Annotated in this window: 125 protein-coding genes, 1 tRNA gene and 1 pseudogene (2 of these 127 only partly in view); 103 read left to right on the top strand and 24 right to left on the bottom strand. The window is 36.9% G+C overall.

Going from position 1 to position 115343, the window contains the following annotated elements; translation table 11 throughout:
• The 13 genes from alaS to NKR74_RS18475 form a co-directional block, all read left to right on the top strand.
• A protein-coding gene (gene alaS / locus NKR74_RS18535; protein ID WP_253630477.1) for an alanine--tRNA ligase crosses the window boundary here: on the top strand, positions 1-2163 show its 3' portion. The gene continues 480 nt to the left of window position 1, outside the view; 2163 of the gene's 2643 nt are visible here — the last part of the coding sequence; its start codon lies off the left edge, out of view; it ends in the stop codon at positions 2161-2163.
• 74 nt (positions 2164-2237) lie between these two features.
• Positions 2238-2504, top strand: coding sequence for an IreB family regulatory phosphoprotein (locus NKR74_RS18530; RefSeq protein ID WP_035434175.1), 267 nt, complete (start codon positions 2238-2240; stop codon positions 2502-2504).
• 3 nt (positions 2505-2507) lie between these two features.
• Positions 2508-2921, top strand: coding sequence for a Holliday junction resolvase RuvX (gene ruvX / locus NKR74_RS18525; protein WP_098307965.1), 414 nt, complete (start codon positions 2508-2510; stop codon positions 2919-2921).
• A 12-nt stretch (positions 2922-2933) separates the two neighbouring features.
• Positions 2934-3221, top strand: a complete 288-nt coding sequence (locus tag NKR74_RS18520) for a DUF1292 domain-containing protein (protein WP_098307963.1) — start codon at positions 2934-2936, stop codon at positions 3219-3221.
• Between the two features lie 120 nt (positions 3222-3341).
• The gene (locus NKR74_RS18515) at positions 3342-3794 is read left to right on the top strand and encodes a hypothetical protein (RefSeq protein WP_253630476.1); all 453 of its coding nucleotides are present in this window, start codon (positions 3342-3344) and stop codon (positions 3792-3794) included.
• Between the two features lie 221 nt (positions 3795-4015).
• Positions 4016-5080: an endolytic transglycosylase MltG gene (gene mltG / locus NKR74_RS18510; RefSeq protein WP_098308054.1), complete on the top strand. Its 1065-nt coding sequence runs from the start codon at positions 4016-4018 to the stop codon at positions 5078-5080.
• A gap of 195 nt (positions 5081-5275) precedes the next feature.
• A complete protein-coding gene (locus NKR74_RS18505) occupies positions 5276-5923 on the top strand; it encodes an O-methyltransferase (RefSeq protein WP_253630475.1) in 648 nt (215 codons plus the stop codon).
• 6 nt (positions 5924-5929) lie between these two features.
• Positions 5930-6859 carry a peptidase U32 family protein gene (locus tag NKR74_RS18500; protein ID WP_253630474.1) on the top strand — a complete coding sequence of 310 codons (930 nt, stop codon included), beginning with the start codon at positions 5930-5932 and terminating at the stop codon, positions 6857-6859.
• A gap of 16 nt (positions 6860-6875) precedes the next feature.
• Positions 6876-8156 carry a peptidase U32 family protein gene (locus NKR74_RS18495; RefSeq protein ID WP_230574811.1) on the top strand — a complete coding sequence of 427 codons (1281 nt, stop codon included), beginning with the start codon at positions 6876-6878 and terminating at the stop codon, positions 8154-8156.
• Between the two features lie 17 nt (positions 8157-8173).
• A complete protein-coding gene (gene udk / locus NKR74_RS18490) occupies positions 8174-8812 on the top strand; it encodes a uridine kinase (protein ID WP_253630473.1) in 639 nt (212 codons plus the stop codon).
• A gap of 283 nt (positions 8813-9095) precedes the next feature.
• The gene (gene greA / locus NKR74_RS18485) at positions 9096-9572 is read left to right on the top strand and encodes a transcription elongation factor GreA (protein WP_253630472.1); all 477 of its coding nucleotides are present in this window, start codon (positions 9096-9098) and stop codon (positions 9570-9572) included.
• Between the two features lie 171 nt (positions 9573-9743).
• Positions 9744-11498, top strand: a complete 1755-nt coding sequence (locus tag NKR74_RS18480; RefSeq protein ID WP_253630471.1) for a peptidoglycan D,D-transpeptidase FtsI family protein — start codon at positions 9744-9746, stop codon at positions 11496-11498.
• 100 nt (positions 11499-11598) lie between these two features.
• Positions 11599-12243 (top strand): YrrS family protein, encoded by a 645-nt coding sequence (locus tag NKR74_RS18475; RefSeq protein WP_098307947.1) that lies wholly within the window; start codon positions 11599-11601, stop codon positions 12241-12243.
• Positions 12244-12275: 32 nt separating this feature from the next.
• Here the strand turns inward: NKR74_RS18475 and NKR74_RS18470 are convergent, their stop codons facing one another.
• A complete protein-coding gene (locus NKR74_RS18470) occupies positions 12276-12491 on the bottom strand; it encodes a YrzA family protein (protein ID WP_098307945.1) in 216 nt (71 codons plus the stop codon).
• Positions 12492-12627: 136 nt separating this feature from the next.
• Here NKR74_RS18470 and NKR74_RS18465 point away from each other — a divergent pair, with 136 nt between their 5' ends.
• From NKR74_RS18465 to NKR74_RS18440, 6 genes are all read left to right on the top strand, one after another.
• Positions 12628-13266, top strand: a complete 639-nt coding sequence (locus NKR74_RS18465) for a class I SAM-dependent DNA methyltransferase (protein ID WP_253630470.1) — start codon at positions 12628-12630, stop codon at positions 13264-13266.
• A 14-nt stretch (positions 13267-13280) separates the two neighbouring features.
• Positions 13281-13976 carry a 5'-methylthioadenosine/S-adenosylhomocysteine nucleosidase gene (mtnN, locus tag NKR74_RS18460; RefSeq protein ID WP_253630469.1) on the top strand — a complete coding sequence of 232 codons (696 nt, stop codon included), beginning with the start codon at positions 13281-13283 and terminating at the stop codon, positions 13974-13976.
• A gap of 85 nt (positions 13977-14061) precedes the next feature.
• Entirely contained in the window at positions 14062-14985 is a 924-nt protein-coding gene (locus NKR74_RS18455) for an O-acetylserine dependent cystathionine beta-synthase (protein WP_098307939.1), read from the top strand.
• Between the two features lie 3 nt (positions 14986-14988).
• Positions 14989-16122 (top strand): bifunctional cystathionine gamma-lyase/homocysteine desulfhydrase, encoded by a 1134-nt coding sequence (locus NKR74_RS18450; RefSeq protein ID WP_253630468.1) that lies wholly within the window; start codon positions 14989-14991, stop codon positions 16120-16122.
• Positions 16123-16386: 264 nt separating this feature from the next.
• The gene (gene adhE, locus NKR74_RS18445; RefSeq protein ID WP_253630467.1) at positions 16387-18990 is read left to right on the top strand and encodes a bifunctional acetaldehyde-CoA/alcohol dehydrogenase; all 2604 of its coding nucleotides are present in this window, start codon (positions 16387-16389) and stop codon (positions 18988-18990) included.
• Between the two features lie 126 nt (positions 18991-19116).
• The gene (locus NKR74_RS18440; RefSeq protein WP_253630466.1) at positions 19117-19353 is read left to right on the top strand and encodes a YrhC family protein; all 237 of its coding nucleotides are present in this window, start codon (positions 19117-19119) and stop codon (positions 19351-19353) included.
• A 185-nt stretch (positions 19354-19538) separates the two neighbouring features.
• Here NKR74_RS18440 and NKR74_RS18435 read toward each other — a convergent pair whose 3' ends face one another.
• On the bottom strand, positions 19539-20294 hold the full coding sequence (locus NKR74_RS18435) for an HAD family hydrolase (protein ID WP_253630465.1): 756 nt from the start codon (positions 20292-20294) through the stop codon (positions 19539-19541).
• 106 nt (positions 20295-20400) lie between these two features.
• Here NKR74_RS18435 and NKR74_RS18430 point away from each other — a divergent pair, with 106 nt between their 5' ends.
• Both NKR74_RS18430 and NKR74_RS18425 read left to right on the top strand, forming a co-directional pair.
• Positions 20401-21408, top strand: coding sequence for a LacI family DNA-binding transcriptional regulator (locus NKR74_RS18430; protein WP_253631181.1), 1008 nt, complete (start codon positions 20401-20403; stop codon positions 21406-21408).
• Positions 21377-21892 carry a GNAT family N-acetyltransferase gene (locus tag NKR74_RS18425; RefSeq protein ID WP_253630464.1) on the top strand — a complete coding sequence of 172 codons (516 nt, stop codon included), beginning with the start codon at positions 21377-21379 and terminating at the stop codon, positions 21890-21892. The genes NKR74_RS18430 and NKR74_RS18425 overlap by 32 nt, the downstream gene beginning before the upstream one ends.
• Before the next feature lie 59 nt (positions 21893-21951).
• On the opposite strand, the gene NKR74_RS18420 is transcribed toward NKR74_RS18425, so the two are convergent.
• Positions 21952-22497, bottom strand: a complete 546-nt coding sequence (locus NKR74_RS18420) for a helix-turn-helix domain-containing protein (protein WP_253630463.1) — start codon at positions 22495-22497, stop codon at positions 21952-21954.
• Positions 22498-22654: 157 nt separating this feature from the next.
• On the opposite strand from NKR74_RS18420, the gene NKR74_RS18415 reads away from it, so the two are divergent.
• Positions 22655-23059, top strand: a complete 405-nt coding sequence (locus tag NKR74_RS18415; RefSeq protein WP_253630462.1) for a DoxX family protein — start codon at positions 22655-22657, stop codon at positions 23057-23059.
• Positions 23060-23296: 237 nt separating this feature from the next.
• On the opposite strand, the gene NKR74_RS18410 is transcribed toward NKR74_RS18415, so the two are convergent.
• On the bottom strand, positions 23297-23605 hold the full coding sequence (locus NKR74_RS18410; RefSeq protein ID WP_253630461.1) for a 4a-hydroxytetrahydrobiopterin dehydratase: 309 nt from the start codon (positions 23603-23605) through the stop codon (positions 23297-23299).
• Positions 23589-25343, bottom strand: a complete 1755-nt coding sequence (locus NKR74_RS18405; RefSeq protein WP_253630460.1) for an aromatic amino acid hydroxylase — start codon at positions 25341-25343, stop codon at positions 23589-23591. Before NKR74_RS18405 ends, NKR74_RS18410 begins: the two co-directional genes overlap by 17 nt.
• Before the next feature lie 551 nt (positions 25344-25894).
• Between NKR74_RS18405 and NKR74_RS18400 the strand changes: the two genes are divergently transcribed.
• Together NKR74_RS18400 and NKR74_RS18395 are read left to right on the top strand one after the other, a co-directional pair.
• Entirely contained in the window at positions 25895-26206 is a 312-nt protein-coding gene (locus tag NKR74_RS18400; protein ID WP_253630459.1) for a hypothetical protein, read from the top strand.
• Positions 26207-26229: 23 nt separating this feature from the next.
• A pseudogene (locus NKR74_RS18395) lies at positions 26230-26827 on the top strand (translocation protein TolB); the annotation flags it as partial.
• A 31-nt stretch (positions 26828-26858) separates the two neighbouring features.
• On the opposite strand, the gene NKR74_RS18390 reads toward NKR74_RS18395, so the two are convergent.
• Together NKR74_RS18390 and NKR74_RS18385 are read right to left on the bottom strand one after the other, a co-directional pair.
• Positions 26859-27260: a hypothetical protein gene (locus NKR74_RS18390; RefSeq protein ID WP_253630457.1), complete on the bottom strand. Its 402-nt coding sequence runs from the start codon at positions 27258-27260 to the stop codon at positions 26859-26861.
• Between the two features lie 19 nt (positions 27261-27279).
• Positions 27280-27774, bottom strand: coding sequence for a GNAT family N-acetyltransferase (locus NKR74_RS18385; protein ID WP_253630456.1), 495 nt, complete (start codon positions 27772-27774; stop codon positions 27280-27282).
• A 223-nt stretch (positions 27775-27997) separates the two neighbouring features.
• Between NKR74_RS18385 and NKR74_RS18380 the strand changes: the two genes are divergently transcribed.
• Together NKR74_RS18380 and NKR74_RS18375 are read left to right on the top strand one after the other, a co-directional pair.
• On the top strand, positions 27998-28573 hold the full coding sequence (locus NKR74_RS18380; protein WP_253630455.1) for a histidine phosphatase family protein: 576 nt from the start codon (positions 27998-28000) through the stop codon (positions 28571-28573).
• 357 nt (positions 28574-28930) lie between these two features.
• The gene (locus NKR74_RS18375) at positions 28931-29428 is read left to right on the top strand and encodes a DoxX family protein (RefSeq protein WP_253630454.1); all 498 of its coding nucleotides are present in this window, start codon (positions 28931-28933) and stop codon (positions 29426-29428) included.
• A gap of 236 nt (positions 29429-29664) precedes the next feature.
• Here NKR74_RS18375 and NKR74_RS18370 read toward each other — a convergent pair whose 3' ends face one another.
• From NKR74_RS18370 to NKR74_RS18360, 3 genes are all read right to left on the bottom strand, one after another.
• Positions 29665-29913, bottom strand: a complete 249-nt coding sequence (locus NKR74_RS18370) for a hypothetical protein (RefSeq protein WP_253630453.1) — start codon at positions 29911-29913, stop codon at positions 29665-29667.
• Between the two features lie 66 nt (positions 29914-29979).
• Positions 29980-30858, bottom strand: a complete 879-nt coding sequence (locus tag NKR74_RS18365; RefSeq protein WP_253630452.1) for an alpha/beta fold hydrolase — start codon at positions 30856-30858, stop codon at positions 29980-29982.
• Positions 30859-30873: 15 nt separating this feature from the next.
• Complete coding sequence (locus NKR74_RS18360) at positions 30874-31713, bottom strand: GNAT family N-acetyltransferase (RefSeq protein ID WP_253630451.1); 840 nt, start codon at positions 31711-31713, stop codon at positions 30874-30876.
• Positions 31714-31990: 277 nt separating this feature from the next.
• Between NKR74_RS18360 and NKR74_RS18355 the strand changes: the two genes are divergently transcribed.
• Both NKR74_RS18355 and NKR74_RS18350 read left to right on the top strand, forming a co-directional pair.
• Positions 31991-33376: an alkaline phosphatase gene (locus tag NKR74_RS18355; RefSeq protein WP_253630450.1), complete on the top strand. Its 1386-nt coding sequence runs from the start codon at positions 31991-31993 to the stop codon at positions 33374-33376.
• A gap of 63 nt (positions 33377-33439) precedes the next feature.
• Positions 33440-33919: a hypothetical protein gene (locus tag NKR74_RS18350; RefSeq protein WP_253630449.1), complete on the top strand. Its 480-nt coding sequence runs from the start codon at positions 33440-33442 to the stop codon at positions 33917-33919.
• Between the two features lie 80 nt (positions 33920-33999).
• Here the strand turns inward: NKR74_RS18350 and NKR74_RS18345 are convergent, their stop codons facing one another.
• On the bottom strand, positions 34000-34650 hold the full coding sequence (locus NKR74_RS18345; protein WP_253630448.1) for a GTP pyrophosphokinase: 651 nt from the start codon (positions 34648-34650) through the stop codon (positions 34000-34002).
• A 481-nt stretch (positions 34651-35131) separates the two neighbouring features.
• On the opposite strand from NKR74_RS18345, the gene rpmG (NKR74_RS18340) reads away from it, so the two are divergent.
• The 4 genes from rpmG (NKR74_RS18340) (at position 35132) to NKR74_RS18325 (ending at position 38306) form a co-directional block, all read left to right on the top strand.
• Entirely contained in the window at positions 35132-35281 is a 150-nt protein-coding gene (gene rpmG / locus NKR74_RS18340; RefSeq protein ID WP_001265619.1) for a 50S ribosomal protein L33, read from the top strand.
• A 275-nt stretch (positions 35282-35556) separates the two neighbouring features.
• Positions 35557-36192, top strand: coding sequence for a hypothetical protein (locus NKR74_RS18335; RefSeq protein ID WP_253630447.1), 636 nt, complete (start codon positions 35557-35559; stop codon positions 36190-36192).
• Between the two features lie 404 nt (positions 36193-36596).
• Positions 36597-37310: an RNA polymerase sporulation sigma factor SigK gene (gene sigK / locus NKR74_RS18330; protein ID WP_098307902.1), complete on the top strand. Its 714-nt coding sequence runs from the start codon at positions 36597-36599 to the stop codon at positions 37308-37310.
• 216 nt (positions 37311-37526) lie between these two features.
• Entirely contained in the window at positions 37527-38306 is a 780-nt protein-coding gene (locus tag NKR74_RS18325; RefSeq protein WP_253630446.1) for a phosphatidylserine decarboxylase, read from the top strand.
• 206 nt (positions 38307-38512) lie between these two features.
• On the opposite strand, the gene sda is transcribed toward NKR74_RS18325, so the two are convergent.
• Positions 38513-38668, bottom strand: a complete 156-nt coding sequence (gene sda / locus NKR74_RS18320; protein ID WP_141524996.1) for a sporulation histidine kinase inhibitor Sda — start codon at positions 38666-38668, stop codon at positions 38513-38515.
• A gap of 398 nt (positions 38669-39066) precedes the next feature.
• Between sda and NKR74_RS18315 the strand changes: the two genes are divergently transcribed.
• The 8 genes from NKR74_RS18315 (at position 39067) to NKR74_RS18280 (ending at position 44204) form a co-directional block, all read left to right on the top strand.
• Positions 39067-39579 carry a YqeG family HAD IIIA-type phosphatase gene (locus NKR74_RS18315; RefSeq protein WP_098307898.1) on the top strand — a complete coding sequence of 171 codons (513 nt, stop codon included), beginning with the start codon at positions 39067-39069 and terminating at the stop codon, positions 39577-39579.
• 3 nt (positions 39580-39582) lie between these two features.
• Positions 39583-40689, top strand: coding sequence for a ribosome biogenesis GTPase YqeH (yqeH, locus tag NKR74_RS18310; RefSeq protein WP_253630445.1), 1107 nt, complete (start codon positions 39583-39585; stop codon positions 40687-40689).
• Positions 40690-40703: 14 nt separating this feature from the next.
• Positions 40704-41537 carry a shikimate dehydrogenase gene (gene aroE, locus NKR74_RS18305; RefSeq protein WP_253630444.1) on the top strand — a complete coding sequence of 278 codons (834 nt, stop codon included), beginning with the start codon at positions 40704-40706 and terminating at the stop codon, positions 41535-41537.
• 4 nt (positions 41538-41541) lie between these two features.
• Entirely contained in the window at positions 41542-41841 is a 300-nt protein-coding gene (gene yhbY, locus NKR74_RS18300; protein WP_098307893.1) for a ribosome assembly RNA-binding protein YhbY, read from the top strand.
• Positions 41842-41976: 135 nt separating this feature from the next.
• On the top strand, positions 41977-42546 hold the full coding sequence (locus NKR74_RS18295; RefSeq protein WP_253630443.1) for a nicotinate-nucleotide adenylyltransferase: 570 nt from the start codon (positions 41977-41979) through the stop codon (positions 42544-42546).
• Positions 42536-43105: a bis(5'-nucleosyl)-tetraphosphatase (symmetrical) YqeK gene (yqeK, locus tag NKR74_RS18290; RefSeq protein ID WP_253630442.1), complete on the top strand. Its 570-nt coding sequence runs from the start codon at positions 42536-42538 to the stop codon at positions 43103-43105. The genes NKR74_RS18295 and yqeK overlap by 11 nt, the downstream gene beginning before the upstream one ends.
• Positions 43102-43458: a ribosome silencing factor gene (rsfS, locus tag NKR74_RS18285; RefSeq protein ID WP_253630441.1), complete on the top strand. Its 357-nt coding sequence runs from the start codon at positions 43102-43104 to the stop codon at positions 43456-43458. The genes yqeK and rsfS overlap by 4 nt, the downstream gene beginning before the upstream one ends.
• Entirely contained in the window at positions 43455-44204 is a 750-nt protein-coding gene (locus NKR74_RS18280; protein WP_098307886.1) for a class I SAM-dependent DNA methyltransferase, read from the top strand. Before rsfS ends, NKR74_RS18280 begins: the two co-directional genes overlap by 4 nt.
• A gap of 106 nt (positions 44205-44310) precedes the next feature.
• Here the strand turns inward: NKR74_RS18280 and comER are convergent, their stop codons facing one another.
• Complete coding sequence (comER, locus tag NKR74_RS18275; RefSeq protein WP_253630440.1) at positions 44311-45135, bottom strand: late competence protein ComER; 825 nt, start codon at positions 45133-45135, stop codon at positions 44311-44313.
• A gap of 79 nt (positions 45136-45214) precedes the next feature.
• On the opposite strand from comER, the gene NKR74_RS18270 reads away from it, so the two are divergent.
• The 3 genes from NKR74_RS18270 to NKR74_RS18260 all read left to right on the top strand — a co-directional run bounded on the left by NKR74_RS18270 (position 45215) and on the right by NKR74_RS18260 (position 48812).
• Positions 45215-45814 carry a helix-hairpin-helix domain-containing protein gene (locus tag NKR74_RS18270; RefSeq protein WP_301287721.1) on the top strand — a complete coding sequence of 200 codons (600 nt, stop codon included), beginning with the start codon at positions 45215-45217 and terminating at the stop codon, positions 45812-45814.
• Positions 45815-45877: 63 nt separating this feature from the next.
• Entirely contained in the window at positions 45878-46435 is a 558-nt protein-coding gene (locus NKR74_RS18265; protein WP_253630438.1) for a ComE operon protein 2, read from the top strand.
• A gap of 16 nt (positions 46436-46451) precedes the next feature.
• Positions 46452-48812 (top strand): DNA internalization-related competence protein ComEC/Rec2, encoded by a 2361-nt coding sequence (locus tag NKR74_RS18260; RefSeq protein WP_253630437.1) that lies wholly within the window; start codon positions 46452-46454, stop codon positions 48810-48812.
• Here NKR74_RS18260 and NKR74_RS18255 read toward each other — a convergent pair.
• On the bottom strand, positions 48799-48933 hold the full coding sequence (locus NKR74_RS18255; RefSeq protein WP_098307876.1) for a YqzM family protein: 135 nt from the start codon (positions 48931-48933) through the stop codon (positions 48799-48801). The genes NKR74_RS18260 and NKR74_RS18255 overlap by 14 nt on opposite strands.
• 422 nt (positions 48934-49355) lie before the next feature.
• On the opposite strand from NKR74_RS18255, the gene holA reads away from it, so the two are divergent.
• Entirely contained in the window at positions 49356-50369 is a 1014-nt protein-coding gene (gene holA / locus NKR74_RS18250; RefSeq protein ID WP_098307874.1) for a DNA polymerase III subunit delta, read from the top strand.
• A gap of 84 nt (positions 50370-50453) precedes the next feature.
• Here the strand turns inward: holA and rpsT are convergent, their stop codons facing one another.
• The gene (gene rpsT, locus NKR74_RS18245; protein WP_098307872.1) at positions 50454-50711 is read right to left on the bottom strand and encodes a 30S ribosomal protein S20; all 258 of its coding nucleotides are present in this window, start codon (positions 50709-50711) and stop codon (positions 50454-50456) included.
• Between the two features lie 182 nt (positions 50712-50893).
• Here rpsT and gpr point away from each other — a divergent pair, with 182 nt between their 5' ends.
• The 34 genes from gpr (at position 50894) to NKR74_RS18075 (ending at position 83372) form a co-directional block, all read left to right on the top strand.
• On the top strand, positions 50894-51997 hold the full coding sequence (gene gpr, locus NKR74_RS18240; protein WP_253630436.1) for a GPR endopeptidase: 1104 nt from the start codon (positions 50894-50896) through the stop codon (positions 51995-51997).
• A 21-nt stretch (positions 51998-52018) separates the two neighbouring features.
• Positions 52019-52360 carry a YqxA family protein gene (locus tag NKR74_RS18235; protein ID WP_253630435.1) on the top strand — a complete coding sequence of 114 codons (342 nt, stop codon included), beginning with the start codon at positions 52019-52021 and terminating at the stop codon, positions 52358-52360.
• Between the two features lie 358 nt (positions 52361-52718).
• Entirely contained in the window at positions 52719-54542 is a 1824-nt protein-coding gene (gene lepA / locus NKR74_RS18230) for an elongation factor 4 (protein ID WP_098307864.1), read from the top strand.
• Between the two features lie 181 nt (positions 54543-54723).
• A complete protein-coding gene (locus tag NKR74_RS18225; protein WP_098307862.1) occupies positions 54724-55098 on the top strand; it encodes a winged helix-turn-helix transcriptional regulator in 375 nt (124 codons plus the stop codon).
• A gap of 51 nt (positions 55099-55149) precedes the next feature.
• On the top strand, positions 55150-56289 hold the full coding sequence (gene hemW, locus NKR74_RS18220; RefSeq protein ID WP_253630434.1) for a radical SAM family heme chaperone HemW: 1140 nt from the start codon (positions 55150-55152) through the stop codon (positions 56287-56289).
• 316 nt (positions 56290-56605) lie between these two features.
• Positions 56606-57637: a heat-inducible transcriptional repressor HrcA gene (hrcA, locus tag NKR74_RS18215; protein WP_253630433.1), complete on the top strand. Its 1032-nt coding sequence runs from the start codon at positions 56606-56608 to the stop codon at positions 57635-57637.
• Positions 57638-57759: 122 nt separating this feature from the next.
• Complete coding sequence (gene grpE / locus NKR74_RS18210) at positions 57760-58329, top strand: nucleotide exchange factor GrpE (RefSeq protein WP_253630432.1); 570 nt, start codon at positions 57760-57762, stop codon at positions 58327-58329.
• A gap of 26 nt (positions 58330-58355) precedes the next feature.
• The gene (dnaK, locus tag NKR74_RS18205) at positions 58356-60191 is read left to right on the top strand and encodes a chaperone protein DnaK (RefSeq protein WP_253630431.1); all 1836 of its coding nucleotides are present in this window, start codon (positions 58356-58358) and stop codon (positions 60189-60191) included.
• Between the two features lie 215 nt (positions 60192-60406).
• Positions 60407-61519, top strand: coding sequence for a molecular chaperone DnaJ (dnaJ, locus tag NKR74_RS18200; protein WP_253630430.1), 1113 nt, complete (start codon positions 60407-60409; stop codon positions 61517-61519).
• Between the two features lie 28 nt (positions 61520-61547).
• Positions 61548-62486, top strand: coding sequence for a 50S ribosomal protein L11 methyltransferase (prmA, locus tag NKR74_RS18195; protein ID WP_253630429.1), 939 nt, complete (start codon positions 61548-61550; stop codon positions 62484-62486).
• 176 nt (positions 62487-62662) lie between these two features.
• Complete coding sequence (locus NKR74_RS18190; RefSeq protein ID WP_253630428.1) at positions 62663-63412, top strand: 16S rRNA (uracil(1498)-N(3))-methyltransferase; 750 nt, start codon at positions 62663-62665, stop codon at positions 63410-63412.
• A 6-nt stretch (positions 63413-63418) separates the two neighbouring features.
• Entirely contained in the window at positions 63419-64771 is a 1353-nt protein-coding gene (mtaB, locus tag NKR74_RS18185) for a tRNA (N(6)-L-threonylcarbamoyladenosine(37)-C(2))-methylthiotransferase MtaB (RefSeq protein WP_098307846.1), read from the top strand.
• A 170-nt stretch (positions 64772-64941) separates the two neighbouring features.
• Positions 64942-65607 (top strand): deoxyribose-phosphate aldolase, encoded by a 666-nt coding sequence (deoC, locus tag NKR74_RS18180; RefSeq protein ID WP_253630427.1) that lies wholly within the window; start codon positions 64942-64944, stop codon positions 65605-65607.
• 435 nt (positions 65608-66042) lie between these two features.
• Positions 66043-66216, top strand: coding sequence for a 30S ribosomal protein S21 (rpsU, locus tag NKR74_RS18175; protein WP_020062243.1), 174 nt, complete (start codon positions 66043-66045; stop codon positions 66214-66216).
• 15 nt (positions 66217-66231) lie between these two features.
• Complete coding sequence (locus NKR74_RS18170) at positions 66232-66675, top strand: GatB/YqeY domain-containing protein (RefSeq protein ID WP_253630426.1); 444 nt, start codon at positions 66232-66234, stop codon at positions 66673-66675.
• 106 nt (positions 66676-66781) lie between these two features.
• On the top strand, positions 66782-67075 hold the full coding sequence (yqfC, locus tag NKR74_RS18165; RefSeq protein ID WP_098307840.1) for a sporulation protein YqfC: 294 nt from the start codon (positions 66782-66784) through the stop codon (positions 67073-67075).
• A gap of 190 nt (positions 67076-67265) precedes the next feature.
• On the top strand, positions 67266-68465 hold the full coding sequence (gene yqfD / locus NKR74_RS18160; RefSeq protein WP_253630425.1) for a sporulation protein YqfD: 1200 nt from the start codon (positions 67266-67268) through the stop codon (positions 68463-68465).
• Between the two features lie 7 nt (positions 68466-68472).
• The gene (locus tag NKR74_RS18155) at positions 68473-69432 is read left to right on the top strand and encodes a PhoH family protein (RefSeq protein ID WP_253630424.1); all 960 of its coding nucleotides are present in this window, start codon (positions 68473-68475) and stop codon (positions 69430-69432) included.
• Between the two features lie 179 nt (positions 69433-69611).
• A complete protein-coding gene (locus NKR74_RS18150) occupies positions 69612-71753 on the top strand; it encodes an HD family phosphohydrolase (protein WP_253630423.1) in 2142 nt (713 codons plus the stop codon).
• Positions 71754-72224: an rRNA maturation RNase YbeY gene (ybeY, locus tag NKR74_RS18145; RefSeq protein ID WP_098307832.1), complete on the top strand. Its 471-nt coding sequence runs from the start codon at positions 71754-71756 to the stop codon at positions 72222-72224.
• Positions 72221-72574 carry a diacylglycerol kinase family protein gene (locus tag NKR74_RS18140; RefSeq protein ID WP_253630422.1) on the top strand — a complete coding sequence of 118 codons (354 nt, stop codon included), beginning with the start codon at positions 72221-72223 and terminating at the stop codon, positions 72572-72574. The genes ybeY and NKR74_RS18140 overlap by 4 nt, the downstream gene beginning before the upstream one ends.
• A 55-nt stretch (positions 72575-72629) precedes the next feature.
• The gene (locus NKR74_RS18135; protein ID WP_098307828.1) at positions 72630-73028 is read left to right on the top strand and encodes a cytidine deaminase; all 399 of its coding nucleotides are present in this window, start codon (positions 72630-72632) and stop codon (positions 73026-73028) included.
• A complete protein-coding gene (era, locus tag NKR74_RS18130; RefSeq protein ID WP_098307826.1) occupies positions 73021-73929 on the top strand; it encodes a GTPase Era in 909 nt (302 codons plus the stop codon). Before NKR74_RS18135 ends, era begins: the two co-directional genes overlap by 8 nt.
• Before the next feature lie 200 nt (positions 73930-74129).
• On the top strand, positions 74130-74273 hold the full coding sequence (locus NKR74_RS18125) for a YqzL family protein (protein WP_098307824.1): 144 nt from the start codon (positions 74130-74132) through the stop codon (positions 74271-74273).
• A 33-nt stretch (positions 74274-74306) separates the two neighbouring features.
• The gene (gene recO / locus NKR74_RS18120; RefSeq protein WP_098307822.1) at positions 74307-75053 is read left to right on the top strand and encodes a DNA repair protein RecO; all 747 of its coding nucleotides are present in this window, start codon (positions 74307-74309) and stop codon (positions 75051-75053) included.
• A gap of 104 nt (positions 75054-75157) precedes the next feature.
• Positions 75158-75790 (top strand): transcriptional regulator CcpN, encoded by a 633-nt coding sequence (ccpN, locus tag NKR74_RS18115; RefSeq protein WP_098308050.1) that lies wholly within the window; start codon positions 75158-75160, stop codon positions 75788-75790.
• A gap of 29 nt (positions 75791-75819) precedes the next feature.
• A complete protein-coding gene (locus tag NKR74_RS18110) occupies positions 75820-76632 on the top strand; it encodes a pyruvate, water dikinase regulatory protein (RefSeq protein ID WP_098307820.1) in 813 nt (270 codons plus the stop codon).
• A gap of 255 nt (positions 76633-76887) precedes the next feature.
• Entirely contained in the window at positions 76888-77031 is a 144-nt protein-coding gene (locus NKR74_RS18105) for a hypothetical protein (RefSeq protein ID WP_253630421.1), read from the top strand.
• 27 nt (positions 77032-77058) lie between these two features.
• Positions 77059-77346: a DUF188 domain-containing protein gene (locus tag NKR74_RS18100; RefSeq protein WP_253630420.1), complete on the top strand. Its 288-nt coding sequence runs from the start codon at positions 77059-77061 to the stop codon at positions 77344-77346.
• A 38-nt stretch (positions 77347-77384) separates the two neighbouring features.
• Positions 77385-79181, top strand: a complete 1797-nt coding sequence (dnaG, locus tag NKR74_RS18095) for a DNA primase (protein ID WP_098307818.1) — start codon at positions 77385-77387, stop codon at positions 79179-79181.
• 59 nt (positions 79182-79240) lie between these two features.
• On the top strand, positions 79241-80362 hold the full coding sequence (gene rpoD / locus NKR74_RS18090; protein WP_098307816.1) for an RNA polymerase sigma factor RpoD: 1122 nt from the start codon (positions 79241-79243) through the stop codon (positions 80360-80362).
• Positions 80363-80747: 385 nt separating this feature from the next.
• Positions 80748-81107, top strand: coding sequence for a cytochrome c550 (cccA, locus tag NKR74_RS18085; protein ID WP_098307814.1), 360 nt, complete (start codon positions 80748-80750; stop codon positions 81105-81107).
• 439 nt (positions 81108-81546) lie between these two features.
• A complete protein-coding gene (locus NKR74_RS18080) occupies positions 81547-82254 on the top strand; it encodes a tRNA (adenine(22)-N(1))-methyltransferase (protein ID WP_098307812.1) in 708 nt (235 codons plus the stop codon).
• Positions 82251-83372, top strand: a complete 1122-nt coding sequence (locus tag NKR74_RS18075) for a Nif3-like dinuclear metal center hexameric protein (RefSeq protein WP_253630419.1) — start codon at positions 82251-82253, stop codon at positions 83370-83372. Before NKR74_RS18080 ends, NKR74_RS18075 begins: the two co-directional genes overlap by 4 nt.
• A 144-nt stretch (positions 83373-83516) precedes the next feature.
• Here the strand turns inward: NKR74_RS18075 and NKR74_RS18070 are convergent, their stop codons facing one another.
• Positions 83517-84458, bottom strand: a complete 942-nt coding sequence (locus NKR74_RS18070; RefSeq protein ID WP_098307808.1) for a 4-hydroxy-3-methylbut-2-enyl diphosphate reductase — start codon at positions 84456-84458, stop codon at positions 83517-83519.
• A 90-nt stretch (positions 84459-84548) separates the two neighbouring features.
• A complete protein-coding gene (vrrA, locus tag NKR74_RS18065; RefSeq protein WP_375337677.1) occupies positions 84549-85247 on the bottom strand; it encodes a VrrA/YqfQ family protein in 699 nt (232 codons plus the stop codon).
• A 178-nt stretch (positions 85248-85425) separates the two neighbouring features.
• Between vrrA and NKR74_RS18060 the strand changes: the two genes are divergently transcribed.
• Positions 85426-86736, top strand: coding sequence for a DEAD/DEAH box helicase (locus NKR74_RS18060; protein WP_098307806.1), 1311 nt, complete (start codon positions 85426-85428; stop codon positions 86734-86736).
• Between the two features lie 96 nt (positions 86737-86832).
• Positions 86833-87729, top strand: coding sequence for a deoxyribonuclease IV (locus NKR74_RS18055; protein ID WP_098307804.1), 897 nt, complete (start codon positions 86833-86835; stop codon positions 87727-87729).
• Positions 87730-87749: 20 nt separating this feature from the next.
• On the opposite strand, the gene NKR74_RS18050 is transcribed toward NKR74_RS18055, so the two are convergent.
• Entirely contained in the window at positions 87750-88004 is a 255-nt protein-coding gene (locus NKR74_RS18050; RefSeq protein WP_098307802.1) for a DUF2624 domain-containing protein, read from the bottom strand.
• 149 nt (positions 88005-88153) lie between these two features.
• Between NKR74_RS18050 and NKR74_RS18045 the strand changes: the two genes are divergently transcribed.
• The 4 genes from NKR74_RS18045 to NKR74_RS18030 all read left to right on the top strand — a co-directional run bounded on the left by NKR74_RS18045 (position 88154) and on the right by NKR74_RS18030 (position 91221).
• Positions 88154-89032, top strand: a complete 879-nt coding sequence (locus tag NKR74_RS18045; RefSeq protein WP_230574885.1) for a YitT family protein — start codon at positions 88154-88156, stop codon at positions 89030-89032.
• A 158-nt stretch (positions 89033-89190) separates the two neighbouring features.
• Positions 89191-89964, top strand: coding sequence for a metal ABC transporter ATP-binding protein (locus NKR74_RS18040; protein WP_253630418.1), 774 nt, complete (start codon positions 89191-89193; stop codon positions 89962-89964).
• Positions 89961-90794 carry a metal ABC transporter permease gene (locus tag NKR74_RS18035; RefSeq protein WP_098307796.1) on the top strand — a complete coding sequence of 278 codons (834 nt, stop codon included), beginning with the start codon at positions 89961-89963 and terminating at the stop codon, positions 90792-90794. Before NKR74_RS18040 ends, NKR74_RS18035 begins: the two co-directional genes overlap by 4 nt.
• 13 nt (positions 90795-90807) lie before the next feature.
• Positions 90808-91221 carry a Fur family transcriptional regulator gene (locus tag NKR74_RS18030; RefSeq protein WP_098308046.1) on the top strand — a complete coding sequence of 138 codons (414 nt, stop codon included), beginning with the start codon at positions 90808-90810 and terminating at the stop codon, positions 91219-91221.
• Between the two features lie 52 nt (positions 91222-91273).
• Here the strand turns inward: NKR74_RS18030 and ispG are convergent, their stop codons facing one another.
• The 3 genes from ispG to NKR74_RS18015 form a co-directional block, all read right to left on the bottom strand.
• Positions 91274-92365, bottom strand: a complete 1092-nt coding sequence (ispG, locus tag NKR74_RS18025) for a flavodoxin-dependent (E)-4-hydroxy-3-methylbut-2-enyl-diphosphate synthase (RefSeq protein ID WP_098307794.1) — start codon at positions 92363-92365, stop codon at positions 91274-91276.
• Positions 92366-92520: 155 nt separating this feature from the next.
• A complete protein-coding gene (locus NKR74_RS18020; protein WP_098307792.1) occupies positions 92521-92862 on the bottom strand; it encodes a hypothetical protein in 342 nt (113 codons plus the stop codon).
• 65 nt (positions 92863-92927) lie between these two features.
• A complete protein-coding gene (locus tag NKR74_RS18015; RefSeq protein ID WP_098307790.1) occupies positions 92928-93695 on the bottom strand; it encodes a DUF1189 domain-containing protein in 768 nt (255 codons plus the stop codon).
• A gap of 222 nt (positions 93696-93917) precedes the next feature.
• On the opposite strand from NKR74_RS18015, the gene NKR74_RS18010 reads away from it, so the two are divergent.
• The 15 genes from NKR74_RS18010 (at position 93918) to NKR74_RS17940 (ending at position 109664) form a co-directional block, all read left to right on the top strand.
• A tRNA-Ile gene (locus NKR74_RS18010) sits at positions 93918-93991 on the top strand.
• Between the two features lie 224 nt (positions 93992-94215).
• Positions 94216-94827: a superoxide dismutase [Mn] gene (gene sodA / locus NKR74_RS18005; protein WP_253630417.1), complete on the top strand. Its 612-nt coding sequence runs from the start codon at positions 94216-94218 to the stop codon at positions 94825-94827.
• A gap of 186 nt (positions 94828-95013) precedes the next feature.
• Positions 95014-96291, top strand: a complete 1278-nt coding sequence (locus NKR74_RS18000) for an MFS transporter (protein WP_098307786.1) — start codon at positions 95014-95016, stop codon at positions 96289-96291.
• A 108-nt stretch (positions 96292-96399) separates the two neighbouring features.
• On the top strand, positions 96400-98520 hold the full coding sequence (locus NKR74_RS17995; RefSeq protein WP_253630416.1) for a peptidoglycan D,D-transpeptidase FtsI family protein: 2121 nt from the start codon (positions 96400-96402) through the stop codon (positions 98518-98520).
• 644 nt (positions 98521-99164) lie between these two features.
• Positions 99165-100055 carry a PstS family phosphate ABC transporter substrate-binding protein gene (locus NKR74_RS17990; RefSeq protein WP_253631179.1) on the top strand — a complete coding sequence of 297 codons (891 nt, stop codon included), beginning with the start codon at positions 99165-99167 and terminating at the stop codon, positions 100053-100055.
• Positions 100056-100082: 27 nt separating this feature from the next.
• Positions 100083-101033 (top strand): phosphate ABC transporter permease subunit PstC, encoded by a 951-nt coding sequence (gene pstC, locus NKR74_RS17985; RefSeq protein ID WP_098307782.1) that lies wholly within the window; start codon positions 100083-100085, stop codon positions 101031-101033.
• 1 nt (position 101034) lies between these two features.
• Positions 101035-101901: a phosphate ABC transporter permease PstA gene (pstA, locus tag NKR74_RS17980; protein WP_253630415.1), complete on the top strand. Its 867-nt coding sequence runs from the start codon at positions 101035-101037 to the stop codon at positions 101899-101901.
• Between the two features lie 30 nt (positions 101902-101931).
• Positions 101932-102747, top strand: coding sequence for a phosphate ABC transporter ATP-binding protein (pstB, locus tag NKR74_RS17975; protein WP_098307778.1), 816 nt, complete (start codon positions 101932-101934; stop codon positions 102745-102747).
• A gap of 104 nt (positions 102748-102851) precedes the next feature.
• Positions 102852-103508, top strand: a complete 657-nt coding sequence (phoU, locus tag NKR74_RS17970; protein ID WP_098307776.1) for a phosphate signaling complex protein PhoU — start codon at positions 102852-102854, stop codon at positions 103506-103508.
• A 310-nt stretch (positions 103509-103818) separates the two neighbouring features.
• Entirely contained in the window at positions 103819-105009 is a 1191-nt protein-coding gene (locus NKR74_RS17965) for a glycosyltransferase family 4 protein (protein ID WP_176524546.1), read from the top strand.
• Positions 105010-105015: 6 nt separating this feature from the next.
• Complete coding sequence (locus NKR74_RS17960; RefSeq protein WP_253631178.1) at positions 105016-107373, top strand: sugar phosphate nucleotidyltransferase; 2358 nt, start codon at positions 105016-105018, stop codon at positions 107371-107373.
• A gap of 70 nt (positions 107374-107443) precedes the next feature.
• On the top strand, positions 107444-107593 hold the full coding sequence (gene rpmG / locus NKR74_RS17955) for a 50S ribosomal protein L33 (protein WP_012095458.1): 150 nt from the start codon (positions 107444-107446) through the stop codon (positions 107591-107593).
• 50 nt (positions 107594-107643) lie between these two features.
• Positions 107644-108222, top strand: a complete 579-nt coding sequence (locus tag NKR74_RS17950) for a 5-formyltetrahydrofolate cyclo-ligase (protein ID WP_098307772.1) — start codon at positions 107644-107646, stop codon at positions 108220-108222.
• Between the two features lie 102 nt (positions 108223-108324).
• On the top strand, positions 108325-108519 hold the full coding sequence (locus tag NKR74_RS17945) for a YqgQ family protein (protein ID WP_141524992.1): 195 nt from the start codon (positions 108325-108327) through the stop codon (positions 108517-108519).
• Between the two features lie 167 nt (positions 108520-108686).
• Positions 108687-109664 (top strand): ROK family glucokinase, encoded by a 978-nt coding sequence (locus NKR74_RS17940; RefSeq protein WP_098307768.1) that lies wholly within the window; start codon positions 108687-108689, stop codon positions 109662-109664.
• Positions 109665-109799: 135 nt separating this feature from the next.
• Here NKR74_RS17940 and NKR74_RS17935 read toward each other — a convergent pair whose 3' ends face one another.
• Complete coding sequence (locus NKR74_RS17935; RefSeq protein WP_098307766.1) at positions 109800-109973, bottom strand: DUF2759 domain-containing protein; 174 nt, start codon at positions 109971-109973, stop codon at positions 109800-109802.
• A 162-nt stretch (positions 109974-110135) separates the two neighbouring features.
• Here NKR74_RS17935 and NKR74_RS17930 point away from each other — a divergent pair, with 162 nt between their 5' ends.
• Both NKR74_RS17930 and NKR74_RS17925 read left to right on the top strand, forming a co-directional pair.
• Complete coding sequence (locus tag NKR74_RS17930) at positions 110136-110765, top strand: MBL fold metallo-hydrolase (protein WP_098307764.1); 630 nt, start codon at positions 110136-110138, stop codon at positions 110763-110765.
• Positions 110766-110776: 11 nt separating this feature from the next.
• The gene (locus NKR74_RS17925; RefSeq protein WP_253630414.1) at positions 110777-111892 is read left to right on the top strand and encodes a class I SAM-dependent methyltransferase; all 1116 of its coding nucleotides are present in this window, start codon (positions 110777-110779) and stop codon (positions 111890-111892) included.
• A 158-nt stretch (positions 111893-112050) separates the two neighbouring features.
• On the opposite strand, the gene NKR74_RS17920 is transcribed toward NKR74_RS17925, so the two are convergent.
• Positions 112051-112341 (bottom strand): ArsR/SmtB family transcription factor, encoded by a 291-nt coding sequence (locus tag NKR74_RS17920; protein ID WP_000894376.1) that lies wholly within the window; start codon positions 112339-112341, stop codon positions 112051-112053.
• 354 nt (positions 112342-112695) lie between these two features.
• Here NKR74_RS17920 and NKR74_RS17915 point away from each other — a divergent pair, with 354 nt between their 5' ends.
• Both NKR74_RS17915 and NKR74_RS17910 read left to right on the top strand, forming a co-directional pair.
• On the top strand, positions 112696-113541 hold the full coding sequence (locus tag NKR74_RS17915) for an MBL fold metallo-hydrolase (protein WP_253630413.1): 846 nt from the start codon (positions 112696-112698) through the stop codon (positions 113539-113541).
• Positions 113542-113638: 97 nt separating this feature from the next.
• Complete coding sequence (locus NKR74_RS17910; RefSeq protein ID WP_253631177.1) at positions 113639-114019, top strand: GNAT family N-acetyltransferase; 381 nt, start codon at positions 113639-113641, stop codon at positions 114017-114019.
• 242 nt (positions 114020-114261) lie between these two features.
• Here the strand turns inward: NKR74_RS17910 and metC are convergent, their stop codons facing one another.
• On the bottom strand, positions 114262-115343 hold the 3' portion of the coding sequence (metC, locus tag NKR74_RS17905) for a cystathionine beta-lyase (protein WP_253630412.1). Its footprint extends 82 nt past the window's final position; only the last 1082 of its 1164 coding nucleotides appear in the window; its start codon lies beyond the right edge, outside the window; it ends in the stop codon at positions 114262-114264.

Genomic DNA, 115343 nt, shown 5'->3' with positions numbered 1-115343 from the left:
ATCGGTGAAGGCCCAAGTGGACCGAACACAGAAATTTTCTACGACCGTGGAGAAGCTTACGGTAACGATTTTAGCGATCCAGAATTATATCCAGGCGGAGAAAACGAGCGTTATTTAGAAGTATGGAACCTTGTATTCTCACAATTTAATCATAACCCTGACGGTACATATACACCGCTTCCAAAGAAAAACATTGATACAGGGATGGGTCTTGAGCGTATGGCATCTGTTGTTCAAAACGTGCCAACGAATTTTGACACAGACTTATTTATGCCAATTATTGGTGCAACAGAAGCTATTTCTGGTGAAAAATACCGTGCTGGTAATGATGAACAAGATACAGCATTTAAAGTAATTGCTGACCATATTCGTACAGTAACATTTGCAGTTGGGGACGGAGCTCTTCCTTCTAACGAAGGCCGCGGTTATGTATTACGTCGTCTGCTGCGCCGCGCTGTACGTTATGCGAAGAAATTAAATATTAATCGTCCATTTATGTACGAATTAGTACCAGTAGTTGGAGAAGTGATGAAAGACTTCTACCCAGAAGTTCTGGAAAAGAAAGATTTCATTGCACGCGTTGTGAAAAATGAAGAGGAGCGTTTCCATGAAACACTGCATGACGGCGAAGCAATTTTAGCTGAAGTGATTGGAAAAGCAAAAGAAGCAAAATCAACTGTTATTTCTGGCGAAGACGCATTCCGTCTATATGACACATACGGATTCCCAATTGAGTTAACAGAAGAATATGCAGAAGAAGCTGGTATGACAGTTGATCATGAGGGCTTTGAAGCAGAGATGGAAAAACAGCGTGAGCGTGCACGCGCAGCTCGTCAAGATGTTGATTCTATGCAAATACAAGGCGGCGTTCTTGGTGAAATTAAAGTAGCGAGCGAATTTGTTGGTTACAATACAGTTGGAACAGAAAGTAACGTTGTTGCACTTGTGAAGAATGGTGAGTTCACAGATAGTCTACAAGCTGGTGAAGAAGGACAATTGATGTTAGATGCAACACCATTCTACGCTGAGAGCGGTGGTCAAATTGCTGACCGTGGTTACCTTCTTGCTGATGGCGTAAAAGTACTTGTAAAAGATGTACAAAAAGCACCGAATGGTCAAAACTTACACAAAGTAGTTGTAGAAGAAGGAACATTAACGAAAGAGGCAGCAGTAAAAGCGGTAATTGATACGAAAAACCGCGCAGCAATCGTGAAAAACCATACAGCAACTCACCTTCTGCATCAAGCATTAAAAGATATCCTTGGCGGACACGTAAACCAAGCAGGATCTCTTGTAACATCAGAGCGTTTACGTTTTGACTTCTCTCATTTCGGTCAAGTACAAGCGGATGAACTTGAAAAAATTGAGCGTATTGTAAACGAGAAAATTTGGGAAAGTATCACAGTAGACATTTCTCAAAAAGCAATTGAAGAAGCAAAAGCGATGGGTGCAATGGCACTATTCGGTGAAAAATACGGAGATGTTGTACGCGTTGTACAAGTAGGCAATTATAGCTTAGAGCTTTGCGGCGGTTGCCACGTAGACAATACAGCATCTATCGGTATTTTCAAAATCGTTGCTGAATCTGGTATTGGAGCAGGAACACGCCGTATTGAAGCAGTAACAGGAAAAGCTGCATATGAATTAATGAACGAACAAGTTGGTTTATTAAAAGAAGCAGCAAACAAAATGAAAACAAATCCAAAAGACATTTTAACAAGAGTTGACGGCTTATTTGCTGAAGTAAAACAACTGCAAAAAGAAAATGAATCTCTTGCAGCAAAACTAAGCAACATTGAAGCTGGTAATTTAACAGATGCAGTGCGTACAGTGGATGGTGTAAGTGTGCTTGCGACAAAAGTAAATGTTGCAGATATGAATAACTTACGTACAATGATGGATGATTTAAAGAACAAATTACAATCTGCAATTATCGTCCTTGCAGCTGTAAGTGATGATAAGGTCAACATTCTTGCTGGTGTAACGAAAGATTTAATTGAACAAGGATACCATGCTGGTAAGCTTGTAAAAGAAGTAGCATCTCGCTGCGGCGGCGGTGGCGGCGGTCGTCCTGATATGGCGCAAGCTGGTGGTAAAAATCCAGAACAAGTAGAGGATGCACTTGCATTTGTAGAAGAGTACGTTAAATCTGTTTCAAAATAAAGAGATAGTAGTGTACAATAGTAGGGAGAAGGAATATCTTTCTCCCTATACCTAGTAAAGTGAGGTGCTTAAAAATGGACGGGTTCGATAAGACGATGAAGTTTAACTTCCAAGAAGAAAAACAAAATGTCCATGTCAATGACGTACTATTAACTGTGTATGATGCACTTCAAGAAAAAGGATACAATCCGATTAATCAAATCGTCGGTTATTTATTAAGTGGCGATCCAGCATACATACCTCGTCATAAAGATGCTCGCAATATTATTCGCAAGCTAGAACGCGATGAACTTATTGAGGAGCTTGTAAAGTCCTATTTGAAACATCATCGTGAGGAGTAATTTATGCGTATATTAGGTTTAGATGTTGGGACAAAAACAGTTGGCGTTGCAATAAGCGATGAAATGGGTTGGACAGCACAAGGCTTGGAAACGATTAAAATTAACGAAGAAAGAGGCGAATTTGGTTTTAATCGTATTTCTGAGTTAGTAAAACAGTACAATGTGGACAAGATAGTAGTAGGATTGCCAAAGAACATGAATGGTACAATCGGTCCGCGCGGTGAAGCTTGTCAGCAGTTTGCAGAAAAATTGGGTGAGCTCGTGCAATTGGAAGTTGTACTGTGGGACGAACGCTTGTCAACAATGGCAGCGGAGCGCCTGCTCATTTCGGCAGATGTAAGCCGAAAAAAACGAAAGCAAGTCATTGATAAGATGGCAGCTGTCGTAATTTTGCAAGGATATTTAGATAGTAAATAAGAGGTGACCATAATGGAAGAAAATCAAATTACAATTGTTGACGAAAAAGGTAACGAACATCTATGTGAAATTATTTTCACTTTTGATGCTGAAAAATTTGGTAAAAAATCTTACGTAGTATTCTCACCAATCGGTGAAGTTGACGAAGATGGCGATCCAATTTATGATGCAATGGCTTTCGAGCAAAACGAAGAAGAATCTGGTGGAACATTACTTCCAATCGAATCAGAAGAAGAGTGGGAAATGGTACAAGAAATGTTTAACACTCTTGCTGAGGAAGAAGAAGGCGAAGAAGAGTAATATGGTAAGTGTAAACAAACTGATTTCATATGGAAATCAGTTTGTTTACTATATAAGATACTAGTGGGTATTTGTTATATCGTTTTATCCAAATGTTTAGCGAAAAAGGGAGCTATTCATATGAAATGGAATAAAATAGAGGGAACGGAAGATATAGAAGCATTTCTTAAAACATTTGGTTACTTTCACGATAGTTGTTTAAAAGAATTATATATGTGGACGGAAAGTTATGTAGGTGAAGAGCTATCTATGGCAGTACCAACTGAACTTGATACAAATGTAAGAATACTTTTTCAGAGACAGTTTGATAATCCATCAGCAATTGAATTAGTATTTGAAGGTGTAACGCAATTTCATATCATTCCAAGTTCGGCGAATTATGATTCGATTATTTATGATGCTACTCTTCTCTTACAGGATGATACGTTTTACTGGGCAAATACGTACGGCTGGAGACTAGGGGATGATAATTCCAAAGATGTAAGTTGGATCGCAGCTAAAAGTGTGAAATGGCGTGATGTAAGTTCTTGGATGGGGGAACAAATGAGATATGGTGTGCTTGAAGACTGTTAATTATTTTCTTGTCAGTAAACTGAAAACATATTTGTACGATGAATGAAAGATTTTTTGTCGAAAGCAGATAGTTATTTGTAGTATAATGATACAGATTGTAGAAAAAAGAAAGAACATGTCTAAAGAACAGACATGTTTTTTAGTATTTTGTAGGTTGTTGTATAGAGTAGGCGAGTACATTATACAATTTGAAATAAGGAGGACATAGGGTAGTGAATCAAATGAAAACAAAAAAACGAAGACGAGTAATTGCAGCTATTTTCATTGCGTTGCTTGTTGTTTGTGGTTCTGCATATGCATATATTGCCTCAGCTTTAAAGCCGCTTAATGCAGAGAGTAAAAAGGAAATTGAAGTGGAAATTCCAAAAGGTTCTTCTACAAGTAAGATAGGAGAGATTTTGGAGGAGAATGGAATTATTAAAAACGGAACGATATTTGGATTATATGTAAAAATGAAGTCAGAACGCGGCTTACAGGCGGGAAATTATTTATTGAGTCCGTCTATGAGTGTAGCGGAAGTAACAGATAGCATTACAGCTGGAAAGGTGCATAGCAAAGCATATTATAAGCTAACAATTCCTGAAGGAATACAAGTTGTAGAAATTGCTGATTTAATAGCGAAGGAATTTAAGTTAAATAAAGAAGATGTTATTCGTCAGTTGAATGATAAAGCGTTTGTGCAAAAACTCCAGCAGAAGTATCCAACATTGCTTACTGATAAAATTTTTGATAGCAATATTAAGTATCCATTAGAAGGTTATTTATATCCAGCTACATACCCGTACTATAAAGAGCAAGTAACGTTAGAAGAAATCGTAACGCCAATGCTTGATAAAACAAATAAATTGATTGAGCAAAACGCGCAAAAAATGAAAGAAAGACAATTGGATGTTCATCAATTATTGACAATGTCTTCTTTAATCGAAGAGGAAGCAACGGGTTATACAGATCGGAAAAATATTGCTAGTGTGTTTTATAATCGTTTAGCAAAAGGAATGCCGCTGCAAACAGATCCAACAGTGCTATATGCATTAGGTAAGCATAAGGGACGTGTACTATATGAGGATTTAAAAGTAAATTCTCCGTATAACACATATGTTGTGAAAGGATTACCAGTTGGACCAATTTCGAATTCTGGTGTAAAATCAGTAGAAGCGGCACTTGAACCTGCACAAACAGATTATTATTATTTCTTAGCAGCACCAGACGGTCAAGTGTATTACGCTAAGACGTTAGAAGAACATAACGCGTTAAAACAAAAATATATTACACAAAAGCAATCGTAAATTTTTTGAGGGAAGCGAGAAAAATTCGCATATCCCTCTTTTTTATGATAAAATATATCGGGTTAAAAACTGGTAGAAGAATCGTTTTTAATATAGAAACGGGACGTACAAGCTAAGGATAGAGCAAGCTTGTATTTTTCTTTCCAAAGAGACAATATTCTTTTTTACTTCTCCATGCGATAAGGAGGACTATCTATGGAGCAACAAGATGCAGTTTATGAATATTTGCAGTCTTTTATCGATCCGAAAGATGAGCTGATTCTTGAAATGGAACAGTATGCGATGGAGTACCATGTACCAATTATGGATCGTCTTGGCATGGAGTTTATGTTGCAATTTTTGCGTCTAATTGAGCCAAAGAGCATATTAGAACTTGGTACAGCAATTGGGTATTCTAGCATTCGCATGATGCAAGCCATTCCGAATTCACGCATTGTCACAGTAGAGCGAAATGCGGATCGATATGAAAAAGCACTTGAATATATAAATCGTTCCCCAGTAAAAGAACGCATTTCTGTTATTTTTGGAGATGCTTTAGAAACGGGAGAGCAAGTAAAAGAACATGGCACATTTGATGTCATTTTTATTGATGCAGCAAAAGGGCAATATCGTCGCTTTTTTGATATATACGAGCCGTTATTAAATCCTGGCGGCGTTATTATTTCAGATAATGTACTATATCACGGTCTTGTGACGACAAAAGAGCACATTGAAAATAGACGTACACGCGGTTTAATTAGAAGGATTAAAACGTATAATGAGTGGCTCATGAATCATGAAGAATATGATACAACCATTTTCCCAATTGGTGACGGGGTAGCAGTGAGTAAAAAGAAGGGGTGACGTATAATGAAAAAACCTGAGTTGTTAGTAACGCCAAGAACAGTGGCGGATATTGCACCACTTGCAAAAGCAGGTGCAGATGCAGTAATGATTGGTGAACAAAAGTTTGGTTTACGTTTAGCTGGTGAATTCTCTCGTGAAGACGTAAAAGAAGCAGTAGCTATTGCACATGAAAATAATATGAAAGTGTATGTTGCAATGAATGCGATGTTCCACAATGAGAAAATAGAAGCTTTAAAAGATTACGTTGCATTTTTACAAGAAGTAAATGTAGATGCAGTTGTCTTTGGAGATCCAGCTGTATTAATGACAGTGCGTGAAGTGGCACCAAATATGCAAATGCATTGGAATACAGAAACAACAGCAACAAACTGGTTTACATGTAACTATTGGGGACGTAAGGGTGCAAAACGCGCTGTTCTTGCCCGCGAATTAAGCTTAGAAGAAATTGTGGAATTAAAAGAGAATGCAGAGGTGGAAGTGGAAGTACAAATCCACGGAATGACATGCATGTTCCAATCAAAGCGTTCTTTAGTAGGAAACTACTTTGAGTATCAAGGCCGCGATATGGAAATTGAAAAGAAGAAATATGAAGAAAACATGTTTTTACATGACAAAGAACGTAATAATAAATATCCAGTCTATGAAGATGAGAACGGCACTCACATTATGAGTCCGAATGATATTTGTTTTATCGATGAATTAGAAGAGTTAATCGATGCTGAAATCGATAGCTTAAAAATTGATGGTGTATTAAAAAGTTCAGAATACATTGTTGAAGTAACGAAGAGATATCGTAAGGCCATCGATTTATGCGTAGAAGATCGCGATGCGTATTATGATGTAAAAGACGATTTATATAAAGAAATTGAAGAAATTCAACCGGTAAATCGCCCGTTAGATACAGGATTCTTCTTCAAAGAAACGGTTTATTAAAAAGGAGGTTCAGCATATGACTGTCAAAGAAATTTCACGTGTAATTGATGGAAAACGTGTTATTGTAAAGAAACCTGAGTTGTTAATACCAGCAGGTAACTTAGAAAAACTAAAAGTAGCTATCCATTACGGTGCAGATGCTGTATATTTAGGTGGACAAGAATTTGGTCTCCGCTCAAATGCAGGTAATTTTACGCTAGAAGAAATGGCAGAAGGCGTTGAATTTGCAAAGAAATATGGTGCTAAAATATACGTAACAACAAATATCTTTGCACATAATGAAAATATGGATGGCTTAGAAGAATATTTAAGAGGGATTGAAAAAGCTGGTGTAACGGGTATTATCGTTGCAGATCCTCTTATTATTGAGACGTGTAAACGTGTAGCGCCTTCTGTTGAAGTGCATTTAAGTACACAACAATCATTATCCAACTGGAAAGCAGCGCAGTATTGGAAAGAAGAAGGATTGCATCGTCTTGTATTAGCTCGTGAAGTAGGCTATGAAGAGATGAAAGAAATCAAAGAGCACGTTGATATTGAAATTGAAGCATTCGTCCACGGTGCAATGTGTATTGCGTACTCTGGAAGATGTACATTAAGTAATCATATGACGGCACGTGACTCTAACCGCGGTGGTTGCTGTCAGTCTTGCCGCTGGGATTATGACTTAATTCAAACAGTATCGCAACATAAAGAAGCAGGAGAACTTCCTTTATTCCAAGAAGGGGATGCTCCTTTTGCGATGAGTCCAAAAGACTTAAATCTTATTTTATCTATCCCGAAAATGATTGAAATTGGGATTGACAGCTTGAAAGTTGAAGGGCGCATGAAATCAATTCACTACGTTGCAACTGTTGCAACTGTGTATCGTAAAGTGATCGATGCGTATTGTGCAGATCCAGACAACTTCGAGTTTAAACAAGAATGGTTAGAAGAACTTGATAAATGTGCAAATCGTGATACAGCTCCTGCATTCTTTGAAGGCGTTCCTGGATATCAAGAGCAAATGTATGGAAATCATAGTAAGAAAACAACGTATGATTTTGCTGGTTTAGTGTTAGATTATAATGAAGAAACAGGCATTGTGACAATAGAGCAGCGCAACTACTTCAAACCAGGTCATGAAGTTGAGTTCTTTGGACCAGAAATTGAAAACTTTACACAAACGGTGGAAAAAATTTGGGATGAGGATGGAAACGAATTAGATGCAGCGAGACATCCGTTGCAAATCGTGAAATTCAAAGTGGATCGACCAGTGTATGTGAACAACATGATGCGAAAAAGCATACTTCAATAAGAAAGAGTGGTAGTTGAATGGGGACGAACAAGCCTGTTGTAATTGGAATCGCTGGTGGTTCAGGATCAGGTAAAACAAGTGTAACAAAAGCAATCTTTGATCAATTTCAAGGTCATTCTATTTTAATCTTAGAGCAAGATTATTATTATAAAGATCAAAGTCATCTGCCAATGGAGGAGCGCTTAAAAACAAATTATGATCATCCGTTAGCATTTGATAATGACTTGTTAATTGAGCACTTGCATCAGTTGCTTGCGTATAAGCAGATTGAGAAGCCTGTATACGATTACACATTGCATACACGCTCGGAAGAAATTATTCCAGTAGAACCGAAAGATGTAGTTATTCTAGAGGGAATTCTTATTTTAGAAGATCCACGTCTTTGCGATTTAATGGACATTAAAGTGTTTGTTGATACAGATGCTGACCTTCGCATTTTACGCCGTATGCAGCGAGATATTAAAGAACGCGGCCGTACGATGGACTCTGTTATTGAACAATATGTAAATGTTGTGCGTCCAATGCACAATCAATTTATTGAGCCTTCTAAGAAATTTGCGGATATTATTATTCCAGAAGGCGGACAAAATCATGTTGCGATTGACATTATGGTTACAAAAATCGCAACAATTCTTGAAGAAAAAGTGAATTTGTAATAGCATAGTAAAAGATGTACGATAGGAAGGGATTTTTCCCCTTTCTATCGAATACAATGAAACATGCCAACCTCACCCACATCTAGGTGAGGGCATATTTATATTAACTTTCCATACATACCTTCTTTATATAAGGCAGAATTGGGAAAAAAACGGGGTTGTGTGTGACAACTCCGCTAGTGCTAAGCGTACTAGAAACCTCCGCTATTTCATAAGGCGGAGGAGTTTTCATATGGAACTCCTCTTTTTTTCGGGGGATTGGTATATAAAAGGAGTGGAAAACATGGCAACAGAAAAAACATACCCTATGACACTTGAGGGAAAACAAAAATTAGAACATGAACTTGAACAATTAAAAACAGTAAGACGTAAAGAAGTTGTAGAGCGTATTAAAATTGCGCGCAGCTTTGGTGATCTTTCTGAGAACTCTGAGTATGATGCAGCAAAAGACGAGCAAGCATTCGTAGAAGGTCGTATTACACAGCTTGAAAACATGATTCGCAATGCAGTTATTATTGAAGATAACGGTGAAGATTCTACAGTAGTAACGCTTGGTAAAACAGTTATTTTCCAGGAGTTACCAGGTGGTGAAGAAGAAGCATATACAATCGTTGGTAGCGCGGAAGCTGATCCATTTGAAGGCAAAATTTCTAACGATTCTCCAATCGCGAAGAGCTTAATGGGTAAGCAAATTGGCGAAGAAGTAACCGTACAAACGCCAGGCGGAGATATGCGCGTAAAAATCGTTTCTGTAAAGTAAAACATGAAAAGCTAACTCATCGTATGGTGAGTTAGCTTTTTTCATTTCAAGACTCAGAGAAAATGAAGAAAATCCTCATAGGTGAAAGTTTCACTTCGTATGAATTTCTTCTGTCTGTTTGTATAAAAAGAATTACACCTCGTCAACAATGAAAGACGAGGTGTTTTTTTTATGAAAATGCAGCAGCGAATTATCATAATTTTAGTAACTTTTATGTGCATGATGTTTATTTTACTTGGCCGCTTAATACAAATTCAGCTTGTGGAAACGGAGTCGTTTACAGATAAACATATTAATTTAATTGAAAAAAGCGTTGCTCAGCGTACACAGGCAGTTATTGTAGACGATGGGCGCGGTCGTTTTACGGATCGAAATGGTGAAGAGTTGGTGGATGATGATCAGACAGTTTTAATTTTATTTCCATTTCTAAGACGTACGAACTGGCCGGTGCAAAAGATTGCTCATATCATCGGAGTACGAGAGAAAGAAATAGAGCAGCAAATACAAATAGCAAACAAGCCCGTTGTATTTCAACAAGATGAAAAGCCATTGAAATTAACGAAAGAACAAATGCAGCAAATTAACGATCTAAAGATTCCAGGTATTATAGCAGCACATGCAAGATTGAAGCAGAATGGCATCATAGCAGAGCATCTCATTGGAATTACTGGAGAAAATGAGGAGCAGTTTGTAAAGAGGTACGGGGAAAAAGAAAAGAAGAAAACACCGATCGGTATTTCAGGGTTACAACGCTCGTTTGATGAGTTTTTATTATCAGATGGAGAAGCAAAAATACTGTATCATGTTGATGGGCAAGGAGAACCGATTTTTGGAAAAAATGTTAAGTATACATATCCTGCTAATCCTTTTTATCCACTCATTATAGAAACAACATTGGATAAAAGTTTACAAGTGAGAGCGGAAGAACTTATTAATCAGTACAAGCTTGTGAAAGGTGGTCTTATATTACTTGATATTCAAACGAATGAAATTTTAGCGATGGTGAGTAAGCCGTCTTTACATACAAACAACAAGGAAGCGTATAAGCGAGGTGCAAGTAATCAAATGCTTATCCCGCATTTTCCAGGGTCTGTTTTTAAAACAGTTATAGCAGCTGCTGCAATTGAGGAAGGAATACTTACAGCAAAGCGAAGATTTGACTGTGATATGGATCTTTACGGAGAAGGGAAAGCAGATAGGTTGATGGGGACGCTATCGTTTACAGAAAGCTTTGCTCGCAGCTGTAATCGTACGTTTGCAGTGCTTGGGCGTGAACTCTTACAAAAAGATAAAATGATGATTGAGAAGTATGTAGAGGCGTTAGGGGCAGCGAACAGCGTTGGATGGAAAGGCTCTGTTTTTCATACATCTTTATTTCAGCAGCTCGTAGAAGAAAAAGAGGGAACGATTTGGCGTGATGAAAGAGATAAAACAGTTCGAAAAGCAATTGCACAAACTGCAATCGGTCAAAAAGATGTTCGGTTATCACCGCTAGCTGTTGCCAATATGATGGCAACAATTGCAAGAGGAGGTGAAAAGAAAGAAGTCAAAGCTGTTCGGGGCATTACATATAAAAACGGAACGAAATTATTTCATTTTGAAGATCATCTACTACGAGGGAAAACACTCAAAAGAAATACGATAAAGAAGGTGCAGCAATTGTTAAGAGGTGTTGTAACGGCATCAAATGGTACAGGCTCCGCTTATCAATCATTACCATTTACAATAGCAGGGAAATCAGGAACTGCACAAACAGGGAAAGAAAATCATGAAAATCGTTGGTTCGCTGGTTATTTTCCGTATGAAAACCCTCGCTATGCTTTAGTCGTCGTTGATTTAGAAACGAATAGGCAAGACAATGTTGTACCACGCATTTTTGCTGATTATGTAGAAGCGATTGCTAAATGGGAACATAAGAGAAAGTGATAAGGAATATTTTCATTTTGTGAAAAAATAGTCCTAATCCTTCAACCTTTGTGCATTTGATGTTACAATAACAAGTATGAAAAATGTCATGGAGGTTTGAATAATGGCAGGAACTAGATTTCAACAAAAGCAACAAAGGCGTCGTCAAAATGGTGTTTTGAACATTGCAATTGGTATCGTGCTATTAGCGGTCGTGATTGTAGCATATCAACTAATCTTTACTTCTGATAATACAGAGCAAGTTGCTTCTAGTGATAAAAAGGTAGCACAGCAAACTGAAAAAGAAAAAGAAGCTGCGAAAAAGAAAGAAAAAGAAGAAGTAGCTAAGAAGAAAGAAGACGCGAAAGCAGCAGAACAAAAGAAAAAAGAAGAGGAAGAGAAAAAGAAAGCGGAAGAAGAAGCAAAAGCAAAAGAGAATGAAAAAGTATCCGCAGAGAAAACAATTGCAACAGCGACAGAAGCATATACAAAACCAGCTTGGAAGCCAGTTGGTACAGAGCAAGGCCAATCACCAGCAATGACATTCCAAAAAGGAAGTACTGACTGGAATGAGATGATAAAGGCCATTGCTTATGCAATTGATATCCCAGCAGATCAGTTGGTGATTCACCGTATTGGAAATAGCGGAAAACAGAAAGCATACGGAAATGTACAAGATAAACAAACAGGTAAAAAATATTATGTAAATATTGATTGGGTAGAAAATGAGGGTTGGAAACCAACGCTTGTTCAAGTCCTAAATTAAAAAAGAGAGAGGTGATAAAGCCTCTCTCTTTTTTAGCGCAATTTTTTCAATTTAAAATGGACAACAGCGCTATAATATGGTCGTTTACTTTCAGGATCCATAATCATTTGATGTGAAACGTGATGTACTTCCATCATAAGTGCCTTATTATTATCAATTTGTTCATTGATTTTCTTCTCTAGCGATGCTAAATTAGCTGCTTCAAAAAATTCAATTTTATCTTCCATCATTTCAAATGTAAACGACATGAATCACACCTCTTTTCGCATGTTCATAGTTTAGTGTATCAAAGTAGACTAAGAAATACCATGTGCATTTTTGTTGACTTTTTAGTGTATAAGGCATATTATACTGATAAATCCGATAAGAAAAAGGGGAATTTTTATGGGTACAGAATTTAATGAACTATTTGATGAATGGGCTCATACGTATGATTCTTTCGTACAGGGCGAAGATGTACAATATAAAGAAGTTTTCGCTCATTATGAGGAAATTTTAGAGGATGTAGTAAATAAATCTTTTGGAAATGTTTTAGAATTTGGTGTTGGTACTGGAAACTTAACAAATAGATTATTAGTTGCTGGTCACACTGTTTATGGTATAGAGCCGTCACAAGAAATGCGTACGATCGCGAAACAAAAACTTCCGCAAGATGTATCAGTTACAGAAGGTGATTTTCTGAACTTTGTTGTCCCTTCGCATATTGATACAATTGTTAGTACCTATGCTTTTCACCACTTAACAGATAAAGAAAAAAATGTGGCAATTGCGAAGTATAGTCAATTACTAAATAAAGGTGGTAAAATAGTGTTTGCTGACACGATATTTGGAGATCAAGAGGCATATGATAAAACTGTTGAAGCTGCGCAGGAGCAAGGTTTTCATCAGTTAGCAAATGATTTACAAACGGAATACTATACTCGTATTCCTGTCATGCAATCTATTTTTGAAAACAATGGCTTTCAAGTCACGTTCACCCGCATGAATCACTACGTTTGGGTAATGGAGGCAACGAAGCAATAGAAAGAGGGATTAGATTGAGAATTGCTGTAATCGGAGCGATGGAAGAAGAAGTACGTATTTTACGTGACAAGTTAGAACAAGCAGAAACAGAAACAGTTGCAGGTTGTGAATTTACGAAGGGTACATTAGCAGGACATGAAGTTATCTTGTTGAAGTCTGGTATTGGTAAAGTAAATGCAGCAATGTCAACAACGATTTTATTAGAGCGTTATAAGCCAGAAAAAATTATTAATACAGGTTCAGCTGGTGGATTCCACCATTCTTTAAATGTAGGAGATGTTGTGATTTCAACAGAGGTTCGTCATCATGACGTAGATGTAACTGCATTTGATTATGAATACGGTCAAGTACCAGGAATGCCAGCAGGATTTCCAGCGGATGAAGAACTTGTTGCATTAGCTGAAAAATGTATGCAAGCAGCAGATGGCATTCAAGTTGTAAAAGGTATGATTGCAACGGGAGACTCTTTCATGAGCGATCCAAATCGCGTTGCGTTTGTTCGTGAGAAATTTACTGATCTATATGCAGTAGAAATGGAAGCGGCAGCAGTTGCACAAGTATGTTATCAATATAAAGTGCCATTTGTAATTATTCGAGCACTTTCTGATATCGCTGGTAAGGAATCAGATATTTCGTTCGACCAATTTTTAAATCAAGCAGCTCTTCATTCTACAAACTTTATCGTAAAAGTATTAGAAGAGTTAAAGTAATGTAGCAAAAAGGCAACTGTTTCATATATAGGAAATACATACAGTTGCCTTTTTCTTTTGAGGTGTTAGGTAAGGAGGAAATACGATGAAAGTGTATCGCAGTGTTCATGACCTAATCGGACATACACCGCTTGTTGAAATTACGCGCTTTTTACTTCCAGAAGGTGTTCGGCTTTTTGCGAAGCTTGAGTTTTATAACCCAGGAGGAAGTGTGAAAGATCGGTTAGGGCGAGAATTAATTGAGGATGCTCTTGCTAAAGGGCTTGTTACGCCAGGTGGAACAATTATTGAACCAACAGCTGGCAATACAGGAATTGGACTGGCACTTGCAGCACTTGAGCATAACTTACATGTTATCGTTTGCGTTCCAGAGAAATTTAGTATTGAAAAACAAGAACTTATGAAAGCTCTTGGTGCAACGATTGTTCATACACCAACCTCAAAAGGTATGACAGGTGCTATTGCAAAAGCAGAAGAGCTTCTTGAAGAAATTCCAAATTCATATTCTCCATGCCAATTTGCTAATGAAGCAAATCCACGTGCATATTATAAAACATTAGGTCCTGAACTGTGGGAAGCACTAGACGGAAACATTAACATATTTGTCGCTGGTGCTGGTACCGGTGGAACATTTATGGGAACGGCGTTATATTTAAAAGAGCAAAATCAGCAGATTAAAACAGTTATTGTTGAACCAGAAGGCTCAATTTTAAATGGAGGCGAAGCCGGCTCCCATGAAACAGAAGGAATTGGGCTTGAATTTATACCGCCATTTCTGAATCCAGTATATTTTGATGCCATTCATACGATTTCAGATCGTGATGCATTCTCACGTGTGAAACAATTGGCACAAAAAGAAGGACTTCTTGTTGGCAGTTCTTCGGGTGCAGCGCTTCATGCAAGCTTATTAGAAGCAGAGACAGCAAAACCAGGCACAAATATTGTAACAATTTTTCCAGATAGCAGTGAACGCTATTTGAGTAAGCATATATACAAAGGGTGGGAATAAAAAATGAGAAAAAAAACAAAATTAATTCATGGTATTCATATCGGAGAACCTTCAACTGGAGCTGTGACAGTACCGATTTATCAAACGAGTACGTACAAACAAGAAGGTGTAGGAAATCATAAAGGGTACGAATATTCACGTACGGGAAATCCAACTCGTGCAGCTCTTGAAGAAACAATTGCTGTTCTTGAAAATGGTCATGCAGGATTTGCATTTGGATCAGGTATGGCAGCAATTACAGCGGTGATGATGCTCTTCTCTAAAGGGGATCATGTTGTTTTAACAGATGATGTATACGGCGGAACATACCGTGTGATGTCAAAAGTATTAAATCGCTTTGGAATTGAACATACATTTGTTGATACAACAAACTTAGAAGTAGTAAAAGAAGCAATTCTTCCAAATACAAAAGCAATTTATGTGGAAACACCGACGAATCCACTTTTAAAAATTACAGATATCAAACAAATTGCAGCACTTGCTAAAGAACAAGACTTATTAACAATTGTTGATAATACATTTATGACACCGTATTGGCAAACACCAATCTCTCTTGGTGCAGATATTGTACTTCATAGTGCAACAAAATATTTAGGTGGTCATAGTGATGTTGTTGCTGGAGTAGTAGCTGTAAATAGTGCAGAGTTAGCAGAGGGGCTTCATTTCGTACAAAATTCAACAGGCGGTATTTTAGGACCACAAGATAGCTTTTTATTACTACGTGGTTTAAAAACGTTAGGAGTACGTATGGAGGAGCATGAAGCAAATGCTCGTGCAATTGCTGAGTTCTTACAAAATCATCCGAAAGTAAACAAAGTGTACTATCCAGGACTTAGCAGTCACCATAATCATGACTTAGCAGCAGAGCAAGCAAATGGCTATGGCGCAATTATTTCATTTGATGTAGATAGTAAAGAAACATTAAACGCTGTCCTTGGGAAAGTACAATACTTTACACTTGCTGAAAGTCTAGGTGCAGTAGAAAGCTTAATTTCAATTCCTTCTCAAATGACACATGCTTCTATTCCAGCAGAGCGCCGTGCAGAACTAGGAATTACAGATACATTAATTCGTATTTCAGTCGGAATTGAAGACGGAGAAGATTTAATTGAAGATTTAGCACGAGCATTAGCATAATGGAACAAGCACTACTTCACTCAGTAGTGCTTGTTTTTTATATTTTGAATTTGTGAAACTTTTCACAAATTAGACACACACAAATGAAAAGATCTCGTGTATAGTAAAAAGCATGAAACGAGAAGCTTCACATATATTTATGTGAAATGTTTCACAAACAATGAGATTCATGTAGAAAAGGTAGTTCTATTTTTTTAGCTAATAGGGACAATTTAAGACCCTAATGGACATATTATGCCCAAAAGCAGAATAGGAGGAAATTACATGGCAGTCAAAGAGAAAGTTGTAAATGAAATGCAAGAAGTAACAGAGATGATTGAGGCGTTAGTAAAGAACGGTCAAAAAGCTTTACAAGCATTGGAAGGATTTACACAGGAACAAATTGACAACATTGTACATGAAATGGCACTTGCGGGTGTGGATCAACATATGCCATTAGCAAAAATGGCTGTTGAAGAAACGGGTCGCGGTGTGTATGAAGACAAATGTATCAAAAATATTTTCGCAACTGAATACATTTGGCATAGTATAAAAAACGATAAAACAGTGGGGATTATTCGTGAGGATCCACATGAGGAAGTTATAGAAATTGCAGAGCCGGTTGGGGTGGTTGCTGGGGTAACGCCAGTAACAAACCCAACTTCAACAACGATGTTTAAAGCAATCATTGCGATGAAAACGAGAAACCCAATTATTTTTGCATTCCATCCTTCAGCGCAGCAATGTTCTATCGCAGCTGCTAAAACAGTGCGTGATGCTGCAGTAAAAGCAGGAGCACCAGAGAATTGCATTCAATGGATTGAAAGACCTTCTGTTGAAGCGACAAAGCAACTTATGAATCATGAAGGAGTAGCACTTGTTCTAGCAACAGGAGGCGCAGGAATGGTGAAATCAGCGTATTCAACTGGTAAACCAGCTTTAGGGGTAGGACCAGGTAACGTTCCTTGTTATATAGAAAAATCAGCACATGTGAAGCGAGCTGTAAATGATGTAATCTTATCGAAAACATTTGATAACGGTATGATTTGTGCTTCTGAACAAGCAATTATTGTAGATAAAGAAATCTATAATGATGTGAAACAAGAAATGATAGCGAACAATTGTTACTTTGTAACAGCAGAAGAACGAAAAAAATTAGAGAAACTTGTTATTAATGAAAATACATGTGCAGTAAATAGCGATATCGTAGGGAAATCCGCTCATTATATTGCAGCTTTAGTTGGAATTACAGTACCTGAAGACACAAAGATGCTTGTAGCTGAAATTAAAGGAGTCGGTGCAGATTATCCGTTATCGCGTGAAAAATTAAGTCCGGTATTAGCTTGTATAAAAGCAAATTCATTAGAAGAAGGATTACAGCATTGTGAAAATATGTTAGAGCTTGGCGGGTTAGGGCATTCTGCAGTCATTCACTCTACAAATACAGAAGTACAAAAACAGTTTGGTTTACGTATGAAAGCATGTCGTCTTATTGTAAATGCTCCGTCAGCACACGGTGGAATTGGTGATGTATATAATGCTTTCATTCCATCACTTACACTTGGATGCGGATCATACGGAAAGAACTCTGTTTCTCAAAACGTAACGGCAACACATTTACTGAATATAAAAAGACTTGCAAACAGAAAAAAGAATATGCAGTGGTTCAAACTGCCACCAAAAATTTATTTTGAAAAACATGCAACGCAATATTTAGCGAAAATGCCGAATATTTCACGAGCGTTTATTGTGACAGATCCTGGAATGGTGAAGCTTGGATATGTTGATACAGTAACGTATTATTTACGTCAACATATGAATGATGTAAAGGTGGAAGTATTCTTTGAAGTAGAACCAGATCCGTCAGATGAAACTGTATTTAAAGGTGCAGAAATGATGAGAAGTTTCAAGCCGGACGTGATTATTGCTCTTGGCGGCGGATCAGCGATGGATGCAGCAAAAGGAATGTGGCTATTTTATGAGCATCCAGAAACAGAATTCTTTGGTATCAAACAAAAGTTTTTAGATATTAGAAAACGTATATGTAAATATCCAAAACTAGGAACTAAAGCACAGTTTGTTGCAATTCCTACAACATCTGGAACAGGATCAGAAGTAACGCCATTTGCAGTTATTACAGATAAAAAGAACAATATTAAATATCCGCTTGCTGATTATGAGTTAACACCAGATGTTGCGATCGTTGACCCGCAGTTCGTTATGACAGTACCACCGCATGTGACTGCTGACACAGGAATGGACGTATTAACACATGCGATTGAAGCGTACGTATCTATTATGGCAAACGATTATACAGATGGATTAGCTTTAAAAGCAATTGATCTTGTCTTTAAATATTTACCACGTGCATATAAGGATGGAAATGACGAAGAGGCCCGTGAAAAAATGCATAATGCTTCAGCAATTGCTGGGATGGCATTTGCCAATGCGTTTCTTGGTATTAACCATAGCTTAGCACATAAAATTGGACCGGAGTTTCATATTCCGCACGGACGTGCTAATGCAATCTTAATGCCGCATGTTATTCGCTATAATGCAATTAAACCGAGAAAACATGCGCTATTCCCTAAATATGAGCACTTTGTTGCAGATGAGCGTTATGCACATATCGCAAGAATGCTTGGTCTGCCAGCACGTACAGTAGAAGAAGGCGTGGAATCATTAGTACAAGCCATTATCGCTCTTGGAAAAGAATTAAATATTAATATGAGCGTTGCTGGCCAAGGTGTTGAAAAAGAAGCATTTGAAGCGGTTGTTAATGTACTTTCTGAACGAGCATTTGAAGATCAATGTACAACAGCAAATCCGAAATTACCGCTTATTTCAGAATTAAAAGAAGTATATATGCAAGCATATAAAGGTGTGTAATGAAAGAAAGAGCCGCGTGTATTGCGGCTCTTTTCCTTTTGGAAAACTTCTCCCTCATTGGTTGTATTTACTTGCCTACGAAACGATGAAAATATGATAAAGTGAAAAAAGAGGAGTGATAAAAGAATGAAAGAATTGCAGCAAAAAATCGCAGATTATATTCGCTTCGGCCAAGTCATGCTAGCACTAAGTGCATTTTTAATGCTCGGTTTATTACTCCCAAATGGACAAAAAGAAACGGTGCAAATGTTTGCCATGATGGGGGTTATCGTTGCCTTTTTAGGCGGTTCGTTTTATTTTTTCCGCCGTGCAAAAGTGCTGCGTGACAAGCTAGAGGAGAACGAAAATGAGCAGGTGTTATAGATAGAAAAGCTACTTAAAGAGTATATATCTTTAAGTAGCTTTTTTTGATGAAAATATTGCGAAATGGGTGCTGAGTGTAACAAAGCTGGGAGCATATGAGCACTGTTTTTTACATTCTTTATCCTACATCGCCCGATTCGATTTCTATATATCAATTATGGTATGAACACAGTAGACAGTTTTGTCTACTGTGTTTTTTTAGTTAAAACTTGAATATCGGTGTAAGCTGTAATAATAAAATCAGCGTATGGTGTTAATTCTTCTATTGCGTGTTCGTGATTTGCAATCCCTACAGCAATACTGCCTGCATCTTTGGCCATTTTTACATCAACAACAGTATCTCCAATCATAATAAGTTCATTTGTTTGAATACCAAGTTGTTTACATGTTTTTATAATCATCTCCGGGTTCGGCTTTCCGCATGTTACATCTTCTGGAGTAAGAAGAAAATGCAGAGGTGGTACGGGAAGAAATTCTATACACTTTTTTGCTCGTAATTTAGTATCTGATGTTAAAATCCCTGTATAAATTCCTTCACTTTGCAAGGAAGTTATACAGTCAGCCGCTCCTTGAATCGGATGAAAAGCATTTTCAATGCATAACTCTTCATCGCTGTCTTTAAAAATAGCAGAGGCAAGTTCTTTACAGCGATGCCATGGATATTTTGTTATTTGATATAACAGGCTTGCCGTAACAATTATTTCATCCTCTTCAGGTGCAACTGCTAGTAACCCTTTAAAATCAACTTGATCAGGATGTACGAAGCCAACTGCTTTTTCCCAAAGCGATTCGTATCCTTCGCCAACAATTTGTAAAAATTTATATTTTCGTAGTCTATCAATTTCATACCAAAAAGGGATAGCTTGAAATAACGTACCATCCTTATCAAAGGCAACTGCTTTTGCATTAATAGTTTCTCCTAAAATTTGAATTTTTCCCATATTTAAGGTCACCTCATTTATAATAGATATATAACTTACTATATACTGTACATTCTGAAATGCGTTACAGGTCAAGGGGGGATTTACGATTTTTACAATTGAAGATATCGCTAAATTAGCTGGAGTTTCTAAAGCGACCGTTTCCCGTGTACTCAATCATCATCCGTATGTTCGTACAGAATTAAGAGAAAGAGTGCAAGCGATTATTGATGAAAAGAATTATGTTCCCGTGGCAGTAGCAAAAGATTTACGGCGTCTGCAAACAAATTTAATCGGTGTAGTAGTACCAAATTTACATCATCCATTCTTTAGCCAACTTATTCAAGAAATAAGTGATATTTTAAAAGAAGATGGTTATGATGTTGTGATATTACAATCAAATTATGATATGAAAAGGGAAAGAGAGTTTATACAGTACGTAAGAACGAAGAAGTTAGATGGGCTTATTTTTACTACACTTTCTTTACCAATAGAGGAGATAGAGTGCGCAATAACTTCAGGCACAATTGTTATATGCAATGAGCATGTAGAAACAGAATTGATATCAACGGTTCAATTTGATGAAGAACAGGCAGGGTATTTAGGAACAAGGCATCTTTTAGAAAAAGGATATACACGCATTGGATTTTGTTACGATACATTAAAAAGTAAGGCGCAGCGGAAAAGATACCAAGGATATAAAAAAGCTTTATGTGAGTACAAACTATCGTTGCAACAGGAATGGGTATTTCCGAATTGTTATGGATTAAAGGATGGGAAACGCATTGTACATACTATGCAATCCATGAAAAATGCTCCTGATGCAGTTTTTACAGGTAGTGACGAAATAGCTGCAGGGGTGATTATGGAAGCGCAGCGAATGGGAATTTGTGTTCCAAAAGATTTTGGTGTGATTGGATTCGATAATCAGGAAATTTCGATGATGATGAATCCTAATATAACGACCATCCATACCTCGATTGCAAGTATGGCGAAGAATGCTATCATTTTATTGCATAAACAATCAACAGGAGAACGTGTGCAACGAATACAATTACCTATTTCAGTTATAGAAAGAGAATCGACAAGAAAGGGGGAAGACCGTGTTTCACACGAACCGTTTACAAATTCGTAAATATACAATGGATGATTTAGATTTTTATGCTTCTTTATGGGGAAACGAACAAGTGATTCGCTACATTGGGAAAGGAACTCCCAAAACGTATGAACAATGCAAAAAAAGTCTTGAAAGCTGGGTTCTTCCAGGATATGAGCGTGGACTCGGTTTATTCATGATGTTACATAGAGAGACAGGAGAACCAATCGGTCATGCAGGACTTGTTCGTCAGCGTGTCGATGGAAAAGAAGAAATTGAAATTGGATATTGGCTTCTTCCCAAGTATTGGGGAAACGGATATGCGAAAGAAGCTGCAGCTGCTTTTCGTGATTACGGCTTTCAAGTACTTAAGCTTGAAAAACTCATTTCTCTTATTAATCCCGATCACCCAGCTTCTATTTTTGTAGCAAGAAAAGCAGGTATGGCTTATGAGAAGACGGTGTTATTTCATAATATGGATGTTCTCGTTTATTCAATGAGAAGAGCAGGGATAGGAAACTAATAACCTGCTCTTTTTTATTTCATAAAAAAAGCACTGCAAACAAATTTGTTCACAATGCTTCAATATACATGTTTTCGATTTTCAGTATAGCTTGAAATAAGAAGAAGTGCAGCTTCATCCCCAATATTACGAACGATATGCGGTACACAAGCACTCCAAGAAAACGAATCTCCTTCTTCTACAATTGCAATATCTTCTCCGTGTTGTACTTCTAATTTTCCGCGCAAGACAAGATGGCATTCTTCTCCTTCATGAGCATTTGGCGTGTTTTCTTTCGGAAAGCCAATAGGAATTTCTACTAATGATAAACGCAGTCCGCCTTGCTCAGCTACATGTTCAATTCTTTGCTGGTCTTTTCCGTAAATACTATATTTTCGTTCTTCTTTTTTAACAACTTTCATTCGATCTTTTTGCTCTAACAATAAATAAGGAAGAGGAACATTTAGAAAATGAGCAATTGTTTCTAGAGTAGAAATAGATGGAGATGTTTTATTGTTCTCCACTTGGCTCATAAATCCTTTAGAAAGCCCTGTTCCTTCACAAATTTGCGCAATTGTAATGCCTCTGCGCTGCCGAATTTCACGTATTGTCGAACCGATATTCATAATGCCCGCTCTCCTTTTTCTAAACAGATATTTGTATCATAGCAAATCTTTTTTATTTTTTCTCAATAAAAATCAATTGACGAACAAAAAAAATTATTGTATGTTTTGTATTGTGAATAAAAGTTTTATATAACAAAACAATAAAGGGGAAATAACAATGAATCAATATATTGGTAATTTAATTATTCGAATTGTATTAGGAGTTACGTTTTTTGCTCATGGTTTAGCAAAGTTCCAAGCAGGAATCGATAACATCGCAGGTTGGTTTACAAGTATTGGTTTACCAGGTGGTCTTGCATATGGCGTTGCGACAGTAGAATTAGTTGGTGGTATTTGTTTAATTATCGGTTTAGGTGTAAGATATGTCGGACTATTATTTGCACTTATTTTAGTTGGAGCAATTGTAAAAGTAAAATGGTCAGCTGGTTTATTAGGAGATGGAAAAAATCCTGGATACGAAATGGAGCTTGCATTATTAGCAATGGGTCTTTACTTATTTGTTGTGAAAGCAGAAGGATTTGTAGATCGTTTCTTAAAAGCGACAGTATTGAAAAAAGACTAATTGGAACTAGAATAATAGTATGAGTTTTTGATTTTACCTTAATATAGAAATTTGTACAGTGAACTGTGGTCATCATATTCCATTTATTATGAAATAGAGAAAAGGAAGCCTGAATTAGGCTTCCTTTTCTGCATCTCCCGCTATTCGTGGGCAGTAAGACCTCCCACCTCAAGATTGAGAGAAAAGCGAAGAAGAGAGGTGGGGGATAAAGAACCCCCCACTGATGGAAGTTTCACTTTATCGTACAATTGCTTTTTCATTTTGCAAAAACATCTCATCAAACTGTTTTGCCATTTCAAAATCAAGTTTTGTCAAACCTTTTGCATTCCATGATGACAACGTAATAATAACTGCTTTATACTGGATAAGGATGAATGGATGGTGATTGCGTTCTTCTGATAGTTTGGCCGCTTCAGAAACAAATTCGACACCTTTTAAGTAGTCGGAGAACATGTATTTTCGTTCAATCCATTTTTCGTCTTTTACTGTCCATTTATCCAACTTCATTAACTCTTCTTGAACTTCTTCATTAGTTAGTCTTTGCATTGTTTGTCACATCCTTTATTGGGAGTAAGGCAAGCCCGTCATTGATTAGACGCTGAACTTCTTCATTATTTTTAAAGGAAGAAAGTTGTTGTAACAATGCTGCACGTTCTGGAATCTCCACTTTATGTTCTAGTAATAACTCTAAAATCTCAAGGCGCAGTAGCCATTCCTTTTCATAAAACTTATCTAATACGTGATGAATTGCTACAAGTTGTTCTATATTCTGTTCGTGTAATGAACCTTCGTTGCGAATATCACGAACAGTTTCGTACATTTTTTCAAGCTCCGTTCGTGTGCGCGGTGCAGGTATTACTTCGTCTTCTTCTGCTACTGGGAAGAATGCTGCTGGATCTGCTGCACCGGGGAAAACAGAAGAAATTGCTGAACCAACTGCCATATCAAATGTACCCCACGCTGCATCAAATAATAAGCGATCTTTTAAAGTGACTGTACAATTTGTAAATGAAATGACAGCGACTTTTTCCTTATTTCTAATAATATCAGTTACTGTTCCTATCACATGTACACCACTTGTAAAGGTAAGCTCAGCTTTGTTACCGACAGAGATTCCTAATGTGTTTAATTCTTCATCTGTGCAAGATTCTAATGCGATATCATTTTGTAATAATCCAATTGGCGTACCAAACCCATCTTGGTGCACAGCTGTAGAATGATTTGGCAATTGTGTATGATTGATAGCTAATGCAGTTGGGCTACCCGTTTTTATATAAATAGCCTCGCCGCTTTCATTTTTTACTACTTCAACTAGTGTTCCTGTAATTTGTAATCCGCTGTTTAAGGCAACTGTCGCTGTATTTTCAGAACGCAGTGCTTTATCTAACCCTTTTGTACCGCCTGATTTGAATGCCATTGTTTCTGAGAATCTTTCAAGTGCTTCAATCAGTTCTTCAAAAGAGCTGCATACAAAAAGCTGTGGCTGCATTTTTGTTACATCGTAGCTTGTTTGAATACATGATTCAATAGAGAACGGTACTTTTTTGACAGCGTCAGTTAAACAATGCTTGCTTTCACCGACAGAGGAAAGAAGTCCAGCACCGTAAATTTTCGGATTCTGTATATCACCAATCAATCCGTATTCTACTGTCCACCAGAAAAGACGGGAAATTTGTTCTGCTTCTGATAGGCCAGAAACATGTTTTTGTTTTTCTTCCACTTCTTTCTCTGCCGCAATAATTTCTTCTGGAGTAGATGTGCGGCTCTCTTTTACAATCGTTAATTGGCGAACCGCTTCAAATAATTCGTGCTCTTCCTTTGTAGAGAAAGCTTTTGCTCCAATCTGTCCGAACAATTTTACATATTTTGCGTATGTAGGATCGAGTAGAATTGGTGCGTGTCCAGCTGCTTCGTGAACAATGTCAGGAGCTGGTGTATATTCAATGTTTTCTACTTTACGAATATCTGTCGCAATTGGCAGGAGACCATGTCCTTGGAAATCAAAGAATGCTACGCCAGGAATTAAGCCGTCAATTGTAACAGCTCCCCAGCCGCTTGGTGCTAAACAATCGTTCATTTCTTCTACTTTTGGAATGGCATCTATATTAATACCGGAAGACTGCAATCCGTTTACATACGCTGGATGTGCAACGTCTTTTAAAAAGTTATGATTTTGTCTCATAATGTAGCGCCATACAGCGTGATCAATTGGTGTATAGTGGTCGTAATGCTGCTTTGATATATAAGGTTTTAAGTGCGATGGAATTTCTGCTGTTTTTGTCATATAGATATATCCCCCTTTATGTAAAAAATGCTATGTTCCGTTTTTTATGCACGTCACTCCTTCAAAAATAATGTAAACGCTTCTAAAATTTTATCATAAAATTCCGAATTATTTAATATTTGTTTTTGCTACAAATAAAAAAATCCCTATCGGAAAATACGATAAGGATGATAAAAATCGCGGTACCCCCCTACTTGTAAATAAAAAACTGTTTACCATTCTCTTAAGATAACGGAAAGAAATCAAATGTAATCTGTTTGCATGATCGACAAAAAAGAAATCGTTTCTATCGTATAACTTCCTAGATTGTTTATTTAAAACAATGAAACAACAAGAATATATGAACTTACCGGTGTAAACGAATCAAGCAGTGATGAAAAAACTCTATCAAAACTGGAAAGCATTTTAGAAGCGTACTTTGAATTGCAGAAAGTGAAAAGCTAAGAAAGCAGGTATAGAGGGTGCCCTCTTTTTATTTTTGCAAATTTTGTATACTCTTCGCTTAAGTAACGAAATGCTATAAGAAAATGAAAGGCAGGGGGATAAAGTTCATGGAAATGGAGCAAGGAGTATTACCATTATTAATACATGGGGCAACAATCTTTTTAATGGTGTCTTTTGTTATTGCTGCACTGTTATGGTGGAAAACAAAATGTGGTGTATATGGCTGGTTTTTTAGTCATCTTATATTTCTAAGTTTTGGGATTGCAGCTTGGGTACATATTTTACAAGAACCGTCTGTTGGAGAGGGATTTGAATCGGAAAATAATTCGCTTTATATTGGGGTTGCCGGCCTATCGTGGGGAGTTAGCATGCTATTGTTTATAAAAGGAATGCAGGGAATTGCAAAGCTTGTAAAGTGAGGTATTCCTATGATAGAAAATGAGTTTCATTTTTAGCAACACCAACTGCCTCTTGGTCGATGGATAGTAAAACGTTATGTATAACTGGAGCGGATGGAAACAAGTTTGAAGCAGTTGATCACATGTTGATTCAATCAAAATGGTTTCAATGGGCACCGTCAAAAAATATTCTTGCATACATAGAAGGAGAAGTACACTTTACCGTCGAAAATAAACATTTAAAATTAAAAGAACTTCCTGCTTTTCAACAAGCTACTTTCACTCCAAAAGGTTATGTTGATTGGGATTTCACTTGGAACAGTGCTACTTTGATTGTAATTTCTAGAGCAAAGGAAACCGAATGGTCCAATGATCCGAAGCAACGTCCGCAGCCTTCACTATATCAAATCAATGTTGCGAATGCACAGCAGCGTCAAATTACAATCCCACCAAAAGGGTACGGAGATTATTATCCGTACTATATAAAACGCACAAATCAACTTCTAATGGATATGCTCTGTTAATATGTGGATTGCAAATTCAGACAGTTCACAAGCGAGAAAATGGATTCAAAATATAGACGAAGCAGTAAATTATTATGAGAAACGAGATTGGGAAAATGTTGTATCAGTAAAAGAATAAAATATGTGCTCTCTACTGGCAGAGACGCATATTAAAAGAGTGTATAATTTGTGAGAGATTTTTCGGCATCTCTGCAACGTTTTATCCATTGCGTTTCATATTGTGAATGAGGTAAAATTCGATGCTGTAAATGGCCAATATGAAAAATCTTTTCTGTTAAGCACCAATCTACACATAATTTATATAAGTCATAATGTAAAGGATCGTCATCCCAATACACAGGAATCTCTTTTATATTTGCTTGCCAATATAAATATGCACGGGTATGACCATCTGTAAAAATAATTTTATCGTCTAATTGTTTAATGGGTAATGGCGTATGTAAAGCAAATACAGGTGGTGAAGAAGTCTGTTGCAATCTCATTATTTTGTCATTGCTTAGAAATAATTGACTTGGCTGCACTTTAAATATATCGATAAAAAAAGGGTTCATTTTGGATCACCTAAGTCTTTTATAAGATTTTTGCCATATAATATTCATTTCTTGGTTGTCCATCAACAACCAAACCATGCACTGCTTCACCTTCAATAGCAAAACCTATCTTTTCATATAACGCAATAGCTCTTTCATTATGAGACATGACTGTTAATTCTAGACGCAGTAATTGTTGTGTGCGAGCCCATTGTTCGATTTCCTGAAGTAATCGTTTGCCGATTCCTTGACCTGCATATTGCTGGAGGACGCCAATGACTAAATATGCAGCATGTTGCTTTCGCCTTACTGCTCCGCCGCGAGCGATTATATATCCAACAAGTTGCTCATCTTTCTCAGCTACTAGAAGTGTTGAATTACGCGGAGAGAGAAGAGATTGAATCATAGATTTTTGTTTCTCTATCGTAAAGTTTCGCTCATTAGGCTCAAATAACATAAAATTTGTTTCTTGATCAATTGTTTGACATAGCTTTAAAAACGGAGCTGCATCTGCTTCTGTAATTTCACGAATCATCATAATCACCTATCTCTATTTTTGTATAACATATGATATTCGTTATGTAGATGCTGAACTCCTGTAAGGAAAGGTTTATATTACTTTGTTTCCCCCTTAAATTTAGATATATGTGGATCCTCTCTTTTTTTATAAAGAGAGGATTTTTTTGTAAGGAAGAGAAAGAGAAGCTTCTATGAGTGAAGGGATTTCATTTTAATACAGAATAGAAGGGGATTTTGGTATGAAACTTATTTTTGTCAGGCATGGAGAAGGAGACCATACAAAAGATCTGCCGAATAGTTTGCGAATAAATCATCCAATTCTCACAGATAGGGGAGAAGAGCAGGCTGTATCGCTGCGAGGGAAATTCCCTCTACGTGAGAGTGATATATTAATTACAAGTCCGACAGTACGAACATTACAGACAGCTGCATTATGGAGCGGGCAAGTTGCTTGTATGAAAATTGCTCATCCATATATTTCACCTCGTATTTTTCCATATCGAGAAGGAGCGAGAACGTTGCCTTGTGATCAAATGTTAAGCCAAAATAACATTCAGCAGCTATTTCCGGAATTTTTATTAGCAGAAGAACGTAATGAAGAGTTATGGAGCAATGGGATCAATACGATTTCAGAGTTTGAGTTTTGCACGGCTGCCCATAGTTTCATAGAATGGTGTAAAACGTTACAAGTTTCACGCGTAATAATCGTTTCTCATGATGGAACGATTACAGCATATAGACAATACGTAATGAAACAAGTATTAACGAGGGAAGACTTTTTAGAGGAAACAGGGATGTATGAAATTCAATTATAGTAGAAAAAAGATTAAAATAAAGTGAAACTCCCATCAGTGAGGGGGAGGTGTTTATAAAAGCCTGGTTGTGTACTAACGATAAGTAGGAGTCTACTCATCTAAAAAGATAAAAATATTGCTTTTTTATAACATTTGACATTGAGAACATAATTTTTTTGTAAATAGTAATGAAAATCATTATCGTCTGTGTTATTATAGGTTCAAGTTTTTATTTGCAAATAAAAGTGGTTATAAAACGTACGTTTGAAATATTTTGTAAAAATTGATAAAAAGCATTCATAATGAATGAAACGAAACCGGTTACGAATGTTGTTGTATTCATGTAATTAATTTAATTACAAAAATCAGGAGGAATATATGGTTATTCAGTTTTTAAGAGAGAACAAAGCAGTTTCCTATGTACTAGCAGTAGTGCGTATTTATATTGGTTATACGTGGCTTATGGCAGGGATGAAAAAGCTAACAGGTGGATTTGACGCAACAGGTTTTTTAAAAGGAGCAATTGAACAAGCATCAGGAGCTCATCCTGCAGTGCAATCATGGTGGGCATCCTTTTTAAATGAAGTAGCAATTCCCAATGTAGAGCTATTTAATTTTTTAGTTACATGGGGAGAAGTTTTAGTTGGAATAGGGTTAATTGTTGGATGTTTAACGAAAACGGCTGTATTTTTTGGTCTTGTAATGAACTTTTCCTATATGTTTAGTGGGTCAACGGGTGTGAATCCACAATTAGTAATCTTGTCTATGTTTATTTTAGTTTCAGGTTATAATGCTGGCAAATTTGGTGTAGATGGACTTATTTTATCAAAAATTTTTAATAAAAAATCACGCAATTATAAAAATCAAGCCGCATAGCGTATAAAAAGGGGTATCTCATCATGAGATATCCCTTTTAACGAATTTGGGGTGATTTTGCTATAAATAAACTAAGCATGAGCATCGTAATTGCAGATAGAAAGAAAATCGGGATTCCTAAAAAGGCTGCACCGAAACAAGATTCATCGTTTGGAAGGCTCATAAAATAGCCGGAAAAAATGAGGTTTGGAATTACGCCAATTACACCGATAATAAACATGTTCCAAAGCGGTTTATTATCGGTGTAATTGGCGATATTTCTTTAATAATCGAATCCATAAGATAAAGTAACCAATCCCTGACAAAAGTAAGAAGAGTATCATAATCGGACCAAGTAGAAGAGTAAAACTACTTTTTACTTCAATGAAGCCAAATATCCAAACAAGTCCAATTAATAGAGCGCCTGATCCAAGCATATAACATAAGTTGTAAATGCTTAAATACAATCCATTTTTATATGGATTATCTTTATCAGATCTGAGCAATACATCTCCTCCTTTTTCCCTGATTGTATCATGATCTTCCTTTGATTAGGGATTTTTTGTAAAAAATTACAACTTAGTAGGATACTTCTTGAAAAACTCATCAACATACTGCAAAAACTCTTTTGGCTGCTGACGAAATGGTGCATGTTCGCCTTCCTCAATAATATGAAATGTACTGTTTATTAAGAATTGGTGATACGTTTCGCCGCTTTTCCAGGAAACACTTTTATCATTTCTTCCCCAAATAATTAATGTTGGTACTTTGATTTCATCGGCATTGATGCGTAAACGACGCGACCTCATTTTACTTAATTCTGTATAATGCTCCGTATCTTCACGTTTATACTTTACTTCATTCGCGCGGTATTCTTTCGGAGTAGAGACAGTACTCAAATCAGTTGGTAAATTTGGTTTTGGAGATCCTTTCCCGTGCTGCAAAGATTCAACTCCTGTTGCATCAGTTAAAATAAGGTGGGTTACTGCATTCGGATACAGGTATGTTAAATTTAAAGAAATTTCTCCGCCCATAGAGTGCCCTAATACGGCGAATGTATCATAGCCTAATTTTTTCATTAATTTATAATATAAGTTTGCTTGGTTTGGAAAGGAGTAGCGAAAATTCATCGGTTTTGAAGAATGGCCGAAACCTAAAATATCGACAGCGATAATGGTATGATTTTTTGCTAAATCAGGATAAACATCATTAAATCCATTTGATGAGCCACCAAAGCCATGAAGCATAAGTAAAGGTGGTTTATTTTTACCGATTTGTTTGAAGTAAATGGTTTGTCCATCAATTTCAATCATTTTTTCTTTTGTCTCTAGTTTTGTTTCAATTGTTTCTTTTACTTGTGTTGCTTTTTTTGTTTGTTTTTCAATTGTGCTGCAGCTCGTTAAAGTTGTGAGAACAACGCAGCTGAGCATGTAAAACTTCCATCGTTTCAAAGTGGTTTCCCCTTTCTAGCATAGCGCTGCATCCATCATAGCAAATATGAAATCTCGTTTACCAGGAAGATTCTCTCCGTTTTTTATCATGAGAGGAGAAAGCAGCGTTTCTTTAAACTCAAATGATAGCAGTTTGTCCCTAAAGCTTTTTTGTGAATGAGGAACATCGATACGAACAGTTCCATTCCATTGATTACATATGGATAGCAGTAAATGCAAGGCATATTCTTCATTGTGAGCAATAAGGGGAGTAACGCATAAGGTATTTCCTTTTCGTATACATAATGCAAAAGCTTCTAGTTTATTATTTTTTTCTATTTTTAATGCAAGGTGTGTTCTATTTAAAAGTATTGAATACAGTTGAGGACGTTTAGCACCGCTTGCTATGAAATCGAGTTGAATGAGCGTGTTAAGATCCTGACTCGTGATTTGACTAGTAGAAAAGGAGTTGTTTTTTGTTTCTGTGCTATTTCGTTCTAATCGATGAATAGAAGTAATTGTGTTAAATCCATATGTATGATATAACGGCGTACCAGCATCCGTTGCAATGAGAACAAAAGGTTGTAATGGCGGAGCATTTTTTATGCAAATGTCCAGCAAAGAGCGTGCTAATCCTCTTCGTTGAAAATTTGGATGAACAATAAGCGTACCAATAGAAGTACATCCTGTTTTATATGGAAAAACAGCGATACAAGAGATAAGTTTACCTTCGTTATGATGGCCAAACAAAGTACCGATAGAAAAGAAGGTTTCAAATTGTTCCTTCATAAACGAAATGTCATGTAACCAACCTACTGCATCACAAAGAGATAGAAGTTGTGGGATATCAGACTGATTTAGTGCTTGTATCTGCATATATTACACTCCCTCGTTTTTTTTAGTAGATACATTTTATCATGAAACAATCAAAAGATTCTGTCTTGTTGTACGTTAAGGAAAGAGAGAGGGTGTACAAACATACTGCATTTGGAAGAATCATATATATCAATAAGTAAAACGACAAAGAAATACAGCTTGCAACAATATTCATCTTAAATTAACAAAATATTTACATATTTCTAATTTTCTCTTAACAGTTGTCTATTAAATTGGGTAGTGGGGATTGAATTAAGAATTTAGGGGGACTTATAAGGTGAAAAAATTTATGAAGAAAGCATGGCCGTTTGCAGTTGTTTCATCGTTAGCACTTACTTCAATTGTAACATGGAATGTTACGCGTTCAGATGTAATTAAAGCAGATGAAAAAGACGACAATGCAAAGATTAAAAATGTAATTGTCTTAATCGGGGATGGAATGGGTCCTTCTTATATGACAGCGCATCGTTATATGAAGGATAATCCAAAAACATTTGAAATGGAGCAAACAGAATTCGATAAGCATCTGGTAGGCACACAAGTTACATATCCAGAAGATGAGCATCAAAATATTACAGACTCTGCTTCTGCTGCAACTGCAATGTCAGCAGGAATCAAAACATACAATGCAGCTATAGCGGTAGATAATGACGAAACAAACGTAAAGACTGTATTAGAGCAAGCGAAAGAGCGTGGGAAATCAACAGGGTTAGTTGCAACTTCTGAAATTACACATGCAACACCAGCAGCTTTCGGCGCACATGATATTAATCGAAAAAATATGGATGCAATTGCAAATGATTACTTCGATGAAAAAATTAATGGTAAGCATAAAGTAGACGTTCTTCTTGGAGGCGGCGTGAATAACTTTGTAAGAAAAGACCGTAATCTTACAGAAGAATTTAAAAAAGATGGTTATAGCTATGTAACGGATCGTCAGCAATTATTAAATGATAAGAATGACCAAATTCTTGGATTGTTTGCGCCAGGCGGTTTCGATAAAATGATTGACCGCAATGACAAAACACCTTCTTTAGAAGATATGACAAATGCTGCAATTGATCGTTTAAATAAAAATAAAAATGGTTTCTTCTTAATGGTAGAAGGCAGCCAAATTGACTGGGCTGGTCATGATAATGACGTTGTTGCAGCGATGAGTGAAATGGAAGACTTTGAAAGAGCATTTAAAGCAGCAATTGAGTTTGCGAAAAAAGATAAGCATACACTAGTTGTAGCAACTGCTGATCATTCCACTGGTGGTCTTTCTCTTGGAGCAAACGGCGTGTACAATTTTGATGTAAAGCCAATTAAAGCAGCAAAACGTACACCTGATTTTATGGCATCTGAAATCGCTAAAGGTGCAAATGTTGAAGAAACACTGAAAAAGTATATTGATTTACAATTAACACCTGAAGAAGTTAAATCTGTGAATGATGCTGCGACGTCAAAAGATGTAACAAAGATTGATAATGCAATTGAAGCAATTTTTAATACACGCTCTTACACAGGTTGGACAACAGGTGGTCATACTGGTGAAGATGTTGGTGTATACGCATTTGGACCAGGAAAATACTTATTTGCTGGCGTTCAAGAAAATACAAACTTAGCAAAACGTGTATTTGATATTATTGGCGGCGGCGACCCAAATAAAGGTAGACGCTAATATGAAGAAAAAGCGGGGCTTCGTTGCCTTGCTTTTTTCTTTTTGATTTTGGAGGGGACATATATGAAACGAATTCTAAAGAGATTAGGGATTTTAGGCATAATAAGTTTTCAATTATGTGGATGTAGCTCACAAGAAAAAGTACAAAAAGACATAATAAAAAAAGAAGAAACGATTCATAAAGAAGAGAAAAATAAAAAGATGACAAAGCCTATACCGGAGGAAGAACAACAAGCAATTAAAAAGTTAATAGATTCCTATATTCAAACAATAAATGAGAAAAACTTTGAGGGACATATGGCACTTTTTTCAACGAAGTCATTAGGGTTAGAGGATACAAAAGCCCAAAAAGAAGCAGAATTTAAAAATAAGAATAAAAAAATCGAATTATTGGATTTTAGTGTAAGGAATTTTGAAGGAGAGTATGCTGTAGTAGAAACAAAAGAGAAAGAAGAATCTACTGAAAAGAAAGTTCGTTACACCGTAGGAAAAGAAAACGGTGTATGGAAGATAGAAGAGGTACGTGTGATTGAAGAAGGATAAAGTGAAACTTCCATCAGTAGGGGTCTTACTGCCCGTTAATGCGGGATAAAAAAGAAGTTCTCTAAAATCGAGAACTCCTTTTACACAGGTAATAAAATGCGCTCTGAACACGATTCAATATCATCAATATCTTGACGGATAGATGCCATCTTATTGTCAAGTTCTTCAGCTTTCATAGCGGCATCATGTAATTCCTGCTTTAAATATTCAGGGATATTTCCTTCATATTTATAATACATTTTATGTTCTAAACTTGCCCAGAAATCCATTGCTAACGTACGTAATTGAATCTCTGCAAAAACATCTTGTGTTCCTGAATTTAATGCTAATGGATACTTAATAATCATATGGAGACTTTTATAGCCATTTGGTTTTGGCATTGCAATATAATCTTTAACTTCTATGATTTCCATATCTGTTCGTTTTTCTATCAAATTTTTTAAATAGTAAATATCTTCCACGAAACAACATGTAATTCGAATACCAATAATATCGAATAAATGATGTTGGGCGTTTTCGACAGTTGGTCCTAAGTTTTTTCGTTCTAGCTTTTTAATAATACTTTTTGGTTGTTTTAATCGTGTTTTTATATGTTCAAACGGGTTGTAGTCTTCTAGAAACTGAGCTTCCCGGTTCATAATTTCAAATTTTGTTTTGAGTTCTTCAAGAGCAAATGTATAAGGTAATACAAATGCTTTCCAATAATCAACTGTTGTTTGGTTATATTCCATTATATACACACCTTTTTCTTATTTGGAAGGTAAGGTTGCTTAAACTAAATACCAAATCATATACGCGCATGCTGCGAATGATGAGATCATAAAGCGATAGCGTGTTTTCATTAGGCTGTCCTCCTTCACACATAGTGTTTGTTATAACTATGTACATTTTCTATACTAATTGATTGATGTGAATTCCGTATGAACAAATTGTTTCAGTTATTTGTCTTTTTTATATCGTTGAATTCGAGGTATTTTTTGCGTTCTTTGTATAAGTTTCTGTATGATTGCAGTTTTAATGATTATAATGGGAAAAAGTGATGAAACTATAATTCGATTATATCGATATTATATATCGAAGAATGAATCAGTTCTTCAAATAAGGAGAACCGTTTTTTTATAGAATTGACAAAGTGAATTACAAAGTTTATGATATAAACCGTAATGATTACGTTTTGTTTCAAAGAATGAATTTTCTAGGAGGTGTAAACTTATGCGTGTAAATATTACATTAGCTTGTACAGAATGCGGTGATCGCAATTATATTACAAAGAAAAATAAACGAAACAATCCAGAGCGTATTGAACTAAAAAAATATTGTCCGCGATTAAAGCGAGTAACATTACATCGTGAAACGAAGTAAACGGCTAGAAATTCTAGTCGTTTTTTGTTATTTGTAAAGGGAATAGGGAGGGGAATACAGTGATATCGTGTGTGATGATATAAATGAATCTATAGTTATATAAAGACAAAAAATAGATAATTTGTACTCTCGATAACAACGTGCTGTGTCAATCTAATATGAAGCTGAGATACATACGGAGGTTTGCTAGAAAAAACATGGACAAGGATACAAGCAAAAGGAGTTTTATTTCATATATTTATAGTATATTTCAATAGAAAGGAGTTTATTTATTCTTGCCCCCAAAAGATCAAAAATTTTTCCATCCGTATGAGTCTCCGGTTCCGATTGCAGGAGCTCAAAGACCACAAAAATTACACGTATTTACAACAGGACCTATATTGAGAAATCCCAATACTGAGATTGTGGTTGTTACGCTTTTGAATGAGGATTTCTACGAATCCAAAACGGTCACTGTGTCCGTGTTAGATTGGCAAAATACGTGGAATCCTACAGAGTTTGCTAAGGCTGGATTTCTAGCCGGACAAGCTATCAATCCGTCTTTATCAACACAAGGGGTTCAACCGCAGCAAACTAATATCGTTCCTCCTAACAATGTCCAATCGATTTTTACACCTCTTACATTTACGATTCCGCCACGCGGTCTTTTTACGATTCACGCATCTCCACCACAATCTGCACATCTGCCAAGTCCTTGCTACGAAGTGATTGTTACTTTTTCGTCTAATTTTACTCACCCACCTGCTCATATCAGACGTGTCATCGTCAATACATTTGGGACTAATGCTGCGGGTGTGCCGCAAGAGGGAAATACCGTCTTGCATAATCAGTTGATACCTAGTCCTATAACTTCACCTGTTCCTTTCTCTCCAATAGCTCCTCCACCTCCACCTCCACCTCCTGTCCTATAAGGATTAGAAACAAAATCTAGGGTTAGGAGATTCGGCACGAATAGCAGCATAAATTTCAATCATTTTTATCCCGCTATTCGTGGGCAGTAAGACCCCCACCTCAAGATTCAGAGAAGAGTGAAGAAGATAGGTGGGGGATAACTGCTGGCATGCGCCCGATTGGGCAGGCTTTCCATCAGTGGGGGATGAAGAAAACCCCCACTGATGGAAGTTTCACTTTATGCCAACATCAATCCCCTTCAATAAGTAATTTGGATGGGACTCTAAATGTATGATAAAAAAGGTTTTGATTTGATAACGGACTTTGAAAAAGACAAGAATTGATATTTGCGTTGTACAGACACAAACAACCACTCGCCCACATACATATAGGAAAGACCACTATTTTTGCGGAGGTGAAGAGGTTGAGTCTGTTCGCCGCAATTGGATATATGATTCGCGAAGTTTTTATTTTCGTATCGTATGTCAAAAATAACGCATTTCCACAGCCGTTGTCGCCTGATGAGGAGAGAAGGTACTTAGAGCTTATGGAGCAAGGAGATGCGCACGCCAGAAATCTCCTCATCGAACATAATTTACGTCTTGTGGCACATATTGTGAAGAAATTTGAAAATACAGGAGAAGATGCAGAAGATTTAATTTCCATCGGTACGATTGGTTTAATTAAAGCGATTGAAAGCTATTCGCAAGGAAAGGGAACAAAATTGGCAACGTATGCTGCTCGATGTATTGAAAATGAAATTTTAATGCACTTACGCGTATTAAAGAAAACAAAAAAAGATGTTTCTCTTCATGATCCAATCGGGCAAGATAAGGAAGGGAATGAAATTTCTTTAATAGATATTTTAAAGTCAGAATCAGAAGATGTGATTGACACCATTCAACTGAGTATGGAGCTTGAGAAAATTAAAGAGTATATCGATATATTAGATGAACGGGAAAAAGAAGTAATTGTAAACCGATTTGGTCTTGGCATGGAGAAAGAGAAAACGCAGCGGGAGATTGCGAAAGCACTTGGTATATCGCGGAGCTATGTATCGCGTATTGAGAAGAGGGCATTAATGAAGATGTTTCATGAATTTGTTCGTGCAGAAAAAGAGAAGAAGGGGAAATCTTAAAGATGGAAAGTGCCTGATTTTATTCGAAAGCAGGCACTTTTCTTTTTGGATAAAATGAAACTCCTTTGATAAATCTATGTTCACGGTTGAAAATGATGGGTTCTATCTGTAATATTAAAAGGTGCTAATAATTTATGATATAGAAACAAAAATAGGAAAAACTACATGTAATAGTCTTATTAGAAAATTATATATCATAGTAGGGGGTTTCGCAGTTTGCGACGTACGTTATATCGATTATTGATTGAACTTACAAACGGTCGTTTTACGTCCTATGTATTGCGTAAATTTGCGCAGTCGCGTTTAAGCTCGATTATTATTCCGTCTTATGCGAAAGTATTTCAAATTAGGCAAGATGAGATGGAGAAGGATTTAAAAGAGTACGGAACGCTGCATGAATTATTTACGCGTAAATTAAAACAGGGAAAACGAGCAATTGATACAGAAGTATCCAGCGTTGTGAGTCCGGTTGATGGTGTTTTTGCAGATCACGGTCCTATTGATCAGGCAAAAATATTTGAAATTAAAGGGAAACAATATTCTATTGTAGATATGCTTGGTACGGAAGAACGAGCAGCGCGCTACGCGGGTGGTACATATATGGTTATTTATTTAAGTCCAAGCCATTATCACCGTATTCATAGCCCGCTTTCAGGTGCAGTGACAGAACGTTTTGTACTTGGAAGGAAATCCTATCCTGTTAATGCAGCAGGTATGAAATATGGAAAAGATACGTTATCCAAAAACTATCGCTCTGTAACTGAAATGGAGAGTGAGGGGGCGCGGTTAGCTCTTGTTAAAGTAGGCGCAATGTTTGTTAATAGTATTGAACTGTTGCATGAGAGAGAAGTCATTCAAAAAGGTGAAGAGATGGCTTACTTTACATTTGGCTCTACAGTCGTTCTATTATTTGAAAAAGATATGATTGAAGTAGTTCAATCATTAACTAGTGGACAAGAGGTTCGTGTTGGTGAAAAAGTCGCAACTCGATTATAAAAGAAGCAGCTTTTATATAGCTCGTTTCACTTTATAATAAAAGAGCCGTCTTATAGATGGCTCTTTTTACAAGTGAAGCAGTATCTGTTTTGCACTGACTGAGCAGTAAAGCTCTAACCTTAATATATAGAGCTTATTAAGGCGATCCGGTCAACTAATCATAAGCGGGTAATAGTTCACCTATGGAAGCTTCACTGTATATGTATTTAAGACGATTTCAAAAGCTTGTCCTCTAGTGAGCGTCTAATGATTTCTTGTTTAATAAGTAAAATGAAGTCGGGATTTAATTTTAATTCTTTTGCTTTATAATAAGACTCAGTGAGTAATTCAGTAGATAACTTTTCCATATGTTTCGCCGTCAAGGCGGTTCACCTCCTGCGAAAAAGGTAAGTTTGTCTCATTTAATGTACCAAAATTTGTCTTATATCACAATCTGTTGGTTATCCACATGCTATCGTGGATAAGATGTGTAATAATTGTTGGTAATTTTAGAATTAACTGAAACTTCAATGTGGAAATTGTGTACAAGTTTATCCACAGGTACGCAATCGAAAAATGCTGTCGAAAAATTTTATCCAACTTTAACGGACAGTAGCCGTTAGAAGATTTATCCTGCTACTAACGGGCAGTAGCAGTGGAAGTTACGAGAAGAATAACTTCCTGTAAGAGCCCGATAAGTTCAACTAACCCTTTTTGAGAGAAAATCGCTCTCAAAAAGAGAAGTTGAACTTTACAAAACCCCTCAAAGAGGTGAAAGAGATTGAGTTTATTTTTACCGAATGAATACGTGAAAAACGTGTATCATATTCAACCTGAAGAATTGGAAAATCGAGGTATAAAAGGGATTATTACTGATTTAGATAATACCTTGATTGAATGGGATCGTCCGAATGCGACGCCGCAATTAGAAGAGTGGTTTGCAAAAATGAAAGAACACGGCATTCAAGTGACAGTTGTTTCGAATAATAACGAACAACGTGTAAAAGATTTTGCTGATCCACTTGGTATTCCGTTTATTCATAGTGCACGTAAGCCGCTTGTTCGTGCTTTTAAACGAGCGCTAACGAAAATGAATCTGCGTGCTGAAGAAGTAGTTGTAATTGGAGATCAATTATTAACGGATGTGCTTGGAGGTAATCGTGTTGGACTGCACACGATTTTAGTTGTTCCAGTTGCACAAACAGATGGGTTTATGACTCGTTTTAACCGGAAAATTGAGCGTAGAATTATGCGTAATATGAAGAAAAAAGGTTTAATTAATTGGGAGGAATAAAGCTTGACTGAGACGTTTAAATGTATTGGATGCGGTGTTGCAATCCAAACAGAAAATAAAAATGAAGTTGGTTATGCACCAGCTTCTTCGTTAGAGAAAGAACATATCATTTGTCAGCGTTGTTTTCGTTTAAAGCATTACAATGAAATTCAAGATGTGTCATTAACAGATGATGATTTTTTACGCATTTTAAATGGAATTGGACAATCTGATGCGTTAGTTGTTAAAATTGTTGATATTTTTGATTTTAGCGGAAGCTGGCTACCTGGTTTACACCGTTTTGTTGGAAATAATAAAGTACTTCTTGTCGGCAATAAAGCGGACTTAATTCCAAAATCAGTGAAACCAGAAAAGCTAACACATTGGATGCGCTATAGTGCAAAACAACTTGGGTTAAAGCCAGAAGATGTTTTCTTAATTAGTGCAGCGAAAGGTCAAGGTATTGATGAGCTTGCAAGCGCAATTGAACAATATCGTGATGGAAAAGATGTTTATGTTGTTGGATGTACAAACGTTGGGAAATCAACGTTTATTAACCGTATCATTAAAGAGTTTAGTGAGGAAACGGAAAATGTTATTACGACATCACATTTCCCTGGTACAACGCTGGATTTAATCGATATTCCATTAGATGAAACTTCATCTTTATATGATACACCAGGTATTATTAATCATCATCAAATGGCGCATTACGTTGGAAAGCAAAGCTTAAAAATAATTACTCCAACAAAAGAAATTAAGCCGATGGTATTTCAACTTAATGAAGAACAAACGTTATTCTTTGGTGGATTAGCACGATTTGATTATATAAGCGGTGGTCGTCGTTCATTTACTTGTCATTTATCCAATCGACTTACAATTCATCGCACGAAGCTTGAAAAAGCAGATGCATTGTATGAAAAACATGCTGGAGAACTATTAAATCCACCAACACCAGAAGAACTTGAGAACATGCCAGAGCTTGTAAAATATGAGTTTACAATTCATGAACCGAAAACCGATGTTGTATTTTCAGGTTTAGGATGGGTAACAGTGAATGAAGCTGGCGCAAAAATTGCAGCGCATGTACCAAAAGGAGTTAGTGTTTCATTACGTAAATCTTTAATCTAAAGTGGTGAGGACTTGTGAAACAATTATATGGTGTAATTGGAAATCCAATTGGACATTCCTTATCGCCGCTTATGCATAATGATGCGTTTACATATTTAGAGATGGATGCACATTATCATGCTTTTCTCGTTCAGGAGAGTGAATTAGGCGAAGCGGTGAAAGGATTGAAGGCACTTGGAGTTATTGGATTTAATGTGACAACGCCGCACAAGGTTTCGATTATGCAGCATTTAGACGAAATTGACCCGTTAGCAGAACAAATCGGTGCGGTAAATACAGTGCTTCATAAAGAAGGAAAATTAATTGGTTATAATACAGATGGAATAGGGTATGTTCGTTCATTGCAATCTATTAGTAAAGAGCCATTAACGAACAAACGTATTTTACTGCTTGGAGCTGGTGGGGCGTGTCGTGCGATTTATTATTCACTTGCGGCTGCTGGTGTGAAAGAAATTGACATTGCGAATCGTACAGTAGAGAAAGCAGAGCAGCTTATTACAGATTGTAGAAGTGAAGTTATGTCTTTGGCGCTTTCCTTAGAAGAAGCAACAGACAAACAAGCACTGTATGATATCATTATCCATACAACGACAGTAGGTATGCACCCGCACGTAGAAGATACACCACTACGCATTCGTGATTTAAAAAAAGGAAGCATTGTGTCTGATATTATTTATAATCCATTTGAAACGAAATTGCTGCAAGATGCGAAGGCGCATGGAGCAATTGTGCAAAATGGCATTGATATGTTTGTATTTCAAGGGGCGCTTGCATTTGAAATTTGGACGGGACGCTTACCTGATATAGAACGAATGAAACAAATAGTAATGAAAAAGCTTGGAGGCTAAATACATGTTAACAGGAAAACAAAAAAGATTTTTACGTGCTGAGGCACATCACTTAACACCAATTTTTCAAGTTGGTAAAGGTGGAGTAAATGAAAATATGATAAAGCAAATTGCAGAAGCGCTAGAAGTGCGCGAGCTAATGAAAATTAGTGTACTGCAAAACTGTGAATTTGATCGTCATGAAGTAGCAGAAGAGCTTTCGGAAGGTGCAAAAGCAGAGCTTGTACAAGTAATCGGAAACACAATCGTCTTATATAAAGAATCAAAAGAAAATAAACGTATTGTGTTACCAAAAACAAAGTAACGATCTCAGGGAATTTTATTCCAATCACAGTTCGTTGAACCAATCGGGTTCTTATAGGTATCTTGCTTCTTTAACGCATTAGAAGTTTTGGGCGAGATCTATTGCCTGTAAGAACAAGGTAAAGGGGCGTTTTCTTTGAAGAGAATCGGGATTATTGGCGGGACATTTGACCCGCCTCATAATGGACATTTGTTAATTGCAAATGAAGTGTATGATGCATTGCAACTTGATGAGGTCTGGTTTCTACCGAATCAAATCCCCCCTCATAAACGAGATAGGGAAGTTACAAGTGTACGTAATCGTTTAGAAATGATCCATTTAGCAATCGAACAAGAAATGCACTTCTCTGTTTGTTTAGCAGAGCTTGAACGAGAAGGCCCATCTTATACGTATGACACTATGTTACAATTGACAAAGGAGCATCCAGACGTACAATTCCATTTTATTATTGGCGGGGATATGGTTGAATACTTACCAAAGTGGTATAACATCGATGAATTATTGAAGCTCGTTACGTTTGTCGGCGTTGCTCGTCCTGGTTATACACTTTCTACTCCTTATAAAATTGCAAAGGTGGAAATTCCAGAATTCGCTGTTTCTTCATCACTTTTACGTGAACGTTTTACAAAGAAGAAGACATGCAAATATTTACTTCCAAAAGAGGTACAGGAATACATTGAGAGGAATGGGTTATATGGATCGTAAGCGAGCACTTGAAATTGTGAAACAACAAATGCATGAAAAGCGTTATATCCATACAATTGGTGTTATGGAAACGGCCATTGAACTCGCAAAGCAATATGGTGTTGACGAGAAAAAGGCCGAGATGGCAGCGATTTTTCATGATTATGCAAAGTGTAGACCGATTTCAGAAATGGAAGAAATTATTAAACGAGAAAATTTACCAAAAGACTTGTTGCATTATAATAAAGAATTATGGCATGCACCAGTTGGGGCATATTTAGTAGAAAAAGAAGTCGGTATTACAGATGCTGACATATTACAAGCTATTACGTATCATACGAGTGGGCATGAACAAATGACAATGCTTGATAAAGTGATTTACGTGGCGGATTATATTGAACCCGGCCGTAAGTTTCCAGGCGTTAAAGAAGCACGGAAGCTGGCGCGAGAAGATATTAATCAAGCGTTATTGTATGCTTTAAAGCATACAATACAATTTTTAATGGAAAAGAACCAAACGATTTATCCATTAACATTTCAAACGTATAATGCAGTCATTAAGGAGGACTTTACGAAATGAAAGATAGAGAATTGTTAGTATTGGCAGCACGAGCAGCTGACGATAAAAGAGCAGAAGATATTGTTGTTTTAAATATGCAAGGGATTTCCCCGCTTGCGGATTATTTTGTGATTTGCCATGGTAACTCTGATAAACAAGTACAAGCAATCGCTCGTGAAATTAAAGAACAAGCACATGAAGTACACATTGATGTAAAGCGCATGGAAGGTTTTGAAGAAGCGCGTTGGGTGTTAGTTGACCTTGGGGATGTTGTTGTACACGTATTCCATAAAGATGAGCGTGATTACTATAACTTAGAACGTCTTTGGGGCGATGTACCGCGCGAAGATATCGCAGAAGAGTTAGGTCAATGAGATACGAACAATTTGCATTATTGTATGATGAGCTAATGAATGATGTCCCGTATGAAAAATGGATGGAATTTACGGAACAAAGCTTAGAACAAATTGGTAAAACAGATGCGAAAATTCTTGATGTAGCTTGCGGAACGGGGAATGTCACATTGCCCCTTGTGAAAAAAGGATATGATGTAACGGGAGTAGACCTATCAGAAGAAATGTTAACAATCGCTCAGCAAAAGCTATGTGAAGAAGGTCACTTTATTCCTTTTTATCAACAGGATATGCGCGAGTTGGATGTTCCAGGTGAGTTTGACTGCGTGACGATTTTTTGTGATTCGTTAAATTATGTATTGCAAGGGGAAGGCGTTCAAGAAACGTTTCGACGTGTCTATCATCATTTGCATCAAGATGGTTTATTTTTATTTGATGTTCACTCTCTTTATAAAATTCATCACGTATTTCAAAATGAAACGTATACAGTTAATGAAGAAGAAATTTCTCTCATTTGGAACTGCTTTCCTGGTGAAGAAACAAACAGCGTTGAGCATGATTTAACATTTTTTGTACGAGATGAAGAGGAGGATGTGTATCATCGATTTGATGAGTTGCATATGCAGCGTACATATCCTGTTGAAGAATTGACAAAATGGCTTGAAGAAGCTGGTTTTACTGTTCTTCGCGTAACGGGAGACTTCGAAAGAACTGAAGTAACAGAACAAACAGAGCGTATTTTCTTTGTCGCTAAAAAGAATTCATAGTAAAAAAGCAACCGTATGAATGGTTGCTTTTTTACTTATAAAGGTAGACCGCAAAAAAATAAAGCATTTATGAAGGAATATAGTAGTTTTTGTCGTAAGAGATATATTAATGCTTATTAAATTGCTGTTCCACGTGCTCAACATCCTCCTCATACTTCTCATGTGTTCGTTTTAACACCTTGTTAAACATATCTCCAATATGTTCTTCTAAAACGCGAATCCCTTCTCCTGTTATACCGCCTTTTACGCACACTTTCTCCTGCAAAGCCGGCAAGGTGAAAATTTGTTTTTCTAACAGTTTTCCCATCCCAATAATCATTTCGCTCGTTAAAATAGTAGCTTCTTCACGTGTAATATTTGTTTCATCTACAGAGGCGTCGATAAAGCGTTGTAATAAATAGCTGAAAAATGCCGGACCGCAGCTTACGATATCAGATGCCACTCTTGTGATATTCTCTTCAATGATAATAGGCTTAGAGATTTTTTGAAACAATTCCAATAACAGTGTTTGCCATTCTTGTGAGCATTTTTTTCCGAATGTGCATAAGGAGACACCAGCTAATGCGCGATTTGTAATACTCGGGATAATACGAGCAACATGGCAGGATACGATCGTTTCTAATTGTACGGTAGATATAGGGCTTGTAATGGAAACTAGACATTTGTCATTTGTAAGAATAGAGGCATGCTTTGTCAAAATAGGATATATATCGAATGGTTTTACACAAATAAAAATCAGCTCAGAGCGTTCAATTACTTCTTGAATTGTTTTTGCTATATGAATAGAAGGATACTTCTCTTTTATATGATATGCTTTTGCGAAAGTACGATTAATGATAGTAAGACACGAAGGTTTGACAGCCCGGGCTTCGATACATGCATCAATGAGTATATTCCCCATATTCCCTGTTCCTATTATTCCTATGTTCAATGTTTCATCCCCTCCTTCGTAACATCTTTCTCCTAAACAATATGAAGTTTATTTTGAATTTATGAATTAGAGGTGCAAAATGATGATGAATTTGCAAAGAAAGTGGCTCGTTTTGTTTGCAGCAATTGGTATTGTCGGTATTTTATTTGTATGGCAAACAAAAGGTTGGCAAGAACAACCGGCAGTGAAAGTGGAAGCGAATTCTAAGATAGAAGAGAGGAAGGAGAAAACAAAGGTAACAGACTCTAAACTGCAATCGAAACCGATTATAGTTGATGTTAAAGGAGCTGTGCATCGTGAAGGGGTGTATGAATTACAAATTGGAGATCGGGTGAAAGATAGTGTTGAAAAGGCAGGCGGATTTTTGCCAGAAGCAGATGTAACAAAGGTAAATTTAGCGCAGCTTGTGCAAGATCAAATGATGATTTATGTACCAAAAAAAGGAGAACAAACTGCTACTGTGAATGAATTTTCCTTGCAGGAAGGGAAAATACAAATTAATACAGCGACAAAGGAGCAACTTGAAAAAATATCTGGCATTGGTCCTAGAAAAGCAGAAAGTATTATGAAATATCGCGAGCAGCACGGTCCGTTTCAAAAAGTAGAAGATTTATTGGAGGTTGATGGGATTGGTGAAAAATCGCTGGAAAAAATAAAAGATGAAATAATTGTTCCTTAAATGATTGACGACTTTTTTCTTATTTCGCTAAACTGTAAGAAGATTAAAAAGTAGGTGAAGATAATGGAACGAGTTTCTTGGGATCAATATTTTATGACACAAAGTCATTTGTTATCACTGCGCAGCACGTGTACAAGGCTTGCGGTTGGAGCGACAATTGTGCGGGATAAACGCATTATTGCTGGTGGTTATAACGGATCGATTGCTGGCGGTGTGCATTGTATAGATGAAGGGTGCTATGTGATCGATAATCATTGTGTGCGCACAATTCATGCGGAAATGAATGCAATACTGCAATGTGCGAAATTTGGTGCGAAAACAGATGGAGCGGAAATTTATGTTACGCATTTTCCGTGTTTACAATGCTGTAAAGCAATTATTCAAAGTGGTATTACAGCGGTGTATTATGCGCGAGATTATAAAAACCATCCGTATGCACTTGAGTTATTTGAGCAAGCCAACGTAAGAGTAAAACATGTTCCTCTTGCATTTGACGTAACAATATTGGAAGAACAACAGAAAATGCAGGAGCTAAAACAGCTTTTGTCTTCGTTAGAAACGGACGAAATGACGTTGGAACAGTTGCAACAAGTATTACTGCAGGCAAAAAATATGGTATAAACCGTGAGGTGAGTACGTGTTCCGTGGGCAATGGAGCTACGTTGCAATCTCAGTTATCTTTGGGATTGCAACAGCTTATTCCTCTTTTTCTATCGTTCCTTTTCTTATATTCGGTTGCTATTGTTTAATTTGTTTTTCTCGTACTTCTCTTCCAATACTCTCCTTGATTGTCCTCGTATTTGGTCTTACATATGTATACGCAATCTACGTAGACACACAAAATCATTCTATGCTCTCTTTTCGTGAAACAAACGTAACAGGTACAATTCAAAGTACACCACTTATAAACGGAAATCGTCTTTCTTTTCAGTTAGGAATGGAAAGTAATGAAACAGTGCAGTTGGTTTACAAAATTCCATCTCGTAAATTAAAAGAAGAATTAAAGCAATTACATCCTGGTATGGTGTGTGCGTTTACCGGCACTTTGAAAGAGCCACCACCCCCTCGGAATTTTTATGCGTTTGATTATAAGGATTATTTATATAAACAGCATATTCATGCTCTTTTTGAGGTTGAATCAATCTCGAATTGTGTGCAAAAAGATATTTCCTTTATTCATTGGTTATATTCAGTGAGGCAATCAGCTATTTCTTATATAGGGGAAACGTTTTCTGGGCAGTCAGGAGCCTTTATGAATGCTTTATTGTTTGGTGATCGTCAATATATGACGTTTGAGGTAGAGGAACAGTATCAACAGTTTGGACTTGTTCATTTATTGGCGATATCAGGATCGCATATTGTTCTGTTAACTGCAATGTGTTATTTTGTATCACTTCGAATTGGTATGACACGTGAAAGTACGACGATGCTCCTACTCGTTTGTATTCCGCTGTATATGTTTTGTGCAGGGACCTCACCATCTGTTGTACGAGCATCTATAGCTGCTGTTATTGTGCTAGGAGCACTCACGCAAGCAATCCGAGTCTCGGGGATAGATGCTTTAAGTATGACATTGATGATTATGCTTTTTTATAATCCGTATGTACTATTTGACATTGGATTTCAGTTTTCGTTCGTAGGAAGTTTTTCCCTTTTATTATCTTCGTCACGGCTTCTAGCTAGTGAAAATGGTATAGTAAAAAATTCTATGTATCTTTCGGTTATTTCCCAGTTAACAAGTACGCCTATTTTGCTTTATCACTTTGGGCATTTTTCTCCTTACAGTATTCTTCTTAATATGATCTATGTCCCGTTTTTATCTTTATTTGTTTTACCTATGTGCATTGTGCTTCTTATATGTATAGTATTTCTCCCAATTGTGTCGCAGTGGTTAGCTCACATATTGTCTCTATGTATACACGTTTCGAATGTGATGCTCCAAATGTGCGAAGCTTTACCGTTTGTACGTCTTACCTTTGGACAAACACCGCCATTTATCGTTATGTTATATTGCATGAGTATTGTAAGTGTCCTTTTATCATGGGAGGGACTTATTTGGAGAAAATATCGCATGTTGTTTCTATCGAGCTTTTTTCTGCTTAGTATATGTCATTATGCATTTCCATGTGTGAATGCAAACGGAAGTATTACTTATATTGACGTTGGGCAAGGGGATGCGATTTTGATTCGTCTCCCATACAATCAAGGAACGTATTTAATTGATACGGGTGGGACACTTCCAGTAAAGAAAGAAGAATGGCAACAGAAAAAACATGAATTTTCTGTTGGACATGATATTCTCATTCCATTTTTACAAAAAGAGGGTGTGCAAATGATTGATAAATTAATTGTGACACATGGAGATATGGATCACATGGGAGCAGCCAAAGAAGTAATGCAATCCATTGCTGTGAAAGAGGTTGTGCTAGGGAAGAAAATAAAATTCTCTTTACCTGAACAACAAATAAAGCAGCTTGCTGTGCAAAAGAACATACCTATTCGAATTGTAGAAAGAGGAGACAGCTGGAAGGCTGGAGATGCGGTGTTCTCGGTATTATCCCCAGAAGGAGAAGAAAAAGAAGATAATGATCAATCTATTGTGATTTGGACAAAAATAGGAGGACTAACATGGTTATTTACAGGTGATTTAGAAGAAATAGGTGAGAAGCGTCTTATACAATGGTATCCAGAGCTGCATGCAGACGTTTTAAAAGTTGGACATCATGGTAGTAAAACGTCATCTTCACAACAGTTTTTGGGTATAGTGCAGCCGAAAACAGCCGTTATTTCTGTTGGAGAAAACAATCGTTATGGACATCCGCATATCGAAGTGTTAGAGCGTTTAAGGGAGCGCGGAATTGAAGTGTGGAGAACGGATGAACAAGGGGCAATTTCTTATGTTTTTCAAGGGGAGACGGGAACGTTTCGCAGTAAGTTAACATATGATGAAACACAGAAAAAAAGAAGACTGCCACATGCAGTCTTTAAGAACCGATAAATTTAATGACTGTTGCGATGATAAATAATGTGGTAAAAAATCCGAATGAAACTATAAAGCCTACCCCTGAATCAGTAGCGTCGTTACGCTTACTTTGAACGTTTTTTTCAAATTCATTCATCTTTGAATCCCTCCCAACATTCCATTTTAGTATAAAATATTGTCAGAAAAAAATCTACAATTTATCCTGTTATTCGTGGACAGTAAAAATTCTCAACTCAAGATTCTGAGAGAGCTGGGAATACCTGTCCGTAAAAGTCCGATTGGTTCAAATAACCAACAATGGAAAACAGCCTCCACTGATGGAAGTTTCACTTTATCAATGCTTTTCCAAGTGTGCTAACAGTTGTCATTCATAGTTGATAAGGCAGGTGCAAACAATAAAATCAAGGTGATCACCGTTACAAAATAAGATTCCCGGGGCTTATTTTGTAACGTTTTATATAGATCAAGGAACGGGTAGCCGCCTGTTCCTTTGCACTTGTAAAACGGTAGTTGTCACATTACTATAAGTATATAAAGTTTTAGGGAGTAGGAAATTACATGAGTGATGTACATAAAAAAATAAAGAAAAAGCAATTTGCCGCATTATATTTGTTATATGGAACAGAGGCATATTTTATAAATGAAACGCTTCAGCTTTTGACATCAGAAGCCTTACCTGAAGAAGACCGTGAGTTCAACGTTGTTACCTATGACTTAGAAGAAGGATATATAGAAGAAGTAGTTGAAGATGCAAAGACACTTCCTTTTTTTGGAGATCGTAAAATTATCGTTGTGAAATCACCGTTATTTTTAACATCGCAAAAAGCAAAAATTGAGCAAAACGTAAAAATTTTAGAGGAATACATTGCTGAACCTTCACCATTTTCTATTCTTGTATTTATCGCTCCTTTTGAAAAATTGGACGAGCGTAAAAAAATTACAAAGCTCTTGAAAAAAACAGCGGATGTAGTAGAGGCAAATGCAATGCAAGTACAAGATGTACGTAAATGGATTGTAAGCCGTGCGGAAGAAATGCATATTCATATAGAGGAAGGGGCAGCTAGTTTACTATTGGAGCTTGTTGGAAGCAATGTAACGATGCTTGCGCAAGAAATGAATAAGCTTACATTATATGTCGGGATAGGCGGAGAAATTACTACAAGTCTTGTAGCAGAGCTTGTTCCAAAGTCTGTTGAACAAAATGTGTTCGCCTTAACAGAAAAGGTGATAAAAAAAGATATTGCAGGTGCCATGCGTATTTTAGAAGGATTATTTACACAGCAAGAAGAGCCGATTAAACTACTTGCGCTTCTTGTAGGTCAGTTTCGTTTATTATATCAAGTGAAAGAACTTCAGCAGCGTGGTTATGGGCAAAATCAAATTGCATCGCATATTGGTGTGCACCCGTATCGCGTGAAATTGGCTATGAATCAAACGAATTTCTTTTCATTTGAAGCGTTAAAGCGAGTGATTCATGAACTTGCTGAAGCAGATTATAATATGAAAACAGGAAGAATGGATAAACGCCTTGTACTAGAATTTTTTCTAATGCGTTTAAATCATATTGGATAGTGGAAAAATGTTCATGTAAATAACTACATGAACATTTTTTTAGGAAAATAAAAAACGACCCAGACGGATCGTTTTTTTAAACGCTTACGCGTTTACTTGTTTCGCTAAGCGAGATTTTTGACGAGCTGCAACGTTTTGGTGGATAAGACCTTTACGAGCTGCTTTGTCAAGTTTTTTAGAAGCTACTTTGTATGCTTCTTTCGCTGTTTCAAGATCGTTATTGTTAACTAAAGCTTCTACAGTTTTAACAGCTGTACGCATGTCAGATTTGATAGAAGCGTTATGTGCACGACGCTCTTCGCTAAGTTTAGCACGTTTGATAGCAGATTTAATGTTTGCCATATATTTCACCTCCCTGGTGCGATCGAGTGACTCGATACTTACATAGAACAAGTGATATTCTATCAAACGGAGAAGAGAATTGCAATAGTGAGATCGATGAAATTTCAATATAGGAAAAGAATGACTAAAAATGATTTGGGGAATTCTAATGAATATTTATTATAAGTAGTGGAGGAGATTGTATGCGTGAACCGCTTGATTTAAGTAAATATGCGATAAGAACAGATCTTGCATTAGAAGCCCATCAAATGCTGCAAGAGCAGCAAGAAGAAAAAACTGCTATTCAAGGTGTAATTGTAAAAGAGCGCGAAGAAGATGGTATTACGATTACAAAGGTGACGATTGATGAAAGTGCTGTTGAGGCGATGGGAAAGAAACCAGGGAATTATTTAACCTTAGAAGTACAAGGGATTCGTCAGCAAGATACGGAGTTACAACAAAGGGTAGAGGGGATTTTTGCAAAAGAGTTTTCGTACTTTATGGAGGAAATTGGAATTGAAAAGGAAGCGAGCTGCTTAATTGTTGGTCTTGGTAACTGGAATGTAACACCGGATGCATTAGGGCCAATTGTTGTAGAAAATGTACTTGTCACACGCCATTTATTTAAGTTGCAGCCGGAAAGTATCGAGGAAGGTTTTCGTCCTGTCAGTGCGATTAGACCGGGAGTTATGGGCATTACAGGTATTGAAACGAGCGATATGATTTATGGAGTCATTGAAAAAACGAAACCAGACTTTGTGATTGCAATTGATGCGCTTGCTGCTCGGTCTATTGAACGAGTGAATAGTACCATTCAAATTTCGGATACGGGTATTCATCCTGGTTCTGGTGTTGGGAATAAACGAAAAGAGTTAAGTAAAGAGACGCTAGGTATACCAGTTATTGCAATTGGTGTCCCAACTGTTGTTGATGCGGTTTCAATTACAAGTGATACAATTGATTTCATTTTAAAACATTTTGGGCGTGAGATGCGAGAGGGTGGAAAGCCGGCCCGTTCTTTACTTCCGGCTGGATTTACCTTTGGTGAGAAGAAAAAGCTTACAGAAGAAGATATGCCGGATGAAAAAAGCCGTAATATGTTTTTGGGAGCTGTTGGTACGCTTGAGGAAGAAGAGAAGCGAAAGTTAATTTATGAAGTGTTAGCGCCGCTCGGACATAATTTAATGGTAACACCAAAAGAAGTGGATGCGTTTATTGAAGATATGGCTAATCTCATTGCGAGTGGTTTGAACGCAGCGCTTCATCACCAAGTTGATCAAGATAATACAGGGGCATATACGCATTGATTGTAAAAGGAGAAATAAGAATTGGAGCAATTTACACGTAAATGTATCCTTCTCGTTATTGGTCTATTTCTTATAACGTTAGCGGGTATGCAAGTTGCCAATAGCGGGTTAAAACGGATGAAAGGCTATAACAATCCAACATATGAGCAAATTGCTCACATAACAGAAACAGACCGCGAGGATGTAGAAAGAACAATTCTTGGAGAAACATTTTCCATTGAGGAAAAACAAAAACAACTAGAAGAATTAAAAAGTTTTAATATGCTAGAGAGCATGGGAAAAGGATTGACTTTATTGGTGCAAAATGTAGTTCGCAGTATAACATATACCATTGTTGACAAAATGAAAGGTGCATTTCATTAATCCCGCTACTTTTGGACAGTAAGACTCCCACTTTAAAATTCTGAGAAAACAAAGAAGATAGGTGGGGGATAACGTCCGTAAGAGCTCGATTAGCTAACCACCAGTGGGGGATAAAAAGAAACCCCCACTGGTGGAAGTTTCTTTTCATTTGAAGCGTAAAGAAGCGGCTATCTTACTTAAGAGTAGGGTAGCTTTTCTTCATGATAGAAAAGGTTTGTCTATTGTTTACGGATTGCATATGATAAAAGTAAGAGCACTTGCTTATAACGCTGCACCAGTTTTCATTGAATCTTTGCCCTTGTATTGATATAATCAGTGCTAGTGTATATTGGCGAGATTAGTAGGAGTGAGAAAATAGATGAATAAAGAAGAAAGAGCAAAAAGGCAGTCTAAAATTCGTAACTTTTCCATTATTGCTCACATTGACCACGGAAAGTCAACGTTGGCAGACCGCATTTTAGAGAAAACAAATGCGTTAACACAACGCGAAATGAAAGCACAGTTACTTGACTCTATGGATTTAGAGCGTGAGCGTGGAATTACAATTAAATTAAATGCAGTACAATTAACGTATAAAGCGAAAGATGGAGAAGAATATATTCTCCACTTAATTGATACACCAGGGCATGTCGATTTTACGTATGAAGTATCTCGTAGTTTAGCGGCATGTGAAGGTGCGATACTTGTTGTTGATGCAGCGCAAGGGATTGAGGCGCAAACATTAGCAAACGTATATTTAGCATTAGATAATAATTTAGAAATTTTGCCGGTTATTAATAAAATTGACTTGCCGAGCGCTGATCCAGAGCGCGTTCGTCAAGAGGTAGAGGATGTAATTGGCTTAGATGCATCAGAAGCTGTGCTTGCTTCTGCAAAAGCGGGGATTGGTATTGAAGAGATTTTAGAACAAATCGTTGAAAAAGTACCAGCTCCAGCAGGTGATTCGGAAGAACCGTTACAATGTATGATTTTCGACTCTTTATATGATCCGTACCGCGGTGTAATTGCTTATATCCGTGTTGTAAACGGTACAGTAAAAGTTGGCGATAAAGTACGTATGATGGCAACAGGTAAAGAGTTTGAAGTAACAGAAGTAGGTGTGTTCACACCGAAAACAACGCAGCGTGAAGAATTAACAGTAGGTGATGTAGGCTTCTTAGCCGCATCAATTAAAAATGTTGGTGATACGCGTGTAGGTGATACGATTACACATGCAAAACGTCAAGCGACAGAACCTTTACCAGGGTATCGTAAATTAAACCCAATGGTATTCTGTGGTTTATATCCAATTGATTCTGCACGTTATAATGATTTACGTGATGCATTAGAAAAGCTAGAATTAAATGACTCTGCTCTTGAATTTGAACCAGAAACGTCTCAAGCACTTGGATTTGGTTTCCGCTGTGGATTCTTAGGCTTACTTCATATGGAAATCATTCAAGAACGTATTGAACGTGAATTTAAAATTGATTTAATTACAACAGCACCAAGTGTTATTTATAAAGTATATTTAACAAACGGTGAAGACATGATAGTTGATAACCCATCTAACATGCCAGATCCGCAATCTATTGATCGTGTGGAAGAACCGTATGTAAAAGCATCTATTATGGTTCCAAACGATTATGTTGGAGCAGTTATGGAAATTTGCCAAAGAAAACGTGGTACGTTTATTGATATGCAATATTTAGATGAAACGCGCGTTACTTTGACGTATGAAATTCCACTTTCTGAAATCGTATATGATTTCTTCGATCAATTAAAGTCGAATACGAAAGGATATGCATCCTTTGATTACGAGCTAATTGGTTATAAACCGTCTAAGCTTGTGAAGATGGATATTTTATTGAATGGTGAGCAAGTCGATGCGCTATCTTTCATTGTGCATCGTGACTCAGCATATGACCGTGGAAAAGTAATTGTAGAAAAGTTAAAAGAGTTAATTCCAAGACAGCAGTTTGAAGTGCCTATACAAGCGACAATCGGAAATAAAGTTGTGGCGCGTTCTACAATTAAAGCGATGCGTAAAAACGTATTAGCAAAATGTTACGGCGGTGACATTTCTCGTAAACGTAAACTTCTTGAGAAACAAAAAGAAGGTAAGAAGCGTATGAAGTCCGTTGGTTCCGTAGAAGTACCGCAAGAAGCATTTATGGCTGTATTGAAAATGGATGATAATTAATAACAAAAAGAAGCCGTTTGTACGGCTTCTTTTTGTTTAGGGGAGCAGAGATAATATCTTTTAAAGCTTTGGTTAATATTTAGACATCTGTGTAGCTCTCCTTTACAATAGTGGTAATGCTTTTTAGCGAAGAGTAACCAAACAGTAATCATAGCTATGAATTAAAAGTTAGGAGATTGTCGTGTCTGAGAACATTCGAAAAGAAATTCAAGAAAAAATACAAAACGGTGATTTTAATTGTGAAAAGGAACTAACGCTTTCTATCATTAGTGGAAAGTGGAAAGTTGTGATTTTATGGCATTTAGGTGTGGAAGGTCCGCATCGTTTCAGTGAACTTCAGCGTTTATTTCCTAATATTTCTCATAAAGTTTTGTCCAATCAATTAAAAGAATTGACCGAAGATGGAATTATTAATCGGACTGTATACCCAGAAGTACCTCCGCGTGTAGAATATTTTATGACGGAGCTCGGCATGACACTTTTACCAATCGTTGAAATGATGTATGATTGGGGAAAAATGCGAATGGAACAAATTCGCATAGGGCTACAGAAGTAAATAAACCTCCGAAATGCGGGGGTTTTCTTTTTAGAAAGGTAGGAACATAGTTTGATACAAGCTGCATATATTCATATTCCGTTTTGTCAGCATATTTGTCACTATTGTGATTTTAATAAAGTATTTATTGAGCGTCAGCCAGTTGAGCAATACTTGCAATATTTAGAGAAAGAAATTGTGAATACAACCACCAAAACGCCTTTTAAAGAAATGAAAACGATTTTTGTTGGTGGAGGAACACCAACAGCGCTAAATATGGAACAGACAGAGCAATTATTAAATATCATTAATCGTCGTTTACGTCCGTTTGCGCCCGATTGTGAACTAACTTTTGAAGCCAATCCGGGAGACTTGCCAAAAGAGAAATTGAATCTTCTACTAGAAGGTGGTGTAAACCGGATTAGTTTTGGTGTTCAAACATTTCGAGATGAATTATTGCAAAAAATTGGGCGCAGACATACGAGAGAAGATGCATTCGTAGCAATTCGTGAGGCGCAGGAAGTTGGTTTTACAAATATTAATGTTGATTTAATTTATGCACTGCCGACGCAAACAATAGAAGATGTAAGAGAAACGTTAGATATTGCTTTTACACTTGGGGTTCAACATTTCTCTGCGTATTCTTTAATTGTCGAGCCGAAAACGGTCTTTTATAATTTAATGAATAAAGGAAAACTGAGACTTCCAGGAGAAGATCATGAAGCAAGAATGTATGAAATTGTGATGGATGAAATGGAAAAGCATGGTTATAAACAGTATGAAATTAGTAATTTTTCGAAAGAAGGCTATGAAAGTAGACATAACCTCACATACTGGAATAATGAAGAGTATTATGGTTTTGGAGCTGGAGCTCATAGTTATGTAAATGGCGAGCGAATTCAAAATGTGGGTCCATTAAAACAATATTTCATGAAAATTGATGAGACAGGTTTGCCATATTTAGATGTTCATGGAGTAACGGGACAAGAAAAAATGGAAGAAGAGTTATTTTTAGGGCTGCGAAAAACAGCGGGTGTTTCTAAACTGGAATTTAGAAGAAAATTTGGCGTAGAGATGAACGAAATCTTTGCAAAGCAATTACTTCATAATAAAGAACATGAACTGCTTCAAGAGACGAATACTCATATTTGTTTAACAAGAAAAGGAAAGCTATTAGGAAATGAAGTATTTCAATCATTCTTAGTGGATTAATCTAACTTTAAATTGGATTCTACACTTAGTAGAGCGAAAAGCTAAACCATCTGTAAGAACTTGATTAGCAGCGGAAAAGAATGCTGCTAAAAGTTTCACTGTATCCCGCTCAAACGGACGGTACAGAGAAGTGAATCAAGAAGTTTAACCGTCCGTAAGAGCCCGATTGGTTCAACTAATTAGCAGCAAAAATCGTGCTGCTAAAAGTTTCACTGTATCTCATCACGTTTCCGTTGACAATTCAATATCAATTTTGGTAAGTTAGTAATAGATTTAGCACTCGAAACATAAGAGTGCTAACAGAGGTGATGATGAAATGCTTACGGAACGTCAGCTCTTAATTTTACAAACAATAATTGACGACTTTATCGGGTCTGCACAACCTGTCGGATCAAGAACATTGTCAAAGAAAGAAGAAATTACATTTAGTTCAGCGACAATTCGAAATGAAATGGCTGATTTAGAGGAACTCGGGTTTATTGAAAAAACACATAGTTCTTCTGGGCGCGTTCCTTCTGAAAAAGGATATCGCTTTTATGTAGACCATCTTCTTCCGCCGCAGCATTTGCCAAGTGAAGATATTGTACAAATCAAAGACTTGTTTGCTGAAAGAGTTTTTGAAGCGGAAAAGCTTGCACAGCAATCTGCGCAAATTTTATCAGAACTCACGAATTATACGGCAATTGTTCTTGGGCCAAAAATGAGTGCGAATAAGCTGAAAAATGTACAAATTCTTCCGCTTGATCATCAAACAGCGGTCGCGATTATTGTAACTGATACAGGACATGTACAAAGTAGGACCATCACTGTTCCGGAATCTATTGATTTATTAGATTTAGAAAAGATGGTTAACATTTTAAATGACAAATTATCAGGTGTACCGATGTCGGAACTGCATAATAAAATCTTTAAAGAAATTGTAATGGTTTTGCGCCAGTACGTTCATAATTATGATAGTGTCATGAAAATGTTAGACGGTACATTCCAATTTCCGTTATCTGAAAAAATATATTTTGGTGGAAAAGCAAATATGCTTGCTCAGCCAGAATTCCATGACATTCAGAAGGTTCGATCATTATTCACTATGATTGAAAATGAAGATGCGTTTTATAACATCTTGCAGAGCAAACAAATTGGTATTCAAGTGAAAATTGGACGTGAAAATTCTTCTGCTGCCATGGAAAATTGTAGCTTAATTTCTGCGACATACTCGATTGGGGATGAGCAGCTTGGAACAATTGCGATTTTAGGTCCGACGAGGATGCAATACTCTCGTGTCATTAGTTTGTTGCAATTGTTTACAAAACAATTTACAGATGGACTGCACGGTTTATATAAACCGAAATAATAAGAAACTTTTATTTGTGGCGGGGGTATCCCCGCTGCTGATGACCAGTTGGATACAAGAAATTAGATATTTGGGTTAGTGCTGAGTTGTATTGGCCCTGCTTTTTTAAGGAGGTGAAAGTTGTGGAAGAGCGTAATGAACAAGTGGTAGAAGAAGTAAAAGAAGTGCAAACAGAAGAAGCTGTAGCACCAGAAAATAGCGAAGAAACTGTAGTGGAAGAAAAAAGCAAAGCTGCTCTTTTACAAGAAAAAGTAGATGAATTACAAGCGAAATTGTCGGAAACGGAAGGTCGCATGCTTCGTCTACAAGCTGATTTTGAAAACTATAAGCGCCGCGTTCAATTAGATAAGCAAGCGGCTGAAAAGTATAGATCACAAAGCCTTGTATCAGATATTTTGCCAGCTCTTGATAACTTTGAAAGAGCAATGCAAGTGGAAGCGAGCGACGAGCAGATGAAATCCTTATTACAAGGGATGGAAATGGTATATCGTCAATTGCTAGAAGCGCTGAATAAAGAAGGTGTTGAAGCGATTGAAGCTGTTGGTAAACAGTTTGATCCGCATGAGCATCAAGCTGTTATGCAAGTAGAAGACAGCGAGTTTGAATCAAACGCGGTTGTGGAAGAACTCCAAAAAGGCTATAAGCTGAAAGATCGTGTGATTCGACCATCAATGGTAAAAGTAAATCAATAATTTACATAAATGTAGGAGGTTTCGCCATGAGTAAAATTATCGGTATTGACTTAGGTACAACAAACTCTTGTGTAGCTGTTATGGAAGGTGGAGAACCAAAGGTTATCCCAAATCCAGAAGGGAACCGTACAACTCCTTCTGTTGTAGCTTTCAAAAATGAAGAGCGTCAAGTTGGGGAAGTAGCGAAGCGTCAAGCGATTACGAACCCAAATACAATCATGTCTGTTAAACGTCATATGGGTACAGACTACAAAGTAGAAGTTGAAGGTAAAGAATTTACACCTCAAGAAATTTCTGCAATCATTTTACAAAACTTAAAAGCTTCTGCTGAAGCATACTTAGGTGAAACAGTAACAAAAGCTGTTATCACAGTACCAGCATATTTTAACGATGCAGAACGCCAAGCAACAAAAGACGCAGGCCGCATTGCTGGTTTAGAAGTAGAACGTATTATTAACGAGCCAACAGCAGCTGCGCTTGCTTACGGTTTAGAAAAACAAGACGAAGAACAAAAAGTTCTTGTATACGACTTAGGTGGCGGTACATTTGACGTATCTATCCTTGAATTAGCAGATGGAACATTTGAAGTTATTTCAACTGCTGGTGACAATCGTCTTGGTGGTGACGACTTTGACCAAGTTATCATCGATCATTTAGTAGCTGAATTCAAAAAAGAAAATAACATTGATTTAAGCCAAGATAAAATGGCACTTCAACGTTTGAAAGATGCTGCTGAAAAAGCGAAAAAAGATCTTTCAGGTGTAACACAAACACAAATTTCATTACCATTCATTAGTGCTGGAGCTGCTGGTCCATTACACTTAGAATTAAACTTAACAAGAGCGAAATTTGAAGAACTTTCAGCTAACCTTGTTGAAAGAACATTAGAACCAACTCGTCGTGCATTAAAAGATGCTGGTCTTTCTCCAAGTGAATTAGATAAGGTTATTCTTGTTGGTGGTTCTACTCGTATTCCAGCTGTACAAGAAGCAATTAAACGTGAAACTGGTAAAGAACCATATAAAGGCGTTAACCCTGATGAAGTTGTAGCATTAGGTGCTGCAGTTCAAGGTGGCGTACTTACTGGTGATGTAAAAGGCGTTCTATTATTAGACGTAACTCCACTTTCTTTAGGTATTGAAACTATGGGTGGCGTATTCACAAAATTAATCGATCGTAACACAACAATTCCAACAAGTAAGTCACAAGTGTTCTCAACTGCTGCTGATAACCAGCCTGCAGTAGACATTCACGTATTACAAGGTGAGCGTCCAATGTCAGCTGACAACAAAACATTAGGTCGCTTCCAATTAACAGATATCCCACCAGCACCACGTGGTATTCCACAAATCGAAGTAACATTCGATATTGATGCGAACGGTATCGTAAATGTACGTGCAAAAGATTTAGGAACAAGTAAAGAACAAACAATTACAATCCAATCTTCTTCAGGTCTTTCTGATGAAGAAGTAGATCGTATGGTAAAAGAAGCAGAGGCAAATGCTGATGCTGACCAAAAACGTAAAGAAGAAGTTGAACTTCGTAACGAAGCGGATCAACTTGTATTCCAAACAGATAAAGTTGTAAAAGATTTAGAAGGTAAAGTAGATGCAGCTGAAGTAGCGAAAGCAACAGAAGCGAAAGATGCATTAAAAGCGGCAATCGAGAAAAATGATCTTGATGAAATCCGTGCGAAAAAAGATGCACTTCAAGAAATCGTACAACAATTAACTGTAAAATTATATGAGCAAGCTCAAGCTGCTGCAGGATCACAGCAAGCAGAAGGCGCACAAGGCAACGCAGGCGCGAAAAACGACAATGTAGTAGATGCTGAGTTTGAAGAAGTAAAAGAAGATAAGTAATAAAATAAGTAAGATGACAAAAAGTCAAAGTCAAGCGTGCCTTGGCTTTGGCTTTTTTCGCGAGTGAAGAAAAGACTGGGTGTACACAGAGTCTTTTGTGTGGGAGTCCAATGTTTTTCTTTTTGCATACTGTAAGTGAGGAAACAGTGTTGCAAAGCACTTTCTTTCGATGTTAAAATTACGTTTATGTGAAAGGAATCGGGGGTTACAAACTTATGAGTAAACGAGATTACTATGAGGTGCTTGGCGTTAGCAAGAGTGCTTCAAAAGACGAGATTAAAAAAGCATACCGTCGTTTGGCGAAAAAGTATCATCCAGATGTAAGTACAGAAGAAAATGCAATTGAAAAATTTAAAGAAGTGCAAGAAGCATATGAAGTATTAAGTGATGATTCAAAACGTGCACAGTACGACCAATTTGGTCATGCTGATCCAAATCAAGGCTTTGGTGGTTTTGGCGGTGGCGACTTCGGTGGTGGATTCGGTTTTGAAGACATCTTTAGTTCATTCTTTGGTGGTGGAGGCGGTAGACGCCGTGATCCAAATGCGCCGCGTCAAGGTGCAGATCTTCAATATCAAGTTTCTTTAAACTTTGAAGAAGCAATTTCTGGTAAGGAAATGGATATTGAAATTCCAACTGAAGATCCTTGTAATACATGTAGCGGTAGCGGAGCAAAACCGGGAACTTCGAAAGAAACATGTAAACATTGTTCTGGAACAGGGCAAGTTAGCGTGGAGCAAAACACACCATTTGGTCGTATTGTGAATCGTCAAGCTTGTAGACAATGCTCTGGAACAGGTCAAATAATTAAAGAAAAATGTACAACATGCCATGGCTCCGGAAAAGTACGTAAACGTAAAAAAATTAACGTTAAAATTCCAGCAGGTATTGATAATGGTCAACAAATTCGCGTGTCTGGTAAAGGAGAAGCTGGTGTAAACGGCGGACCAGCAGGTGATTTATATGTAGTAGTTCGTGTAATAGAGCATGAATTCTTCCATCGCGAAGGTGATGATATTATTTGTGAAATGCCATTAACGTTTGCGCAAGCAGCACTTGGAGATGAAGTGGAAGTTCCGACTGTGCATGGAAAAGTAAAGTTAAAAATTCCAGTAGGAACACAAACAGGAACAGAATTCCGTTTAAAAGGAAAAGGTGCGCCAAACGTACGCGGATATGGGCAAGGTGATCAATATGTTGTTGTTCGTGTTGTTACACCAACAAAATTAACATCCCACCAAAAAGAATTGTTGAGAGAATTTACAGGTCAAGAAGACCATGATGATAGCCTATTTAAAAAGCTTAAGCGAGCTTTTAAAGGGGAATAATGGAAATAAAAAATGGAGTTGGTAAATTGTGAAATGGTCAGAAATTAGTATTCATACAACAGAGGAAGCTGTAGAAGCAATCTCGCATATTTTACATGAAGCAGGAGCAAGCGGTGTTGCGATTGAAGATCCTGCTGAATTAACGAAAGAGCGTGAACAACAATTTGGTGAGATTTATGCGTTAAATCCAGCTGAATATCCAACAGAAGGTGTACTTGTAAAAGCGTATTTCCCAAAGAATGATACTTTGCAAGAAACAATTACAAGTGTAAAATCATCCATTGATCTGTTGCCTTCTTACGGAATCGAGATTGGGGCAGCAACTGTATCTGTTAATGAGGTAGATGAAGAGGATTGGGCTACTGCTTGGAAAAAATATTACCATCCAGTGAAAATTTCTGATACATTTACAATTGTGCCAACATGGGAAGAGTATACACCTTCCTCACCAGAAGAAAAAATTATCGAGTTAGATCCAGGAATGGCATTTGGTACAGGAACACATCCAACAACAACGATGTGTATTCGTGCTTTAGAAAAAACAGTACAATCTGGTGATACTGTTATTGACGTTGGAACAGGATCTGGTGTGTTAAGTATTGCCGCTGCTAAATTAGGTGCTTCGTCCATTCAAGCATACGATTTAGATCCAGTTGCAGTAGAAAGTGCTGAGATGAACGTTCGACTAAATCATACAGAGAATGTTGTAACTGTTGGACAAAACAGTTTATTAGAAGGTATTGAAGGACCTGTTGATTTAATTGTTGCGAATCTACTAGCAGAAATTATTTTATTATTCCCAGAAGATGCAGCAAAAGTTGTTAAGCAAGGTGGATTATTCATTACATCAGGTATTATTGCTGCGAAAGAAAAAATTGTAACAGAAGCGTTAGTAAAAGCAGGTTTTACAGTAGAAGAAGTGTTAACGATGGAAGATTGGGTAGCAATTATTGCGCGTAAAGGATAAGATAGAATTTTCCTTGTTCAAGTGTTTATTGCCCGTTTGTACGGGAGAATGTAAGTGGAAAGTCTCTCGCTGAAAGTAGTGAGGGACTTACCGTTTGTTTAATCTAAATCATACTGTTTGGCTCTTTTCGTAAGCGTGTGTTTACGAAAAGAGCTAAACTTTACTAAGGTGATATGATGCAGCGTTATTTTGTAGAAGAGCAAAACATAAATGAAACGACAATTCGTATTGTAGGAGATGATGTGCATCACATTGGAAGAGTGATGCGTATGACGCCTGGTGATCACATTTATTGTTGTACAAATGGGAAAACAGCAATCTGTACAATTGCTGAAATTACCAATGAATTTATAAATGCGACTATTGTAGAATGGATAGAGATGTCAAGTGAACTACCTGTGTTTGTGACAATTGCTAGCGGACTGCCTAAAGGAGATAAGCTTGAGTTGATTTTACAAAAAGGAACTGAGCTTGGAGCAGCCGCCTTTTTACCGTTTCAAGCATCTCGATCTATTGTAAAATGGGATGCGAAAAAAGCCGGTAAAAAAGTAGAGCGTTTTAATAAAATCGTAAAAGAGGCAGCCGAGCAGTCTCATCGCAGTGAAGTTCCTACTGTGTATGCACCTGTTTCTTTTAAAGAGCTTCTCACGATGAGTAAAGACTATGACAGTTGTCTTGTTGCATATGAAGAAGAAGCGAAGCAAGGTGAAAAATCAAATTTTGCTAAGGCTTTAACAAAGTTAGAACCAGGGCAAAAGGTACTCATTGTATTTGGGCCAGAAGGTGGTTTAACAGAAGGGGAAGTGTCTTCTCTTTCTGAACATGCTTTTGTACCTTGCAGTTTAGGACCAAGAATATTGCGGACAGAAACGGCGCCTTTATACGCGCTAAGTGCTGTCTCTTATCATTTTGAATTAATGGGGTGAATATATATGGCAACTGTTGCGTTTCATACGTTAGGTTGTAAAGTAAATCACTACGAAACAGAAGCGATTTGGCAACTGTTTAAACAAGGTGGTTATGAGCGAACTGAATTTGAGAAAACAGCTGATGTGTATGTGATTAATACATGCACAGTAACGAATACAGGGGATAAAAAAAGTCGTCAAGTCATTCGTCGTGCCGTTCGTCAAAATCCTGATGCGGTAATTTGTGTAACGGGATGTTATGCACAAACATCTCCAGCAGAAATTATGGCAATTCCAGGTGTGGATATTGTTGTCGGAACGCAAGACCGTGAGAAAATGCTTGGCTATATTGAAGAATATCGTAATGAACGTCAGCCAATTAATGCTGTACGTAACATTATGAAAACACGTGTATATGAAGAATTAGACGTACCGTATTTTACAGATCGTACGCGTGCATCTTTGAAAATTCAAGAGGGATGTAACAACTTCTGTACGTTCTGTATTATTCCGTGGGCTCGTGGTTTAATGCGTTCTCGCGATGGAAAAGAAGTTATTCGTCAAGCACAGCAATTAGTAGATGCTGGTTATAAAGAAATCGTCCTAACAGGTATTCATACAGGTGGATACGGTGAAGATATGAAAGATTATAATTTGGCAGGATTACTTCGCGATATGGAAGCGCAAGTAACAGGTTTAAAACGTCTTCGTATTTCTTCTATTGAGGCAAGTCAAATTACTGATGAAGTGATTGAAGTGCTGCGCGACTCTAAAGTTGTTGTACGTCATTTACACATTCCGCTTCAATCTGGATCTAATACCGTATTGAAGCGTATGCGTCGTAAATATACAATGGAATTTTTCCAGGAGCGTTTAGATCGCTTAAAAGAAGCGTTACCAGGACTAGCAATTACTTCTGATGTTATCGTTGGTTTCCCTGGTGAAACAGAAGAGGAGTTTATGGAAACGTTCAATTTCATTAAAAATAATCGTTTCTCTGAACTCCATGTATTCCCGTATTCAAAACGTACAGGAACACCAGCAGCACGTATGGACGATCAAGTGCCAGAAGAAATCAAGAACGAGCGTGTACACCGCTTGATCGCATTATCTGATCAATTAGCGAAAGAATATGCATCTCAGTTTGAAGGTGAAGTTCTTGAAATTATTCCAGAAGAACCATTTAAAGAAGCTGATCGTGAAGGATTATATGTAGGTTATACAGATAATTACTTAAAAGTTGTTTTTGAAGGATCTGAAGAATTAATCGGTAAATTGATTAAGGTGAAAATCACGAAAGCCGGTTACCCTTATAATGAAGCACAATTTGTTCGTGTGCTAGAAGATGTATCTCCAAAAGAATCAGCAAGCGCGTAAGAGAAGAGAAAAGCATGCAAACAGTTTTGTTTGCATGCTTTTTTATTTGATGGAGAAGTTAAAATATGAAAACGCTATACTTTATGATATAATGCTGAAGATTAAGGTTGTCAGACAACTAACAAGTAACAAAATCACTGAGTATAAGTTGAGAAAGGGGCAATTTTTAAATGAACTACGCAAAATTAATTGATCATACGTTATTAAAACCAGATGCAAAAAAAGAAGCAATCGTTACTCTATGCGAAGAGGCAAAACAACATGATTTTGCTTCTGTATGTGTAAATCCAACATGGATTGAAACAGCAGCAGAAATTTTAAAAGGGACAGACGTAAAAGTTTGTACGGTAATTGGTTTTCCTCTTGGAGCAAACACATCAGAAACGAAAGCATTTGAAACAAAAGATGCAATCGCAAAAGGCGCAACAGAAGTTGACATGGTGATTAACATCGGTGCGTTAAAAGATAAAAACGACGAGTTAGTAGAGCGTGATGTTCGCGCCGTTGTAGAAGCTGCAAAAGGAAAAGCGCTTGTAAAAGTAATTATTGAAACATGTCTATTAACAGAAGAAGAAAAAGTTCGTGCTTGTGAATTATCTGTAAAAGCAGGCGTTGACTTTGTAAAAACATCAACAGGATTTTCAACAGGCGGTGCAACAGTAGAAGATGTTGCATTAATGAGAAAAACAGTGGGACCAGATATCGGTGTAAAAGCATCAGGCGGTGTTCGTGACGAAAAAGGCATGGACGCAATGGTAGCAGCAGGTGCAACGCGCATTGGTACAAGCTCTGGTGTAGCGCTAGTAAGCGGAAAAACAGCAACAACTGATTATTAAAATAAAAGCGGAAGCGGCTCGTTTAGAACATGAGGGCGTTGGAAGTCTTGACGCAGAGGCGATTTTTGCCTCGTAGGAAAGAATGAAACGACCGACTGTTCTAGCCACTGCAGCTGGATAAAATAAAAGCGGAGCCGACTGTTCAGTCCTGGCAGCTAAGATTTTTTAACACGAGGGTCTAGGATATTGTATCCAGATGATGAAAAAATAGAAGCGAACATTTTGGTAGAATAATGTCGCATTGATATAGAATTTTATATCGAAATTGAACGTATCGTGAAAAAAGAAGCACGATTGCTCTTCTTTTCTTTTATCAGATAGTTGACCTAAAAGTATAAAATGTATTATAATCGTAAAAGACATGCTGAGTAAGTGTTTCTTTTTTGCATGCTGAATTTAGGATGTAAGTGGATGTTTCGGAGGGAGGGAAAGAGAATGTCAAAAACAGTCGTTCGTAAAAACGAGTCTTTGGAGGATGCACTTCGCCGTTTTAAAAGATCAACTTCTAAAGCTGGTACGCTTGCTGAAGCAAGAAAACGCGAGTTCTATGAAAAGCCAAGCGTAAAACGTAAGAAGAAATCTGAAGCGGCAAGAAAGCGTAAATTCTAAGAGAGGGTGTAATTTATGAGTCTTCTCGGTCGTTTAAACGATGATATGAAACAAGCGATGAAGAATAAAGAAAAACAAAAATTAACCGTTATTCGTATGGTTAAGGCTGCTTTACAAAATGAGGAAATTAAACTGCAGCACTCTCTTGCAGAAGATGAGGAATTAACAGTTTTAACTCGTGAAGTAAAACAGTATAAAGACTCCCTCCTTGAATTTGAAAAAGCGGGTCGTGAGGACCTTGTTGATAAACTGAAAAGCGAAATTCAGATTTTAGAAACATATTTGCCAGAGCAATTAACAGAAGAAGAATTGGCTGCTGTTATTCAGCAAACTATTTCTGAAGTTGGTGCAGCTTCTAAAGCTGATATGGGCAAAGTGATGAGTGCTGTTATGCCGAAAGTAAAAGGCAAAGCAGATGGCTCACAAGTGAATAGGCTTGTTTCACAACTATTAGCATAAAAAAGCGTCTCATTTATAATGAGACGCTTTTTTATGTTTTTTTTCAATTTGGACGTGATATTACAAGCTTTTTTTTCATACATATGGGATGAGAGGGGGGTCTTCGATGAGAAAGTTGCAGCAAATGAAAAATTGGATCACTAAGCAGATAGACCTACCTGCAGATGTATTCATGGATCTGCCGAGAATTACCCTTGTCGGGCAGGTACATATTTATATAGAAAATCATCGTGGATTATTAGTATTTAGTGATAAAGAGGTGCGGCTTTTGTTAAAGCAAGGACAATTATTAATAAAAGGGGACTCTTTTGTTATTAAAACGATTCTTCCAGAAGAGCTTTTACTTGAAGGAACTATTGAGCAAGTCTTGTTTTTAGAAGGAGAAAAGAAAGATAGATAAAGTGAAACTTCCATTCGTGAGGTGTTCTTTCTCACGAATGGTTAGTTGAAGAAATCGGGCTCAAACAGTCGATTAGTATTCGCCTCTTAGTTTTACTACTACCGACTGTTTGAGCGGGACAAAGTGATAGGAAAGGTGCAGGTCTTTATGGGGGACTGCGCCTTTTTCAGAAAGCTGATGGGGGCGAGCTATGAAAAATCAGTGGTTTACAAGATGGATTGGGTATGTGAAGGTGCGGATTCAAGGAAGAGGAGTAGAACGATTTATTAATGAATGTGTACGGCGTGATATTCCTGTTTGGAATGTGAAGAAAGTTGCAGATGATACACTTGTATTTTGCATGCCGCTTCGTGATGTGAAACGATTACGTCCGATTTACCGTAAAAATGAATGTAAACTGTACTTCATTGGACGTTATGGGCTGCCATTTTGGAATAAACGCTTACTTCGAAATAGTGGTTTTCTTGTTGGTTTTTTCCTTTTTTTCTTTATTGTTATCGTTTTATCAAACATGGTATGGAAAATAGAAATAACAGGGGCAAAGCCAGAGACGGAATATATTATGATGAAAGAATTGGACAAAATGGGTATTAAGAAAGGGAAGCTGCAATTTCAAATGCCTAGTGTAGAGACTGTACAGCGTTATTTGACTGATAATATTAATGCCATTACGTGGATTGGTTTGGAAGTGAAAGGAACGACATATCGCTTTAAAATAGTTGAAAAAAATGAACCGAAAAAAGAAAAAGAACAGGTGCCGCAACATTTAGTTGCAAAAAAAGAAGCGATTATTACGAAGATGTTTGTGGAGATTGGAAAGCCAGCAGTTATGAAAAATGATTATGTGCAAAAGGGACAACTTCTTGTATCGGGGGTATATGGGAAAGAAGATAGCCCGACAATTGTTTCTGCTAAAGGGGTTGTATTTGGTGAAACTTGGTACAAGTCTGAAGTGGAGGTACCTTTGAAAACGACATTTCAAGTCTATACAGGGAATTCATATAGAGAACATTATCTTACTTTCGGAAACGTAAAAATAAAAATATGGGGATTTCAGCATGATAAGTATAAGCGGTCTAAAACGGAGACAGTAAGACATGATGTTAAGTTGCTCGGTTTTACACTGCCGATTGCTTATGAAAAAGCGATTGTACGTGAAGAGGAGGAAGCAAACCGTGAATATACAGAAAAACAGGCAATTGCGGTGGCGGAGGAAATGGGACAAAAAGAATTAAAGAAAAAACTGGATGAACGTGCTATGATTATAGGGAAGAAAGTTTTGCATAAACAGGTTGAGAATGGGAATTTAAAATTATTGTTGCATTATACAGTGATTGAAAATATTGCAGAGGCTCAACCGATATCTGAATCCGATATTCAAGGAGATTGAGTAATTAATGGCTGAACAATTAGTAGAGATGAATCAACAATTGGAAAACCATAATGAAGCAATTGCTTTGTTTGGAGTAAATGATGCGCATTTAAAAGTAATTGAGAACGAACTTGAGGTATCGATTGTTACGAGAGGGGAATCTGTTCGTGTATCTGGAACAGAAGAAGCGTTAGCTCTTGTTGAAGGTATATTACAACAGCTTCTAGTTGTTATTCGCAAGGGTGTATCGATTTCTGAGCGTGATGTAATCTACGCGATTCAACTTGGCCGTCAAGGGAAATTGGCTCATTTTGAAGAGTTATATGAAGAAGAAATCTTTAAAACAGCAAAAGGTAAGTCCATCCGTGTGAAAACGATAGGACAAAGGCAATATATTTATGCCATTAAGAAGAATGATATTGTTTTTGGAATGGGACCAGCAGGTACTGGCAAAACCTACTTAGCTGTAGTAATGGCTGTTCGTGCATTAAAAAATGGTGATGTGAAAAAAATTATTTTAACAAGACCTGCTGTTGAAGCTGGAGAAAGTTTAGGTTTTTTACCTGGAGATTTGAAAGAAAAAGTGGATCCGTATTTACGCCCTCTTTATGATGCTCTTCATGATGTGCTTGGGCAAGAACATACGCAAAGAATGATAGAACGCGGTATTATTGAAATTGCACCGTTAGCATACATGAGAGGACGAACACTCGATGATGCGTTTGTTATTCTAGATGAAGCACAAAATACAACAGGAGCGCAAATTAAAATGTTTCTAACGCGTCTTGGATTTGATTCGAAAATGGTTATAACGGGAGATCCATCCCAGATTGATTTACCGAAAGGTGTGAAATCTGGCCTTTCTATTGCAGCGAATGTATTAGACCGTGTACCTGGACTTTCGTTTATTAAACTAGAGCAATCGGATGTTGTTCGTCATCCGCTCGTACAGCGCATTATTGAAGCATATGATAAAATGGAATGATCCTGCTTGTAAGGATCATTTCTTTTTATCCCGCTCAAACAGTTGGTAGTAGCAGGTCAAAGAAGAGAAGGCCAACCAACTGTAAGAGCCCGATTGGTTCAACTAACCATTCGTAAGGAAAAAGCGCCTCACGAATGGAAGTTTCACTTTATATCAGGAGAGGAGAAGGTATTGTAATTATGTCAGGGTTTCAAGAAGTTGCTAAGTGGTTTCGCAATACACAACATTCGAAAAAACTGAGCTGGATTTCTTATGTTTTATTAGGAGCGGTGCTATTTTTGGCGCTGATGAATAATGTAAAACCGGAACAATTAGATGTCAAAATGTTGTCTATTTCAAAAAAGACAATCCATTCTCCTGTTAAAATTGAAGATAAAGTAACGACAGAAAAGAAAAAGAGAGAAGCGGCTCAAAAGGTCGAGGATCAGTATACGTATCGAAGTGAATATAAACAAAACCGGATTGATGTTGTGAATTCGGTCTTTGATGCAATAAAAGAAGTGGATTCAGAGGCAAATGCTTCGGCACCAAATGCGCAAAAAAACTTGTCGACTACAGAACGATTGGATAAATTAAAAAAGAAATTGCCAACGGATTTAACGAAAAGTTTGTCTGATCAAGTGTTGTTGCAATTTTTAAATGCGACAGAAGATCAGCTTCTTGTGGCGAGGGAATCAACCGTCACAGCTGTCAATAATTTAATGAGTTATCAAATTAAAATGAATGAAGTGGATCAGTTTAAAGACCGTATTACTAACGAGTTAAAAAACGTATCTGTTAGTAACGAATTGAAACAAGCAATTACCGCACTTGGTCAGTATGCGATTGTACCAAACTATTTTTACGATTCGTCTGCTACGAAGGAACAGAAGCAAATGGCGATGGATCAAGTGGATCCTGTCTATATTTTACAAGGTCAAATTCTTGTAAAAGAAGGTGAAACAATTACAAGAGAAGTGTATGAACAGTTGAAGTTAGTAGGATTACTGAATCAAAGTAATTCATTTCAACCATTTTTGGGACTGGCTATTTTTATTGGTGTTCTTCTATTTTTTATGCATAAGCAATTTGAGGCGTTTTTAAAGCCGAAAAGAGAGGACAAGCCATATATTTTAGCATATACAACAATTGTCGCCATTACAGTTGTTTTAATGAAAATTATTAGTTTGTTTCAAAAGTTAGAATATGCCGGTATTGCTTATATTGCTCCGGTTGCAATGGGAACTATATTAGTGAAGCTGATGATTGGTGATCGATTTGTTTTTATAACAAGTGTGATTTTTTCAGTGTGCGGTAGTATTTTATTTAATGAAGAGGTAACGAGTACACTTAATTATTCAGTTGGGATTTATGTATTGCTTAGCTCGCTTTCTGTTAGCATTTTTTTACGGGAAAAAAATCGTCGTACAATGTTGCTGCAAACTGGGATACTTGTATCTATTTTAAATGTGGTTGTATTAGCAGCTTTATTGCTACTGCGCAATGGAAACTTTTCACCGATTGAGATTGGAACACATTTATTAATGGCAGCAGCATCTGGGATTATTTCATCGGTTTTAGCAATGGGAATTTTGCCATATTTAGAAAGTGGCCTTGGTCTTGTTTCTAGTATGAAGTTGGTGGAATTAGCAAGTCCAAATCATCCATTGCTTCGCAAAATTTTATTAGAAGCACCAGGAACGTATCATCATAGTGTCATGGTCGCGAATTTATCAGAAGCGGCATGTGAAGCTGTTGGGGCGAATGGTGTGCTAGCACGTGTAGGAGCATATTATCATGATATCGGAAAAACAGTGCAGCCGCATTTCTTTATTGAAAATCAAATGGGAATCTCAAATCCCCATGATCGATTGGACCCTGAAACAAGCAGAGATATTATAATTGCCCATGTTACAAATGGAGTAAAAATGTTAGAAGAACATCATATTCCGCAAGAGATTATTGATATCACAGCGCAGCATCATGGAACTACTTTGTTAAAGTATTTCTACTATAAAGCAATGCAAGAGGATAAAGAGAAGTACACAGAAGAGATGTTTCGTTATCCAGGTCCAAAAGCAACATCAAAAGAATCGGCTATTGTCGGTGTTGCTGACAGTGTAGAAGCGGCAGTGCGTTCCATGAATGCACCAACACCAGAGCAAATTGATAATCTTGTTCATAGTATTATTAAAGACCGTCTACAAGATGGACAATTCAGTGAATGTAATTTAACATTTAAAGAACTGCAAATTGTGGAGAAAACATTATGTGAAACATTAAATGGAATTTTCCATTCTCGGATTAAGTATCCGAAATTATCAGAAGAAAAGGTGAAGTAAATGGGGTTAATAATTGACTTTTTTGATGAAACGGAAGAAGTAAAAGAAGAGTATGTTGAACTAATTCAACAGTTAGTTGAAAAAGCAGCAGAGACAGAATCTGTAGAAGACGGAGCGGAACTTTCAATTACATTTGTAAATAATGAGCGCATTCAAGAAATTAACCGTGAATATCGTGATAAAGATCAGCCAACAGACGTAATCTCTTTTGCGATGGAAGATATGGGCGAAGGAGAAATGGAAATTGTCGGTGTGGACATGCCCCGCATGTTAGGCGATATTATTATTTCTATTCCGAGAACGAAAGAGCAGGCTGAAGAATATGGCCATTCTTTTGAGCGTGAGCTTGGTTTTTTAGCGGTGCATGGCTTTTTGCATTTGCTTGGTTATGATCATATGACAGAAGAAGAAGAAAAGGTTATGTTTGAAAGACAAAAAGAAATTCTCAATGCTTTTGGATTGGGTAGATGAAAAAAGGAAAACTTATAAACAGTTTCCGCTATGCATTTGCTGGAATTTTCTTTTGTCTTCTCCATGAACGAAATGTACAAATTCATTGTTTAGCAACGTTCATTGTTAGTGGCCTTGGTTTTTATTTTCATATTACGAAAACAGAATGGCTTATTTTACTTTTGACAATTGGGGGGGTATTTGCACTAGAAATCGTTAATACAGCGGTGGAGAAAACGGTTGATTTAGTAACGACTGAGGTGAAACCACTTGCTAAAATAGCAAAAGACGCAGCAGCAGGCGCGGTGTTATTTTTCTCGATTATTGCCGTTGTAATTGGTGCTATTATCTTTGGACCGTATATGATATAGTTGCATTCCAAAGATTTTTATCTTTTCATATTGTAAATGGAAAGGAAGAGAAACTGTGAACAGCAAAGAGTTAATTCAAGAAGCAATCGAAGCGCGTAAACAAGCATACGTACCGTATTCTAAATTTCAAGTAGGTGCTGCCTTATTAACGACAGACGGGAAAGTATATCGTGGTTGTAATGTTGAGAATGCATCATATGGTTTGTGTAACTGCGCGGAAAGAACAGCGCTATTTAAAGCGATTTCGGAAGGAAGTACAGAATTTACTGCAATTGCAGTTGTAGCGGATACAAAACGTCCAGTACCTCCTTGTGGAGCGTGTCGTCAAGTTATGGTAGAATTGTGTGAGTCAAATACAAAAGTGTATTTGACAAATTTAAAAGGTGACATACAAGAAACAACAGTAGGAGAATTGTTACCAGGAGCATTTTTAGCGGAGGATTTACATGAATAGAGAAGGTTTTAAATCAGGTTTTGTCTCTATTATTGGGAGACCAAACGTTGGAAAATCAACATTTTTAAACCGAATTATCGGTCAAAAAATTGCGATTATGAGTGATAAACCACAAACAACACGTAATAAAATTCAAGGTGTATACACAGAAAATGATGCGCAAGTCATATTTATTGATACACCAGGTATACATAAACCAAAGCATAAGCTTGGCGATTTTATGGTTAAAATGGCTCAAACAACAATAAAAGAAGTAGACATTGTTTTGTTTATGGTCAATGCAGAGGAAGGCTTTGGACGTGGTGAAGAGTTTATCATTGAAAAATTGCAAGAAACGAAGCGACCAGTATTTTTAGTAATTAATAAAATTGATCAAGTTCATCCAGAGGAGCTGCTTGGACTTATTGATAAATACCGTACGTTATATGATTTTGCTGAAATTGTGCCCATTTCAGCATTAGAAGGAAATAATGTGGATGCGTTAATTGGTGCGATTAAAAAATATTTACCAGAAGGCCCGCAGTATTATCCGGAGAATCAAGTGACAGACCATCCGGAGCGCTTTATTATTGCAGAACTTATTCGTGAAAAAGTATTGCATTTAACACGTGAAGAAGTGCCGCATTCTGTTGCGGTTGTTATTGATGCAATTCAAAAGCGTGAAGGCGGGGCAGTTTATGTTAATGCAACAGTCATTGTAGAACGTCCATCACAAAAAGGAATTGTGATTGGGAAACAAGGAAAGATGTTAAAAGAAATTGGAAAGAGAGCGCGCTTTGATATTGAGTCGCTTCTTGGTTCAAGAGTATTTTTAGAGCTGTGGGTAAAAGTGCAGAAAGATTGGCGTAACAAAATGTCACAGTTACGTGACCTTGGCTTCCGTGAAGACGAATATCTATAAAGTGAAACTTCCATTCGTGAGATGTTTTTCTTTACGAATGGTTAGTTGAACCAATCGAGTTTTTGCTGCCCACAAATAGTGGATAAAAACTGTATATTTTAGAAAAAATTTTCTCACATGAAAATGAACAAAATGGGTCATTTTAATAACAAAGAAAGAAATTGGGTTACATGCACGCTTACTAAGAAAGGTGGATTCTTATGTTAGATTTTACCTGGAAAGTTTTCTCGAAAACAGGAAGCATTGAAACGTATCTGCTCTTAAAAGAAATGGAAAAAAGTGCAGAGGATGAAATGCATCAGCATGACGAAATATTAGTAGAGCTAGATTCTCCAATTTCCTAACCCATTTTGTTCGAACCTTGGATGGTGACGAACATGTTTCAAAAAATTGAGGGAATTGTCATTCGAACGATTGATTATGGAGAAACAAACAAAATTGTAACCATATTTTCCCGCGAATTAGGGAAAGTTAGCGCAATGGCCAGAGGAGCTAAAAAACCTAAAAGTAGACTGGCATCCATTTCTCAATTATTAACTCACGGCCATTTTCTTATTCAAATGGGTTCTGGTTTAGGGACATTACAGCAAGGTGAAATTATTTCTTCTATGCGAGAAATCCGTGAAGATTTATTTTTAACAGCTTATGCATCATTTATTGTTGAATTGACTGATAAAGCCACAGAAGAGAAAAAACATAATCCATATTTATTTGAAATGTTATATCAAACGTTGCATTATATGAGTGAAGGGGTTGACCCGGAAGTTTTAGCGCTAATCTATCAAACGAAAATGTTGCCAGTTTTCGGGCTTAATCCATACTTTGATACATGTGCGATTTGTCACCAGTCAACAGATTTTGTCGCCTTCTCTGTTAGGGAAGGCGGCTTTCTTTGTAAACATCACGCTGAGCAAGACTCATATCGTATTGCAATTGGAGAAGCTGTTCACAAGCTGTTGCGGTTATTTTATCATTTTGATTTAGCGCGTCTTGGAAGTGTATCTGTTAAAGAAGACACAAAGAAACAAATGCGCACAGTATTGAATATGTACTATGATGAGTATTGTGGGATCTATTTGAAATCAAGACGTTTTTTAGACCAGCTGGATAAATTTCAAATATAGTGGACCAAATGAGGTCTTTTTTACATACTTTCTTTTTCGAATGATATATTTAGTATATAATATTTAAGAGATAGTATAACTCTTTTCGTGTTGTAATGAAGGTGGTGATTATCATAGAACTGAATAAGCGCCAAGAACATATCATCCAGATTGTAAAAGATAACGGTCCAATTACAGGAGAAGCGATTGCTGAGCAATTAAATTTAACGAGAGCAACGCTTAGGCCAGATTTAGCTATTTTAACAATGGCGGGTTATTTAGAAGCGCGTCCACGTGTTGGCTACTTTTATACCGGGAAAACAGGTGGGCAATTGCTTTCTGAGGCAGTTAAAAAAATTATTGTACAAGATTATCAATCTAGGCCAGCTGTGATTGATAAAAACGTTTCTGTATATGATGCAATCTGTGCAATGTTTTTAGAAGATGTCGGTACTTTATTTATCGTTGACCAAAATACATTGTTAGTCGGTGTTGTTTCTCGAAAAGATTTGTTAAGAGCAAGTCTAGGAAAGCAGGATTTAACGTCATTACCGGTAAATATTATTATGACAAGAATGCCGAATGTTACGATGTGTCGCAAGGAAGATAGCTTGTATGATGTTGCAATGGATTTAATAGAAAAGCAGATTGATGCTGTTCCGGTTGTGAAGGACACGAAACAAGGATTAGAAGTTGTCGGTCGCATCACAAAAACTAATATTACGCGTGCATTCGTTGATTTAGTGAATCATGAGTAAGTGCAATTCGTTTAAAGTGAGGTAATGCAATGAATAGTAAAATTGTATATGTCGTATCTGATTCGGTTGGAGAAACAGCTGATTTAGTTGTTCGAGCAGCGATGGGACAATTTCCGTTTGCGCCGGATATTAGACGTGTACCGTACGTAGAAGATACAGGGACATTAAAAGAAGTTATTTCTATCGCCAAAAGTAATGATGCGCTTATTTGTTTTACGTTAGTAAAGCCCGATATGCGAAAATATTTACGGGAAGAAGCGGCAAAAGAAGGTGTAGAGGCTTATGATATTATCGGTCCTCTTATCGATCAAATTGAAGAAGTAACAGGGCAAATCCCAAGGTATGAGCCAGGGGTTGTACGAAAGTTGGATGAAGAGTATTTCAAAAAGATTGAAGCGATTGAATTTGCTGTGAAATATGACGATGGTAGAGATGCGCGTGGTCTTTTAAAAGCTGATATCGTATTAATTGGAGTGTCTCGTACATCAAAAACACCACTTTCACAATATCTTGCACATAACAAGCGATTAAAAGTTGCCAATGTTCCTCTCGTACCCGAAGTGGATCCGCCGGAAGAATTATATCGCGTGCCGAAAGAAAAATGCTTTGGTTTAAAAATAACGCCCGATAAATTAAATCATATTCGCAGGGAACGTTTAAAATCTCTTGGATTAAGTGATGGAGCAAGTTACGCCAACATTAATCGTATTAAAGAAGAGATTGAACACTTTGAACGTGTAGTGAATAAAATCGGTTGTCCTGTTATTGATGTATCGAATAAAGCGATTGAAGAAACAGCAAATATTATTGTGAATGCAGTGCAAAACCGACAGAAGTTTTAGCACATTTACCAAAGGTGAATGTGCTTTTTTCACTCAATTATGAAAAAACAATGGACATCTAGCTAAGTTTAGAAAAATATATTATAATAAAAAATTGTGATAAAAACATTCATTTTACGTTTAGACTTTAATTTTTCAGAATAAACTAGGGATAGGATTTGTAAAGGAAATACTTTTACGTAAAATCGACAAAAATCTGAACAAGAAAACACACATTATGGAAGGATTCACAGAAGGGATGTAGAATAGAGAAATATGCAAAACATCACTAAAATTTTTGTTGATGCAGATGCATGTCCAGTGAAGGAAGAAATTTTGCACGTCGGTGCAAAATTTCATGTCGACATTTGGTTTATCGCATCCTACTCTCATCAGTCAAGAAGCCAAAAAGGAAATTAGGTATATGTAGATTCTGCACAAGACGAGGTGGATTTTTACATCTATCAACGTGCAAAAGCAGGAAATCTCGTTATCACACAAGATATGGGATTTGCTGGTCTTCTCGTCAAAAAAGGAGTATACGTATTATCTCCGCGCGGCACAATTGTGACCGATGAGCATATGGATACAATTTTATATAATCGATATGTATCTGCGAAGTTACGTAGACAAGGAACCTTTACAAAAGGGCCAAAATCATTTTCTAAGTGTGATGGACAATGTTTTTTGTCTAGTTTAGAAAAAATATTGTCGAATTATAAAGGAATTCTTTAGTTTGTATCGAATACAAAATACGACACGGAGATGGAGTTATGGGGAACAGAATTCCCGAGGAAGTTGTAGAACAAATTCGTACATCGTCTGATATTGTTGAAGTCATTGGGGAATATGTGCAGCTTAAAAAACAAGGTCGAAATTATTTTGGGCTTTGTCCTTTTCATGGCGAGAACTCACCGTCGTTTTCTGTTTCTGCTGATAAGCAAATTTTTCATTGCTTCGGATGTGGAGAAGGGGGAAATGTTTTTTCCTTTTTAATGAAAATAGACGGACTGTCTTTTGTGGAAGCTGTACAAAAATTAGGTGAGCGAAATGGAATTCCTGTTGCTAACTTTACATCAGACTTAGAGCAAAAACAAAACATATCTGATGATAGTATGATTATGTTGCAAGCTCATGAGCTTTTGAAAAAGTATTACCATCATCTTTTAGTAAATACAGAAGATGGGAAACAATCGCTTTCGTATTTGCTAGAGCGAGGTATTACGAAAGAAATGATTGCAAAATTTGAAATTGGATATGCCACTCCTGCTTGGGATGCAGCGGCGAAAATCTTGCAAAAGCGAGGTTTCTCACCAGCTGTTATGGAACAAGCTGGGTTACTTGTTCGCAGTGAGAAGGATGGCAGTTATCATGATCGTTTTCGTGGACGAGTTATGTTTCCAATTCATACACTGCAAGGAAAAGTAGCTGCTTTTAGTGGACGGGCATTAGGAGATGATACTCCTAAGTATTTGAATAGCCCAGAAACGCCTATTTTTCATAAAAGCAAGCTACTATATAATTTTCATCAAGCAAGGCCATTTATTCGAAAACGAGGGCAAGTTCTTCTCTTTGAAGGATATGCGGATGTTTTAGCAGCTGTGAAAAGTGGAATTGAAGAATCTGTTGCAACAATGGGCACTGCTTTAACTGAGGAACAGGCGAAGCTTCTGCGGCGTAATGTTGAAACTGTTGTTCTTTGCTATGATGGTGATAAAGCAGGACAAGAAGCAACAATGAAAGCAGGACAATTGTTATTGCAAACCGGTTGTGAAGTGAAAGTTGTCTCTATGCCAGATAAATTAGACCCTGACGAATATGTACAGCGATACGGGACAACACAGTTTCAGAAACTTGTACATGCAAGTATAAGTTTTGTTGGATTTAAAATAAATTATCTTCGTTTAGGGAAAAATTTGCAAGATGAATCTGGAAAAGAAGCTTATGTGAAAAGTGTTTTAAAAGAGTTAGCGTCATTGCAAGACGCAATGCAGGCAGAATCGTATTTGAAGGCATTGTCACAGGAATTTGCTTACTCAATGGAAACACTACTTGGGCAATTGCACCAATATCGCAAAGAACAAAAGGTACAGCAAAAACAGACAAAGCCAATTTCGCAGCCTTCTCAAATTGTTCATGCGAAGCCGAAATTTTCTGGTTTTGAAAGAGCTGAAAGAGAGCTTATTTATCATATGTTGCAAAGTGTAGATATCGCTTTTCGTATCGAGCCTCATATAGAAGATTTTCATACGGAAGAACATAAAGGGATTTTATATGAGCTATACGCATATTATGAAAAGGGAAATGAACCGTCAGTCGGAAACTTTTTAAGTTGGCTTTCTGATGAAAAGTTAAAAAATATTGTAACCAATATTTCAACAGATGAAATGATTAATCCCGAATACTCAGAAGAATTGCTTCAAGGTAACGTAGATGCTTTGCGTCGGCATAAGCAAAAAATAAAGAAAATGGAAAATATTTTTACGCTCAAGCAAATGGAAAAAGAAGACCATTTGGCAGCAGCGCGTTTTTTCCAAGAGTATTTACAAAAGCGAAAAGCAAGAAAATAGCTTTTTGTATAAAAACTTATTATAATCATTGTTTGTATCTCGCGTAAGGAGGGGAACAAATGGCTGATAAACCAGCTCGTTCTAAACAAATTGAAACTGATATAACACTTGAGCAAGTGAAAGAGCAACTCACAGAGCTCGGAAAAAAACGTGGCGTTCTTACATATGAAGAGATTGCAGAACGCATGAGCGGATTTGATATTGAATCCGAACAAATGGATGAATATTATGAATATTTAGGTGAACAAGGAATTGATTTAGTTGGCGACAACGATGAAGATCCAAACACACGTCAATTAGCCAAAGCAGAAGAAGAGTTTGACTTAAATGATTTAAGTGTACCGCCAGGTGTGAAAATTAATGATCCTGTGCGCATGTACTTAAAAGAAATTGGTCGTGTTGACTTACTATCTGCTGAAGATGAAATTGCTCTTGCAAAACGTATTGAAGAAGGCGATGAAGAAGCGAAGCGTCGCCTTGCAGAAGCAAACTTACGTCTTGTTGTAAGTATTGCAAAACGTTATGTTGGCCGCGGTATGCTTTTCTTAGACTTAATTCAAGAAGGGAATATGGGTCTAATTAAAGCAGTTGAAAAGTTTGATTACCGCAAAGGGTATAAATTTAGTACGTATGCAACATGGTGGATTCGCCAAGCGATTACACGTGCAATTGCGGACCAAGCAAGAACAATTCGTATACCAGTTCATATGGTTGAAACAATTAATAAATTAATTCGTGTTCAACGTCAGTTATTACAAGATTTAGGTCGTGAGCCGTCTCCTGAAGAAATCGGTGAAGAGATGGATTTGTCTCCTGAAAAAGTACGCGAAATCTTAAAAATTGCACAAGAGCCAGTATCTCTTGAAACGCCAATTGGTGAAGAGGACGACTCTCATTTAGGTGACTTTATTGAAGACCAAGAAGCAACATCTCCTGCAGAGCATGCAGCATATGAGTTATTAAAAGAGCAATTAGAAGATGTATTAGATACATTAACAGATCGTGAAGAAAATGTTCTTCGTCTTCGTTTCGGCTTAGACGATGGACGAACTCGTACGCTTGAAGAAGTTGGAAAAGTATTCGGCGTTACGAGAGAGCGTATTCGTCAAATTGAAGCAAAAGCGCTTCGTAAATTAAGACACCCAAGCCGTAGCAAACGTTTGAAAGATTTCTTAGAATAGAGATTTGTTTAAAGTTTACTTCATTAATATGGAGTAAACTTTTTTCTTTTGTTAATTTTTGTTAAAATTTAGCCATCGAAAGCAATTACAATTCTTGTAATTTATTTTACAGAATTGTCTTTTGATTTGCAAATGGTCATTTTTCGATTTTTCGATTAATTTCGTGTATTCCTAGCAAAAATATGTGGAAAATATAACTGTTTATGATGAGAAAAGAGGATATTTATCAAAAATTTACATGATTTTGTAGCAGAATAATTGATAGAATATATGGAATATTTTTAACTTAGTATAGTTTGGTCTTTTCTGGTAGAGCGTTTTCAAGTACAATAGAAATGACTGAATCATCAAATTATTAGGGGATATAGAGGGGGAAAAAGAAAAAATGAAGCGTAATCCGTTAATTCCATTTGCTCTTATTGCTGTATTGGGAATTGTTATTATGTTTGTATTTTCATTTCAAGGCATGCATAAATCAAAGGAACTAGCTGAAGCGAAGAAACACGGGGGAAAAACGACACAAACAGCAGCAAAGCCTGAAGAGATTGTAAAACAAAGTTGTACAAGCTGTCATGGTGATCAGTTGCAAGGGGCAGTTGGTCCTAATCTACAAAAAGTGGGCGACAGACTTTCAAAAGATCAAATCCAAGAAGTTATTTTAAAAGGAAGAGGAAATATGCCAGCAGGTATTATTCCGGCGGATCAAGCATCAAAAGTTGCGGATTGGTTATCAAAGAAAAAATAATATTTTATTACATAGATAACTCTTTGCGCCTAAGCGAAGGGTCTTTTTTTGTTCCGTTATTCGTGGGCAGTAAGACTCCCGCCTTAAGATTGTGAGAAAACAAAGAAGATAGGTAGGAGGTAAACTGCTCGTAAGAGCCCGATTGGTTCAACTAACCATCAGTGGGGGATAAAGAAAACCCCCCCACTGATGGAAGTTTCACTTTATTATGTTTGCTTTCTGTTTGCCTTCTTTTTAAAATAGGATAAAGATAATCGTAACAAAGCAATGTGAGGACTACATGAAACAATTATTTTTTGATATATGAATAAATTGGGAGAAAGGTTTTTGAAAAATAAATGCTTTGCAAGGGGAGGGAAATGATTTATTCCCTTGCAACAACGACTATAAATTCTTTATCATGGAGACAGACTGAAAAGAGAAGGAGTAATTGAAACAAATGAATGAAGTAAAGCTTTCAAAACGATTAGAAGAAGTGGTGCTTGAAATTCCAACAGGTTCCACTGTTGCAGATATTGGTTCGGATCATGCTTATTTACCTTGCTATACGATTTTACATAATATTGCCACACAAGCGGTAGCGGGAGAGGTTGTAGAAGGTCCGTTCCGTTCCGCTCAAGCTACAGTAGCAGAGTGCGGATTGCAAGATAAAGTGAACGTACGTAAAGGGAATGGCTTAGAAGTAATCGCGCCAGGTGAAGTAGATGTAATTACAATTGCAGGTATGGGTGGTGCGTTAATTCGTGATATTTTAGAGAATGGAAAAGAGAAGCTTATTGGTGTAACTCGTTTAATTCTACAACCTAATATTGCTGCGCATCATATTCGCGAATGGTTTATTGAAAATGGCTGGGAATTAATAAAAGAAAAAATTGTAAAAGAAGACGGGAAGATTTACGAAATTTTAGTAGGGGAACAGGGTAATACCCTTGCACCGTACAATGAGAAAAAAGAAGAAGCTTTATTAATGGGACCATTTTTAATGAAAGAGAAAAATGAAGCGTTTGTAGAAAAATGGGAGAGCGAGCGAAAAAACTTTAAAAATATTTGCAAGCAATTAGAACTTGCGACAGAGACAGAAGATACAAAAGTAAAGCGTGCAGAAGTGTTAGAGAAGATACGTATGATTGAGGAGGTTTTATCGTGAGTAAAACGCCGAATGGATATGAAATCATTTCTTTATTTGAAAGTATGTACCCAAAACATTTAGCAGTCGAAGGTGATAAGGTGGGATTGCAAATTGGGGCATTAAATAAATCGGTAGAGAATGTTTTAATCGCTCTTGATGTAACGGAAGGCGTTGTACAAGAAGCGATAGAAAAAGGGGCAAATTTAATTATTGCTCATCACCCGCTGATCTTTAATCCATTAAAAGTAATTCATACAGAGCAAGCATACGGGCGTATTATTGAAATGTGTATAAAACATGATATTGCGGTTTATGCTGCTCACACAAATGTGGATATCGCAAAAGGTGGTGTGAATGATTTACTTGCAGATGCTTTAGGGTTGCAGGAAACGGAAGTGCTTGTTCCTACTTATGCAGAAGAAATGAAAAAGCTAGTTGTATTTGTTCCTTCTTCGCATGCAGAAACAGTACGTCAAGCGATTGGTGACGCAGGAGCAGGTCATATCGGCAATTATAGCCACTGTACGTTTAATAGTGAGGGTACTGGTACGTTTCTGCCGCAAGAAGGAACGAATCCGTATATCGGAGAGACAGGGCGTTTAGAACAAGTGGAAGAAGTTCGTATTGAAACAATTATCCCGGCTTCCTTGCAGCGTAAAATCATGAAAGCAATGCTAGGGGCACATCCGTATGAAGAAGTGGCATATGATATTTATCCGCTAGAGAACAAAGGTGAAACATTAGGACTTGGGAAAATTGGATATTTACCACAAGAAATGACATTACAGCAGTTTGCAGAGCGTGTGAAGGAATCCCTTGAAGTGAAGGGGGCTCGCGTTGTTGGGAACTTACATGATACTGTGAAAAAAGTAGCGGTACTTGGCGGGGATGGAAATAAATATATGAAGCAAGCGAAGTTTAAAGGAGCAGACGTATATGTAACAGGAGATATGTATTATCATGTTGCACATGATGCGATGATGTTAGGGTTAAATATTGTAGACCCAGGGCATAACGTGGAGAAAGTGATGAAAAAAGGCGTGCAAAAACAATTACAAGCAAAAGTAGATGAGAGAAAGTTTACTGCGCGTATTCATGCTTCAGAATTACATACCGATCCATTTACATTTGTATAAAATGCAAAGTAAAATCCGTTATCTCATAAGATAACGGATTTATTTGTATTATCTCGCTATTTGTGGGAGGCTTACTGCCCGTAAAAGCCCGATTGGTGAGATCTTTCCATCAGTGAGGGAACCTCCACTGATGGAAGTTACACTTTATTTTGCCTTTACTTTTGGTAAGATTTTTTGTAATGGTACGTTTCGCTTACGCTCCCACGTTGCAGGATTTGTTGGATCGTACTGTTCAAAAAATGCGATTACTTCTTTTGTAATAGGTGTTGGTGTAGAAGCGCCTGCAGTAATAGCGACTGTTTCTACGCCTTGTAGCCATTCTAATTGAATTTCACTTACATCGGCAACGCGGTATGCTTTTGTGCTGGCAATTTCTTCAGACACTTGTGCAAGACGGTTAGAGTTATTACTTTTTGGATCGCCAACAACAATTGTTAAATCAGCAGCAGTTGCTTGTTTTGCGACAGCCTCTTGACGCACTTGCGTAGCAAGGCAAATCTCTTTATGAAATTCTGCTGTTGGAAACTTTTCTTGGATGTTCTCCATAATATGTTGAACATCCCATTGACTCATCGTCGTTTGATTTGTGACCAAAATTTTATCAGTTGGAATGGCAAGTGTTTCAAGGTCTGCTGCTTTCTCAATGAGATGGACAATATCTGGGGCAATTCCAACTGCACCTTCAGGCTCAGGATGTCCTTTTTTACCGATATAAATAATATGGTAGCCTTCTGCTTTTTTTGCTTCAATTAAGTCGTGTGTTTTTGTTACGTCAGGACATGTCGCATCAATTGTTGTTAGTCCTTTTTCTTTTGCGCGCTGCTTTACTTCAGGAGATACACCGTGAGCTGTAAAAATAACAGTGCCAGACTCAATTTTCTCTAAAATATCTAAGCGGCTTGGGCCATCAAGCGTAATAATGCCATCTTCTTCAAACGCATCTGTTACGTGTTTGTTATGGACAATCATCCCTAAAATATAAATTGGTCTTGGTAAAGTTTTATCCAGCGCTGCATTGCGCGCAATGACCATCGCGTCTACAACACCGTAGCAATAGCCGCGAGGAGAAATTTTAACAATTTTCATATAATTAATCCGCTCCTTTAAAAAAGGATTTGTTTGATAAAGTTAATCCTTTTTATTATAAAGGAGAAGGAAGCGGATGACAAAGAAATGTTACACATATAACTTTGGTTTAGGAGTAGTTGACTGTAAGGTTTCTACGTTTGCATCATCTTCAAGCATGATTTGAGAAGTAAGTGGTTTGCTTGTAATAGGTATTTGTTTAGGTGGAGTGGGAGGTATTATTTCGACTTCTTCTGTTTCTTTTTCCTCAGTACTTTTTCCAGATGTAAGTATTTTCATTATGTTAGGAATACTGCGGACAATCGGGCCGTATTGCTGCACGACGGGTCCAACGGATTGGGCCATTTGGACAACTTTTTCAACGTTGTTTAGCATTCCAGTGGGGTTTGAAATGAAGTTAGTGAAAAAGCTGCCAATCCCACTAGATGTACTTCCTGCTGCTCCTGCTGCTCCGCGTGTTTCATTTGGTGCCATCATTTGAGGTTGCATCATTCTTTGCTGCTGCGGTTGCATATATGGGTGGTTTTGCTGCTGTTGCGGTTGCATATATGGACGGTTTTGCTGATATGGTATATTTGAGTAGGTTTCCATTTGTCTATAAGGGGGCATCATATGCATATATTCTGCAGCTGGGTCGTTTTTTTTAAACAATTTTGCAAGAAAGCCTTTCTTTTTAGGCATCATCGGTTGCATACCTGGTGACGGTTGCATGCCTGGTGACGGATACATCGTATAAGGATAGGGAGGCTGACCGTACATTTGTTGATATGGAGGAGATTTCATACGCATTAGGAAATCCTCCTTTCTTCAATTTGGTAATATACATCACAATATGCAATTGACAGTAAGAAGGTTAGTTTTTCCCCTGAAAAGCTAAACTAAAGATAGATTTTACTGATAGATTTCGATATAATGTTAACTTGACTGATTAATGAACGCAGTAGAAATAAGAAAGAAGGTGGAATGTATGACAGTGCAAACATTTACACAGTATAATTTTCAACCATTTTTAATAGATGCAATTCGTGAATTACGTTTTTCAGAACCGACAGAAATTCAACAGAAGATTTTCCCCGTCGTGAAAAAGGGCATTAGCATTATCGGACAATCACAAACAGGATCTGGAAAAACACACGCGTATTTACTTCCAACGTTAAATCGTATTGATGCAAGCCGAGAGGAAGTACAGCTCGTAATTACAGCTCCAACTCGTGAATTAGCACAGCAAATTTATGGAGAAATCGTCAAGATAACAAAGTTTTGTGAAGAAGACAAAATGATTACAGCGCGTTGTTTTATCGGTGGGACAGATAAACAGCGTTCAATTGAAAAGTTGAAGAAACAACCGCATGTTGTTGTCGGAACACCTGGCCGTATTAAAGATTTAGTGGAAGAGCAAGCGCTATTTGTACATACGGCTTCGATTATTGTTGTCGATGAGGCAGATTTAATGCTTGATATGGGCTTTATTCACGATGTGGATAAAATTGCAGCGCGTATGCCGAAAAATTTACAAATGCTTGTTTTCTCAGCGACAATTCCGCAAAAGTTAAAACCATTTATGAAGAAATATATGGACAACCCGGAGCATATTCATATTAATCCGAAGCAAGTAGCAGCAGTTAATCTTGAACATCATCTTATTCCATCAAGACACCGTAATAAAGTTGAGCTTGTGAAAAATATGTTACTGCAATATCAGCCGTATTTAGCGATCGTGTTTACAAATACAAAAAAAATGGCTGATGAAGTAGCTGATGGTTTAGCGGAGCGCGGTTTAAAAGTTGGTCGTATTCACGGTGATTTATCCCCTCGTGACCGCAAGAAAATGATGAAACAAGTTCGTGATTTAGAATTCCAATACATTGTAGCTACGGATTTAGCTGCACGTGGTATTGATATCGAAGGAATTAGTCATGTTATTAACTATGAAATTCCGTCCGATTTAGATTTCTTTATTCACCGTGTTGGTCGAACTGCACGTGCTGGGTACTCTGGTATTGCAGCAACAATTTATGATCCGGCTGATGAAGAAGCATTAGATACTTTAGAGAAGCAACGCCATATTGAATTCCAACACGTTGATTTGCGTGCTGGTGAGTGGGTTGAATTAGGCCCTCGTCGTCGTCGTCAAAGTCGTAAGAAACCAGATGATAAATTAGATGCTATGGCGCAAAAAGTTGTGAAGAAACCGAAAAAAGTAAAACCGAACTACAAGAAAAAACTTGAATGGGAACGCGAAAAAATTAAGAAAAAATATAGCAAAAAGAAAAGATAAGGGATTCCTTATCTTTTTTTGTGGAGAAGTTAGCAGTGTCAGGTTTCTACAAATTATGCTATCATTATAGCTATTGTATTTATAAGAGGTGATTGCATGTTGAAAATTGGATCTCACGTTTCGATGAGTGGAAAGAAAATGCTATTAGCAGCAAGTGAGGAAGCTGTATCCTATGGTGCAACAACGTTTATGGTTTATACAGGGGCACCGCAAAACACGAGAAGGAAACCGATTGAAGAGTTAAATATAGAAGCTGGACGTAAACATATGGAACTTCATGGGATTGAAGAAATCGTTGTTCATGCACCTTATATTATTAATATTGGTAACACAACGAAGCCTGAAACATTCCAACTAGGTGTGGATTTTCTTCGTATGGAAATTGAAAGAACATCAGCATTAGGTGCTGCAAAACAAATTGTGCTTCATCCAGGAGCGCATGTTGGAGCAGGTGCGGATGCAGGAATTCAAAAAATTATTGAAGGATTAAATGAAGTGTTAACAACTGATCAAACGGTGAACATTGCGCTAGAAACAATGGCTGGAAAAGGAACAGAGTGCGGGCGCAGCTTTGAAGAGCTTGCTAGAATCATTGATGGTGTAACACATAATGAGAAATTATCTGTCTGCTTTGATACTTGTCATACACATGACGCTGGTTATGATATTGTTAATGATTTTGACGGTGTTTTAAACGAGTTTGATAAAATTATAGGTATTGATCGTTTGCAAGTATTGCACATTAATGATAGTAAAAATGAGCGCGGTGCTAGAAAAGACCGTCATGAGAATATCGGTTTCGGTCATATTGGTTATAAAACATTGCATCACATTGTGCATCATCCACAATTACAGCATGTACCGAAAATTCTTGAAACACCATATGTAGGTGAGGATAAACAAGATAAAAAGCCGCCGTACAAATTTGAAATTGAAATGCTGAAAAACGGTATGTTTGATGAAGAGATTCTTCAGAAAATTAAAGGTCAATAAAAAAGGGGAAAACCCCTTTTTTATTTTGTTAATTTTTGGAATATAGTATTGATTTGCTGTGCAGTAGCAGGAGAGGTAATCTTTGCAATTTGTTTTAAAAGTTGCAATTTTTCTTGAGTATCATAAATATTAATATGTTTTCCTTGAATTAATGTAACGATTTTGTCTGCTTGTTCGCTTGTAATAGATACTCCATATTCTATACTGTATTTTAATAATTCTTTAGAAGTCATGGTGTTTAATTTTTTGTTTACAAACTGTTGAATGAGGTTCATGGTGCTGCCTCCTTTGTTTTGTCCTCATATCCGAATATATGTGGAATATGCTTGTATATATTCCAAAGCAGGCTGTTTTCTCATCAGAAAAAGAAGAGTATGCTATAATAAAAGAATAAAACTATATAAAAATCATTTAAGGAGGTAACATGGAAAAAAAACAGCATAGAAAAGAAAGTATAATTCATCTTTTGTATCGTCTTGTTATGATTGTGATAGGTGCTGGCTGTGCAGCAGTGGCACTCGAACTATTTTTAATCCCAAACAAAATTATTGATGGTGGTATTATTGGTGTTTCCCTCATATTAGATTACCTTACACCAAATATTTGGTGGCTAAGCTTTTCCACTTTAGTTGTAATCCTCAATTTACCATTTATGTACTCAGGTTATAAGCAAATCGGAAAAACATTTATGTTATCTTCAGTTTTTGCCGTTGTATGTTTAGCTTTCATTGAGTCAACATTACATTCTATTCAGCCCTTTACGACAGAGCCGATTTTAGCGACTGTCTTTGGTGGATTAATTTTAGGTGTTGGTGTTGGGCTTGTAATTAGGCATGGCGGTTCATTAGATGGAGCGGAAATTCTAGGTATTTTACTAACAAAGAAATTACCGTTTTCTGTTGGTGAATTTGTGATGTTTATGAATATTTTCGTCTTTTCTTGGGCGGCATTTGTGTTTGGAGTAGAACAAGCAATGTATTCTGTTATGACATACTATATTGCCTTTAAAACAATTGATACAGTAATTCAAGGTTTAGATGAAACAAAAGCAGTTATTATTGTATCAGACTATTATGAAGAGGTATCAAATGCAATTTTACATCGACTTGGTCGCGGAACAACGAAGTTGGTTGGAAAAGGTGGCTATACGGATAAAGAAAAAGAAGTCATCTATGCAGTTATTACTCGTTTAGAGGTAACGAAGCTAAAATCGATTGTTCATGAAGTAGATGAAAAGGCTTTTATTACCATTATGAATACGCAAGAAACAAAAGGTGCAAAATTTAAATCAGCAATTCACTAAAAGCAGAGAGATTTTCTCTGCTTTTTGCTATAATAGAAGGGTTGTCTAAAATGAGAGGTATATTTTAGGACAGATTGGTTTACAACTCGTAATGAGCTATAATATAATTCAAATAGAAATAAATCGGAATCATTCTGAATTAAAATAGGTGAGATATGATGGAATATATATTAGAAATCGAGAATTTAACCTTTCGTTATGAAGAGCGAAATGTGTTAGAGAACATTCAATTGCAAGTTCCTAAAGGAGCTTTTTTAGGTTTAGTAGGCCCAAATGGATCGGGAAAATCTACATTATTGAAATGTATATTAGGTATTTTAAAACCGAAGCAAGGGACAATTCGGTTGTTTGATGTCGATAGTAAAAAGTTTAAAAATTGGAATAAAATTGGATATGTTTCACAAAAGGCAAATAGCTTCAACTCTGGATTCCCAGCAACTGTATTTGAAGTTGTTTCGATGGGACTTGTTTCTAAAAAAGGTTTGTTTCGTTTTTTATCAAAATCTGATAAAGAAAAAGTAAGACAGGCTATCGACAATGTTGGAATGAGTGATTTTGCAACTCGGAATATTGGAGAGCTTTCCGGAGGACAACAGCAGCGCGTCTTTATTGCAAGAGCACTTGTCAGCGATCCAGAGCTATTGATTTTAGATGAACCCACAGTAGGTGTAGACGTAAAAAACGTTGAGAGTTTTTACGAAATGCTTGCACATTTAAATAAGAAATTAGGAATTACACTTATTCTTGTGACGCATGATATTGGCGCGGTGACAGAAAAAGTGACGCATGTGGCTTGCTTAAATCAGCATTTACATTTCCATGGAAATGTAGAGACATTCCGAGAGTTAGAAGATGCTGAAATGTCGTTATTATATGGGCATCATGTTCATCGTTTAGAGCATGATCACGAGCATCACGGGGGGATACGATGATACAGGATTTTTTACAATATGACTTTTTACGAAATTCTTTATATGCTGGAATTTTAATTGGAATTGTTGCCCCGTTGCTAGGTGTTTTTGTTGTAATTCGTCGTTTATCATTCATTGCTGATGCGTTAAGTCATGTTACGTTGTCAGGTATTGCAGCGAGCTTATTGCTAGAAAAAACAGTATTTACCGGTGGCTTTTTAAATCCATTATATATGGGAATGGTATTTTCTATTGGCGGTGCCTTACTCATTGAAAAATTAAGAACGGTATATAAACATTATCAAGAATTAGCAGTTCCAATTATTTTATCAGCTGGTATTGGAATTGGTGTTGTGTTCATTTCGCTTGCGAATGGATTTAATACAGATTTATTTAGTTATTTGTTTGGTAGTGTGAGCGCGGTAACAAGCGGTGATTTACTCATTATTGGATTGGTTGCTATTGTTGTGCTCGTTGTTATCATTTCATTATACAAAGAACTGTTCTTATTATCTTTTGATGAAGAATATGCTGTAGCAACAGGTTTGCGTGCAAAATGGATTCACTTTATTTTTATTATTTTAGTTGCACTTGTGATTGCGGTTTCGATGCGTGTTGTCGGTATTCTTCTCGTTTCATCGTTAATGACATTACCGGTTGCAGCGAGTATTCGCATTGCGAAAGGATTTAAGCAAACGATTTTTTACTCTATTGTATTTGGGGAAATTTCGGTAGTCGGAGGTATGTTAGCTTCTTATCAGCTTGACATCGCTCCAGGTGGTACAATTGTTGTGTTAGCAGTTCTTATTTTAATTGGTGCAATCTTATGGGAGAAGAAAAAAACTGCGTAAAGTAGGGATGATTATGAATCTTACAGAAGCTTTACACCTTATGAAGGAGAAAGGCTATAAACATACCGGAAAAAGAGAAGAGATGCTTCGCCTATTTGCAGCTCACAATAAATATTTAACAGCGAGAGATGTTTTAGCTAATATGAAAGATGATTATCCGGGATTAAGTTTTGATACCATTTATCGCAACTTAACTGTATTTGTAGAAATTGGTATTTTGGAACAGACTGAATTAAATGGTGAAAAGCATTTTCGCTTCAAATGTTCTACTACAGAACACCATCACCATTTCATTTGTTTAGATTGCGGGGGAACGAAGGAAATTACATCGTGTCCAATGGAACTAATGAATAAAGATTTTAAAGGATTTGAAGTAACTGGGCATAAGTTCGAAATATATGGACGCTGTCCGAAGTGTGCACAATAAAAAGCTTGTCAGTTTTGAAACTGACAAGCTTTTTTATTAGAATTTTTTCACCTTATTTTTCTTGTTTTGCCGCATATTCTGCTGCAATTTTATCAATTTCTTTTTTTAATTCTTCTACCATTGTTTCTTCTGGTACTTTACGTACAATTTCGCCTTTACGGAAGAGTAGACCTTCTCCGCGTGCTCCGGCAATCCCGATATCAGCTTCACGTGCTTCACCAGGACCATTTACTGCGCAGCCAAGTACTGCAACTTTAATCGGTGCTTTAATTTTTGAAATATACTCTTCTACTTCATTTGCGATGCTAATTAAGTCAATTTCAATGCGTCCACAAGTTGGACAAGAGATTAATGTAGCAGCGTTAGAAGCAAGGCCGAATGATTTTAATAATTCGCGCGCTACTTTTACTTCTTCAACTGGGTCTGCACTTAACGAAATACGTAGTGTGTTACCGATGCCTTTGCTTAAGATAGCTCCAAGACCAGCAGCGCTTTTTACAGTTCCAGCAAATAAAGTTCCGGATTCTGTAATACCAAGGTGTAATGGATAATCGAAAGCACGTGATGCTTTTTCGTATGCTTCAATTGCTAAGTTCACATCGGATGCTTTCATCGATACGATGATATCGTGAAAATCTAGATCCTCTAAAATTTTAATGTGATGCAATGCGCTTTCTACCATACCATCCGCTGTTGGGTATCCATATTTTTCTAAAATGTGACGTTCTAATGAACCTGCATTTACACCGATGCGAATTGGAATACCGCGTTCTTTTGCAGCATTTACAACTGCTTCAACTTTATGGCGGCGACCGATGTTTCCTGGGTTGATACGAACTTTGTCAATACCGCCTTCAATTGCTTTTAATGCTAGGCGATAGTCAAAATGAATATCAGCAACAAGAGGGATATTAATTTGTTTTTTAATATCAGCAATTGCGTCTGCAGCGCGCTCATCTGGAACGGCTACACGGACAATTTGACAACCTGCTTCTTCTAAACGTTTAATTTCGGCAACTGTTGCTTCCACATCATGCGTTTTTGTTGTTGTCATACTTTGTATAATTAATTCATTATTACCGCCGATTGTTAAATTTCCAACTTTAACAGGACGTGTTTTTGTACGATGAGTTATTTCATTCACGAATAGATCGCTCTCCTTATAAAAGAAGTTTCTTATTTTGTAGACAAATACATTTATATTGTATGCAATATTTGTCTCGTGAAGCCAAATGTCTAGCTTCACTTTTTCTATTGTATCAGCGCTTTGCTGCAATTGACAAGAATTATGTGATACTGTTATGGATAGAGAGGGAATTTGTATTTTTTTCCAATTTGTAATTTTGCAGGAGATTCACTTTGGTTTAATCCTTTAAAATCTGTAACAACCTTTTCAATAGAAGGGATTTTTTTTTTGTTAATTTCCTCTGTAATGGATAGAACGGTATCGCCTGTTTTTACTTCAATGATTTTATATTTTGTTGATGATATATTTTCTTTTTGGTCGTTTTTTGAAGCTTTAGCCGAAGTTTCTTTTGTTTTGGAATATGTATGAAGTAACGGTAAAGTGCCGATTGTCATATCGTAGTACAAGACGTAACCGAGAACAAGCAACAATAAGACACCGCCAAGTCTTTTCATATTTCTTCACTCCTTTGTAGAGAAATATATGCTTGTCCAAAAAAAAAATGCCTTGAAGGCATTTTTTATAGTGAATTTTTTTCTTTTGGTTTTGGTACTTCTTTTATTGTTAAATAAAGAACAATCAGAACAACGGTAATAAATAGGAACAACGAGCCTGGGACGTTAATTTTTAACAAATCCATTATCATAAAGAATATAGTTGGGATTGTATAGCTGTAGGCAGTTAATGTCCAAATTTGTTTGTACGATAGTTTACGCTGTCCGCTCATTGCAGAACCGATAAATGCTAATAGCGTAACGCCAAGGAATGTAATGAAGAGCTGGAATAAGTAAATAAGTGTTCCGATAACGAACATAGCAACTGGATATATGCTATCGACAAATGAAACTAATTCTTGAATATCTTTCTTTTCAAAAGTTGTATTTCCTAAGTCACTATATGGAAATGATTGTGTTTTTTGTTCTGCTGTTGAAATCACTTTATCTTTTAAAATGAACACACCATCTCGGTTTGGATATGCGCTTGCATCCGTTGCATTTGGGTCAAATACAAAAATAAAATCTGTGTCATCTTTTACAATGGGTTTGTCGATGTCTGCGTGAAGTTCGCCATTTTCAATTTTAAAATCAGGTACATCTTTTTCGATAGAATGATTAACTAGACTAATACCATCTTGAATGAAACTTCCAAATAGAATCGTTTTTGGAACGGTAGCAAGTAAACATAGCAACATTATGTAAAGAATCGTTTTTCCGATTTTTTGAAAACGAAAAAGTGCCATCTCTTTTGGTGCATATAAGCTTTTAAACAGTTGCGTAAATATGGACATGAATTCACTTCCTTCTTTTAAATATATTGATTTACCATCTCATTGTAACGTACGTTTCTAAAGAATCACAAGATATATCATGTGTGATATGAAAATACAATTGACACATTTCTTTTTATTATGGTAAATTTATCTTACATTTTTATATATACTTATACATTCCATGGTAGTTTAGCTGGCTAGAGCATACAGGATGCCTTAGTAGTTATTCGTATATATTGTGGACCCTTAGCTCAGCTGGTTAGAGCAGACGGCTCATAACCGTCCGGTCGTAGGTTCGAGTCCTACAGGGTCCATATCCATTTCATATATTGATACATAACACATAAGCTTCCTTATAGAAGGAAGCTTTTTTTACAAAAAGTATGAGCATTTCGTTTGAAAAGAAATGGAAAATTTGCTACTTTAATGTTAGCGAGGCAATACGTTAAATTTGTTTTCAGCCCTATGTAATTAGGGTAAAATGAATTTGTATGCCGAGTCATTATCGGCAAATACATACAATGGGAGGAATATAACAATGGCAAAACATGAATTACCAAATTTACCTTATGCGTATGATGCATTAGAACCTCATTTTGACAAAGAAACAATGAACATCCATCATACAAAACATCACAACACATACGTAACAAACTTAAATGCTGCATTAGAAGGACATGCGGAATTAGCAGAAAAAAGCATTGAAGAATTAGTTGCAAACTTAAACGAAGTGCCAGAGGCAATTCGCACAGCAGTACGCAATAACGGTGGTGGACATGCAAACCACTCTTTATTCTGGACAATCCTTTCTCCAAATGGCGGCGGACAACCAGTAGGTGAACTTGCAGGCGCAATTGAAGCAAAGTTCGGCAGCTTTGATGCATTTAAAGAAGAGTTTGCAAAAGCAGGCGCAACTCGCTTCGGTTCTGGTTGGGCATGGCTTGTTGTAAACAATGGTGAATTAGAAGTAACAAGCACACCAAACCAAGATACTCCATTAATGGAAGGTAAAACTCCAGTTTTAGGACTAGACGTTTGGGAGCATGCATACTACTTACATTACCAAAATCGTCGTCCTGACTACATCGGTGCATTCTGGAACGTTGTAGATTGGAACGCAGTTGAAAAACGTTACCAAGACGCAAAATAATTATAATTGTAAAAGCTAGGAGATGCTTCTCCTAGCTTTTTTTGTTTTCTCACACCGGTCCGATTGGTAGAGCTCACATCAATGGAGAAAAACGTTCCGTTGAAAGAAGTTTCACTTTACCCCTTCTTCTTTACATAATTGTGTTCTTCTTTGGAAGACTAGAACATGAAGTAAAGGAGAGTTCATATGAAATGGAAACATTTAATTGGCGATGTTGAGGTGAATCGTGACTTAGTATTATTACTCATAATTGGCGGGTTATATGCGTTGGCTATTTCATTGTCGAATACGTTTGTTAATATTTATTTATGGAAACAAACGAAGGACTTTGTGAATATTGGCCTTTATAATTTAGCAAGCGTTATTTTACAACCACTGACATTTATTGTTGCCGGAAAATTAGCGAAACGAGTAGATCGTACGATTTTGCTCCGAATCGGTGTGACAACATTAGCTATTTTTTTTATTGTTGTGTTACTAACAGGAACAAATGCTTCGCAGTATATTTTACTAATCGGCAGTTTACTTGGAATGGGATATGGATTTTACTGGCTCTCATTTAATTTATTAACATTTGAAATTACAGAGCCGGAGACACGTGATTTTTTTAACGGATTTCTCGGATTGCTTAGCTCATTTTCGGGTATGATTGGTCCAATTGCATCCGGATTTATCATTTCGCGTATGGAAAAGTGGAGTGGTTATACATTCGTTTTTTTTCTGTCTTTAACCTTATTTACTATTGCAATTGTTGTCAGTTTTTTTCTGACAAAGCGTGAATGTGAAGGGCGTTATGAACTTGTTGAAGTAATGAAAGAGCGAAAGAATAATAAAAACTGGGGAAGAATTACACTTGCTCACTTTTTTCAAGGTTTACGAGAAGGTACATTTATATTTGTTATTTCTGTATATGTGTATTTGGCTTCTGGAAGCGAATTAGCGCTAGGAAAATATGGACTTGTGAATTCTGCTGTTTCTTTCATTTGCTATTATTTAGTAGCACGTGTAATGAAAAAGGAATGGAGAAAAAAAGCCATTTTACTCGGTGGAATCATTTTATATGCAGTTGTATTTTTAGTTGTCTTTCATGTTACGTATACGAAATTGCTTATTTATGCAGCTTGTATTGCTGTGGCATATCCAATTCTTCTTGTTCCATACGGTTCGATGACATATGATATAATTGGCAGAGCCAAATATGCAAAAGAGCGGCGAGTAGAATATATTGTCGTTCGTGAACTATGGTTAAACGGAGGAAGAATTTGTTCCGTTTTAAGCTTTCTACTAGCGGTTTCGTTATTTCCGGTAGAAAAAAGCTTGCCCGTTTTATTATTAATATTGGGTGCTGGACATTTACTCATCTATTTTGCGATTCGAAATGTCACATATGATGATGAAAAGGCGCATTCAACAAGGCTAGAAGTTGTACAAACGACTCAAAATACAACCGAAGGAGAAGGTTAACTTCTGCCCTATTTTATGTTAAAATAATAAAACGTATATAACAGTGGCGAGGACACCTGAAGAAGGTGTCCCTTTCCGCTTGCATAGCTGTTGGCAGAGGGGGTTCGTATGAGCAAGAAAAAGAAAAAGAAGAAAGCCACGCTTCCGTTTCGGTTGAATGTGTTGTTTTTTTGTGTGTTTTTACTGTTTTCGACAGTTATTATCCGCTTAGGAATGGTACAGATTGTACATGGTGAAGATTATAAAAATGAAGTAGCCAAAAAGGAAAACTCAACGGTAAGTACTCCTGTTCCACGCGGAAAGATTTATGACAGGTATGGTCGTGCGGTTGTAGATAATACACCACTTCGAACGATTACGTATACAAGAATGAAGGGGTCGAAACCTGAAGAACGTTTAGAAACTGCAAAGCAACTTGCGAAACTAATTGATGTACCGACGGATAAGTTAACAGAACGGGATAAAAAAGATTTTTGGATACTGTTAAATCCAGAGCGAGCAAAAGAAAAAATTACGAAAAAAGATGAAGCGGATCTCACAGCGAAAAAGATTGACGATAAGGAACTAGCGCAGCGTCAACTTGACCGTATTACAGAAGCAGAATTAAATGAATTAACTCCACAGGATTTAGAAGTGTTAGCAATTAAGAGTAAAATGGATAGCGGTTATACAATGACGCCGCAAATTATTAAGAAAGATGCTACACCTGAAGAATATGCTGTAATTAGTGAGAACTTAGAAAAGTTGCCAGGGGTAGACACTACGGTTGATTGGGATCGTAACTATGCTTATGGTGATATGTTCCGCACTGTACTTGGCGGTGTAACGAGTTCTGATGAGGGATTACCGCGAGAGAATCTAGATTACTACTTAGTTCGTGATTACGATCGTAATGATCGCGTCGGAAAAAGTTATATTGAACAGCAATACGAAGACGTGTTGCATGGTACAAAAGCAGAAGTGAAAAATATTACAGACTCAAAGGGCAATATTATTGAAACAGATTACGTATCTAAAGGAGAAAGTGGAAAGAATTTAACTCTGACTATTGATATGGAGCTGCAAAAGAAGGTTGAACAAATTATTGAGGAAGAAATGAAAAAAGCGAAAGCTACAGGTGAAGCGGGCTATATGGACCGTGCGTTTGTTGTTATGATGAATCCGAAAAATGGAGAAATTTTATCAATGGCTGGTAAACAATTTGTCAAAGATGAAAATGGACAACCTACTATACAAGATTATGCACTTGGCACCATGACGAGTTCATATGAAATGGGTTCAACTGTAAAAGGAGCAACTGTTTTGACAGGATATCAAACAGGAGCAATTCAGCCGGGAGAAGTACTTGTTGATGAACCAATCAAACTTAAAGGTACGCCGGTGAAAAAATCGTGGAAAACAATGGGGCCAATTAATGATTTAACAGCCCTGCAACAATCTTCAAACGTATATATGTTTAAAACAGCGATGAAAATCGCAGGTGTAGATTATGTTCCAAATGGTACATTAAGTATTAAACCAAAGGACTTTGATACAATGCGTTATTACTATAGTCAATTTGGTCTTGGAGTGCCAACTGGAATAGATTTACCAAATGAAGTGTCTGGAGTAAAAGGACTGGAAGGAAAACCAGGGAACTTACTCGACTTAGCAATTGGACAGTATGACACATATACACCGCTTCAATTGGCGCAATATGTATCTACGATTGCAAATGGTGGTTATCGTATGAAGCCGCAGATTGTAAAAGAAATTCGCAGGCCGACTTCAAAACCAGAAGATTTAGGTCCAGTAGTAGAATCGATGGAGCCGGTTGTTTTAAATCGAATAGATATGAAAGATGATTATATTAAGCGCGTCCAAGAGGGCTTTAAAATGGTAATGCAAACACCGAATGGAACAGGTCATTCTGCTTTTGCTAATGCGACATATGATCCGGCCGGAAAAACAGGAACAGCTCAGGCAGCTTATGCTGGTCCAGATCAAAAAGAAGTAAGAGCACAATTAGGTCAATCGCCAACTACGTATAATTTAACGATGGTTGGATATGCGCCGGCATCTGATCCGGAAATTGCATTTTCTGTTGTTGTTCCGTGGATGACCAATGATCACAATCCAATAAACAAAAATATTGCACGCCGAATTACGGACGCATATTTCGATTTGAAAAAGCAAGAAACTGGCGGACAAGCTGGACAACCAGCAGATACTACGAAAACAAATCAATAAGGATAAAAAATATGTAAGATTGGCACACTATCTGTGAAGATAGTGTGCTTTTTTTTATGTGTGCTGCATATAGTGATGACAGAAGTGTACAAGCTTATGGAATAAGGGTTGTGTTTTCGTAAATAATGAATGAAATGGGATTTATCCCGCATTAACGGGCAGTAAGATCCCCCCACCTCAAGATTCAGAGATATGCGAAGAAAATAGGCGGGGATAACTGTCCGTAAAAGCCCGATTGGTTCAACTAACCATCAGTGGGGGATGAAGAAAACCCCCACTGATGGAAGTTTCACTTTATCACGTTATTCGCAGACATTAAGACTCTCGCCTCAAGATTCAGAGAAAACAAAGAAGGTAGGAGGGGAAGCATTCACTGATGGAAGATAGGCTACAGATGCATAATTACTTGTTCGTTAACGCATAGGAAATGTTGATATTTACGAAACTTTTACAAACTGTTAAAACCGAGTTGATAGTGCGGCATAATTGCTTGTTCGTTAACGTATAAAAAATGTTGGTATTTACAAAACCTTTACAAATTATTAAAACCGAGTTAATAGTTCAGCATTATTCTTATATGTGTACTTCTGTTATCAGAAGGCCCTAGGAGGAAATATTACGTGAAACGTAATAGAGCATACACCATGGTTATATTATCGATATTTTTTTTATCTGCTCATACGTTACCTATTTCTGCTGCGAATATTGTAGGGAAAGTACAAATTGATGGATCTTCTACAATTTTTCCAATTATGGAAGCAGTAGCAGAAGAGTATACGAAACGAGAACCCTCTGTAAAACTTTCCATTGGTATATCTGGAACAGGGGGAGGATTTCATCGTTTTGGAAAAGGAGAAGTGGATATAACAAACGCTTCTAGGCCGATGAAAAAAGAAGAAGAGCAACTGGCTAAAAAGCATCACATCCCGTATACGCCACTTCAAATTGCTTATGATGGTCTTACGCTTATTGTGAATCGTGAGAATACGTGGGCAGATAATCTTACAATAGAAGAGTTACAAACAGTATGGAGTGAAAGTGAAACAACGAAAAAATGGTCACAAATTCATCCGAAATGGCCGCAGGAAACGATACAATTTTACGCACCAGGGGTGGATTCTGGTACGTATGATTATTTTCAAAATGTAGTGTTACAAAAAAAGCTCATAACAAAAACAGTTACATTATCCGAAGATGACAATGTTCTAATAAGAGGTGTTATGAGTAATAAACACGCAATTGCATTTGTTGGATATGCATATTATGCCGCGAATCGTGACAAAGTAAAGGCCGTAAAAATTAACGGTATTCCCCCGACGAAAGAAACAATTCAATCCGGGGTATATAAGCCGCTGTCTAGGCCGCTCTATGTATATGTAAACAATTCTTCAATTCGAGCAAAAAAAAGTGTTGCAAATTATGTATCTTTTATGATGAGACACGCAGGAGAGCTCGTAGAGGAGATTGGATATGTGAAGTTACCGCAATATAAATATAATCAACAGCTGCAAATGTTAACAGAAATACAAAAATAATGTCAGGATGGAGAGGGGTTTTCATCTTTGGCTCGTAATGATAAGAGTCACGTTACGGTTTCTGTTCAACATTTGATTGAAAGAAATATAGGCAAGCGAAAGAATGCACAGCGAATCAATCAAATGGTTCCTTTCGTATTACGAATAATCGCCAGTATCTCTATTGTTACAACGATAGGAATTATTGTAACTTTAGCAAATGAAACATTTATGTTTTTTGAAAGAGTATCAATATATTCCTTTTTTACAGAAAAAGAATGGCTTCCTTTTTTTGAGAATCCTAAGTTTGGTATTTTACCGCTTATATATGGAACTGTGCTTGTTACTATCATTGCAATGGTTGTTGCGATTCCGATTGGATTAGGATGTGCGATATTTTTAAGTGAATACGCTTCTAGTGCAGCAAGAAAGGTATTAAAACCGGCATTAGAATTGCTAGCGGGGATTCCGACAATTGTATACGGTTTTTTTGCTTTAACAGTTGTTACACCTGTTTTGCAGCGCATTGTTCCGGATCTACAGTTTTTCAACGCACTTAGTCCAGGGATTGTAATTGGTATCATGATGATTCCAACGATTGCATCTCTTAGTGAGGATGCGATGCGTGCTGTTCCGCATCAGGTGCGAGAAGCTTCCTTTGCGATCGGAGCTACTCGTCTTGAAACGGCAAAGAAAATTGTATTACCAGCAGCTTTTACGGGAGTTGTAGCAGCAATTGTGCTAGCCGCCTCAAGAGCAGTTGGAGAAACGATGATTGTTGTCATTGCGGGTGGTTCAACGCCAAGCTTATCATTAGATCCGACACAGTCTATTCAGACACTAACGGCTTATATTGTGCAAGTTAGCTTAGGGGATGCTCCTTATGGAACGCTGACCTATTACAGCATGTATGCTGTCGGAGCAACACTATTTATTTTTACACTTATCATGAATATGATTGCGCAGTATATTATGCGTCGTTTTAAGGAGGCGACATAATATGCGCATGTTAAACGAGCGAAACATAGAAGAACATATGCCTTCTCGATTTTGGAAAGATCGTGTATGCAAGATTGCATTTCGTATGACTATGTTATTTTCACTTTGTATATTAATTTTTTTACTATATCAAATTTTTCAACAAGGTATAACATATATTTCATTTGATTTTTTCACCAATTTTGCATCGCGAAATCCGGAGGAAGCTGGTATTGCAGCTGCTTTATCGGGAACGATTTTATTTATGAGTGTTGTTACTCCTACTTCTTTTTTATTTGGAGTCGGAACAGCTCTTTATTTAGAATACTATGCCAAGCAATCATTGTTTACAAGAATGATAAAAATCAACATTCAAACGTTGGCAGGAGTGCCATCTGTTGTTTTTGGATTATTAGGGTTAACAATGTTTGTATATGGATTGCAGTTAGGTGAAAGTATATTGGCAGCAGCATTAACGATGAGTCTTCTCGTTTTGCCGACAGTTGTTGTAGCAGCGCAAGAGGCACTTCGATCTGTACCGAGATCTCTGTTAGAAGCATCTTATGGAGTGGGGGCAACGAAGTGGCAAACAATGTCTCGTGTTGTTATCAGGGCAGCAATGCCAGGAATTTTAACAGGCTGTATTTTGGCGTTATCACGAGCGATTGGAGAAGCAGCGCCATTACTTGTCATTGGAGCACTTGCTTTTGCAAACTATGTACCGCTTGATGTATTTGATAAATTTACAGTTTTACCAATTCAAATTTTTAATTGGATGAGCAGGCCGCAGGAGGAGTTTCAACATGTAGCAGCAGCTGGAATTATCGTGTTACTACTGTTGTTGCTTTGTATAAATACTTTTGCAATATGGCTACGAAATCGTAAGTAAGAAAGACATGGATGAAAGGGGAATTTCAAAATGGTATCTACAGTAGTAAATGTACAGGTGAAAAATGAAGAAAAGACTGTACCTCAGACAAAAAAGGTTGTATTTGATACGAAAAATTTAAACTTATGGTACGGAGAAGACCACGCATTAAAGGATATTAATTTAAGTATTTACGAGAATGAAGTGACGGCAATTATTGGCCCGAGTGGCTGCGGAAAATCTACGTATTTAAAAACGTTAAATCGTATGGTTGAACTAGTGCCAATCGTTCGGACAACAGGGGTGATTGAATATCGTAATCGTAACATTTTCGAGAAATCTTATCCTGTTGAGGAATTACGTACACATGTTGGAATGGTATTTCAGAAGCCAAATCCATTTCCAAAATCAATCTACGAAAATGTTGTATACGGCCCGAAAATTCATGGTATTCGCGATAAGAAAACGTTGGACGAAATTGTTGAGAAGAGTTTGCGCGGTGCGGCGATTTGGGATGAATTAAAAGATAGATTACATGATAATGCGTATGGGCTATCAGGTGGACAGCAACAACGTTTATGTATTGCACGTTGCTTAGCGATTGAACCAGATGTCATTTTAATGGATGAACCAACATCAGCGTTAGATCCAATTTCTACATTAAAAGTGGAAGAGTTAATTCAAGAGTTAAAGAAAGATTTCAGTATCGTTATTGTTACGCATAATATGCAACAAGCAGCGCGTATTTCTGATAAAACTGCTTTCTTCTTAAGCGGAGAAGTTGTGGAATATACAGAAACGAATAAATTATTTACAACTCCAACAGACAAACGAACAGAAGATTATATTACAGGACGATTCGGTTAATAGTGTCTGTTTGAGAGAGAAACGTATGTTCTTATCAATTGGAATATTTCGGTGAGAGCTTCATCTTATATTGGAGCACGTGTAACGAATAAAGGGGGACCAACATGGTACGCGAACAATTTCAGTATGATTTGCAAGCATTACAGCAAAAAATTATTGAACTAGGTGAATTAGCAAAACAAGCTCTTGAAATTGCAATGGAAGGATTGCGCACAAGAGATGTAGAGAAGGCGCTTGAGGTAATCGATGGTGATTATCGTATGGATAATTTGGAAGAAGAAATTAATGACTTTGCATTAATGTTGATTACGAAACAACAACCTGTTGCTAGTGATTTACGAAGAATTTTTATTTCTATTAAAACTGCAACAGATTTAGAACGTATTGCAGATCACGCGGTAAATATTGCTAAGTCAACAATCCGTCTTGGTGAAAAAGAAGTATCTGTATCATTACAAAACCTTGAAAATATGTTCGGAATTGCAATAGATATGCTGCAAAATGTGATTCAAGCTTATAGAGAAGAAAACTTAACATATGCGAAAAAGATTGCTGAGATGGATGATGAAGTTGATGAACTTTATGGGAAAGCAATTCGTGAGTTTATTTCTTCTATTCCAGATCAGCCAGAGACGATTGGACAAATTACACAGCTGTCGTTTATTGCACGTTATATTGAACGAGTGGCTGATCATAGTACAAACATTGCAGAAAATGTATTTTATCTTGTAAAAGGGAAGCATTATTTATTAAATGAATAAAAATTGTTAAAAGAGAGGGATGCAAAGTGTTCCTCTCTTTTTTTAGTCAAAATATGACAAAAAAGGATTATTGTTACTTGCTTGTTGCGGTGGTAAGATGGATTATAATGCAATAAAAAGAAAACGCTTACTTTTTCGTGGGACGAAAGTTTCACTTTACCCCGCTCAAACGGTTGGTAAGAAGTATAAGCAAGAAGAAAATCAAACCATCCGTAAGAGCCCGATTGGTTCAACTAACCTTTCATGAAAAAAAACGTTCATGAAAGGAAGTTTCACTTTATTCTTCTACGTGAAGAGAAAAGAGGGATGTATGGAGCCTTTGCATATTTTAATGTTGGCATGGGAATATCCCCCGATGATGGTAGGAGGCCTTGGAAGACATGTGTATGAATTATCCCGTGCTCTTGCACATAATGGACATTATGTGCATGTAGTAACGGTACACGAAGAGCATTGCACGACATATGAAAAGGTACATGATGTACATGTGCATCGTGTGTCAGTTGATGATCGTGAAAAGTATCATTTTTATGAGTGGATTGCTCAGTTAAACAAGTCTATGTTTGCTTATACACAGGAACTGTGTAAATGTTATACGTTTGATGTGATTCATGCTCATGATTGGCTTGTTGCTATTTGTGCGATGGAACTGCAAAAACAGCAACATTTGTCTCTCGTTACAACCATTCATGCAACGGAACGTGGACGTAATGGTGGAATTTATACATCACTGCAATGGCAAATACATATGCATGAAAAAGAGCTAGTAAAAGAATCTAACATTGTGATTGTTTGTAGTCAGTTTATGAAAGATGAGGTTGTACGAGATTTGGAAGTAAATGGTGAGGGTGTTTTTGTACATCCAAATGGGATTGACCGTCATTTCTTTCATGCTGTTACGCCTTCATTAGAAATTACGAGGCGTTATAATTTAGCAGAAAGATTGGTTATATTTTCAATTGGTCGTATTGTCAATGAGAAGGGTTTTTATACGATTATTGAAGCTGCGCCGCAGATTATTAAGCTATACCCACAGGTTATATTTATTATTGCAGGCCAAGGGCCCATGTTAGAGCAGTACCGTGCAGTTGTTCAAGGAAGAGGACTGCAACACTCTATCTTTTTTCTCGGTCATATTACAGAGGAAGAACAACGAGCTTTTCTCCAAAGGTGTGATGTATTATTAATTCCAAGTTTGTATGAACCTTTTGGGATTGTTGCATTAGAGGGGATGCTTGCAAAGAGACCAGTTTTGGTTTCGCGTGTGGGTGGCCTGCAAGAGATTATTATAGATGGTGTGAATGGGTTTCAAATGGAATCAGGTTGTTCGCAAAATTTGAGTGAGAAATTAATATTTATTATAGAACAACGAGAATTTGCTCAGTGCGTGGCAAATAAAGGATATGAAGATGTTCTTGTTCACTATAGTTGGGGTGAAATTGCAAGAGCAACCGCACACACGTATGAAAAAGCAGTTCAACATCATAAATGTGGAGGTTGAATGCCAATGAAGGGGGTTATTTTAGCAGGAGGGAAAGGGACGCGTTTACGTCCGTTAACATGTAACCTTCCCAAGCCCATGTTGCCTCTACTACAAAAGCCAGTGATGGAATATAGTATTGAACTATTGAAAGAGCATGGTATTCGAGAAATTGCTATTACTGTTCAATATATGAGTTCCGTTATTCAAAATTATTTTGGTGATGGTAGTAAATGGGGAGTAAAGCTCTATTATTTTGAAGACACTCCTCCTCTTGGTACGGCGGGGAGTGTAAAACAAGCAGAGAAGTTTTTAGATGAGCCATTTGTTGTGATTAGCGGAGATGCGCTAACAGATTTTCAGCTGTCAAAAGGGATTGATTTTCATGACAGTCATAACGGAATAGTTACAATGTTTGTAAAAGAAGTAGCTAATCCGTTATCGTATGGATTAGTTGTAACAAATCAGCGTCATGAAGTTATTAAATATATTGAAAAGCCAAGCTGGAACGAAGTAATTTCCAATACAGTAAACACTGGTATTTATATTATGAACCCCGAGATTTTTTCTTATATTACACCTCATACGTTTTTTGATTTTAGTCATCATGTATTTCCTTTATTGGAAAACAAAGAAGCCATGTATGGATATGTAGCGGATGGATATTGGCTTGATATTGGAACATTTGCTCAATATCGTCAGGCGCAATTTGACTTGCTTACAAAGAAAGTTCATGTACCTATTCCATATACAGAAGTGTTGCCAATGGTATGGATTGGCGAAGATGTGACAATTGAAAAAGGAACAAAGATCCACGGTCCTGCTTTTATTGGTGAAGGAACAACAATACAAACAGGAGCTGTTATTGAGCCGTATTCTATTATCGGTAAGCATAGCATGATTTCTGCATATACTCGTCTTCAAAAAAGTATTTTACTCCCCCATACGTACATAGGAAAGCAATGTGAGTTGCTTGGAACAACAGTTGGGGCAAGTACAATTATTGAAGATGGAGTTACTTTATTTGAAAAGAGTGTTGTGGCTGATCAATGTCGAATTGGACGGAATGTAGTGATCAAGGCGAAGGGAAAAGTATGGCCAGAGAAAGTGGTTGAAAACAGTACAATTATTGCTTCATCTGGAATTAGAGAGCATGAAAATATTTCGTGTTTTCTGCAGAAAAGTCGTATGTGTGGAAGAAGTAATTTAGATATTACACCGCAAGTTGTTGTGAAATTGGCAATGGCATACGGTTCTTTATTAGAAGAAGGAGGAAATTTGCTGATTGGCAGCAGTGCACATGCAGAAGTAGAAATGTTTAAACATATTTTTTTACATGCTGTTCATACAGTGGGATTGCATACAATGGAATGCCAAGAAATAAATGAGTCTTGTTTTCGATATGCGGTCGGGCAAACAAATGTCATTGGCGGTGTGTATTTTTATAAGGGGCAAGATGAGAAACTAGTCATTCAATTTTATAATGAAGAAGGAACGGGATTAACATATAAAAAGCAAAAAGAAATAGAAAATTTGTATATGGCGGAGTCATTTCGATATGTCGATTGTAAAAAAATCGGTAATAACGAAGTCATACATGTTTGTTCAAAAATGTATATTGAATCTGCTCTGCAATTAATAGATGTACCAGCTATAAAAAAACAAACATTCCATCTTCTTATAAATAAGTGCGATGAAATGTTTCAGTCTTTGTTACTATCTTTTTTACAGAAAATTGGCTGCACAGTAACGTGGATATATGCGGCTGAGAAAAAAGAGCATATTAAGTCATTAATGAAATCGAGTCAAGCAGATATGGCTATTATGTTTCGGGAACAGGGAAATACATTTGAGTTATATGATTCTTATGGGAATATTTACAAAAATACAAATTGTGAGGAGATTGATATTCCAAATTTATTATTTGAAAAAGATGAATGTGTCTATCCATTACCATTAAAGTTAGGAGAATGTTATCTTCTTTTTTATATGCAGAATGAAAATAAGCAATTATTTCAAATGAGATGGCAGCAAGATATTTTATTTCGAATTGGTAAATTATTGGAGTTAATTGTTCTTCAAGGGAAGACACTTCCGGCAATGTTAGAGCAATATCCACCACTTTACTTATTATGTGACGAGGTAGTTTGTTCGTGGAATGAGAAAGGAAAAGTGTTAGGGATGTTGCTTAGAGACATGGCACAGCGGGAGTTTGAGGTATTAGAGGGAATTAAGTTTACACATGCGGAAGAAGAGTGGTCCTATGTTGTTTCTGATGTAAATCAACCGAAATTTCTTGTGTATTCTCAAGCAAGAAATCCAGTCATAGCAAAGGAAAATATGAATACTCTTATAGAAAAAATTAGACAATATCAAAAGGTGTAGAATTTTTATTTTAAAAGTGGTATTATAGTATAGTCTGATTTAAGTTATTAGTGACTGGAGGGAAATAAGAATGCGTGTAAATATTACTCTAGCATGTACAGAATGCGGAGATCGTAACTATATCTCAAAGAAAAACAAACGTAACAACGCTGAGCGTCTTGAGCTTAAAAAATATTGCAAGCGTGACAAGAAGTCTACGTTACACCGCGAAACAAAGTAAGCAGTAGGATATTTTCCTACTGTTTCTTTTGTATATAGGGGGAATTTATGATGAAGGAAGAGAAAAAAAGATTACGAAAAGAAATATTGCAGCGTATGAATGCTTTATCGGAAGAACAGTATACGACTTTATCAGCAAAAATTGTGGATTCTTTATATAAACAACGAGAATGGATTGAGGCAAAAACAATCGGGATTACACTTTCTATGGAACGTGAAGTAAATACATATGCAATTATTGAAAAGGCATGGGAAGAAGGGAAAGCAATTGTTGTCCCAAAATGTAATCGTGAAACGAGAACAATGACATTCCGCCAAATTACGAATTTTGAACAATTAGAAACGGTTTATATGAATTTACGAGAGCCAGATCCGTCTATAACAGAAGAGGTATCAGCAGAGGAGATTGATTTACTTCTCGTGCCAGGTGTTGCGTTTACGCGAAAAGGAGAGCGGGTAGGATATGGCGGAGGATATTATGATCGTTATCTTGTGAACTATAAAGAGAAAACGCTATCATTAGTTTTTGATTTTCAAATTGTCTCTCATATCCCAGTTGAACCGTTTGATAAAACTGTACAAAAAATTATTACAGAAAAAGAAACAATCTCTATTTTGGAACTTACATAGGTCAATTATAAATTGACGATTCTTTTTCATGTTTATTATAATAAAATATGTGAACGTTTTCTTATTATGTTTTTATAGTAAGTGGACATAGAGGGTGAAAGAATGATATCTGTTTATGATATTCAACAATTATTAAAGAAATTTGGAACGATTATTTATACAGGAGACCGTGTTGCGGACTTACAATTAATGGGCGATGAGCTTCGTGAATTATATAAATCACAGCTGATTGAGCCAAAAGATTATCAAACTGCCTTATTTTTATTAAAGCAGGAAATTCAAAAAGAGATAAAGTGAAATTGCCATCAGTGGGGGGGGTATCCCCCCACTGATGGCTAGTTGAACCAATCGGGCGCATGTCAGCAGTTATTCCCCATCTATCTTCTTTGTTTCCTCAGAATCTTGAGGTGGGGGTCTTATTGGCCGCGATTAGCTGAAGAAATCGATGAAGGAAGGATAGTAAAATGGAAGAGAAATGGTTGGTTGGTGTTGATCTTGGTGGAACAACAATTAAGTTAGCGTTTATTAACATTTACGGTGAGTTTTTACATAAATGGGAGATTCCGACAAATATAAGTGAACAGGGAAAACATATTACACTTGATATTGCGAAAGCAATTGATAAAAAGTTAGAAGAATTAGGTGAGTTAAAAAGCAAATTAATCGGAATTGGGATGGGTGCCCCAGGACCTGTTCATGTTGCTTCTGGAATGATTTATGAAGCAGTAAACTTAGGATGGAAAAACTATCCTCTTAAAGATTTATTAGAAGTAGAAACTGGTTTACCAGTTGTCGTTGATAATGATGCTAACATTGCAGCACTTGGAGAAATGTGGAAAGGTGCTGGAGAAGGTTCAAAGGATATTGTTTGTATGACACTTGGAACAGGTGTTGGTGGCGGTGTCATCACAAATGGTGAAATCGTACATGGTGTAAGCGGAGCAGCTGGTGAAATTGGTCATATTACAGTTGTAACAGAAAATGGTTTTGCTTGTAATTGCGGGAAATCAGGATGCTTAGAAACGGTTTCTTCAGCAACTGGTATTGTACGCATTGCGATGCAAAAAATGCAGGAAACAGATGAAGCAAGTGTACTACGTTCGATGCTAGAACAAGAAGGAAGCATTACATCGAAAGACGTGTTTGATGCACTTGCACAAGGTGATATATTAGCAGCGAAAATAGTAGACAAAGTTGCTTCTTATTTAGGATTAGCGGTGGCAAACCTTTCTAGTACATTAAATCCAGAAAAAATTGTTATTGGTGGTGGCGTATCAAAAGCAGGTGATGCATTGCTGCAACCAATTCAACGCTATTTCGAAAGATATGCATTTCCACGTGCTGTTAAAAGCACAAAACTAGCAATTGCGGCACTTGGAAATGATGCTGGAGTAATCGGCGGTGCTTGGCTTGTGAAAAAGTATATTTATGAAGCAAAGTAAAGTGAATCTTTATATGTGTTGAAGGTTAACAAATGAATAATCTTTTGCGAGCATAATAAGAAAAAGGAAGGGGGATCCCTTCCTTTTTGCATATGCTAGAAGTCATGATGTATGTAGAGAGTTTAGACAAGTTGCTTAATGTGTTGGTGGATAGCCATTATTTATAAAGGTCATGACTGTAAACCAACCGAAAACAAGTACAGTTGCAACGGAAAAACCTCCAGCAAGAAGGTTCTTATCTCGCAACGTTTTAAGAGAAGAGTATACACCTAACAGAGTGACTAACGCAAAAATAATAACAAGACCCATACATATCCCCCTCTACTCTCTCATTTTTGCTTGAGTTTTTGTAATATTTTTTCATTTTTATTGTACATGTTTTCCATATTGTTGTCGAGGTATCGTTTCTTTTCTTATGAGAAGAAAATGTTGTATGATGAAAATGAGTGTAACGACTGGAGGAGATTAAGAGTGAATTGGATTCAGATGCCGTTAGGCACACTGCAAACAAATGCGTATATTTTAAGTAATGATCAAAAAGAATGTATTATTTTTGATCCAGGTAGTGAAGGAGAAAAACTTGTAAATTATGTAAAGAAAGAACAGTTAAAGCCGTTAGCTATTTTATTAACACACGCACATTTCGATCACATTGGTGCGGTAGATGAAGTACGTACTGCTTTTCAAATTCCGGTTTATGTTCATCAAGAGGAGGCTGATTGGCTAGGAGATGCTACTTGTAATGGCTCGCAAATTTTTATGATGAATCGTAGTATTACGGCAAAACCTGCGGACCACATCATCGAGGAAGAAGGAGTATTAACAATTGGTTCGTTTTCATTTGATATGTATGAAACACCAGGTCATTCACCAGGAAGTATTTCGTACTATTGCAAAGAAGCAAATGCTGTATTCTCCGGAGATGTTTTATTTCAAATGAGCATTGGCCGTACTGATTTGCCAGGAGGCAGTTTCCAAGAATTAATCATGAGTATTGAAGAGAAGTTATTTGTACTGCCGGATGATACAAAAGTGTTATGTGGACATGGCCCAGAAACAACAATTGGTTTTGAAAAAGAAAATAATCCATTTTTACAATAAGGGGTACGAGGATGGAACACGTTCTAAAACAAGCAATGGAAAAAGAAATAGATCAGTCTATTTCTTATAGTACATATATGAGCCTTGCATTATATGACGTAAACAATGGCTATTATATGAAAGAACGTGAAAAAATCGGAAGGCAAGGAGATTTTTTTACAAGCAGTAATGTGTCTTCTGTTTATGCAAAAACATTTGCTCATTTTTTTATTCAGCTTGTGAAATCAGAAGTTGTTTCACCGCATATATGTGAAATTGGTGGGGGAACAGGAAGATTTGCGTATGACATGTTACAAGAGTGGCAAACGATATCTCCTGATACGTTTGAAAATATGCAATACTCAATTATAGAGGTGAGTCCGTTTCATAGAGAGTTGCAGAAACAACAACTTATTTCTTTTTCAAATGTTTCGCAATATGCATCCTATGAGGAATTGGGAGCTTCCTTTACAGGAATTGTTTTTTCAAATGAGTTGTTTGACGCGTTTCCTGTAGAAGTGATAGAGAAACGAGAAAGAATGTTATATGAAGTACGTGTAAAGTATAACAGTGAAGGTAGACTTGTTGAAGTATTGCGACCGCTGGATAGTGAAAGTGTTATAAAGTATTTGCAAAGACATCAAATTTCACTATATGAAGGACAACGATTTGAAGTACCGTTACAAATGAATGATTATGTAAAACAGCTGACAAGTTGGCTGCAAGAAGGATTGCTTATAACGATAGATTATGGTTATACAAATGAAGAATGGGCGCATCCAGCTCATCGTGAAGGAAGCCTGCGAAGCTATTATAGGCATCAAATGATTCCTGATCCTCTTCAATTTCCAGGAGAGATGGATATAACAACTCATATTCATTGGGATGCCTTGAAGACAGTTGGAGAAGAGAAAGGATTACAAACAGTATGGCATACGAAGCAAAGAGAATTTTTGCTAGCTGCAGGTATTTTAGAACAGCTTGTAAATCATGAAGATCGTAATCCGTTTTCTGATAAGCAAAAGAAAAATCGTGCGATTCGTTCTATGATTTTACAAGGTGGTATAGGTGATGCTTTTGATGTTGTGATTCAGCAAAAGGGGATTTCGTGTTTAAACTTAGAGCATTATCTACATATTTTTTCATAAGACAAGGCGCAGAGTAAAACTCTGCGCCTTGTTTTGTAGGTTAATACGACGTTTTGTTTAGGATTATGTAGTATTTATATTTTTTCTCATGATATATATTTATATTAAAGATATGAGATTAAAAATATACAATACACCCTGTTTTTATTTAAATACTCCTAACCTAGTAATACGCGAACTAATTGAATAATCGTTTCATTTTCTACTTTGTAGTAAATTTCTAGCCCTTTTCTTTCGCTCGAAACAATCTTAGCGCTTTTTAATTTTGCTAAATGTTGGGAAATTGTAGATTGGGGCATGTTTAAACCTGTATACATTGTAGAAACGTTACTTGGACCTCGTTCAATTAATCCTTTTACAATACATAAACGAACTGGATGAGCAAGTACTTTTAATAATTCCGCATTATTTTCGTACAATTCTAATTCCTTTTGAAAGGTTTCTAACATATTCTTTTCCACCTCCATGCGTGCTGTTATACCATAATATACATAACAAAATTTTAAAGCAATGAAAACAGTTGTTGCAAAAAAAATGCCCTAAAGTAAAGAAACTGTAAGAAAAGAGAACATGGTGTAAATAAATTAGATAATTTTGGACGTTTTTCCAATGAGGTAAATCAAGGTTTGTAGATTGAAATAACGGATATTTTTGTTCTTAATAAAAAACATTTTCATTTATGTCACAATTTTACCATATTTTATTTTTCTTTCAATAATATAATTGAAAATTTTTGGAATAATTAGAAAAGGAGTTATATATATCAATCTAGAAATTAATAAGGATGGAAAGAAGGGATAGTCATGAGGATAGAATTTTTAGGAACAGGCGGAGCCACACCGATTCCGAGACCAGGGAGTTATAGCAAAGTAAGCAAAGAGGCGAGGGAAAAAGGTTTACCATATAGTAGAATGGGACCAAGTGTTTTTATTCACGATCTTCATTTATTAATTGATACACCAGAAGAAATACGATTGCAATTAGAGAGATCTCACATTTCAAAAGTAGAAGCCGGGATTTACTCACATTGGCATCCTGATCATACGATGGGCCGGAGAATTTGGGAAACGATGGCGTTTGAAACGAACAAAGCTTGGGCTACTACTGTGTATGTACCAGAGCAAGTAGCAGAAGATATGAAAAAATTTCTAGGATCGTGGGATCATCTGCAATTTATGCAGCAACAAGGATGGATTGATTTAATCGTATTACGAGATGAGCAATCTTTCGTGAAAAATAAAGTGAAAGTTACTCCGTTTCGTTTACATGAACAATATGTGTATGCGTTTTTATTAGAAGAAAAAGAAAAGCGGATATTGATTGCAATGGATGAATTATATAAATGGGAACCACCCGCTCACCTAATTGGTAATTTAGATGTAGCTATTTTGCCGATGGGAATCGTCGAGTTTGATTGGAAGAAGAAAGAGCAAATAAGAGACCGTGCTTTTATTGAACGTATACGCGAGGCGACGTTTGAAGATACGCTAGAAGTAGCGAAGCAATTACAAGCAAAACATACAATCATTACGCACATTGAAGAAGTAGATAATCTTGGATATGACGAACTGAAAGAAATCGAAGCTGAATTGCGGGCAGAAGGTATGAATATAACGTTTGCTTACGATACGATGCAGATTGAAGTGTAATCATTTTAGAAGTGATATGATATTCGGGATGGGAAACAGAAAAGCGGAAATTTTCACGCGAATATTCCGATAAGGGAATCAAGAAGATAGTGATTATATTAGACGAAAAGTTATAGAATATAATGCTTCACAACTGCCAGATGAAATAAAAACTTCTCTTGAAAATGTAAGCTTTATGGTAAAAGATGAAGAGGGAAATATAGTAGGTGGCATAACAGGAACAATATTTTGGCATCACATGCATATTGATTTCCTTTGGATAGAAGACAAATTACGTCATCAAGGATATGGGACTAAATTACTACATAAGATTGAGGAGATTGCAAAAGAAAAGAAATGTAGACTCATTATGCTTGATACTTTTAGTTTTCAAGCCCCTGAATTCTATAAGAGACATGGCTATAAGGAATTCGGTCTCCTTAAGGATCACCCGAAAGGATTCAGCCAACACTTTTTAGAAAAAAGGTTAGAAGTGTAACTTCCGATAACGAGAGATATGTGAAAAAAGTTCCTTCAATCTTCTGAAGGAACTTTTTGAGTTTTTGAGATACAGTGCCTGTCGATCCAATATGGTAATTTTACCAGAATCTCATATGAAACAATTTTTAGTCTATAGCTATTTTTTCACAGACCAATATTTGATTTTATAGTTTAAAACATTTTTTATGAAGCATGAAGGCCTTTTGTATAATCACTATTAATATTTATATAGGTTTCTCATTAAGAAATAACAGCCTCTCCTACATACGTAAGTGCATACTCAAAATCTGCAATTAAATCATCTGCATTTTCTAATCCAACAGATAAGCGCAGTAGTGAATTTGAAATACCGCGTTTTTCGCGTTCTTCTTGTGACATAGCAGCGTGCGACATTTTTGCCGGATACGAAAGAATCGATTCAACAGCACCTAAACTAACGGCGAATACCGGAAGCTGAATATGTGCTAGAAATTGGCGTAGTGCATTTTCAGATTCTAGTGTAAAGGAAAGAACTGCTCCTGCTGATTTTGCCTGAGCGTGCTGCGTTTCATATCCGGCGTGGGACGGTAATCCAGGATAGTAGATATCTTTAATTTTTGGATGCCTTTGCAAATAATCTGCAATTTTTTCAGCGCTTCGAGAAGAGTGTTCTAAGCGAACGTGCAATGTTTTTAAGCCGCGAAGGACGAGGGAACAATCTTGCGGTCCTAATATAGCTCCGAAAGAATTTTGTAAAAAGCCAACTTTCCTTGCAAGTTCTTCATCTTTTACGACTGCCAATCCGGCGGTAACATCGCTATGACCTGCAAGAAATTTTGTTGCACTATGGAGAACAATATCAGCCCCAAGTTCTAACGGTTGTTGAAATAGTGGTGTTAAAAATGTATTATCAACAAAAGTGAGCGCTCCAACAGATTTGGCAAGCTCACAAACAGCTTTAATATCTGTCACTTTTAATAATGGATTTGATGGCGTTTCAACATAAAAAACTTTTGTATTCGGCTGAATCTTTCGTTCTACTTCTTCTAAATTTGTCATGTCAACGAATGTGTGAGAAACGCCGTAACGAGAGAGAACCTCAGTTACAATTCGATATGTGCCCCCGTATACGTCTTCAGAAATAAGGACATGATCTCCTTGTGATAAAAGAAGAAAAGTTGTTGAAATAGCAGCCATACCAGATGAGAAGGCAAACCCTTTACTTCCCCCTTCTAGTAAAGCAATCATCTCCTCAAGAGCTTCGCGCGTTGGATTTCCAGAGCGACTATAATCATATTTTCCAAATGTATCTACATCAAATTGATGAAACGTGGATGTGTTAT

This window comes from Bacillus sp. 3103sda1 (assembly GCF_024159135.1).
Classification (GTDB): domain Bacteria; phylum Bacillota; class Bacilli; order Bacillales; family Bacillaceae_G; genus Bacillus_A; species Bacillus_A rhizoplanae.
The sequence above is the reverse complement of the archived record's forward strand: the minus strand, read 5'-3'. Positions and strand labels throughout refer to the sequence as shown.

What these genes read in the sequence shown, in the direction of transcription:
- NKR74_RS18530 (WP_035434175.1), top strand. Translation starts at nt 2,238, where the DNA reads ATGGACGGGTTCGATAAGACGATGAAGTTTAACTTCCAAGAAGAAAAA.
- ruvX (WP_098307965.1), top strand. Translation starts at nt 2,508, where the DNA reads ATGCGTATATTAGGTTTAGATGTTGGGACAAAAACAGTTGGCGTTGCA.
- NKR74_RS18520 (WP_098307963.1), top strand. Translation starts at nt 2,934, where the DNA reads ATGGAAGAAAATCAAATTACAATTGTTGACGAAAAAGGTAACGAACAT.
- NKR74_RS18515 (WP_253630476.1), top strand. Translation starts at nt 3,342, where the DNA reads ATGAAATGGAATAAAATAGAGGGAACGGAAGATATAGAAGCATTTCTT.
- mltG (WP_098308054.1), top strand. Translation starts at nt 4,016, where the DNA reads ATGAAAACAAAAAAACGAAGACGAGTAATTGCAGCTATTTTCATTGCG.
- NKR74_RS18505 (WP_253630475.1), top strand. Translation starts at nt 5,276, where the DNA reads ATGGAGCAACAAGATGCAGTTTATGAATATTTGCAGTCTTTTATCGAT.
- NKR74_RS18500 (WP_253630474.1), top strand. Translation starts at nt 5,930, where the DNA reads ATGAAAAAACCTGAGTTGTTAGTAACGCCAAGAACAGTGGCGGATATT.
- NKR74_RS18495 (WP_230574811.1), top strand. Translation starts at nt 6,876, where the DNA reads ATGACTGTCAAAGAAATTTCACGTGTAATTGATGGAAAACGTGTTATT.
- udk (WP_253630473.1), top strand. Translation starts at nt 8,174, where the DNA reads ATGGGGACGAACAAGCCTGTTGTAATTGGAATCGCTGGTGGTTCAGGA.
- greA (WP_253630472.1), top strand. Translation starts at nt 9,096, where the DNA reads ATGGCAACAGAAAAAACATACCCTATGACACTTGAGGGAAAACAAAAA.
- NKR74_RS18480 (WP_253630471.1), top strand. Translation starts at nt 9,744, where the DNA reads ATGAAAATGCAGCAGCGAATTATCATAATTTTAGTAACTTTTATGTGC.
- NKR74_RS18470 (WP_098307945.1), bottom strand. Translation starts at nt 12,491, where the DNA reads ATGTCGTTTACATTTGAAATGATGGAAGATAAAATTGAATTTTTTGAA.
- NKR74_RS18465 (WP_253630470.1), top strand. Translation starts at nt 12,628, where the DNA reads ATGGGTACAGAATTTAATGAACTATTTGATGAATGGGCTCATACGTAT.
- NKR74_RS18455 (WP_098307939.1), top strand. Translation starts at nt 14,062, where the DNA reads ATGAAAGTGTATCGCAGTGTTCATGACCTAATCGGACATACACCGCTT.
- NKR74_RS18450 (WP_253630468.1), top strand. Translation starts at nt 14,989, where the DNA reads ATGAGAAAAAAAACAAAATTAATTCATGGTATTCATATCGGAGAACCT.
- adhE (WP_253630467.1), top strand. Translation starts at nt 16,387, where the DNA reads ATGGCAGTCAAAGAGAAAGTTGTAAATGAAATGCAAGAAGTAACAGAG.
- NKR74_RS18440 (WP_253630466.1), top strand. Translation starts at nt 19,117, where the DNA reads ATGAAAGAATTGCAGCAAAAAATCGCAGATTATATTCGCTTCGGCCAA.
- NKR74_RS18435 (WP_253630465.1), bottom strand. Translation starts at nt 20,294, where the DNA reads ATGGGAAAAATTCAAATTTTAGGAGAAACTATTAATGCAAAAGCAGTT.
- NKR74_RS18420 (WP_253630463.1), bottom strand. Translation starts at nt 22,497, where the DNA reads ATGAATATCGGTTCGACAATACGTGAAATTCGGCAGCGCAGAGGCATT.
- NKR74_RS18415 (WP_253630462.1), top strand. Translation starts at nt 22,655, where the DNA reads ATGAATCAATATATTGGTAATTTAATTATTCGAATTGTATTAGGAGTT.
- NKR74_RS18410 (WP_253630461.1), bottom strand. Translation starts at nt 23,605, where the DNA reads ATGCAAAGACTAACTAATGAAGAAGTTCAAGAAGAGTTAATGAAGTTG.
- NKR74_RS18405 (WP_253630460.1), bottom strand. Translation starts at nt 25,343, where the DNA reads ATGACAAAAACAGCAGAAATTCCATCGCACTTAAAACCTTATATATCA.
- NKR74_RS18400 (WP_253630459.1), top strand. Translation starts at nt 25,895, where the DNA reads ATGGAAATGGAGCAAGGAGTATTACCATTATTAATACATGGGGCAACA.
- NKR74_RS18390 (WP_253630457.1), bottom strand. Translation starts at nt 27,260, where the DNA reads ATGAACCCTTTTTTTATCGATATATTTAAAGTGCAGCCAAGTCAATTA.
- NKR74_RS18385 (WP_253630456.1), bottom strand. Translation starts at nt 27,774, where the DNA reads ATGATTCGTGAAATTACAGAAGCAGATGCAGCTCCGTTTTTAAAGCTA.
- NKR74_RS18380 (WP_253630455.1), top strand. Translation starts at nt 27,998, where the DNA reads ATGAAACTTATTTTTGTCAGGCATGGAGAAGGAGACCATACAAAAGAT.
- NKR74_RS18375 (WP_253630454.1), top strand. Translation starts at nt 28,931, where the DNA reads ATGGTTATTCAGTTTTTAAGAGAGAACAAAGCAGTTTCCTATGTACTA.
- NKR74_RS18360 (WP_253630451.1), bottom strand. Translation starts at nt 31,713, where the DNA reads ATGCAGATACAAGCACTAAATCAGTCTGATATCCCACAACTTCTATCT.
- NKR74_RS18350 (WP_253630449.1), top strand. Translation starts at nt 33,440, where the DNA reads ATGAAACGAATTCTAAAGAGATTAGGGATTTTAGGCATAATAAGTTTT.
- NKR74_RS18345 (WP_253630448.1), bottom strand. Translation starts at nt 34,650, where the DNA reads ATGGAATATAACCAAACAACAGTTGATTATTGGAAAGCATTTGTATTA.
- rpmG (WP_001265619.1), top strand. Translation starts at nt 35,132, where the DNA reads ATGCGTGTAAATATTACATTAGCTTGTACAGAATGCGGTGATCGCAAT.
- yhbY (WP_098307893.1), top strand. Translation starts at nt 41,542, where the DNA reads ATGTTAACAGGAAAACAAAAAAGATTTTTACGTGCTGAGGCACATCAC.
- yqeK (WP_253630442.1), top strand. Translation starts at nt 42,536, where the DNA reads ATGGATCGTAAGCGAGCACTTGAAATTGTGAAACAACAAATGCATGAA.
- rsfS (WP_253630441.1), top strand. Translation starts at nt 43,102, where the DNA reads ATGAAAGATAGAGAATTGTTAGTATTGGCAGCACGAGCAGCTGACGAT.
- NKR74_RS18280 (WP_098307886.1), top strand. Translation starts at nt 43,455, where the DNA reads ATGAGATACGAACAATTTGCATTATTGTATGATGAGCTAATGAATGAT.
- NKR74_RS18270 (WP_301287721.1), top strand. Translation starts at nt 45,215, where the DNA reads ATGATGATGAATTTGCAAAGAAAGTGGCTCGTTTTGTTTGCAGCAATT.
- NKR74_RS18265 (WP_253630438.1), top strand. Translation starts at nt 45,878, where the DNA reads ATGGAACGAGTTTCTTGGGATCAATATTTTATGACACAAAGTCATTTG.
- NKR74_RS18255 (WP_098307876.1), bottom strand. Translation starts at nt 48,933, where the DNA reads ATGAATGAATTTGAAAAAAACGTTCAAAGTAAGCGTAACGACGCTACT.
- holA (WP_098307874.1), top strand. Translation starts at nt 49,356, where the DNA reads ATGAGTGATGTACATAAAAAAATAAAGAAAAAGCAATTTGCCGCATTA.
- rpsT (WP_098307872.1), bottom strand. Translation starts at nt 50,711, where the DNA reads ATGGCAAACATTAAATCTGCTATCAAACGTGCTAAACTTAGCGAAGAG.
- gpr (WP_253630436.1), top strand. Translation starts at nt 50,894, where the DNA reads ATGCGTGAACCGCTTGATTTAAGTAAATATGCGATAAGAACAGATCTT.
- lepA (WP_098307864.1), top strand. Translation starts at nt 52,719, where the DNA reads ATGAATAAAGAAGAAAGAGCAAAAAGGCAGTCTAAAATTCGTAACTTT.
- hrcA (WP_253630433.1), top strand. Translation starts at nt 56,606, where the DNA reads ATGCTTACGGAACGTCAGCTCTTAATTTTACAAACAATAATTGACGAC.
- dnaK (WP_253630431.1), top strand. Translation starts at nt 58,356, where the DNA reads ATGAGTAAAATTATCGGTATTGACTTAGGTACAACAAACTCTTGTGTA.
- dnaJ (WP_253630430.1), top strand. Translation starts at nt 60,407, where the DNA reads ATGAGTAAACGAGATTACTATGAGGTGCTTGGCGTTAGCAAGAGTGCT.
- NKR74_RS18190 (WP_253630428.1), top strand. Translation starts at nt 62,663, where the DNA reads ATGCAGCGTTATTTTGTAGAAGAGCAAAACATAAATGAAACGACAATT.
- mtaB (WP_098307846.1), top strand. Translation starts at nt 63,419, where the DNA reads ATGGCAACTGTTGCGTTTCATACGTTAGGTTGTAAAGTAAATCACTAC.
- deoC (WP_253630427.1), top strand. Translation starts at nt 64,942, where the DNA reads ATGAACTACGCAAAATTAATTGATCATACGTTATTAAAACCAGATGCA.
- rpsU (WP_020062243.1), top strand. Translation starts at nt 66,043, where the DNA reads ATGTCAAAAACAGTCGTTCGTAAAAACGAGTCTTTGGAGGATGCACTT.
- NKR74_RS18170 (WP_253630426.1), top strand. Translation starts at nt 66,232, where the DNA reads ATGAGTCTTCTCGGTCGTTTAAACGATGATATGAAACAAGCGATGAAG.
- yqfC (WP_098307840.1), top strand. Translation starts at nt 66,782, where the DNA reads ATGAGAAAGTTGCAGCAAATGAAAAATTGGATCACTAAGCAGATAGAC.
- yqfD (WP_253630425.1), top strand. Translation starts at nt 67,266, where the DNA reads ATGAAAAATCAGTGGTTTACAAGATGGATTGGGTATGTGAAGGTGCGG.
- NKR74_RS18155 (WP_253630424.1), top strand. Translation starts at nt 68,473, where the DNA reads ATGGCTGAACAATTAGTAGAGATGAATCAACAATTGGAAAACCATAAT.
- NKR74_RS18150 (WP_253630423.1), top strand. Translation starts at nt 69,612, where the DNA reads ATGTCAGGGTTTCAAGAAGTTGCTAAGTGGTTTCGCAATACACAACAT.
- ybeY (WP_098307832.1), top strand. Translation starts at nt 71,754, where the DNA reads ATGGGGTTAATAATTGACTTTTTTGATGAAACGGAAGAAGTAAAAGAA.
- NKR74_RS18140 (WP_253630422.1), top strand. Translation starts at nt 72,221, where the DNA reads ATGAAAAAAGGAAAACTTATAAACAGTTTCCGCTATGCATTTGCTGGA.
- era (WP_098307826.1), top strand. Translation starts at nt 73,021, where the DNA reads ATGAATAGAGAAGGTTTTAAATCAGGTTTTGTCTCTATTATTGGGAGA.
- NKR74_RS18125 (WP_098307824.1), top strand. Translation starts at nt 74,130, where the DNA reads ATGTTAGATTTTACCTGGAAAGTTTTCTCGAAAACAGGAAGCATTGAA.
- recO (WP_098307822.1), top strand. Translation starts at nt 74,307, where the DNA reads ATGTTTCAAAAAATTGAGGGAATTGTCATTCGAACGATTGATTATGGA.
- NKR74_RS18110 (WP_098307820.1), top strand. Translation starts at nt 75,820, where the DNA reads ATGAATAGTAAAATTGTATATGTCGTATCTGATTCGGTTGGAGAAACA.
- NKR74_RS18105 (WP_253630421.1), top strand. Translation starts at nt 76,888, where the DNA reads ATGCAAAACATCACTAAAATTTTTGTTGATGCAGATGCATGTCCAGTG.
- dnaG (WP_098307818.1), top strand. Translation starts at nt 77,385, where the DNA reads ATGGGGAACAGAATTCCCGAGGAAGTTGTAGAACAAATTCGTACATCG.
- rpoD (WP_098307816.1), top strand. Translation starts at nt 79,241, where the DNA reads ATGGCTGATAAACCAGCTCGTTCTAAACAAATTGAAACTGATATAACA.
- cccA (WP_098307814.1), top strand. Translation starts at nt 80,748, where the DNA reads ATGAAGCGTAATCCGTTAATTCCATTTGCTCTTATTGCTGTATTGGGA.
- NKR74_RS18080 (WP_098307812.1), top strand. Translation starts at nt 81,547, where the DNA reads ATGAATGAAGTAAAGCTTTCAAAACGATTAGAAGAAGTGGTGCTTGAA.
- NKR74_RS18070 (WP_098307808.1), bottom strand. Translation starts at nt 84,458, where the DNA reads ATGAAAATTGTTAAAATTTCTCCTCGCGGCTATTGCTACGGTGTTGTA.
- vrrA (WP_375337677.1), bottom strand. Translation starts at nt 85,247, where the DNA reads ATGCGTATGAAATCTCCTCCATATCAACAAATGTACGGTCAGCCTCCC.
- NKR74_RS18060 (WP_098307806.1), top strand. Translation starts at nt 85,426, where the DNA reads ATGACAGTGCAAACATTTACACAGTATAATTTTCAACCATTTTTAATA.
- NKR74_RS18055 (WP_098307804.1), top strand. Translation starts at nt 86,833, where the DNA reads ATGTTGAAAATTGGATCTCACGTTTCGATGAGTGGAAAGAAAATGCTA.
- NKR74_RS18050 (WP_098307802.1), bottom strand. Translation starts at nt 88,004, where the DNA reads ATGAACCTCATTCAACAGTTTGTAAACAAAAAATTAAACACCATGACT.
- NKR74_RS18045 (WP_230574885.1), top strand. Translation starts at nt 88,154, where the DNA reads ATGGAAAAAAAACAGCATAGAAAAGAAAGTATAATTCATCTTTTGTAT.
- NKR74_RS18040 (WP_253630418.1), top strand. Translation starts at nt 89,191, where the DNA reads ATGGAATATATATTAGAAATCGAGAATTTAACCTTTCGTTATGAAGAG.
- NKR74_RS18035 (WP_098307796.1), top strand. Translation starts at nt 89,961, where the DNA reads ATGATACAGGATTTTTTACAATATGACTTTTTACGAAATTCTTTATAT.
- NKR74_RS18030 (WP_098308046.1), top strand. Translation starts at nt 90,808, where the DNA reads ATGAATCTTACAGAAGCTTTACACCTTATGAAGGAGAAAGGCTATAAA.
- NKR74_RS18020 (WP_098307792.1), bottom strand. Translation starts at nt 92,862, where the DNA reads ATGAAAAGACTTGGCGGTGTCTTATTGTTGCTTGTTCTCGGTTACGTC.
- NKR74_RS18015 (WP_098307790.1), bottom strand. Translation starts at nt 93,695, where the DNA reads ATGTCCATATTTACGCAACTGTTTAAAAGCTTATATGCACCAAAAGAG.
- sodA (WP_253630417.1), top strand. Translation starts at nt 94,216, where the DNA reads ATGGCAAAACATGAATTACCAAATTTACCTTATGCGTATGATGCATTA.
- NKR74_RS18000 (WP_098307786.1), top strand. Translation starts at nt 95,014, where the DNA reads ATGAAATGGAAACATTTAATTGGCGATGTTGAGGTGAATCGTGACTTA.
- NKR74_RS17995 (WP_253630416.1), top strand. Translation starts at nt 96,400, where the DNA reads ATGAGCAAGAAAAAGAAAAAGAAGAAAGCCACGCTTCCGTTTCGGTTG.
- NKR74_RS17990 (WP_253631179.1), top strand. Translation starts at nt 99,165, where the DNA reads ATGGTTATATTATCGATATTTTTTTTATCTGCTCATACGTTACCTATT.
- pstA (WP_253630415.1), top strand. Translation starts at nt 101,035, where the DNA reads ATGCGCATGTTAAACGAGCGAAACATAGAAGAACATATGCCTTCTCGA.
- pstB (WP_098307778.1), top strand. Translation starts at nt 101,932, where the DNA reads ATGGTATCTACAGTAGTAAATGTACAGGTGAAAAATGAAGAAAAGACT.
- phoU (WP_098307776.1), top strand. Translation starts at nt 102,852, where the DNA reads ATGGTACGCGAACAATTTCAGTATGATTTGCAAGCATTACAGCAAAAA.
- NKR74_RS17965 (WP_176524546.1), top strand. Translation starts at nt 103,819, where the DNA reads ATGGAGCCTTTGCATATTTTAATGTTGGCATGGGAATATCCCCCGATG.
- NKR74_RS17960 (WP_253631178.1), top strand. Translation starts at nt 105,016, where the DNA reads ATGAAGGGGGTTATTTTAGCAGGAGGGAAAGGGACGCGTTTACGTCCG.
- rpmG (WP_012095458.1), top strand. Translation starts at nt 107,444, where the DNA reads ATGCGTGTAAATATTACTCTAGCATGTACAGAATGCGGAGATCGTAAC.
- NKR74_RS17950 (WP_098307772.1), top strand. Translation starts at nt 107,644, where the DNA reads ATGAAGGAAGAGAAAAAAAGATTACGAAAAGAAATATTGCAGCGTATG.
- NKR74_RS17945 (WP_141524992.1), top strand. Translation starts at nt 108,325, where the DNA reads ATGATATCTGTTTATGATATTCAACAATTATTAAAGAAATTTGGAACG.
- NKR74_RS17940 (WP_098307768.1), top strand. Translation starts at nt 108,687, where the DNA reads ATGGAAGAGAAATGGTTGGTTGGTGTTGATCTTGGTGGAACAACAATT.
- NKR74_RS17935 (WP_098307766.1), bottom strand. Translation starts at nt 109,973, where the DNA reads ATGGGTCTTGTTATTATTTTTGCGTTAGTCACTCTGTTAGGTGTATAC.
- NKR74_RS17925 (WP_253630414.1), top strand. Translation starts at nt 110,777, where the DNA reads ATGGAACACGTTCTAAAACAAGCAATGGAAAAAGAAATAGATCAGTCT.
- NKR74_RS17920 (WP_000894376.1), bottom strand. Translation starts at nt 112,341, where the DNA reads ATGTTAGAAACCTTTCAAAAGGAATTAGAATTGTACGAAAATAATGCG.
- NKR74_RS17915 (WP_253630413.1), top strand. Translation starts at nt 112,696, where the DNA reads ATGAGGATAGAATTTTTAGGAACAGGCGGAGCCACACCGATTCCGAGA.